The sequence below is a fragment of the Promicromonospora sp. NPDC052451 genome (assembly GCF_044547525.1).
Classification (GTDB): Bacteria; Actinomycetota; Actinomycetes; order Actinomycetales; family Cellulomonadaceae; genus Promicromonospora.
Genome location: NZ_JBIUAP010000001.1, coordinates 400,358 through 515,700 on the forward strand (window position 1 = coordinate 400,358; position 115,343 = coordinate 515,700).

Here is a 115,343-nt window from a genome sequence, read left to right on the forward strand (position 1 = left end):
ATCGTGCTCGGCACGGGGCTCGCCGTCGACGGAGTGCGGGACCACGCCCGGATGGAGCGGATGCGGGACGTGCCGGGCGGGGTCGCGGACCTGTCGCAGCCGCTGACGCAGGCCTGGGCGTGGAGCGGGACGGTCGGGCCGGGCGAGAGCAGCGCCGACGTGGCGGTGCTCGGCGACGTGCTGGTCGTCGAGTCCGACGACGGCCTGGTCGCCCTGGACCCGGCGACGGGCGCGGTGGCCTGGACCGTCCCGCTCCGGGCCGACGCCGACTGCGGCCCGATGGTGCCGCCGACCTCGACGGACCCGTCCACGCCGGCGCTGGTGTGCCTCCAGGGCACGGGCGCCGACCGGGAGGTGGTCGCCGTCGGGCCCGGCGGTGCGACGTCCGCCTCCCGGCCCCTGCCTGCCGCGGACGCCCGGCGCCACGGACTGCCCCACACCGGCCCCGGCGGCACGCTGCTGCGCGCGCACCGCGTGGGTCCACCGTCGGCGGTGGACCCGGGCGACGCCCGGTGCACCGCGGCGGGCGAGTGCGCCGGGACCGTGGAGGCGGGGCGCGACCTGGTGCTCCGGGCGGAGGACGCGGCGACCGGAGCGGAGCGCTGGCGCGTGACCGTGCCGTTCCGGCCGGTGGACGCCACGCAGTGCACGCGCACCTTCGCCGCGTCCTGGGGCAGCTCGGAGACCCGGCTGGTCATCAGCGGGCAGCTCGCGCCCGACGCGTTCGGCGCGGGCGTCACGGCGGATCTCGTGGCAGTGCAGGGCTGTGGCATCCAGGCCGCCGTCACGCCGCGCGGCACCGTGCTGGGGCCGTGGATCGAGCCGGGCCGGGGCGGTGTGACGGCCCTCGGCACCGGCTACGCCGTGACGAGGTTCGACGGCCTGCCCCGCTCCGTGCTGCTCACCGCGGACGGCGACGTGGCCGGCGAGATCACCGGGTACCCCCTGGCTCCCCGGGTGGCCGACGGGTCGCGACCCGCGACGGTGCTGGGGGTGGACGAGCCCGGTCGGCGCCTGCGCGCGTACGGCGGCGACGGCACGCCGCGCTGGGACATCGCGCTGCAGTCGGGCGGACAGCAGTTCCTGGCGCAGGTCGGCGACACGGCGGTGGTCTCGACCGGGGCCGGCACGGTGCGCGGCCTGGACCTCGCCACGGGTGCGGAGCGCTGGTCGTGGGACGGCGCGGCGGGGCCGTCGGCCGCCGACGGCGGGTACTTCGGTACGGCCCACGTGTTCCAGGCCCTCACCGACGGCGAGACGGTGCTCCTGGCCACCGAGGGTGACTCGGGCGGCACGCACGGCCTGGTGGCCCTCGACGCGGGTACCGGTGCCGTGGTCTGGCAGCGCGTCGGCGGGGCGGCGGTCACCACGTTCGACCCGGCCGTCGGCGGCTCCGGCGAGCGGGGTGTGGTCGGCGGGCTGGTGGCGGTGGACGGCGTCCTGCTGGAGGTGACGCCGCGTGGCGTGCGGGGTTTCCAGTGAAACCGTGACCAGCCCGACATACCCTCGGTCGCATGGCACGTGATCCGGACCAGGGCGGCGCGTTCGTCTTCGACCTGGTGGACGACGGCGCGGACGACCCCCAGGTCTCGTTCGCCGGATCCGGCGCGGGCGGTGGACCGGGCGCGGAGCCTGAGCCGGACGGTCGCCCGGCAGGCGATGCGCCGCTCCGGGACCGGGAGCGGTACCTGCGGGTGCTCGGTCCGGTGGCAGCGGTGCTGGCCGTGGTGCTGGGTACCGGGCTCGCGGTCGAGGGCGTCCGCGACGGCGCCCGGATGGAGCGGATGCGCGACGTGCCCGGCGGTGTGGCGGACGTGTCCCGCCCGCTCGACGAGGCGTGGACGTGGGACGGCCCGGTCGGCTGGGCCGGCGCCACCGGGGACGACGTGTGGGGGACCGAGGCGGTGGTGCTCGGCGACCGGCTCGTGGTCCCGTCCGGGAACGAACTGGTGGCGCTGGACCCGGCGTCGGGCGACGTGGCCTGGACGGCGCGGCTCGGTGCGGACCCGGAGTGCGGGCCGCTGGGCTCGGCGGGCTGGGGTGCGGCGGTGGCCCGGCGGCTCGTGTGCCTGACGGGCGACGCGGCGGACCGGGTCGCCGTCGTCGTGGGCCCGGACGGGACGGTGTCGGCGGAGCGTGTGCTGGACCCCGCGGACACGGAACGGTACGGCCGTCCTCGGCCCGGTCCCGACGGGACGGTCCTGCGCGCCCAGCGGGTGGGGCCTGCGCCCGGTCCGCTGCCGGACGGCGCCGGGTGCGACGACATGGGGGAGTGCACCGGCACCGTCGAGGAGGGGCGCGACGTCGTGCTCCGCGCCGAGGACGCCGTCACCGGTGACGAGCGCTGGAGCGTCACGATCCCCTTCCGGGCCACGCGCGCCGACCAGTGCGCGAACTGGGGCGGCGACTCCTGGGACGGGACGGTCAGCAACGGCCTGCTGAACGTCGAGGACTTCGGTGCCCAGGTCCAGGACCAGCTCGTCCAGGTGTACGGCTGCGGCGTCCAGTCCGCCGTGACGCCGGACGGCCTGGTGCTCGGCACCCGGATGGAGCCGGGCTCCGGCGGCGTCGAGCGGCTGCGCAGCGGCGGGTACGCCGAGTACACGTTCGAGGGGGACCTGCGGACCGTGCTCCTCGACGCGGACGGCGAGCGGGTCGGCGAGGTCGAGGGATACGTGCTCGAGCCCCTGACCGTGACCGGGCCGGAGGCCCCGACGCTGATGTCCGCGGGCGGGCTGGGCACCCGACTGGCGTCGTACGCGCTGGACGGCACCCCACGCTGGGACGTGCCCGCGAGGGAGGGCGTGCAGCAGTTCCTGGCGCAGGTGGAGGGTACGGCGGTCATGCTGGCCGTGCCGGGCTCCGTGCTCGGGGTGGACCTCGCGACGGGGGCGGAGCGGTGGACGTGGGACGGCGGCGATCCCGAGGGCTCGTCCACCGGCACCCTGTTCGTCTCGCGGGCCTTCACCGACGGGCGCTCGGTGCTGCTGGTCGTCGAGGACGGCTCGGGGGCAGCGGGCCTGACGGCGCTCGACGCGGAGACCGGCGAGGTGGTGTGGGAGCGGCCCCCGGCGGCGGAGGACCTGACGGGTGACGTCTGGTCGGGCCCGGTCAGCGGGCTGCTGGCCGTGGACGGCAACCTGGTCGAGGTCGTCTCGAGCGGCGCCCGTGGCCTGGGCTGACGCCGTCGCCCGTCGTCGTGTGGGTGAGCCGTTCTAGGGTGGGGGCCATGGTGAAGATCGGCGCGCACGTGGACCTGACCGACGCGATCGGGGCGGCGAAGGCGCTCGGCGCGGACACGGTGCAGGTGTTCCTGAGCGACCCGCAGGCATGGAAGGTCCCCGACCTGCCCTACGAGGGTGGCGCGGAGGCGCTCAAGGCCGACGCCGCCGCCGCGGACCTCGACCTGTACGTGCACGCGCCGTACGTGATCAACGTGGCCTCGACCAACAACCGGATCCGTATCCCGAGCCGCAAGCTGCTGCAGCAGATCATGGACGGTGCCGCCGCGGTGGGCGCCCGGGGCGTCGTGGTGCACGGAGGGCACGTCACCGCGAACGACGAGCCGGCCAAGGGCTTCGACAACTGGCGCAAGGCGATCGACGCGCTGGAGACCGACGTGCCGGTGCTCATCGAGAACACGGCGGGCGGCGACTACTCGATGGCGCGCCGCCTGGAGCGCATCGAGCAGCTCTGGGCTGCCGTGACCGCGGCGAACGGCGGGGACAACGTCGGGTTCACGCTCGACACCTGCCACGCGTGGGCCGGCGGCATCGACCTCGCGACGGCGGCCGACCAGATCCGTGCGATCACGGGCCGGATCGACCTGGTGCACGCCAACGACTCGCGCGACGTGGCGGGGTCCGGGGCCGACCGGCACATCAACTTCGGCCAGGGACTCATCCCGGAGGATCTGCTGGTGGGCGTGATCGCGGCGGCGGGCGCACCCGTCATCTGCGAGACCAAGGGCGACATGGCCCCGGACATCGCCTGGCTCCGGGAGCGCCTGGCCTGACCCGGGGCCCGGCACCCGGGCGTTGGTCGAGCCATGGAAGCCTGGCAGGATCGGACGCATGGCGACGGCGCAGCGGGTAGTGGTCACGGGCGCGAGCGGGAAGCTCGGCCGGTTCGTGGTGGAGCACCTGGCGGAGGCGGGGTACGCGGTGGCCGCGACCGACCGCGTGGCGCCCCCGCCGGGCAGCCCCGGCGACTTCACGGTGGCCGACCTGACGGACCTCGGCCAGGTCGTGGAGCTGCTGTCGGGCGTGGACGAACGGCGCCCGGCCGACGCCGTCGTGCACCTGTCCGCGATCCCGGCGCCCGGTCTGGCCACCAACGCCGCGACGTTCGGCAACAACGTGCCCAGCACCTACAACGTGCTGCGTGCCGCGCAGGTGGTGGGTATCCGGAACATCGTGACGGCCTCCTCCGAGACCGTGCTCGGCCTGCCGTTCGACGTACCGCCGCCGTACCTGCCGGTCGACGAGGAGTACGACGTGCTGCCGCAGTCCACCTACTCCCTCGGCAAGTCCCTGGAGGAGGAGATGGCCAGGCACTTCGCCCGCTGGGACCCGGAGCTCAAGGTCGCCGCGCTCCGGTTCTCCAACGTGATGACCCCGCAGGACTACGCCCGCTTCCCGTCCTGGCAGGACGACGCCCAGGCCCGGCGCTGGAACCTGTGGGGCTACATCGACGGCCGGGACGGTGCCCAGGCGGTGCGCCGCGCGCTGGAGGCGGAGTTCACGGGGTTCGAGGCGTTCGTCATCGCGAACGCGGACACGGTGATGGAGCGGGACTCGGCCGACCTCGCGGCCGAGGTCTTCCCGGACGTGCCGCACCGGCGCCCGATCGAGGGCCGGGAGACGCTCCTGGGCATCGACAAGGCCCGCCGCGTGCTCGGCTACGCGCCGGAGCACTCCTGGCGCTCGGAGCTCTGACCCGGACCTAGCGGGCCGCGCGCTCCGCCGAGCCGATGACGGCCTGGCAGCTCCGCAGGAACGAGTCGGCGACCCGGCTGGGGTCGCCGAGGTAGCCGGCGACCATGATGCCGTCGCGCAGCAGCATGAGGTCCTCCGCGACGGCGGGCGGGTCGGCGAGCCCGAGCGGGGCGACGAGCCGTTCGAACGCGCTCGCCCACCAGGCCCGGTGGTCGTCCACGACCTTGCGCACCGGCGTGCCGGGGTCCGGGTACTCGGCGGCGGCGTTGATGAACGGGCACCCGCGGAAGCCGGGTTCGCACGCCATCGCGCCCGTGTGGCCGGCCATGAGGCGCAGCGTCGCGTCGACGTCGCCCGCCCCGTGCGTGATGGCCGCGTCGACGCCGGCGCGCTCCTGTGCCGCGCGGTGCTCCAGGTAGGCGACCACGAGGTCGTCCTTGGTCCGGAAGTGCCGGTAGAAGGTCACCTTCGTGGTGCCGGCGCGCTCGATGACCTTGTCGACGCTCACCGCGCGCAGCCCGTGCGCGTAGAACAGCTCGTTCGCCGCCTCGATCAGGCGGTCCCGGATGGACCCGTGCACGGTCGCGATCATACGTGGCTCCTCTCGTGGCCCCTTGCGCAGCGGGGGCCGGCTGTGTACCGTCGCTCTCGGTAGAGTAACTAGTAAGTCTACCTAGACAGGCCGACAGCGGCCACCATCGAAGGGAAAGCCATGACGACCACCGCGGAATCCTCCGCAGCCACCGCGACCGCACTGCGGAACCTGTACTTCGTACGGTTCGGGTTCGCCATCGTCTGGGCGGTGCTGCTGTTCCTCACCGGGTCCTCGCTCGGACCGGTCAGCATCGCGCTGCTCGTGCTGTACCCGCTGTTCGACGTCGGCGCCGCCGTCGTCGACCTCCGCTCCTCGAAGGCTGCGCGGCCCACCGTCGGCCTGTACTTCAACATGGCGCTCAGCCTGCTCACGGCGATCGGCCTGGTCGTCGCGGTGACCTCGGGCATCCCCGCCGTGCTGCGCGTCTGGGGCGTCTGGGCGATCACCGCCGGCCTGGTGCAGCTCATCGTCGCGATCGCCCGGTACCGGCTCGGCGGTCAGTGGGCCATGATCCTCAGCGGCGGCATCTCCGTGTTCGCGGGCGCCGGCTTCTTCATGATGGCCGGCGGGCCGAACGCGATGCTGACCTCGCTGGCCGGGTACGCCACGCTCGGCGGCATCTTCTTCCTCGTCTCCGCGCTGCGCCTGAACCGCGTCGTCACGAAGGAGAGCTGAGATGACCGAGAACACCTTCGACGTCGTCGTCATCGGTGCCGGCCCCGTGGGCGAGAACGTGGCCGACCGGATCGTGCAGGGCGGCCTCACCGCCGCGATCGTGGAGAGCGAGCTCGTGGGCGGGGAGTGCTCGTACTGGGCCTGCATGCCCACCAAGGCCCTCCTGCGGGACGCCGCCGCGCTGCGCGCGGTCCGGGCACTGCCCGGCGCACGCGCCGCGGTGACCGGCGAGCTGGACGCGTCCGCCGTCCTGGCCCGCCGCGACGCGTTTGCCGCGCACTGGCACGACGACGGTCAGGTCGGCTGGCTCGAGGGCGCCGGGATCTCGCTGTTCCGGGGCGTGGGACGGATCAGCGCCGCGCGCACCGTCGAGGTGACCGACGCCGACGGGTCCACGACGGTGCTCCGTGCGCGGCACGCCGTCGTCGTCGCGACCGGGACCAGTGCCCGCCTGCCCGAGATCCCCGGCCTGGCCGACGCCGCACCGTGGACCAGCCGTGAGGCCGCGTCCGCCCACGCGGTCCCCGGGCGCCTGGCCGTCATCGGCGGTGGTGTCGTGGGGGCCGAGATGGCCACCGCGTACGCGGCGCTGGGCGCGCAGGTCACGGTGGTCGCCCGCGACGGCCTGCTGCCCGCCGCCGAGCCGTTCGCCCGTGACCTGGTGGCCGAGGAGCTCAAGGCGCAGGGTGTCGCCCTGCACCTGTTCGTCGGGCCGCAGCGGGTCGACCGGGACGACACCGGGACGGTCCGCGTCACGCTGGCCGACGGCACCGTGCTGGAGGCCGACGAGGTGCTGGTCGCGACCGGTCGCACGCCGAACACGGCAACGGTCGGCCTGGACCACGTCGGGCTGACCCCGGGCGACTGGCTGCGCGTGGACGACTCGCTCCGGGTGCTCGACGGCGAGGGCGAGCCGGTCGGCGACGGCTGGCTCTACGCCGCGGGCGACGTGAACCGGCGGGTGCTGCTGACGCACCAGGGCAAGTACCAGGCCCGCGCGGTGGGCGACACGATCGTGGCCCGTGCCACGGGGAACCCCGTCGACCTCGCTCCGTGGGGCCGGCACGCGGCCACCGCCGACGAGCGCGCCGTACCGCAGGTGATCTTCACCGACCCGGAGATCGCGAGCGTGGGTCACACCGCCGCGTCCGCCAAGGCCGCCGGGCTGCGCATCCGCGCGGTCGAGTACGACCTCGGCGCCGTGGCCGGCGCCTCCCTGCACGCCGACGGGTACACGGGCCGGGCCGGCATGATCGTCGACGAGGACCGGAAGGTGCTGGTCGGCTTCACCGCCGTGGGCCCCGACGTGGCCGAGCTGCTCCACGCCGCCACGATCGCCGTCGCCGCGGAGGTGCCGATCGACCGCCTGTGGCACGCCGTCCCGGCGTACCCGACGGTGAGCGAGATCTGGCTCCGCCTGCTGGAGGCGTACGGCCGCTCGTGAGGCGCCCGTGCGTGGCCCGGGTCAGGGCAGGACGATCTGGTCCCGGGTCCGGATCTCCGACCACGCCCGGGCCCGGGGGAGCCGGTGGATCGTGATGTCGGTGGGCCGGGTGCCGGCCGGCGTCGGCGGCGGGACGGCGAGCACGTCGGCCCCGGGCAGCGGCCCCAGGTCGAGCCCGGTCAGGGCCGCGACGTCCCGCACCGGGACCTGGTAGGTCCGGAACGGGCCCAGCGGCGGGATGTCGTCCCGGGCCAGGGCCTGGGCCGTGATCTCGGAGAGGCGGGCGTCGTCGAGCTGGGGCGTCTGGTCCAGCACGAACGCGGTGGACAGCAGGGTGCGGCGCCCGGCGTCGTCCGGGCTGCCCGCCGCGTCGTGGGTGGACCGGGGAGCCGGGCCCGCCCAGGCGACGACCTTCCAGAAGAGTCGCGGGATGCGGACGCCGCGGTAGGGCGGGTCGTCGGCCGCGAACACCGGACCCGTCTGCACGGCGAGGCGGTGGTCGTGGGCGGCCGCGTAGGCCAGCACGTGGTCCTCCAGGCCGTTCCACAGCTCCTTGGACTGGTTGAACCTGTTCACCTGCGGTGCCGCGTTCGGGTAGGTGAAGGTGTCGTGGTTGGCGCGTGCGGCCGTCTCGGCGTCACCCCAGACGGGGTCGAGGCGGCGCACCAGGTGGCCACGGTCCAGGGGGTTGCCCGCGTACAGCTCGCTGCCGGCCTGCTCGCCGGTCGGCACACGCCGGTCCAGGCGCCACCGGCCGGTGCGGCGCAGGGCCAGGAGGGCCGCGCCGTCCACCACGCAGGCGGTGGCCGCCGCGAGGCGGCGCGCCGGGTCCAGGAGCACGGAGAAGTGGGTGTAGTGCAGGACACGCAGGTCGGCGGGCGAGGCGGGGAGCGGGACGCGGAACCCGAGAAAATCTGCGTCGTAGCCGGTCACAGGCAGACAGCCAACCAGAGTCCGGTAGGTCATGACCAGACCAACAATCGGACACGATGAACGGGCATTGGCAATCTCGGCCTAGGCTCTGGCCCGTGAGTGAATCAACTCAGACCGTCCGTGGCAACGCCCGGCACGAGGTACCCGACCCGCTGCGCGAGGACGTGCGTCTGCTCGGCGGGCTGCTCGGCAGGATCCTCCGCGAGGACGGGGGCCAGGATCTCCTGGACGACGTCGAGCGGCTCCGCGAGCTGACCATCCGCGCCTACGGCGATCCGTCGCCGCACGCCCTCGACGAGGCCGCCGCCGTCGTGGCGTCCTTCTCCGTGGAGCGCGCCGAACAGGTCGCCCGCGCGTTCACCTGCTACTTCCACCTCGCGAACCTCGCCGAGGAGTACCACCGCGTCCGCGTGCTGCGCTCCCGCGAGGCCGAGACACGCACCGGCCCGGCGGTCCTGGAGGACACCATCCCGGCGGCGTTCGCGCGGCTCACCGAGGAGGTGGGCCGGGACGAGGCGCTGCGGCGGCTCGGCGAGCTGGAGTTCCGCCCGGTCCTGACGGCGCACCCGACCGAGGCCCGGCGCCGGGCCATCAGCGGGACCATCCGCCGGCTGTCGGACCTGCTCGCCGAGCGGGACACCCGCCGGCTGGGCGGGGTGACCCTCGCCGAGAACGAGCGGCGCATCCTCGCCGAGATCGACACCATGTGGCGCACCGCCCCCGTGCGGACCAGCAAGCCGTCGGTGATCGACGAGGTCAAGACCGTCATGGGCGTGTTCGACGCCGTCCTCGCGGACGTCTTCGGCGACGTCTACCGGCGGCTCGACGACTGGCTGCTGGCCGACGAGGCCGGCCGTGCGACGCCCGTCGCGAAGCCGTTCGTCAAGCTCGGCACCTGGATCGGCGGCGACCGTGACGGCAACCCGAACGTCACCGCCGAGATCACGCGCCAGGCAGCCACCCTCGCCTCGGACCACGCGCTCGCGGCACTGGAGCGGCTCGCCGTCGAGACCGGCCGCAAGCTCACGCTCGACGCCGAGGGCACCACGCCGTCGTCCGGCCTGAACGCCCTGTGGCAGCGGATCCGCCAGATGTCGGAGGACGTCGCGCGGCGGGCCCAGGAGGCCTCGCCCAACGAGCCGCACCGGGCCGTCATGCTCGCGCTCGCCGAGCGTCTCGCCGCCACCCGGACGCGCAACGCCGACCTCGCCTACGCGAACGCCGAGCAGTTCGAGGCGGACCTCCTCGTGGTGCAGGCCTCCCTCGTGGCGGCGGGCGCGGCCCGCGCGGCCTACGGGGACCTGCAGCGGCTCGTCTGGCAGGTGCAGACCTTCGGGTTCCACCTCGCGGAGCTCGAGGTGCGGCAGCACTCGCAGGTGCACGCCGCAGCGCTCGACGAGATCCGCGAGCTCGGCGTCGACGGCGCGCTGAGCGACCGCACCCGCGAGGTGCTGGACACCTACCGCGCGCTCGGGGCCATCCAGCGCCGGTTCGGGGAGCGGGCCGCGCGGCGCTACATCGTGTCGTTCACGCAGGCGCCCGAGCACCTCGCCGCCGTCTACGAGCTGGCCGCCCACGCCTTCGCGGACGACCCCGGCAGCGCACCCGTGATCGACGCGATCCCGCTGTTCGAGACCTTCGCGGACCTGCAGAACGCGGTGTCGATCCTGGACTCGATGCTCACGCTCCCCGCCGTGCAGAAGCGCCTGGCGGAGAACGGCCGGCGCGTCGAGGTCATGCTCGGCTACTCCGACTCGTCCAAGGACGTCGGACCGGTCGCGGCGACGCTCGCGCTGCACGACGCCCAGTCGCGCATCGCCGAGTGGGCGCGGTCCAACAACCTCACGCTCACGCTGTTCCACGGCCGCGGCGGCGCCCTCGGGCGCGGCGGCGGCCCGGCCAACCGCGCGGTGCTGGCCCAGCCGCCGCACTCCGTGGACGGCCGGTTCAAGCTGACCGAGCAGGGCGAGGTCATCCTGGCCCGGTACGGCGACCCGGTCATCGCGTCCCGGCACATCGAGCAGGTGGCCGCCGCGACGCTGCTCGCGTCCGCGCCGTCGGTCGAGGCCGTCAACGAGAACGCGACGGCGAAGTACGCCGACCTGGCGGCGTCGCTCGACGCGGCCTCCCGGACCCGTTTCCACGAGCTCGTGAAGGCCGACGGGTTCCCGCAGTGGTTCGCGCAGGTCACGCCCCTGGAAGAGGTCGGCCTGCTGCCCATCGGGTCCCGTCCCGCCAAGCGGGGCCTCTCGGTGAACTCGCTCGACGACCTGCGCGCCATCCCGTGGGTGTTCTCCTGGTCGCAGGCCCGCATCAACCTTGCCGGCTGGTACGGCCTGGGCACGGCGCTCGCCGCGTGTGGTGACGTCGAGCTCCTGCGGTCGGCGCGCACCGAGTGGCCGCTGTTCGCGACGCTGCTCGACAACGTGGAGATGTCGCTCGCCAAGACCGACGAGCGCATCGCCGCGCAGTACCTGGCGCTGGGCTCGCGCGACGACCTGGCCGAGATGGTGCTCGACGAGCTGCGCCTCACCCGCGAGTGGGTGCTGAAGATCAGCGGCAACGCCTTCCCCCTGGAGAGCAAGCGCGTGCTGGGGCGGGCGGTGCAGCTCCGCTCGCCGTACGTCGACGCCCTCTCGCTGCTCCAGGTCCGCGCCCTGCGCGGCCTGCGCACCGGGTCGGACGGCGGCTCCGCGGTGGACGGCGACTACGCCGGACGGCTGCAGCACCTGCTGCTGCTCACCGTGAACGGGGTCTCGGCGGGCCTGCAGAACACGGGGTGACGGCCGGGTCTGGTTGGGCCGGGCTGGGCGGGTCTGGTCTGGACCGGGCGGGTCTGGACTGGGCTGGACTGGGCTGGGCTGAACCGGGCTGGACTGGGCTGGACTGGGCTGGGCTGAACCGGGCTGGACTGGGCTGGACTGGGCTGGACTGGGCTGGGCTGAACCGGGCTGGACTGGGCTGGACTGGGCTGATCTGAACCGGGCCCGGTCTGAACTGGGCTGATCTGAACCGGGCCGGTCTGAACTGGGCTGATCTGAACCGGGCCGGTCTGAACTGGGTCGGTCTGAACTGGGTGGGTCTGGGCTGGGCGGGTCTGAACCGAACCCGAGATCGGTCCCTTGCCCGGCCCCGCTCACAGTGTTCGGTCCGTTGCCCCGAGATCGGTCCATCGAGCGACCGATCTCGGGGCAACCGACCGAACACTGTGAACATGGTGGTGCACAGGACCGAACCTGGAACGCGTCCCGGGGGACGTGGAGAGCGAGCGACAGGGCGTCGGGAGCGAGTGACCGGGCGTCGGGAGTGAGCGACAGGACGTCGGGAGCGAGTGACAGGACGTCGGAAGTGAGCGACAGGGCGTCGGAAGCGACCGACAGGACGTCGGGAGCAACCGACGAGGTGGAGGACCGATGGGAGAGACGATGAGCGCGACCCTGATCGGGACGTCGCACGGGACCGACGATCCTGCCGGGCAGGCCGCCGTGCGCGCCCTGCTCGACGGCGTCCGCGCGGCCCGGCCCGGGCTCGACGTCCGCGAGGCGTTCGTGGACGTGCAGCAGCCGGAGGTCGGCGAGGTCCTCGCCGAGGCGGTCCGGGACGCCCGAACCCGCGCTGGCCGGCTCGGGGACGCCGACGGACCGGTCGCCGTCGTCGTGCCGCTGCTGCTGTCCACGGGGTACCACGTGCGGCACGACATCGCGCAGGCCGTCACCTCGGTCGACGGGTCCGCCGCCGCCGAACCGCTCGGCCCGCACCCCCTGCTGGTCGACATCCTGGCAGACCGTTACGCCGCCGCCGAGGCGGCGCACGGCCCCTTCGGCCCCGACGACGCCGTGGTGCTCGCCGCCGCCGGTTCGTCGGTGGCCGCCGCCGCGACCGCGGTCGAGGAGGTCACGAGCGCCCTGGCCCAGCGGCTGGGCCGGCCGGTGACGCCGTCGTACGGGGCCGGTGCGGAACCCCGCGTGCCCGACGCGGTAGCCGCGGCGCGCGCGGGAGGGCCGGGTTCGGCGCGCGTGATCGTCGTGTCGTACCTGCTCGCACCGGGGTACTTCCTGGACCGCGTGCTGGAGGCGGGCGCCGACGTCGTCACCGACCCGGTCGCCGGCCCGGCCGGGGCCGGCAAGCCCGACCCGCGACTGGTCCAGGTGGTGCTGGACCGCTACGACGCGGCCGCCGGCGCCTGACGGTCACGCCCAGCCGAAGGCCGCCCGGACCCGGTCCACGCTCGACCGCAGGCCCCACCGCGTGGTCAGGGCCTCCAGCGCCTCGGCGTCGGCAGGGGCCTGGGGCACGGCCGGGTCGAACACGGGCAGGGGTGCGTCCCGTGCCACCTGCACGACGACGGGCGCGACCCGGAGGTACTCGTCGGCCTCCTGCAGCCGGCGGCGCTGGGTCGCGGTGAGGCCCGGGTCGCCGTCGTCCCGCGCGGCCAGGATCCCGGCCAGGGTGCCGTACCGGGCGAGCAGCTTGGCCGCCGTCTTCTCCCCGATGCCGGGCACCCCCGGCAGGCCGTCGCTGGGGTCGCCACGCAGCGTCGCCATGTCGGCGTACGCCTGCCCCGAGGCGACGTCGTACCGCGCGGCCAGCCGCTCCTCGTCCACCACGTCGGGATCGCGGACGCCGCGCGCGGGGTAGAGCACGCGGACACCGGCGGCGTCGTCGACGAGCTGGAAGAGGTCCCGGTCCCCGGTGACGATGTCGACCGGGCCTGCGCCCTCCGTGACCGCACGTGCGGTCAGGGTGCCGATGACGTCGTCCGCCTCGTAGCCCGGGACGCCGACACGGGCGATGCCGAGCGCCGCCAGCACGTCCACGATGACGGGGACCTGCGCGAGCAGGTCCGCCGGCACCTCCTCGACGCCCGTGGTGCCGGGCACCTCCTGGGCCACACGGTGGGCCTTGTAGCTGGGGATCGCCGCAACGCGGAAGGCGGGCCGCCAGTCGTCGTCCCAGCACGCGACCAGGCGGTCCGGGCCGTGCGTCGTGGCGAGCCACGCGATCGTGTCCAGGAGGCCGCGGACGGCGTTGACCGGCGTGCCGTCGGGCGACCGCAGCGAGTCGGGCACACCGAAGTACGCCCGGAAGTACAGCGAGGCGGAGTCGAGGAGCATGAGGCTCATGCAGCGAAGCCTGCCATGCCCCACTGACACGCCGCCCGGCGACCGACCGGCCGGTGAGCGGTCAGGCGAACAGCCCGCCCACGGCCACGCCCGCGGCCGCCGCGAGCACCGTCACGAGCAGCGTGCCCAGGGCGCCGGCCACGGCGAGCCGGAGCCGGCCCGACTGCGCCAGGCGCACCGACTCCACGGTGGCCGTGGAGAACGTGGTGTAGCCGCCGCACAGGCCCGTCATCAGCGCGAGCTGCAGCAACCGCGCGTCCTCGACCGATATCCCGTACCGCCAGAGGCCGGCCAGCGCGGCCGAGAACACGCCGATGAGGAACGAGCCGGTCACGTTCACCACGAACGTGCCCCACGGGAAGCCGCCGCTGTGCCGGGCGCGGATCTCGCCGTCCACCATGAACCGCGCGGCGGCGCCGACGCCACCGCCGACGGCCACGACCAGGAACGCGAGCACGGCGTCACCTCTCCTTCCGGCGCCGGTCGGCGCGGGCCGCGAGCGCGATGCCGCCCAGGCAGGCGACCGTGCCGCCCGCCAGGGTGAGCGCGACGTAGAGCAGGGCGAGCCACCCCAGCCCCGCGCCCAGCAGCTGCTGGGTCTCCAGCGCGAGCGCCGAGTACGTGGTGAACCCGCCGAGCACTCCCGTGCCGATCCCGAGCCGGATCTTGCGGCGCCGGACGGTCTCGCGGCCGCGCCGGGCGAGTGCCTCCAGGAGGTAGCCGAGGGCGAGCGCGCCGAGCACGTTGACGACGAGCGTGCCGATCGGGAACCAGAGCACCGTCTGGCCGGCGTCCGGGAACAGCAGCGTCAGTGGCGACAGCAGGATCATGGCCCACGTGCCCAGGAGGTGCCGCGCGACCGATCCGCAGGCCCCGCCGAGCGCGACGAGACCGACGTACCGCCAGTCCCGGTGCGGTGCTCGTGCCACGCGGTGGATCCCCTCCTGGGTGCTCGACAGGTCCGAGGAGAATCTAGCGCTCACGGGGCGGAGGCCGTCTCGGGGAGGATCACCACGGGGCGGGCCTGGTTGTGCACGAGCCGCCCGGCCACCGTCCCGCCCACGAGGTTGGTGGTCCATCCGCGCAGGCCGGAGCGGTGGGCGCCGACGACGATCATGACCGCCTCCACCTCGTCGGCGACCCGCCCCAGCTCGACGGCCGGGTCACCGGCGCCGCGCAGCGCGCTCCAGGGCAGACCGACGTCGGCCATCGCCCGGTTCAGCCCGGCGAGGACGTCGGCCCCGTAGGCATCGGAGGGCACGGCGATGTCCGGGTCCACCGACACGGTGAACCCCCGTGAGTCCGAGACGGCGGTCTCGTCGACCCACACACAGACGAGCTCGATCAGGCTTCCACCCAGGGACTGGACGAGCGACGCTGCTCGCCGGGCCAGCTCCGGGTGCTTGTGGTCCACGCCGACCACCACGGATCGCACAGTCACCCTTGTGAGGGTATTGCCAAACGGCTAGTCGAGGTGGTCCGGCAGGCCGAATCGGGAGAACCACTTCTCCGTGTCGAGAAACGTGGTGATGCCGGTGATGTGCGCGCCGTCGTTCTCCAGCACCACGATCCCCCACGGGAAGTGGCCGCCCTTCGGGTCCCGCCGGTACTGCGCGAACCCGGGGGCGCCGTTCACGTGGATCGGCACGCAGCGCGAGCCCTCGCACTCGTTGCCCGGCCCGAGCATCCAGGCCTGGATGTTCTCGATACCCTCCAGCCACATGGCGTACGGCGGCATGTTCATGACCGCGTCCTCGCGCAGCAGGTTGGCCAGCGCCGCCATGTCGTACCGCTCGAACGCCGCGACGTAGCGCTCCAGCAGATCGGACTCGTCGGCCGTCGCGGGGGACGGCGCGGCGCCGGACCGGTCCGGCGCCTTGTCGGCGAGGGTGGCGCGGGCGCGCTGGAGCGCGCTGTTCACCGAGGCCACCGAGGTGTCCAGCAGCGTGGCCACCTCGGACGCCGGCCAGCGCAGCACCTCGCGCAGGATGAGCACCGCGCGCTGCTTGGCGGGCAGGTGCTGGAGTGCCGCGACGAAGGCGAGCCGGACCGACTCCCGGGCCACGGTGGTGTCGGCCGGGTCGCTCGCGCCGGGCAGCACGTGCTCGGTCGGTACCGGCTCCACCCAGGCGTACTCGGGCAGCACGGTCGCGAGGCTCTCCTCGACCGGGTCGGCGGCGGCGCCGAGGCCCATGGGCCGTTCCCGCTTGGCGCGGCTGGACCCGAGCTGGTCGAAGCACACGTTGGTGGCGATCCGGTACAGCCATGTCCGGAGGGATGAGCGGCCCTCGAACCGCTCGTACGACCGCCATGCGCGCAGGAGGGTCTCCTGCACCGCGTCGTCGGCGTCGAACGCGCCGCCGAGCAGCCGGTAGCAGTATCCGGTGAGCTCGCGGCGATAGGTCTCGAGCTGTGCCGAGAGCTCGTCCGTCGCCACGGCCGCACCCGCGCTCTGCCCAGGATGTGACGCTGTCTGTGCCATGGATCACACGGTACGCGGCACCACTGACACGCTCACCGGTGATTCGTCCGGGACCGAAGACGGCGGCCGAAGTTCACCCCACCGGTCAGGTCAGGTCGAGCTCGAACCAGACGGTCTTGCCCGTGCGCCGGTTCACCCGGCCCGCGCGGGGGCGGTCCGTGGCCGGCGGCACGCCGTGCCGGTCCACGCCCCACCGCGAGGCCAGGCGTTCGAGGAACTGCACGCCCCGCCCGCCGAACTCGGTCACCGCCGGGTCGCGCAGCTCGGGCTGGACCACCGACGAGTCCCGCACCCCGACCCGCAGCTTCTCCAGGTCGACCTCCACCGTCGCGGTGAACGGAGCCTGCCCGTGGTCGACGGCGTTGGTCAGCACCTCGGAGGTCAGCAGCATCACGGTGCGCCGCAGCGGCATGGGCACCCCGCAGCTCTCCAGCACGTCGTCCACCCAGATCCGGGCGGGCCCGACGTCGCACAGCGACGGTGCCAGCTTGCGTTCCGCCGTGGCGGGCCGGCCGAGCGAGGGCGGGCCGGACGGCGCCGTCGCCCGCACCCGCACGGCGAGCACGGCGACGTCGTCCCGCTGGTCGTCCGACGCCAGGCGGCGCACCAGGGTGACCGGCAGCGCGGCCGTGGCCGTGTCGCCCAGCATGCCGAGCGTCTTCTGGAGGCGGTTCAGCCACTGGTCGGGCGTGGTTCCGCGCTGCTCGGCGAGCCCGTCGGTGTAGAGCAGCAGGGTGTCACCGGGCCGCAGGGTCGCCACGTGGTCGGTGCGTTTCGCCGTGGGGCGGATGCCGAGCATCATGTCCGGCAGCGCAGAGAGCCGTTCCACGCTCCCGTCCTGCCGCAGCACGAGCGGCGGCGGGTGACCCGCGGTGGACCAGGTGAGCTGGTAGCCGCCTGGGACACGTTCCAGCCGGGCCACCACGGCGGTCCCGCTGGCGAGCAGCCCGAGGCCCGAGTTGGCCTTGTCTAGCAGCGACAGCAGCGCCGACGGCGACTCGTCGTGGCTCCACGCGAACGCCCGCAGCAGCGACCTGAGCTGACCCATCTTGGCGGCCGCGCGCATGTCGTGCCCGGTCACGTCGCCGATCATGAACATGGTCGTGTCGTCGTCCACGGCCACGGCGTCGTACCAGTCACCGCCGATCTGGTCCGAACGGGTGGCGGGCGAGTACGTGGCCGCCATGTCGAGGTGCGGCACCTCGGGCAGGCGGCTGAGCATGGCCCGCTGCAGCGTCTTGGCGGACTCGCGGCGTTCCTCCAGCAGCCGCGCCCGCTCGAGCGCGTGGCCCGTGTAGTGCGCGAGGCCCGTCTGCAGGGCGTACGAGTCCTTGTCGGGTCCCCGGTCGCGCTCCCACGCCAGCATGACGACGGCGACCACGGCGCCGGCCGTCACGACCGGCAGGAACGCCCGGGCCTCGACGTCCGGGTCGCAGTACTCCCGGAACCCGGGGTACGCGGCGTGCATCTCCTCGCTCGTCCGGAAGAACAACGGCCGGCCGGTGCGGGCCGCCTCGGCCAGCGGCCGGTGGTCGTCCAGCTTGGCCTGCCGGAACCGCTGGGGGAACTGTGGCTCCGCGTGGACGAGGGAGCGGTAGGTGACGCCCCGGCCGTCGGCGTCGGCCACGGCGAAGGCGCAGTACCGGGCCCCTATCCCGGCGGTGGCGACCTCGATGATCACCTCCTCGACCTGGTCCATCGTGTTCGCGTTGGCGAACGCCTCGCTCAGCGACAGCAGGAACCGGCTGCGCCGGTTGGCCCGGACGGCGGTCTCCTGGATGCGCCGGGCGCGCTCCCGTTCGGCCCGCAGCCGCAGCTCGGCCGTGCACGACGCCGCGAGGTCGGCGAGCGAGTCCAGGTCGTCGCCGGACCACTCGCGCGGCTCGTCCACCACCGCGCACAGCGCGCCGACGGCGCGGCCCCGCAGGTCGAAGACGGGATACCCCGCGAGCGCGACGAGGCCCATCTCGCGCACGAGGTAGGTGTCGCGCAGCGTGGGGTCGAGGCGGGCGTCCGCCGTGACCACCGGCTCACCCCGGGTGGTGATCACGCTGGTGACGGTCCCGGGGTGCTGGAGCAGGCGCTGGGACTGCATCGGCTCCGGCATGCCCGACGCCCCGGCGAGCACCTGGCCGTCCCGGACCACGAAGTACACGACGGCAGCCGGAACCCTCAGGTGGCGCCGGACCAGGCGGGCGAACCGGTCGAATGCCTCGTCAGCGGTAGGTGATCCAAGACCGACGTGCTCGAGGTCTCGCAACGCCTGGAGGTCCGTCGGCATCTGCTCAGTATTGCGAGAGAAGTGCGCGTGCGCGATAGATGTACCGGATGTGTCCCTTTTGCACTGAGCGGGTAGTCTGCGGGGCTTACGGTCACACTTCGAGGAGACCGCGCTGGTGCGCGAGACTCACCGCCTCCGCCCGTCCCGAGGCGCCGAGCTTGGCCATCAGGTTGGACACGTGCACGCTCACCGTCTTGGTCGAGATGAACAGGCGCTCGCCGATCTGCCGGTTCGACAGCCCCTGTGCGACCAGGCCGAGCACCTCCTCCTCCCGTTCGGTCAGGGTGGACGCCGTCGCCCGGCGGACGCCCGGCAGGTCGAGCCGTGCCCGCCGCGCCAGGGCCCGGACGGCGTCGGCCAGCGGCCGCGCCCCCATGTCCTCGGCCTCCGAGAGAGCCTCGGCCGCCTCGACCTCGGCTGCCCCCCGCTCGCCGGCGCCGAGGAGCGCCTCCGCCCAGCGGTAGCGCGAGCGCGCCACCTCGTAGCGGTAGCCGAAACCGAAGGCGTTGACCGTCTTCTGCCAGGCGTCGGCCGCCTCGCGCCACAGCGTGGCCGCTCGTCCTTCGTCGCTCTCGCCCGCGGCGAACCCCGTCACGGCATGCAGGCGGGCGTTCTCCGCGGCGGCCCGCTGCAGCCAGGCTCGCCCCTCGGGGCCGAGCACGCCGCCGCGCGGGCGGCCCCGCTGGGCCGTCTCGCGGGCGACGGCGAGGAGCGCGTCACCGCGGTCCAGCCGCGCGCCGGCGCGGGTCTCGACCGCCGCGGCGGCCGCAGAACCGGGCGCTCCCGCCCGTCCCGCGGTGCGCTCGGCCTCGGCTGCGTCCGCCAGGGCGGCGATGGCCAGCGTGGACAACCAGATCCGCCCGAGGAACACCTCCGTCCACACCTCGCCCAGGTGATCGGTGATGCGCTCGGCCAGCGCGGCGGCGTCGTCGTACCGGCCGGCCCAGGTCAAGGCATCGACCAGGCTTCCTCCGCCGATGAGGGCGATCTGACCGTCGCTGCCCCAGTGGTCGATCAGCGCCTCGCCGCGCTCGATCGCGTCCTCGTCGCCCCGCGCGACCGCCGCGTACATCCGGGTCGCGTCCATGACGTGCCGGGACGTGGCCGGCACGCCCGCGCTGCTGCGTTCGGTGAGGTCTCCGCGGAAGTAGAGCATGACCTCCTGGAGGATCCGCAGGTTGACCGTGGGCGTGCTCCACGCCAGGCCGAGCTCGTCCGCCCGGGCCAGCGCGTGCCGCGCCCGCTGTTCCGCGGCCTCCAGCTCCCCCGCGTAGAACCGGTTGGCCGTGCCGCTGTACAGGGTGCGCATCTCCGTGAGCACGTCCCCGGCCTCGACGGCCGCCGCGCGCGCCTCGTCGAGGGTCGCCGAGGCCCGGTCCGGGTCCGCGACGTCGAGGACCGCGAGGGTGGACAGGGCGATCGCGAGGGCCCCGGCCTGGCCGGTCTCGCGCGCCTCCTCGACGGCGCACTCGGCGTACGAACGGGCGTCCTCGTCCAGGTCGATGATCATCGCGAGCCGCGCCAGCAGGGCGTTGGTCCAGATCCGGTCGGGGCTGCGCGGCGTCAGCACCGCCAGCGCGGCGCGCAGGTCCGTGATGGTGGTCTCGACCTGGCCGGGCGTCTCGTCCCACGTCGGCAGGTCGAGGTACCGGTGCACCAGCACGTGCTCCAGCGCTGCCCGGCGCACCGGGTCGTCGACGCCCTCGACCGCGCGCCGCGTCAGCTTCACCGCGCGCATCGCGTCACCGGCCCGGGCGGCCGCCTCGCCGGCGGACAGGGCGACGTCGACCCGGTCGCGGCCGATCCGCTGCTCGGCGTCCGGCACCGACTCCCACAGGGACAGGACCTGCTCCCAGTGCCGCAGCTCCTCCTCGGGCGCGAGCAGGCGGCGGGCGCGCAGCGCGGCGTCCTGCGAGGCCGTGAGGGCGGCGGGCAGGTCGTGACCCTCGAAGGCGTGGTGGGCGCGCTCCGCGGCGCTGCCGACCGGCATGCCGTCCGGCCCGTCCTGCTCGATCACGGCGAGGTAGGCGCGGTGCACCGCCGAGCGCTCGCCCGGCAGGAGGTCCGCGTACAGGGCCTCGGCCAGGAGCGCGTGCCGGAACTCCAGGTGCGCACCCGACACCACGAGCACCTGCTGGGTCACGGCCTCGCGCAGGGCGGCGTCGACGTCCGGTGCGCCCGACCGGGCGGCGGCCGCCCGCAGCAGGTCCTCCCGGACCCGGCGCCCGGCGACCGACGCGATGCGCAGCACCTGCTGCACCTCGGGGTCCAGCCGTTCGAGCCGGGTGCGGAGCACCTCGGTCAGCGTCCAGGGCAGGCTCGCGGAGTCCGGACCCGCGTCCAGCAGCTCCTCGGCGAAGAACGCGTTGCCCTCGGACCGGTCCAGCACCTCGGCGAACCCGGCGGGCGGAAGGGGCCGCCCGGCCAGGGCGGTGGTGAACTCGCGCAGCTCGTCCGCGTCGAACGGCTGCAGGTCCATCCGCTCCACGTGCTCGAGCCGGGACAGCTCGGCGAGCAGCGGGCGCAGCGGATGACGCCGGTCGACGTCGTCCGACCGGTAGGTGACCACCAGGAGGACGTGCTCCGACCGGGCGCGGGCGGCGAGGAAGCGGAGTACGTCCCGGGTGGACGCGTCGGCCCAGTGGGCGTCCTCGACCACCAGGACCAGGGGTCGCTCGGGTGCGCCGGCGACCGCCAGGCTGCGCGCGATCCCCTCGAAGAGCTGGAGCCGTTCGTCGTGGTCGGCGTCGCCGCCACCGCCTGGTTCCAGCAGCCGCCACAGCGCCGGCCGCTCCTTGACCAGGTCGGCCACGCGCGCGGCCGCCTCGGGCCCCGCGGCCCCGGCCTGGAGCTGGGTCAGCGCGTCCGTGAACGGCAGGTACGGGATGCCCACCTGCCCCAGGTCCACGCAGTGCACGACGACGGCGCTGGCCCCCGCCTGCTCCGCCGCCTGGGCGACGTGGCTGATCAGCCGGGTCTTGCCGATGCCGGCGTCACCGCCCACGAGCGTGAGGCCCGGTCGGCCCGCCGAGGCGCGCCCCACCGCCAGCAGGAGGGAGGCAACCTGCTCCTGCCGGGAGACCAGAGGGATCGTCGTGGACCGTCGCACCTGCACATCGTGCCACCGGTCACCGACACTCCCCCTGGCCTTTTCTGCCCCGACGCCCGCCTCCGTCATGCGAACAGGCCGTGACGTGCGGCCGGTGCCGGGCGCATGCCCGCGATGCCCTCCTGGATCTGCTCCGCGCGGCTCCGGTGCTCGGTGCGCCGGCCCGCCCGGTGCCGGGCGCCCTGGTCGGCCCGGCGCTCGGCGCGCCGGCCGGCCCGGCCCTGGTCGTCGGTCCGCCGGCCGCCCCATGCCTTGCGCAGCTCGGCCTGCCGGTACTCGATCTCCGCCTCGGCGGCGGGTCCCCACAGCGACATGATTCCTCCTGGTGCCCCGGCGGGCCGTGCGCCCGTCCGGCTGATGAGGAAGACACTCGTCCTGAGGTCCCGGCCCGTGGATCGGGCGATCGGGCAGTCCTGGCCGGCCGGGTACCTCAGGCGGCCGTCTGAGGTACCCCTGAGGTGGTCCGCGCGGCCTGAGGTGCCGCGTACCGGGCGAGATCCAGGCGCTTCACAGGCGCACTATTGCGATCCACGTCACACCGGACGCACACTGGAACAAGTAGCGGACCCAATTCGGGGGTGGATCGTGACCGGAACCGAAGCTGGAACGTACGACATCTTGCCCATGCTGGGGCGTGGGAAGCACCGCAACCCCAAGAAGGGCGCGTGCTTCATGGAGCTCGCCTCCTTCCTCGCGGGGGAGAAGTGGAGCGACCACCCCGCCTGCACGCACCCGCTGATCGCGATGCTGGCGCGCGCGGTGAACGACCTCACCGCGGACCACGCGCGTCCGCGGCTGGCGCCGCTCATCCCGTCGGTCATCGGCCTGACCAGCACCGATCCGCGCTGGGACGTGCGTATCGCGCTGCGCGCCGCGCAGACGGCGCTGCCGATCTCGCCCGCCGACCGCCAGCAGACGCTCGCCGTGGCGATCCTCGGGTCGGAGCGGATGCTCGACGTGCTGGAGGACAGGCCGGCCGGGACCCTCGCGCCGGAGAGCAAGGACGCGCTCGCGGCCGTGCCGAAGACGGCGGCCTGGGCCGAGCGGTTCTGCGCGGGCACGAGCGTGCGGCCCAAGCGGTTCGTCCGTGACGCCGCGCCGAGCGTCGTCTCCACCGCGGTGCAGGGCATCTCCGAGGCCTTCGTCCCCGACGTGGACGCACGCCTGCGCGAGCTGCTCGCCGCCACCATCGCCGATGCGCGCCGCTGGGCCGGCACCGCGGACGCCGACGCCCGCACGCTGGACCCGCTGGCGTGGGGACCGGTGGTGAAGGCGGCACCCTCCGCCTGACACCGGCCGACGAAAGGACGGGCCGGGGCGCACCAGGGGGCGCCCCGGCCCGCGTCGTGCCCGGCCTGACCCGGACGAGTTCTCCCGGCCTGTCGATCGGGACCCCACGAGATCGTCACCCCGGTGTCAGACAGACACCGACCGGAGGACAGAACCATGCGATACACCATCCTGCTGCACTACCCGGAGATGACGCCGGAGCACCTCGGCGAGGACGCCCTGGCCGAGGGTCAGCGCGCGTTCGCCGCCTACGCCACCGCGCTGGACCAGGCCGGGGTGCTGCTGTCGGCGGAGGTGCTGCAGCCGTCGTCGGCCACCACCACCGTCACGGTGCGCGACGGCGAGCTGCGCGTCCAGGACGGCCCGTTCGCCGACACCAAGGAGCAGCTCGGCGGCACGTTCGTCGTCGACGTGCCGGACCTGGACGCCGCGCTCGCCTGGGCGCAGAAGGCGCCTTCGGTCCAGTGGGGCACCGTCGAGGTGCGCCCGAGCGCCACCCACTTCGAGAACGGCACGTGGACGCGCTGACCGACCGCGCCGGCGTGCGGGCTGCCGCGGACGCGGCGGCCCGCACGTCGTACGGCCGCCTCCTGGCTCTGCTCGCGGCGCGGGACGGCGACATCCAGCGCGCCGAGGACGCCCTCGCCGACGCGTTCGAGCAGGCTCTGCGGCACTGGCCCGACGACGGCGTGCCGCGCAACCCGGACGGCTGGCTCCTCACCGTGGCCCGCAACCGGCTGCGGGACCTCTACCGCTCCGCCGCGCACCGGACCACCGCGCCGCCCGATGCCGGACCCGAGCCCGCCGCGCCGCCCGACCTGCCCGACCCCGACGCGATCGGGGACCGCCGGCTGGAGCTCATGTTCGTCTGCGCCCACCCCGCGGTGGAGGCGGGGATCCGCACCCCGCTCATGCTGCAGACCGTGCTCGGCGTCGAGGCCCGGGACATCGCGGCGGCCTTCGCCGTGCCCGCGCCGACCATGGCGCAGCGGCTGGTCCGGGCCAAGCGCCGCATCCGTGACGCACGGATCCCGTTCCGCGTCCCGGGCCGCGCCGAGATCCCGGACCGGCTGCCGCCCGTGCTGGAGGCGGTGTACGGCGCCTACGCGATCGACTGGCGGGGCGCTGCGCCCGAGGTCCGCGGCTCCCTCACCGGTGACGCCCTCGCGCTCGCGCTCCTCCTGGCGCACCTGCTGCCTGAGCCCGAGGTGCTCGGGCTGGCCGCGCTGCTCTGCTTCTCCGTGGCGCGCGCCGACGCACGCGAGGTGGACGGCGCCTTCGTCCCCCTCGACGAGCAGGACGTCACGCTGTGGGACGGTGCGCTGATCGAGCGCGGGGAGGCGCTGCTCCGGCGCGCGCTGACGGCACCCGGCGCGGGGCCGCCCGGCCGGTTCCGGCTGGAGGCGGCGGTCCAGTCCGCGCACTGCGCCCGCGCCCGGACGGGGCGTACCGATTGGCCCGCGCTGCTCACCCTGCACCGGGCGCTCCTGCGCGTCGCCCCGACGCTCGGCGGGCGCGTCGCGCTGGCCGCCGTGCTCGGCCGGGTCGAGGGGCCGGCGGCGGGACTCGCGGAGCTGGACGCCACGGTGTCGGACCCGGCGGCAGGCCGGTTCCAGCCGCTGTGGGCCACGCGGGCGCACCTGCTCGCGTCGTCGGGCGCGACCGGGGCGGCCCGCACCGCGTACGCGAAGGCGCTGTCCCTCACCACCGACCCCGCGCTGCGCGCGTTCGTGGCCGCGCGGGCGGCCGCCGTCGGGTGAATTCCCGGCGCGGCCGTCACAGACCGCCGGGTCGGGGCCTCCCTCCCAACGAAACACGCTTCCCGTGCGTCCCTGTCATCCGAGGGCTGCCCGCACGAGGAGCCAGGGAACGGGGAACCACCATGACCACGAGGACAGCAGCGGTCACCGGCAGCGACGTCGCCGGGATCGAGCGTGATCTGCGGCGCATGGAGCTGCTGAACCGGCGTGAGCACAAGATCCGTGCCGCCGGCCGTGCGGTGCCGGCGTTCTCCTCCCTGCAGCTCGCCACGCGCTCCCGGGACCGGCTGCGGTACCGGGACGCGTGACGGCGGCGGGCGGGGCCGCAGATCCAGGGGGTTCGGCGGCCTCGCTCCCATCGAGCAGCATTTCTCTGTGCCATTTCACCCAGGCTTGCCCCGTTTGACCCAATGTTTTCCACGTGGCGACCATGACGAGCCCCTTAGGCTCCTGGGCATGAGCGGATACTCGTCTCCCCACCCGCCAACGGAAGGTCATGCACCGGTCCCGCCGCCACCTGGGGGATACGCCGCACTGCCACCGGAACCCGGGTCCCCCGTGCCTCCGCCGCCTGCTCCGCGGCGGTCGGGCCGGCTGGCCCTGATCATCGTCGGCGTCGTGGTCCTGCTCGCCGCCGCGGGCGCCGGGTTGTGGTTCCTCCTGCGCGAGCCGCCGGTCCCGGACCCGGCGCCCGCCGCCGAGCAGCTCGCCGCGGCGCTCCAGGCAGGCACCCCGGCGGACGTCCCGCTGGCCCTGGAGACCTCCGCGTCCCCGGACGAGCAGTACGCCCAGGTGTTCGAGCAGCTCCGCGCCGCGGTCGGCGAGGACGCCGGGACCGTCGAGGTCAAGGACGTGACCCCGGTCGAGGAGGGCGACGGCGGCACCGCGACGGCCACCGCGACCCTCGCGTGGAGCTGGCCCGTGGCGACCGAGGCCGCCTGGGACTACGAGACCGTCGTGCCGCTCACCTACCCCGGCGCCACCGACGGCGAGGCCGGCGAGTGGCAGGCGACCTGGAGCACCGGCGTGCTGGTCCCCGGGCTGGAGCCGGGCGAGCGGCTCGCCGTCGAGCGCACCGAGCCCGCCCGCGGCGAGATCGTCACGACCACCGGCGAGACCCTGGTGGGCATCACGCCCGTGCACCACGTGGGCATCGACAAGACCCGGCCGGGCTGGGACACCGCTGCCCAGCCGCTCGGCACCGTGCTGAAGCTCGACCAGGAGACCACCGAGAGCATCGCCGCACAGGTCCGGTCCGCCGGGGACAAGGCGTTCATCGAGGTCATCACCATCCGCGACGGCGACCCGGAGTACGACTTCGACGCCGCCATGGCGATCCCCGGCGTCGTCGGCATCCCGGACGAGGTGCCGCTGGCCCGGAGCCGCGACTTCGCACGGGGCGTCCTGGGCACGGTCGGGGAGGCGACGGCGGAGATCATCGAGGAGTCGGAGGGCACCGTCCAGCAGGGCGACGTCGTGGGCCTCTCCGGTCTCCAGGCCGCCTACGACGAGCAGCTGCGCGGCGTGCCCGGCCTGGCCGTGACCATCGAGCCCGCCGAGGGTGGCGAGGGCCGCGAGGCGTTCACCATCGAGAAGAAGGACGGCGAGCCGCTGACGGTCACGCTCGACCCGGCGACCCAGCTCCGTGCCGAGTCGGCGCTCGCCGACATCACCGACCTGGCCAGCGCCATCGTCGCGATCAAGCCGTCGACGGGCGAGGTGCTCGCGGTCGCGTCCGGCCCGGGTTCCGAGGGGTACAACACGGCCACGCTGGGCCAGTACCCGCCGGGGTCCACGTTCAAGATCGCGACGTCGCTCGCCATGCTCCGGTCCGGCGTCACGCCGGACACGCCCCTGGCCTGCACGCCGACCATCGCCGTCGAGGGCCGCGAGTTCCGGAACGTGCCCGGCTACCCGGCGTCCGCCACGGGCGACGCGGTGCCGTTCGGGACGGTCTTCGCGAACTCGTGCAACACCGCGTTCATCGCCCAGCACCAGGCGATCAGCCAGCAGCAGCTGCACGACGCCGCGGCGTCGCTCGGCCTGGGCGTCGAGGCCACCGCGCTCGGCGCGGCGGGCACGATGGGTGACGTGCCGACCGACTCGACGGGCACGGAGCACGCGGCGTCGATGATCGGCCAGGGCCAGGTGCTGGCGACGCCGCTGGCCATGGCGACCGTGGCCGCGAGCGTGTCGGCGGGGCACACCGTCTCCCCGTGGCTGGTGCAGCCCGAGGACGGGAAGGCGCCCGAGGCGCCGTCGGGCGACCTGACCGCGGACGAGGCGGCCACGCTGCGCGACCTGATGGGCGGGGTGGTGCGCGAGGGCTCCGGCACCGCGCTGCAGGGCGTGCCCGGCATCGTGGGCGCGAAGACCGGTACCGCCCAGTTCGGCGACGGGTCCAAGGCGCACGTGTGGACGGTCGCCATCGCGAACGACCTGGCCGCGGTCGTGTTCATCGAGGAGGGCGAGCTCGCCTCGACGGCGGCGGCCCCGGTGATGCGCGAGTTCCTGACGAACGGCTGACCCCGGACACGAACGGACCCCCGGCCACCAGGTGGCCGGGGGTCCGTTCGTGTCCGGGCGGGGCGGGGACTCAGCCCTTCCAGCCGGCCTCGGTGCAGGTGTTCCGGTAGGACGTGATGGCCGTCGTGACCGCGCTGGGCCGGGCGATGGAGCCGTCGAGCGCCTGGTCGAACGGTGCGCGGATCGCCTCGAGGTGGGCGATGCTGACCTCGTCCGACTCGCCGATGATCAGGCCGATGCTCTTGCTGATGCTGCTCGCGGAACCGGTGCGCTCCTCGTCGAGCGGGGCCCGGACCGCCGGCGCGAGGGCCGTGATGTTGGTGACCAGCGGACCCGAGAAGAAGGCGCTGCACGCCTCCACCAGGTTGTACTTGCCGGTGCTGATCGGAGCCTGGATCGCCTCCGACGAGGGCTCGGCCTCCTGCTGGACCTCTTCTCCCGAGGGCATGAAGTCGTTGGCCATGTCCTCGAGGGCCGCGCATCCGGACAGCAGGAGTGCGCAGGAGACCAGTGCGGCCGCGCCCCAGTTCTTGCTGGTGCTCACGATCTACTTCCCTCACGTCAACGGTTCTCAGGAGTGCGGTCCGTCGCACCCGCCCGCGAGTCTAGCGTCACGCCCGTGCCGCACCGCCAATCGCTCCGGGAGGTGCTCCGGGGGCGCTCCCGGGGTGCGATCGACCGTGGTTCCCGGGGTGCTGCCGGGTCGCGGCGGCGCCCCGGACGCCCAGGTCACCGGGGTGGCCTGGGCGTCCGGACCGGCGTCAGCGGTCGCCGTCGGCCGCCGGCCGGTCCTGCGGGGCAGGGGGTGCGTCGGGCGCCGCCGGACCGGCCGCGGTCCCGGTGCCCGGGTGAGCGTTCGGGTACGGGTCCGCCGAGCGGAGCACGGCGAGCCGTGAACGGTACTCGGCCTCGTCGATCTCCCCGCGGGCGAAGCGGGTGCCCAGCAGCGTCACCGGGTCCGCCCCGGCCGCCGCGTGCGCGGACCACGGCCCGCCCCAGCCGCCGCGCGGGCCGCGCCGGGCCCGCCGGGCGATCAGGAAGACCACCGTCGCGAACAGCAGGAACCACAGCAGCGGGAAGATGAAGAAGAACGGGCCGGGTCCGCCCCAGCCGTAGTGGGGCCCGTTGGCGAGGACCTCCGTCGTCGCGGTGAGCATGTCGACCTCCAGTGGGTTGGGCCGGTCGTTCCGGCCTCACCACCAGGCTGCCGTCGCGCGGCGGCAGGGTCGTCAGTCCTGTGTACCCGGCCCGGTACACCCGTGGTGCCGGCTGGTCCTGCGGCTGCGCTGCGGGCGGGTGCCTCGTTCCTCAGCCCCCACCCTCCGCTGCGCCTCCGGCCCAGGCTGTGCCGGTGCCGGCCGGTCCTGCGGCTGCGCTGCGGGCGGGTGCCTCGTTCCTCAGCCCCCACCCTCCGCTGCGCCTCCGGCCCAGCCGGGGCGCACGAGGCCCGCCTCGTACGCGAGCACCACGAGCTGCGCGCGGTCGCGCGAGCCCGTCTTCATGAGCACCCGCGAGACGTGCGTCTTCACCGTCGACTCCGACAGGTACAGCCGCGCCGCGATCTCGTCGTTGGCGAGCCCGCCCGCCACCTCGACGAGCACCTCGCGCTCGCGCGGCGTGAGCTCCGCCAGCGCGGGCAGCGGGCCGACCACCCGGGTCGCGTCGGCGACCCGCGCGAGCAGCCGTCGCGTCACCGTCGGCGACAGCAGCGCGTTGCCCGACGCCGCGACCCGCACCGCCCGCACCAGCTCCGCCGGCTCCGTGTCCTTGACCAGGAAGCCGGACGCCCCGGCCCGGATCGCGTCGGTGACGTACTCGTCCAGCTCGAACGTCGTCACCACCACCACGTGCACCCCCGCGGCGCGGGGTTCGGCGATGATCCGGCGCGTCGCCGCCAGCCCGTCCATGCCCGGCATGCGGATGTCCATGAGCACCACGTGGGGCAGGTGGTCGAGGGTGAGCGCGACGGCGTCCTCGCCCGTCGCGGCCTCCGCGACGACCCGCATGTCGTCCTCGGAGTCGATCAGCGCGCGGAAGCCGCCGCGCACCAGGGCCTGGTCGTCGGCGAGCAGGACGTCGATCATGCGGTCTCTCCCGGTTCGGGGGTGTCGGACGGCGGTGCAGCCGCCGGGTCGGGCGACGGCGCGACGGCGCCGCCGGGACGCTCCGGGCGGGCCGCGGGGACCGGGAGCCTGGCCAGCACCAGCCAGCCGGTCCCGTCCGGACGAGGACCCACGGTGAGGGTGCCGCCGGCACCCTCCACACGTTCGCGCATCCCCAGCAGGCCGTAGCCCGGCTCCGCGGGTGCACCGGCCGGGGCGCCGTCGTCGGCCACCGTCACCTCCAGGCGGTCACCCCTGGTCAGCCGCACGGTGACCCGGCCGGCCGACGTCGCGTGCCGGCGCACGTTCGTCAGCGACTCCTGGACCACCCGGTGCACGACGCCCATGAGGTGGTCGGGCAGGTCACCGACGTCGGGCGGCAGGTCGACGGCCACGTCCAGACCCTCGGCGCGGGCCTGGTCGGCCAGGCGGTTCAGCGCCGTGAGGTCCCACGTCGGGGTGAGCGGGGCGCCGTCCTCCCGGACGATCCCCAGCACCGTGCGCACCTCGGCCAGCGCGTCCCGGCTGGTGTCCCGGATGTTCGTCAGCGCCTCGCGGGCCTGCCCCGGGTGCTTCTCCAGCAGGTGCAGGCCCACCCCGGCCTGCACGTTGATGGCGGACAGGGAGTGGGCGAGCACGTCGTGCAGCTCGCGGGCGATCCGCAGCCGTTCCGAGGCCACGGCGGTGCGCTCCCGTTCGGCCGCTGTCTCGCGAGCGGCGGCCCGCGCGGCGACCCGTCGTGCCGCCCGGTCCCGCACGGCGCTCGCGACCAGCAGCACGACGGCGAGCCACGCGGCCCCGGCGACCAGGGACCCGGTGGTGAGGAACCACGCGCCGTCGTCGGCCCAGCCCGGGCCGTGGAACGGCGGGCCAGGAGGTCCCCACTCGCGGGGCAGGTCCGGCGGGTTGTCGCGGAGCTGCTGCTCCAGCCGCGGCGCGAGCAGCGTGGCGACCGTTCCCACGCCCCCGGCGAGCAGTGCGGCGCCGGACCAGGCGATCACCCGCGCGCGGCGGGCCGTCCCGCTGAGCATCACGCCGGCGAGCACCGCGACCGGTCCCAGCAGCACGGGCCCCCACGCCCGGCCGAGCAGCAGGAACGTCAGCGCCGCGGCGACGGACACCACCGTGGCGAGCGCCGGCCGGCGGGGCAGGAGGAACACGAGCGCGGCAGGCGCCACGAGCAGCAGGAGCAGGCCGGCCAGGCCGGGCTGGACGGCCCAGGCCTGGTCCCGCGCGGCGGCGACCGAGCCCAGCGTGCTGAGCACGGTCACGGCGACCGCGACGAAGACGCGCGGCCGCAGGCGGTCGAAGGGCCCGGGGGCGACGGGGTCCGGGTCGCGCACGGGTCGGGTGGTGCCCAGCATGCTCGCACGCTACGCCGGGCCGGGCGCCGCCGCGTCGGACCGGGGTACCACCGCGTGTCCCCCTCCGGTGCCGCGCCGTCGTGCTCGGCACGAGGTCAGGTGATCGGTCGTCCGAGCTACCGACCACACATCGCGCCGACCACTCTCGTCCTTACGGGACGGGGTCCTGGTGTCAGGCGAAGCGGGCGGTGCGCTCCTGCACCCGGCCTGCGCCGCGGCCGGCGTCGGCGGCCGGGTCCCAGGTGTAGACCTCGGTGCCGGTGATGAAGACGCGCTCGGCGCGCTGGTCGGTGTCGAGCGGGTCGCCGGACCAGAGCACGACGTCGCCGTCGAGCCCCTCCTTGATCGACCCGACCCGGTCGTCGAGGCGGAGGAACGACGCGGGGTTGGCCGTGATCGTGGCCAGCGCGGTCTCGCGCGGGAGCCCGTCGCGGGCGGCGAACGACGCCTGGTGCACGAGGAAGTTGATGGGGATGACGGGGTGGTCGGTCGTGATCGCGACGCGCACGCCGGCCGCCGCCATCGCGGCGATGTTGCGGTTCGCGCGGTGCCGCACCTCGACCTTGGACCGGGAGACGAACATCGGGCCGTAGATGACGGGGATGTCCTTCTCGGCGAGGACGTCGGCGACCAGGTGGCCCTCCGTGCCGTGGTTGATGACGAGCCGGTAGCCGAACTCCTCCGACAGGCGGATCGCGGTGGCGATGTCGTCGGCGCGGTGCGTGTGCTGGTCCCAGGCGAGCTCGCCGGCGAGCACCCGGGCGAGCGTCTCCTTGCCCAGGTCGCGGTCGAAGGGCTTGCCCTCTTCCGCGGCGGCGTCGCGCTTCGCCGCGTAGTTCTGGGCATCGACGAACGCCTTGCGGATCACGTTCGCGACGCCCAGGCGGGTCGAGGGGAGCTGCTTCTTGTCCCCGTACACGCGCTTCGGGTTCTCGCCGAGCGCGCTCTTGACGGACACGGAGTCGCTGATCACCTGCTCGTCGATCGTGCGGCCGCCCCACGTCTTGATCGCGACGGTCTGGCCGCCGATCGGGTTGCCCGAGCCCGGCTTGATGACCGCGGTCGTCACACCGCCCGCGAGGGCGTCGCGGAAGCCCTCCTCGTCGATCTGCACGGCGTCGATGGCCCGCAGCGCGGAGCCGTTCGGGTCCGTCATCTCGTTGGTGTCGTTGCCGGCCCAGCCCTCGCCCTCCTCGTGGATGCCGATGTGGCCGTGCGCCTCGACGAAGCCGGGCAGCAGCCACCTGCCCTGGGCGTCGATGGTCTCGACGCCGTCGGGCACGACGACGTCCTGTCCGACGGCGGTGATCACGCCGTCCTCGATGAGCACGGTGCCGTCCTCGATCGGGGCGGAGGCGACGGGGACCACGTAGGCGTGGGTGATGGCGATGCTGGAGCGGGTTGTCATGGGTACATCATTACCCAAGGTAACGACGGCAAGAACCGTTCTGCCTCGCGTAGCTGCTGCGTGACATGAAGGACCTCGCCGTGCGAGGATGTGTACCGATCGCTAAACTCGCGGCATGGCGGACGAGGAATGGAGCATCTACGTCGTCGACGAGGTGCGGGAATGGATCTATGGGCTTGACGGGGCGTCGCGGGACCGGGTCGCTCAGGCGATCGATGTCCTGGCGGAGCGGGGGCCAAGGCTGGGCCGACCGTTGGTCGACACGATCCAGCATTCCTCGATCGCGAATCTCAAGGAGCTTCGACCAGGAGACATGCGGCTGCTGTTCGTGTTCGACCCTTGGCGATCGGCGATCTTCCTTGTCGCTGGGGACAAGTCAGGGCGTTGGCAGCAGTGGTATGTCGAAGCAGTCCCGCTGGCCGAGGAGCGGTACCAGGCGTACTTGAGCAGACGTGCAGAAGAAGGGGAGGGTGCATCGTGACGGGATACGTGCAGTGGAAGGACATCCGTGGCGATCTTGTCGAGAAGGCCGGTGGCGAGGACGCCTTCGAGCGGGGCAAGCAGGAGCTCCTCGCCGAGGTGACCGGTCATCGGCTCGCCGAGCTCCGCAAGAAGCGGCGGCTGACTCAGCAGCAGGTCGCTGATCGCATGGGTGTGACCAAGGGCCGGGTCTCCCAGATCGAGAAGGGCAAGATCTCCGGCCAGGAGGTGCTCGCGCGCTACGCACGCGCCCTGGGCGGAGAGCTGCAGCAGGCGATCCTGTTCGACGACGGGGAGATCGCCGGTATCGCGTGAGAACGCGCAGCCGGCGCGACGACCGGCCGCGCTCCGGGCGTCAGCCCGACGTCGCCGGGTTGGTCGGCGTGTCGTCGAGCCACAGCGTGTCCGACGGGTCGCGGTGCTCGACCGCCGGAGCTCATCGGCCCAGGGGTCAGGGCGAGGCCCAGCAGTAGACCCCCGCGCCCTCGGACTCGGCGATCCGTGCGAGGGCGGCCAGGTCGTCCAGGAACGCGGCGAGCGGGGCCGGGTCGTCGGTCGCGAGCTCCTCGGTCCTGGACCAGGCGTCCGCCGCGCCGTCCAGCTCGCTCTCGCTCGCGCCCGTGAGCGCCTCGAGGAGCGCCGGCCGGACCTGCACCACGACGGCGCCCGTGTCCTCGGAGAAGGTCACGGCGGTCACGCCGGAGCTGATCTCGGCGTAGGGCCTGCCGGTCAGGATCTCCTCGAGGGTGGCGAGCGTGACGAACGGCTCGATGCCCTTCGACTCCAGCACGTGGCCGTCGGGCAACGCGTGCCTCGGGACGCCGTCGTCGAGGAATGCGGCGGCCTCGGTATCGGAGGCCGCGACGAAGTAGTCGGTCAGGATGCCCATGGCCCGATCGTGCCACTCGTCACCGACACACCCCGCGCACGTGCCGGGATGACGCTCAGGAGCTCGCGCGCAGCAGCTCCGCCGCCGCGCCGATCCGCGCGGGGTCGCCCGGCGTCGGCGTCCACGGGAGGCGCAGCGAGTCGCGGGCCTGGTCGTCGCGGAACCGGGGCACCACGTGGACGTGGAAGTGGAACACCGTCTGCCAGGCGGCCTCCCCCGCGCAGTTCAGGAGGTTCACGCCGTCGGCCCCGAGCCGCTGGACCGCCCGGCCTGCGACCCGCTGGGCGGTGATCGTGCAGGCGGCCAGGTCGTCGGGGGCGATGTCGTGCAGGTCGCGGGCGTGCGTCTTGGGGATCACGAGGGCGTGCCCGTCGGCGGCCGGGTTGATGTCCATGAACGTGAGCGTGCGTTCGTCCTCGTCGACCTGGACGGACGGGACCTCGCCGGCGACGATGCGGCAGAAGAGGCAGTCGGGTTCTCTGGTCACGGGAGGGACTGTAGCGAGCCGGGCCGGTCCGGTGGGACCGGAGTCGGCGGGCGCCGTCGGGCGACGTGGGCGCGCGTCCATAGACTCGAACCCGTGGACTTCTACAACGCGTACGCCCATGGGTTCGCCCGGGTCGCGGCCTGCACCATCCCCGTCGCCGTCGCCGATCCCGCGACCAACGCCGCGGCGGTCCTGGACCAGGCGCGGCAGCTGGCCGACGACGGCGTGGCCGTCGCGGTGTTCCCGGAGCTGTGCCTGAGCGGGTACGCGATCGACGACCTGCTCATGCAGGACACGCTCCTGGAGTCGGTCCTGGACGCGCTCGCCGAGATCAAGGCGGCGAGCGTCGAGCTGATGACGATGCTGGTGGTCGGCGCTCCCCTGCTCGTGGGCAGCCGGCTGCTGAACACCGCCGTCGTCGTGCACCGCGGGCGGATCCTCGGGGTCGCGCCCAAGTCCTACCTGCCGAACTACCGCGAGTTCTACGAGAAGCGGCAGTTCGCCCCGGGCGACGACCACCGCGGCACCCTGACCCTGCTCGGCGAGGAGGTCCCGCTCGGCTCCGACCTGATCTTCCGGGCCGACGACGTGCGCGGGCTCGCGGTCCACGTCGAGGTCTGCGAGGACATGTGGGTCCCGGTGCCGCCGAGCGCCGTCGCGGCCCTCGCGGGGGCCACGGTGCTGCTCAACCTGTCCGCCAGCCCGATCACGGTGGCCCGCGCCGAGGACCGGCGCCTCGTCGTGCGCAGCGCGAGCTACCGGTGCAACGCCGCCTACGTCTACACCGCGGCGGGACAGGGCGAGTCGAGCACCGACCTGTCCTGGGACGGCCAGACCATGGTCTACGAGGCCGGCGACCTGCTCGGCGAGACCGAGCGGTTCCCGGACGGCCCGCGCGCCACCGTGGTCGACGTCGACCTGGACCGCCTGCGGCAGGAGCGGCTGCGGCAGGGCACCTTCGACGACAACCGGCGCGGGCTGGGGCTGGAGACGACCGGCGAGCTCCGGGAGATCGCCTTCAGCGTGCACCCGCCGCAGGGCGACCTCGGCCTGCGACGCAAGGTCGACCGCTTCCCCTTCGTGCCCGACGACGCCGACCGGCTCGCCCAGGACTGCTACGAGGCCTACAACATCCAGGTCACCGGGCTGGAGCAGCGGCTGCGGGCGATCGGGCAGCCCAAGGTCGTGATCGGCGTCAGCGGGGGCCTGGACTCGACGCACGCCCTGATCGTCGCGGCCAAGGCGATGGACCGGCTGGGCCGCCCGCGCACCGACGTCCACGCCTTCACGATGCCCGGCTTCGCGACGACGTCGGAGACCAAGGACCGTGCGATCCGGCTCGCCGAGGCCCTGGGGGTGACGTTCCAGGAGATCGACATCCGGCCCGCCGCCGAGCAGATGCTGCTCGACCTGGACCACCCGTACTCCGGCGGCACCAAGCAGTACGACGTCACGTTCGAGAACGTGCAGGCCGGGCTGCGCTACGACTACCTGTTCCGGCTCGCGAACCACCGCGGCGGCATCGTGCTGGGCACGGGTGACCTCTCCGAGCTGGCGCTCGGCTGGTGCACCTACGGCGTGGGCGACCAGATGTCCCACTACGCGGTGAACACGGGCGTGCCGAAGACGCTGATCCAGCACCTGATCCGGTGGACCATCGACAGCGGCCAGTTCTCCCCGGACGCCGGGAGCCCGGTCAACGCCGTGCTGACGGAGATCGTGGAGCAGGAGATCACGCCCGAGCTGATCCCGACCGAGGAGGGCGAGACCCCGCAGTCCACGGAAGCCACGGTCGGCCCGTACGCCCTCCAGGACTTCACGCTGTTCCACGTGCTGCGGCGCGGCTACCGGCCCTCCAAGATCGCCTTCCTGGCCTGGCACGCGTGGCAGCGGGCCGACGTCGGCGACTGGCCGCCGGGGTTCCCGTCGGCACGCCGCACGGAGTACGACCTGGCGACGATCCGGCACTGGCTGGAGGTGTTCGTGCGCCGGTTCTTCGCGTCGCAGTTCAAGCGCTCCGCGCTGCCGAACGGGCCGAAGGTGTCCCCGGGCGGCACCATGTCCCCGCGCGGCGACTGGCGCATGCCCTCCGACGCGGCCCCGACGGCCTGGCTGGCCGAGCTGGAGCGTACCGTCCCGGAGGCCTGACTACGCCCTCGACGAAGTCCGGTCCCGGTCCGTGAGACGGCGGGTAGGGTGCCGTCATGCCCGCTGTCTCCGTTGCCCAGGCCCGGCCCGATGGCCGTCGCCGCCTCCGTCTGATCACCGTGCTCGCGGGAGTCCTGACCTTCGTGGCTCTGCTGCTGGCGGCCGGGCCGGCGAGCGCGCACGACCAGCTCCTGTCGTCCGACCCGAAGGACGGTGCCACGCTCGACGCGCCGCCGGCGAGCATCGCGCTGACGTTCAGTGCGGCGCCGCTCGACACCGGGATCGAGGTCGTGGTCATGGGCCCCGACGGCACCACGACGCAGGGCGAGGACATCCAGGTGGCGGACAGGGTGGTGACCGCGCAGCTCGACTCCGGGCTGCCCGCCGGCACGTACGACGTCGCCTGGCACGTGGTCTCCTCCGACGGCCACCCGATCGACGGCGAGCTGTCCTACACCGTGGAGGGCGAGCCCGAGCCGACGGCGGAGCCGACCGAGTCCGCGACGGCGGAGGCGACCGACACCGCCGAGCCCACCGACACCGCCGAGCCCACCGACACCGCCGAGCCCACCGACACCGCCGAGCCCACCGACACCGCGGACAGTGCGCCGGCCGAGCTCGCGGGTGCGGGCGACGGCGCCGGTCCGAGCGGCCTCGCCGTGACCGGCGGCATCCTCGCCGCCGTGCTCGTGGTGCTGGGCGTCGTGGTGATCATGCGCCGCAAGATCCTCGAGAACGACAGGCTGCGCGGGTCCGACGAGTCCGACGAGCCCGGGGCGGGTCCGGCCGACGGCGGCAAGCGCAACGACAACCCGGACGGCAAGCCCCACGTCTGAGATCGCGTCCGTGCCCGCAACCCTCAGGTCACCCGGGTGACCTGAGGGTCCGGCACGTCGGTGAGGCGGTGCGCCCTGGCCGCCAGCACCGCCACGACCACCGCGGGGACCAGCAGCAGCGCGCCCGCCGTGTTGACCGCCTCGAAGCCGCCCCACGCCAGGAGCGGTCCGGCCAGCGCCGCGGAGCCCGCGCCGAAGTAGTTCATCAGGGCGTCCGTGGCACCCTGCAGCGGCAGCTTGACGTGGGGTTCCGCCACGGACGCCAGCACGGCCGACGACGCGATGACGCACGCCGACCAGCCCAGCCCGAGCAGCACCAGCGCCACCGCGGTCAGCAGCTCCGTGTCGAGGGCGGGCGCCGTGGCACCGTGGCCGGCGTGCGCCCCGGCGGCGGGCACGAGGGCGGCGGCCGTGAAGCCCAGGACGACGGCGAGGCCCTGGAGCACCATCCCTCCGGCGGCGACCCGCAGCGGGCCGAAGCGGTCGGCCAGCCACCCGAACACGGGGCTGAGCGCGAACATCCCGAGCACGTGCAGGCTGATCACGATGCCGACGAGCTGCAGCGACATCCCGCCGTGCTGCATGTGCACCGGCGTCATCACCATCACCATGATCATCACGGCGTGCGCGACCGCCGTGGTGACCACCGCGAACCGGGCCTGCGGGTGCGCCCACGCCCAGCGCAGCGCGGTCAGCGCCCCGGTACGGCGCCGTCCGGGCTGCACGCCGGCGGCGCGCGTCGCGTCGTGGCCCGGCCCGGGTGCCTGCCCCACCGGGGTGCCATCCGTCGCGGTGCCATCCGTCGCGGTGCCATCCGTCGCGGCGGCGTCCGTCGCCGCGCCGTCCGTCACGCCGTCCGTCACTGGGTCGTCCGTCGGTACGCCGCGGGCCGTCGGCCCGCCGCCGTCCGTCGGCCCGCCGCCGGCCGTAGGAGCCGCCTGGAGCGCCGACCCCGCCGGGTCCCGGTACAGGGCCGCGAGCAGCAGCCCGGCGAGCAGGTACGCGACCACGGAGAACAGGTAGGGGCCGCCCAGGTCGGGCACCCCGAGGCCCCGTCCGACGACGGCGCCCGGCGCCGCGAGGTTCGGCCCCACCACCGAGCCGACCGTCGTGGACCACAGCACCACCGACATGGTGCGGGCGCGGGTGCCCGAGCCGACGTTGTCGGCGGCGGCGTACCGGGACTGCAGGTTGGTCGCGTTGGCCACGCCGTAGAGGGTCAGGCCCACCAGCAGCACGACGAGCTGCCCCAGCACCGCCGCCGTCACGATGAGCACCGCGCCCGCCGTGGACAGCGCGTAGCCGAGCGACAGCGCCCAGCGTCGTCCGCGAAGCTGGGCGAGCGTCGCGAGCGGGATGGACGTCACCGCGGCGGCGAGCACGCCCACCGCCTGCGCGAGACCGGCCATGGACGTGCCGCCGAGACTCTCCGCGAGCAGGGCGCCGACGGCGGCCCCGGACGCCACGCCGACCCCGGCCAGCAGGTTGCTGAACACCAGGACCACCAGGTTGCGGCGTGCCCGCAGGGGTTTCTCCACGATTTCCTCTCATCGGCATGGCGTTACCGGAACGGTAGACCGCTCTGGGTTGCTGAAGTCATCGGATAGTGCGGCCTGACGTGCCCCCGGAGGGCCGTGCTGCCTCGTCGTCCACAGGCTCGTACACAGGTTCGTGTCCTCTGAGAGCGGAAAGTTACCCACGACTCGCCGTAGAAGTGCCCGTTGTCCGCGAATTCCTGCCGATCTGCTGGCAGTATGGGGCCTCGTCGTCGGGCGGGTACCGCCGCACGACGTGACCGAAGAAGGGAACCGCATGTCGCTCAACAAGTCCGAGCTCGTCTCGGCCATCGCCAGCAAGGCTGAGATCAACAAGTCCGAGGCCGAGGCCGCGCTCAACGCCTTCCAGGAGGTGCTGATCGAGTCGCTCGCCAAGGGCGAGGCCGTCAAGGTGACGGGCTTCCTCTCGGCCGAGCGCGTCGAGCGTGCCGCCCGCACGGGCCGCAACCCGCGCACCGGCGAGGAGATCTCGATCCCGGCGAACTTCGGTGTCAAGATCAGCGCCGGCTCGCTGCTGAAGAAGGCCGTCGCGAAGTGACGCTTCGCCGCTGATTGTGACAGCGACGCGAAGGCCCGGCCCCTCCCGAGGGGCCGGGCCTTAGCACGTCCCGCACGGCGCGCTGCCGGGCCGCCGGTGCGGACCCGCCCTAGAGGTCGCCCTTGCGCTCCAGGTAGCGCATCGCGACCCAGCCGATCGGCACCCGGCCCCAGTACGTGCACAGGCGGTACAGGATGGTGGCCGAGAAGGCGATGGTGGCCGGCACGCCCGCGGCCGACAGGCCCGCCGTCAGGGCGCCCTCGACGCCGCCCAGTCCGCCCGGCGTCGGGATGAGCGCCCCGAGGGCGTTCCCCACGAGGTTGACGAGCGCGATGTCCACCAGCGACAGCGACTCCCCGAACGCGGCGAGGCAGCACCACAGCGCGACGATGTAGCCGAGCGTCATGACCAGGTTGCCCGCCACCCCCAGCGCCAGCCGGCCGGGGTGGCTCAGCATCTGGGCCAGCCGGGGCCAGACCTGGCGCAGCCGGGGGCCGATGAAGCCCACCACCCAGCGGCGCACCTTCGGCACCAGCAGCATGGCCACGACGGCGAGCGCGACCCCCGCGAGCGTGAACAGCACGGCGGGCGACGGCAGCTCCACGAGCGCCCCCGACCCCGTGAAGATCGCCAGCACCACGAGCAGCACGACGGTGACCACGAACTGCGAGACCTGCACCAGCGCGACGGTCGCCACCGCCATCGAGACCGAGACGCCCCGCTGTGTGAGGAGCCGCAGGTTGAGCGCCGCCGGGCCGATGCCTGCCGGAGCCGCCAGCGCGACGAACGAGCCGGCGGCGGCCGTGAACGTGGCCCGCGCGATCGGCACCCGCGCCGGGGAGAACGCGACGAGCGTGAGCCCGGCACCGAACCAGGTGGTCACGGCCAGCGCGAACGCCACCGCGATCCACCACGGGTTGGCCTCCCGCACGGCCTGCGCGATCTGGTTGAAGTTGATGGTGGTCACGACCACCGCGACGACGACGATCATCAGCGTCGTGGTGAGCACCGTGCGGGCGCTGAACCGGGAGATGCGCTGCGGCTGCACGCTCGCCTCCGGCAGCCGCTCGACCAGGGCGCCGCGCAGTTCGCCCAGGAGACCCTTCGCGCGGCGTACCTCCTCCCGCGTGCTCCGGGGCAGGGCGATCGACTGGATCAGGGGCCCGATGGCGGCGATGTCGGCGTCGGGCAGGGCGCGGACGGCGGAGGCCACGGCGCGGCGCGGGCCCACGCGGAGCCCGAGGAGCGCGAGCATCTGCACCAGGTCGAGGCGGCGCGACAGCGGCGACGACGCGATGTCGCCCTGCTCCCAGCCGGTGATCCACACGTGCGGGCGGCCCTCGCCCCACTCGGCGCCCCCGCTGCCGGGCACCTGGTCGCGGTGCATGAGCAGCACGTCCTGGGTGAGCGCGCGGTGCGTCAGCCCCGCGGCGTGCGCCCGGCCGAGCTGCTCCCAGGCCTCGGCCAGCACGTCGTCGTGCACCTCGTCGTCGGGCAGGTCGCGGAGCGAGACCGCCGGGGAGGCGTGCTCCATCACGAGCACGATCGAGTCGCCGAACTCGCCGATGCCCAGGAGCCGCGGTGTGCGGACGCCCGCGGCGCTGGCGGCGTACGAGAGCAGGACGGTGCGCTCGGCCACGGCCTTGAGCGAGATCGCCGCGCGGCCCTCGATGCCCCGCAGCCGCAGGGCCCGCCACAGGCGCGTGATCAGGCCGACCACCTGCCGGTCGCCGTCGAGCACCACGACGTCGCGACGCACCTCGTCGTCGCAGTACAGGGCGTACACGCGGTTGTCGCCGGCCCGGCTCAGGGCGAGGGCCGCGGGGTCGCCCGGCACGGTGCCGCCGTCCCGCCGCCCGAGCGCCACCGCGCCGTTCGCCGTGCTCTCGGCCGTGCCGTCGGACAGGTCGCGGACCCGGGCCAGGGACGTCGGCGCGAAACCGGCGCGCCGGACCGCCTCGACGAGGTCGGGGCCGTAGGCGCGCTCGCTGCGCGTGCCCGACACGTACTGCACGGCCGAGCCGGCGAGCCGGCCCAGCAGCAGGGCCAGGAGCACGCCCGGCAGCGACACCTGGCCCGTGATCAGCACGATCAGCAGGGCGGCGAACATCAGGTTCCACGAGATGCGCACCGTCCGGCGGCGCGTCGCGGGTCCCGCCACCGTGAGCATCGCGGTGAGGGCGACGGCGTACTCCGGGATGGTCAGCACGTACCCGGTGCCGCGCTCCCACACGGACAGCCCGCGCACCAGCTCGTCCGACCCCAGGTGCTGCACCAGCAGCGAGGTGAGGACACCGAGCAGCAGGCCCGTGACGCCGGCGACGATGGACTCCACGATCTGCCGGCCCAGGCGCCGGACCCCGAGCTCGATCATCACGGCGACGGGCGCGAACAGGCTGACCAGGCCCTGCAGCACCGCGACGGGCACGAACAGGATCGTGGCCAGCAGGTCATTGAAGCTCCGGACGTCCTCGGTGACGCCCGCCGTGGTGCCGTGCGCCACCACCGACAGGACCATGACGGCCGCGATGCCCAGGGCGCACCCGATCATCCAGAGCAGCGCGCGCGGGTGCCGCACGCGCTCCTCAGGGGTGTCGACGACACGGACCAGGCCGGACGAGGCCGACGGCTCCTGCGGTGCCTCCGACACCTGGGCACCGGCGTCGGCGCCTCCGGTGCGCGGGTTGGACATACCCGGGAGTCTAGAGCCGCTGGCTGGGACATGACCGGGTGACGGGAGTGGCGCCCGCAATGTCCTGGTCGGGTCGCGGGCAGATCAGCCCGAGGTCACGGGCCTCACCGGATGCCGAGGGCCTCGCGCCACTCGGCGGGCACGAGGGCGTACCCGACGAACGCCACCACGTCGAGCAGCGTGTGGGCGACGACCAGGGGCGCGACCCGCCCCCGGCCGCCCGCGGCAGCGAACCGGGGCGACGTGTAGAACCACGAGAACACGACGCCCATCACGACGTTCCCCAGGAACGGCCCGATGCCCTGGTACAGGTGGTACGAGCCGCGCAGGAGCGAGCTGGCCACGACGAACTTCACCCGGTTCCAGCCCAGCTCGCGCGTGCGCTCGTAGAGGTAGCCCACGACGATCACCTCTTCGAGCAGGCCGTTCTGGAACGCGCTCAGCAGCAGCACCGGCACGGTCCACCAGTGGGTGTCCAGGGCGCTGGCCTGCACCTCCACCGTGATGCCCAGCGCCCGGCCGAGGGCGTAGAACGCGAGGCCGGGGAGGCCGATCGCGGCGGCCAGCGCGACGCCCCAGCCGAGGTCGCGGCCCGGCCTGCTCCGGTCCAGGCCGAGCAGGCGGACGGCACTGCGACCGTGCTCGCTCAGCAGGTACAGCGCCAGCGCCACCGGCACCAGCGCGAACCCGATGCCCAGGAGCTGGTAGACGAGGTCGAGGTACGGGCGCTCGGACCGGCTCGCGTTGAGCGTGGCGGTCTGCTCCGCCAGCGGCGTGCCGGCGGTGAGCCGGGCGGCGATGTTGACGAGCGCGTACACCGCGGACTGGCCCAGGCTCAGCCCGAGCACGATCCAGATCTCGGCGGCGACGCGGCGACGTGAGGACACGGCCCCGTTATAGCAGCCGGCCCTGAGCGAAGCCGGGCGGTCGGCAGGATGTCAGGTGATCGGCACCCCGGGCTGCCGATCACCTGACGTCCTGCCGACCGCGCCGGTCAGCGGTTCGACGCGCGGCGGACGAACGCCGCCAGGTCCGCCGCCTGCGCCACCCGGGACTCCGGGTGGATGTACATCATGTGGCCCGCCGGGTAGACGCGGGTCTCGATGCGCTCGCGGTAGGACGCCGGGATCGCCATCTGGTCGAGGCTGTACTCGATGGCCTCGACCGGCACGCCGCCGTCGTACCGGCCCATGGCGATGTGCACCTGGAGGTGCGGGTTGAGGATCATCGCGGTGGCGAGCCTGTCGGCGACGTCGACGGCCTTGCCCTCGAACTCCTTGTACGACCACGGGTGCACGTGGTGGGACAGCACCTCGTAGACCGCGTCGTGCTCGTACCCGAGCTCGCCCCGCAGGTAGTGGTGCAGCGCGGCCGTGTAGGGGCCGGAGATGGCCGTGATGAACGGGTCGTACGGCATCTGCTCGTGGATGTAGTGGTCCGCGGGGCCGGTGAACCGGGTGTCGAGACGACCGGTGACCAGGCGCCGCGCCCGCAGCAGCTCCGCGTAGACGCGGGTGTGCTCCAGGCGCAGGTTGGCGCGGTCCACGTAGTCCTCGCCCAGCCCGGTCAGGGACGCGATCTTGGTGACGGCGGCGGCGCGCTCGTCGTCGGGCACGCGCGCCCCGCGGGCCAGCACGGAGGCGTAGGTCCCGGCCCAGTCCCGGGCCTCGGCCACGACGTCGTCGAGCGACCGGTCGCCGAGGAGGCCGTGGTAGTGCGCCGTGGCGGCGTACACGGGCAGGAACAGCGGGTGCGGCAGGTTGGAGTGCTCGCCGTCGAACAGCGCCTCCATGTTGAGCGCCGGGGCCACGAGCATGACGCCGTTCAGGAACAGGCCGAACCGTGTCTGCAGGTACTCGGCCAGCCCCGCCCCGCGGGTGCCGCCGTAGGACTCGCCGATGAGGAACTTGGGGCTCATCCACCGGTCGTGCCGGCTCGTCCACAGGCGGATGATCTCCCCGACGGACTCTAGATCGCCGGTGAACCCGTGGAACGGCGTGGCCTGCTCACCCTCGGCGGCGCGGGAGTAGCCCGTGGAGACGGGGTCGATGAACACCAGGTCGGAGACGCGCAGCAGCGTCTCCGGGTTGTCCACGAGCCCGTAGGGCGGCGCCGTCAGGTGGCCGACGTCGCCCGAGTCGACGCGGCGCGGGCCGAGCACGCCGAGGTGCAGCCACACCGACGACGACCCGGGGCCGCCGTTGAAGGCGAAGGTCACGGGGCGGGAGGTCACGTCGGCGTCGTCGAGCGTGTAGTACGTGATCGAGACCTCGGCCTTGGGCTTGCGGCCGTCGTACTTCTCGTCCTTGACGACCTCCTGGCGCAGCACGATGCGGCCGGTCGTCGCCGAGTAGGTGAGATCGCCGTCCGGGGTGTGGAGGGTGTGCCGCGTGGTGACGAGGTCGTCTGCGGGTTCGGGCCTCCGGGACGGGGAGCCGGTGCCCGGCGTCGCGGTGGGGGCCTCGGTCGGTGCGGTGCTGGTGCTCTTCTCGTCGGTCACAGCCGGAACCTACCGTGCGGGTCGGTGCGGTCTCATCGCTGTGTCGCTGGGAGCAGCAGCATTGTGCTTGCGGTCGTGTCGCTCGATGCTGCAGACTAGTTTGCAGTGCAAACCAGTTGAGAGGCGACACCATGACGAGTGACCCGACGCCGGGCACCCCGGCCGATCCGGGCCGTACCGGCGGCCCCGGGGGGCTCGACCCCGCCGAGACGCTGCGCATGATCCGGGAGCAGCAGGAACGCGCCCGGGACGCCACGGAGCCCGACGGCCGCCTGCTGTTCGGCGCCTGGGGCCTCGCGTGGCTGGCCGGGTACCTCGTCATGTGGCAGACCGCGCGCGACACGGGCCTGCCCGCCCGCTGGGCCGGCTGGGTCTTCGCCGGCTGCATCCTCGGTGCGATGGCCTTCACCATCGTGCACAGCATCACGCGCACCGCCGGCACGCGCGGGGTGGGCGCGCGCACCGGCGCCCTGTACGGGTGGACCTGGTTCCTGGCGTTCCTCACCTACGGCGTCGTGCTGGGCGCCATGGCCGACGCCGGCGCTCCGCCCGAGGTGGTGGCCATCGCGGCGAACGGGTTCGCCTGCGTGGTCGTCGGCATCATGTACATTGCCGGCGGCCTGCTGTTCGGCGAGCTGCGCATGCCCGCCGTCGGCGCCTGGATGCTCGTCACGGCCGTGCTCGCGGCGTTCGCGGGCATGCCCGGCACCTACCTGGTCATGGCGCTGGCGGGCGGGGGCGGGTTCCTCGTCATGGTCGCGGTCGAGCAGGTCTACCGTGTCCGGCGCCGATCACCCGTGGCCGCGCGGAGGGCGGAGGGCGGTGGGCAGAGTGCCTGACGACCTCGACCCGGTCATCCATGCGCCCGCGCGCCTGCGGGTCGTGGCCTCGCTCGCGGCCCTGGGCCGCGGGGACGAGGTGGCCTTCCCGAAGCTGCGCACGCTGCTGGACATGACCGCCGGGAACCTGTCGACCCACCTGCGCAAGCTGGAGGACGCCGGGTACGTCCGCGTCACCAAGACGCACGAGGGCAGGATGCCCGCGACGTACCTCGCCCTCACCGACACCGGCCGCACCGCGTTCGCGGACTACCAGGCGGCCCTGATGGACCTGTTGAAGGGAGCACAGGAATGAGTGCGGTAGAGGTCAGCGGGGTGACCCGGCGCTTCGGCGACGTGGTGGCCCTCGACGACGTCTCGCTGGAGGTGGGGGACGGCGAGCTGGTCGGCCTGCTCGGCCCCAACGGGGCCGGCAAGTCCACGCTGCTGTCGCTGGTCAGCGGCCAGCGGCGGCCCGACACCGGGGTGGTGCGCCTGCACGGCCACGACCCCCGCGACGCCCGGGCACGCACCGTGCTGGGCCTGACCCCGCAGGAGACGGGTCTGCCGGCGACGCTGCGCGTGCGCGAGGTGGTCGACTTCGTCGGCGGGCACTACCCGCACCCGGTGCCGACGGACGAGCTGCTGGAGCAGTTCGGGCTCGCCGACCTGGGCAGGCGGCAGACCGGATCGCTGTCCGGCGGGCAGAAGCGGCGGCTGGCCGTGGCGCTCTCGCTGGTCGGCCGGCCCCGCGTGGTGCTGCTCGACGAGCCCACCACTGGGCTCGACGTGTCCGGCCGCACCGCGCTGTGGGACGCCATCCGGGAGTACCACGCCGGCGGGGGCACCGTGCTGCTGACCTCGCACTACCTGGAGGAGGTACAGGCGCTCGCCGAGCGGGTCGTCGTCATCGACCGCGGCACCGTGCTCGCCGACGACTCCCTGGAGAACATCCTCGGCCGGGTGGGCGTGCGCCGTGTGCAGCTCACCGACGCCACGGGCGCACGGCAGGAGCACCTCGTCGCGGACTCGGACGCCTTCGTGCGCGACCTGGTCCGCTCCGGGGCGGAGTTCCGGGACCTGGAGATCCGCGGGGCGTCGCTCGAGGAGGCGTTCGGCCAGCTCGTCGACCCCCGCACGACCAAGGGAGCAGTGCGATGAGCGCGAACGAGGCACCTGACCTGACCGCCCCCGCCGGGCGGACCCGGCCGTTCTGGGTGCTGTCCTGGCTGCACCTCAGGTACCAGTTCCTGGAGACCGTCCGGATCCCGATCGCGGTGCTCGGGAACGTGCTGTTCCCGTCGCTGTCGATGTTCTTCTTCGTGGTGCCCCAGGAGGCGGTGGCCGGCAACCCGTTGTTCGCGACGACCGCCGTGGCCGGCCTCGGGCTGTTCGCGGTGTGCTCCGCGAGCCTCTTCACCTACGGGCTCGGCGTGGCCGAGGACCGGCAGCTGCCGTTCTACCCGTTCCTGCGCTCGCTGCCCGCCGGACCCGGACCACAGATGGTGGCGCGCGTGCTCAACGGCGGCATCTTCTCGCTGTTCGGCCTGCTGCCGCTGATCCTCATCGGCTGGCTGTTCACCGCGGCCACCGTGACCGCGGGCCAGCTCCTCGCCGGCATCGGCACGATCCTGGCGGTGTCCGTGCCGTTCGTGCTGCTCGGCATGGCCATCGGCTACCGGCTGTCGGCCAAGGCGGCGCTGCCCGTCGTGCAGATCATCCTCTTCCCGCTGGCCTTCGCGGGCGGGCTGTTCCTGCCGCCGCAGATGTTCCCCGGCTGGCTCGACGCGATCTCGCGGGCCACGCCCACCCGCGCGGGCCGGGACCTGCTGGTCCAGGCCACGACGGGGGTGGAGGCGTACGCCCTGGCGCTCCCGGTGCTGGCCGGGTGGACGCTGCTGTTCGTGGTGCTGGCGGTCCTGTCGTACCGCGGTGACGAGGGCCGCCGGTTCCGCTAGACCGGATCGGGCGTCGTCCGCAGCATGAGCACGCCGCGGACGACGCCGCTCGGCCGGTCAGGACGAGACGATCGGCAGCATCCGGGTCGCCTGGCGACCGGGAGCCTGGGCGGCGGACTCGGCCGCGACCGCGTTCTCGAGCACCTCGACCCCGGACACCTCGTAGCCCGCCTCGTCCACGGCGTCGCGCAGGGGCGCCTCCGCGAGCGGCAGCTTCGAGATCACGTGCACCATCGACGTCTCGCCGGCGTGCAGCTCGACGGTGACGTCCTGGACGTCGGGCACGCCGCGCAGTTCGTCGGTCACGGCGGACACGCAGTGCCCGCAGGTCATTCCGGTCACGGCGAGCTTGGTCACGGTGGTCATGTGGTCTCCTCTGGTCACGGGCTGGTCGGCGTTCACATGCGGACGAGGCGGGCGATCGCCTCGGAGGCTTCCTTGACCTTGGCGGCGCCCTCGTCGTCGGACGCCTTGGCCGCGTCCACCACGCAGTGCCCCAGGTGATCCTCCACGAGGGCGAGGCTCACCGCCTGCAGTGCCTTGGTGACGGCACTGACCTGGGTGAGCACGTCGATGCAGTACTCGTCCTCGTCGATCATGCGCGCGATGCCGCGTACCTGCCCCTCGATCCGGCGCATCCGCTTGAGATACCCCGGTTTGTCGGAGGCGTAGCCGTGCGGCCCGTCGTGGTCGTGGTGGTGGTCATCAGCCTGTCCGACGGCGGCCTCGGTCGCCTCGGTGGTCTCCGTCGCCTCGGTCATCCCACAATGACATACCCCTCGGGGGTAGTGCGTCAAGTGCGCGCGGCGGCGGCCGCGCGGGCGGCGGCCGGGAGGGCGTCCAGGATGCGGGTCACCGCGGCGTCGTCGTGGGCGGCCGAGACGAACCAGGCCTCGAAGACCGACGGCGGCAGGTTGATCCCGGCGTCCAGCATGGCGTGGAAGAACGGCGTGTACCGGTAGGTCTCGGCCGCCTGGGCCTGCGCGTAGTCCCGGACGCCCGACGCCGCGGCCAGCGGGCCGAAGAACACCGAGAACAGCGAGCCTGCACGCTGCACGCGGTGCTCGACGCCCGCGGCGGACAGCGCCTCGCCCACGGCGTCCGACAGCACCCGTGAGACCTCGTCCACCCGGGCGTACACGGCGTCGTCGGCCAGGCGCAGGGTGGTCAGGCCCGCCGCCACGGCCACGGGGTTCCCGGACAGCGTGCCCGCCTGGTAGACGGGTCCCAGCGGGGCCAGGTGGTCCATGACCGACGCCGCACCGCCCAGCGCGGCGACCGGCATGCCGCCGCCGATGACCTTGCCGAACGTGAACAGGTCGGGGGTGTAGCCCGCGCCGCCCTGCGCGCGCAGCGCGTCGTTCTCCACGCCCCACCAGCCGGCGGGACCCACGCGGAAGCCGGTGAGCACCTCGTCCATGACGAACAGCGCCCCGTGCGCCGACGTGATGCGGCGCAGGCCCTCGTTGAAGCCCTCGGCCGGCGGCACCACGCCCATGTTCGCGGGCGACGCCTCGGTGATGACCGCGGCGATCTCAGAGCCGCGCTGCGCGAACGCCGCCTCGACGGCCGCCAGGTCGTTGTAGGGGAGCACCAGCGTCTCGGCAGCGGTCGCCTCGGTGACACCCGCGGAGCCCGGCAGGGCGAGCGTCGCGACGCCGGACCCGGCCTCGGCCAGCAGCGCGTCCATGTGCCCGTGGTAGCAGCCCGCGAACTTGACGACCAGCGGCCGGCCGGTGACGCCGCGGGCCAGGCGGATCGCCGTCATCGTCGCCTCGGTGCCCGTCGACACGAGGCGCACGCGCTCGGCGGCAGGCACCCGGCGGCGCACCTCCTCGGCGAGCTCGACCTCGGCCACGGTCGGGGCGCCGAACGACAGCCCGCGCGCGGCGGCGTCCTGCACCGCGCCGACGACGTCGGGGTGCGCGTGGCCCAGCAGCGCCGGACCCCACGAGCCCACCAGGTCCACGTACTCGCGCCCCGCGACGTCCGTGACGTACGGCCCCCGGGCCGACGTCAGGAACCGCGGGTCTCCGCCCACGCTGCCGTAGGCCCGGACCGGTGAGTTGACACCGCCCGGGATCGCGCCCTGCGCGCGCAGGAACGCCGCGTGGTTGGCCTCTGGCGTGCGGCGCAGCCCCTGCGCCTCGACGGTGTCTCGGTTCTGCTCGGTCACTTGATCCACTCCGCGATCTCCAGGGCCCAGTACGTGAGGATCACGTCCGCGCCGGCGCGCTTGATGCTCGTGACCGACTCCAGGACGGCACGGTCACGGTCGATCCAGCCGTTCGCCCCGGCCGCCTCGATCATCGCGTACTCGCCCGACACCTGGTACGCGGCCACGGGTACGTCGCTCCGGTCGGCGACGGCGCGCAGCACGTCCAGGTACGACCCGGCCGGCTTCACCATGACCAGGTCGGCGCCCTCGGCGAGGTCCAGGTCGGCCTCGCGCAGGCCCTCGCGGGCGTTCGCGGAGTCCATCTGGTACGTCTTGCGGTCGCCCGTGAGCTCCGAGTCCACGGCCTCGCGGAAGGGCCCGTAGTAGGCGCTCGCGTACTTGGCGCTGTAGGCCAGGATGCTCGTGTCGGCGAAGCCCGCGTCGTCCAGCGCGTCCCGGATCATCGCGACCTGGCCGTCCATCATGCCCGACGGCGAGATGACGTCCGCCCCGGCCTTCGCCTGGGCCACGGCCATCGAGGCGTAGCGGATCAGCGTCGCGTCGTTGTCCACAGCCCCTGTGGACGTCAGCACGCCGCAGTGCCCGTGGTCGGTGAACTCGTCGAGGCAGGTGTCGGCCATGAGCACCGGCGTGGGTGCGCCCGGGGCCAGCCCCTCGTCCAGCGCGGCACGGGCGGCCCGCAGCGCCCGCTGCAGGATGCCGTCGGGTGCGTCGGCCTGCGAGCCGTTCCCGTCCTTGACGGCCGGGATGCCGAACAGCATGACGCCGCCCAGCCCCGCGTCGCGTGCGGCGCGAACGGCCGCGACCAGGGACTCCTCGGTGTGCTGCACCTGGCCCGGCATGCTGGTCAGCGGTGCGGGTTCGGTCAGGCCCTCCTTGACGAAGAGCGGCAGCACCAGGTCGGCGGGGTGCAGGCGGGTCTCGGCCACGAGGCGGCGCATGCCCGGCGTGGCGCGCAGACGACGCGGCCGGTACACGATCCCGGTGGTGCTCACGGTGTCCTTCTTTCTGTCTGGTGCATCAGATGCTGACAAGTGCTTGGGTGACGGCGTCTGCCAGGGCCGTGTCCGTCGGCTCCGCGGCGACGGCGAGCACCGTGTGCCCGACGGCGCCCGCTGCGCGGGCCGACGGCTCCCCGATCGCGACCACCCGCTGCGGGCCGAGCTGGGCGGCGACCTGGCGGGCGGCCGAGCCGGAGGCGACCACGACGGCGTCGTACCGCCGGTGCAGCTCCGGCGGCAGCTCGTTGGCGACGGTGCGGTACGCGGTCACGACGTCGACGGTCCAGCCCTTGGCGACGAGGCCGGCCCGCAGTGTGCCGGACGCGAGATCACCGAGCGGCAGCAGGACCCGCCTGGCGTGGGCGTTCTCGGCGGGGGTGTTCTCGGCGGGTGCGGCCGGGAAGGCGTCGGCGAGCCCGGCACCGGTCGCGGTCCCGGGCACGAGGTTGACGGTGATACCGCGCGCCTCCAGCGCCTGGCGCGTCGCCGGGCCGACGGCGGCCCACCGGACCGGTCCGGTCCGCGACGCGCCGGCCGAGGTGTGGCTCGGTGCAGGGCTCGGTGCAGGGCTCGGCGTGTCGGCCGGCGTGTCGGCTCGGAGGAGGTCACCTGCGCCCAGGTGGGTTGCGCCGAGTAGACGTTGTCTACCGTGCGCAACCGAGTCCCCCGCAGGGGTGTTACCTCCCGGCAGGGCCGGGGTGTCCGCGGGCTCGGCCGGGCCGAGCAGGGCGTCCACGGCGTTCACGCTGGTGATCGCGACCCAGGCGTAGCCGCCCGCGGCGACGAGGTTGCGCGCTGCGTCGAGCTCGGCCGGGTCCTCGACGGTGGCCCGCTCGATCACCGGAGCGGCGACCGCGTCGAGCCCGCGCTCCCGCAGCAGCGCGAGCAGCGCGACGGAGCGTTCCGGGGACCGGGCGACCAGCACGGTGGGCCGAGCGGCCGACGGGGGGACCCGCTCGGTCACGCCTTCTCCGGCACCGACGCGCTCAGCGGTGCGAGCCGCTCGGCGCCGTCGGCGAGCAGGTGCTCGGCGACAGTCACGCCGAGGGCTCGGGCGGCGGCGTCGATGGTCTCGGGGGCGACGTCCAGGGAGAGCCGGGTCTCCGCGGTGCGCGACATCTGCTCGGAGCCGTCCACGGCGGCCACGACGGCCCGCAGCCCGAGCGCCGTGCCGGACACCGTGGCGTGCGCACCGACCGGGGCGGCGCAGCCGGCCTCGAGCCGGGCCAGGACGGCGCGCTCGGCGAGCACGGCGAGGCGGGTGGGGCGGTGGTCGAGCAGGTGGATCGCCTCGGCGAGGTCGGGCGCGCGGGGCGGGGTGCCGGGCTCCGACGCGATGTCCGCGGTCCGCACCTCCACGGCGAGCGCACCCTGCCCGGGGGCCGGCGCGACGACGTCGACGTCCAGGATCTCGCTGATGACGTCCGTGCGGTCCAGACGCGACAGGCCTGCGTAGGCGAGGACGACGGCGTCGAGGTCGGCGTCGGGGCCGAGCGCCCGGTTGAGCCGGGTGCCGACGTTGCCCCGGATGTCCACGACGTCGAGGTCCGGGCGGGCGGCGCGGATCTGTGCGGCGCGGCGCGGCGAGCCGGTGCCCACGCGCCCGCCGTGGGGAAGCGTGGCGAGCGTCAGGCCGTCGCGTGCGCACAGGGCGTCGCGCGGGTCCTCGCGCTCGGGCGTCACGAAGGTGAGGCCGTCCGCGGGCGTCGTCGGCAGGTCCTTGAGCGAGTGGACGGCGACGTCGCAGCGCCCGTCCAGCAGCGCCTCGCGCAGCGCGGTCACGAAGACGCCCGTGCCGCCCAGGCTCGCGAGGCTCCCGGTCCTCACGTCGCCCTCGGTCCGGATGTGCACCAGCTCGACCGGCCGGCCGGTCAGCTCCTCCAGGCGCCGGGCCACCAGACCGCTCTGGGTGGTGGCGAGGGCGCTCGCGCGGGTACCGAGGCGGATCGGCGCGAGATCGCCCGGGGTGCTTCCGGGGGTGCTGACGGAGAGGGGGGTCGGGGTCACCAACCCAGTCTCCACCCGAACCCCCGCCCGGAGGAAACCGGGGCGCCCGGACGGGCCGATCTCACATCCTTGCTGGCGAACTGTCAGAACACCGTGTCAGAACCCTGGTCCGAGGCGGGCCGGAGACGCCTGGGCCGACCGCGCGAACCGGTGCCCGGCTCAGCCGGCAACCTGGGCCCGGAGCCGTTCGGCCGTGCGCCGCGCATGCCCGACGATCGCTGCCAGCCCCGTGCCCGCGATCCAGCCGCCCGTGACGTCGAGGCCCGGCTCGGCCCGTACCGCCGTCTCGAACTCCTGGACCGCGGCCCGGTAGGCCGGCGTCGGCGGGGGCAGTGCGCCGTCCCAGCGCTGGTGCAGGCTGTCCCGCACGCGCCCGGTCAGGTCCACGCCCAGCAGCGCCGACGCATCACGGGCGGCCTCCTGCGCGGTGGGTTCCGGCGTCGGCTCGCCCATGCGCCCGTAGCTGAGGCGCACCACGTGCACCCCCGGTCCGACGGCGTCCCGCACCCGGCGGGCGAGCCACGGCCACTTCGCCGTCGCATGGGTCAGCGCCTTGGCCCGGACGGCGCCCGGCGCGGTGCCCGGGGCCACGAGCATCCCCGACCCCCGCGGCGCCGCGTCGAGCTCGGGCGCGTCGAGGAGCAGCGTGACGAGCCAGATGTCGGCCCCGCGCTCGGGGCTCGCGGGGGGCACCAGCGCCCGAGCCGCGACGTCGGTCCCTTGCACCGAGATCGGTCCATCCGCGGACCGATCTCGGTGCAAAGGACCGATCTCGGCGCTGGCGCTCGGCAGGGGACCGAAGTCGGTGCGGGTCGCCAGCACCAGACGGGGCGTGCGCAGCAGGGTGCCGTTCGCCGTGCGCACCAGCCAGGCGGGGCCGGCCGGCTGCTCGGTGCCACCGGCGGCATCCGCGGCGTCCAGGCGCTCGGCGCCGCCCACTCCCTGGCCGCCGCCCACTCCCTGGCCGCCGCCCACTGGTTGGGCGCCGGCCACACCCTCGGCGCCGCCCACCCGTTCCACGCCGTCCACCCGCGCCCCGAACCGCACGTCCAGCCGGTCCACGAGGGCGCTCACCAGGGCGTGCACCCCTCCGTCGATCCCCCGCACCGCGGACCCGGGCGGCGCCGCGGCCCGCAGCGCCGCCACGGCACGGGACAGCGACCCGGTACGTGCGTACGCGTCCAGCAGCCCGGGGGCGACGGCGGCGACGTCGAGCCGGTCGAGCGGTGCCGAGTGCACGCCGGCCGCGACCGGCGTGACCAGCCGGTCGGCGACCCGCGTGCCGAGCCGCGACCGGGTCAGGGTGCCGAGGTCGGTCGGGTCCACCATCCGCGCGGGCAGCACCCGGTCGAGCGAGGCCCGCAGCACGCCGGGCCAGCCGATCGCGCGGCGCACGTCGGCGGCCCACGGCCGTGCGGGGATGCCCAGGACACCGCCCGCCGGCAGCGGGAACGCCCGCTCGGCCGCGTACCCCCAGGCGGAGAGGCCGGCGGGCGCCTCGACGGCCAGCCCGAGCTCGGCGACGAGCCGCTCCACGACCCCGCCCCGCACGGCGAAGGACTCCGCCCCGAGGTCCAGGGGCACGCCGGGCAGCGACCGGAACGACCCCCCGCGGATCGGTCCGCCCGCCCGGTCGGCGGCCTCCAGCACGACGACACGCAGCCCGCGCTCCGCGAGCGTGTGCGCGGCGACCAGCCCGCCGATCCCGGCCCCGACCACGACGGCGTCGGCAGCCTCGGCAGCAGTCCTGGCCCCGGCACCAGTCCCGGCCCCGGCACCAGTCCCGGCTTCAGCAGCACGCCCGGCTCCAGCAGCACGCCGGGCCTCAGCAGCACGCCCGGCGTCCGGAGCGCCCGAGGGCGTCGTCGTGCCGGAGGAGGTCACAACGAGTGGACCAGCTCGACCACGCGGGTCAGCACCGTCGGGTCGGTGTCCGGCGGCACGCCGTGCCCCAGGTTGACCACGTGCCCGGGCGCCTTGAGCCCGCGCGAGACGACCTCGCGGACGTGCGCCTCCAGCACGTCCCACGGGGCGCCCAGCAGCGCCGGGTCGATGTTGCCCTGCAGCGGCACGCCCGGCAGCAGCGCCGCGGCCTCGTCGAGCGGGGTCCGGTAGTCGATCCCCACGGCGTGGTCCGGCACGCCCGCGGTGACCAGCACGTCCCGCAGGGCCGGCAGCAGGTGCCCGGTGCCCGTGCCGAAGTGGATGGCCGGCACGCCGCTGTCCGCGACGAACGCCAGCGCCCGGGCCGACGACGGCGCGACCCGCGCCGCGTAGTCCGCCAGGGACAGCGACCCGGCCCACGAGTCGAAGAGCTGTACGGCGCTCGCACCCGCCTCGACCTGGGCCCGGAGGAACGCCCCGGTGAGGTCGGCGGTCCAGGCCACGAGCGCGTCCCAGGTCTCGGGGTCGGCGTGCATCAGGGTCCGCGCCGCGAGGTGGTCGCGCGACGGGCGGCCCTCCACGAGATAGGCCGCCAGCGTGAACGGCGCGCCGCCGAACCCGAGCAGCGGCGTGGACCCCAGCTCCGCCACGGTCAGCGCCACGGCCTCGCGGATCGGCTCCAGCGCGGCGTCGTCCAGGCCGCGGGAGGTCAGGCGGGCGACGTCGTCGGCCGTGCGGTAGGGCTGGTCCATCACGGGTCCCACCCCCGGCGCGATGTCCACGCCCACGCCGGCGAGCTTGAGCGGCACCACGATGTCCGAGAAGAACACCGCGGCGTCCACCCCGTGCCGGCGCACCGGCTGCAGCGTGATCTCGGCGGCCAGGTCCGGGCGCAGGCAGGCCTCCAGCATGCCCGTGCCCTGGCGCACCTCGCGGTACTCGGGCAGCGAGCGGCCGGCCTGCCGCATGAACCAGACGGGCGTCCGGCCCGGGCGTTCACCCCGCAGGGCCTGCACCAGGGGTGCGGCAGAGGTCCGCCCGTCGGTGAGCGGGTGGGCGGGCGCGAGGGTGGTGGACTTCACGCTTCACGATTCTGCCCTGCCGGGCCAGGGTGCATAAAGTTGGAGCACTGTGGTTCTCCTCTCCCTCACCGCCAGCCACCGCGAGCTCGACCTCGACGCGCTGGAGCGCCTGTCCACGGGTTCGTCGTCAGTGGGTCGTGTCGTCGTGGGTACGTGCGGCCCCGTCGCGGGCGCCGTCGTGATCTCCACGTGCAACCGCTTCGAGCTCTACCTCGACGTCGACGCGCCGCTCAGCGGCGACAGCGTGCGGCACGCGACCCGGCACGTGGCCGAGCTGGTGGCGCACGCCTCCGGCGTCACGGGGGAGGTCGCCGCGCGCAGCTTCACCGTCCGCACCGGGCCGGAGGTCACCGAGCACCTGTTCGCCGTGGCGTCGGGCCTGGACGCGATGGTCGTGGGCGAGCGTGAGATCGCCGGCCAGGTCAAGCGGGCGCTCGCGGAGGCCCGCGAGCAGGAGACCACCTCGAAGACCCTGGAGCTGCTCTTCCAGACGGCGTCCCGCACCTCGAAGCGGGTCGGCACCGACACCGAGCTCGGCGCGGCCGGCCGGTCCGTCGTGGCCCTCGCCCTGGACCTCGCCGAGCGGGAGCTGCCGCCGTGGGACGGTACCCGTGCGGTGCTCATCGGCACGGGCTCGTACGCCGGCGCCTCCGTGGCGGCCCTGCGAGCGCGCGGCTGCGACGACATCCGGGTCTACTCCCAGTCCGGCCGCGCCGCGGCCTTCGCCGCGTCCCACGACGTGCAGCCCGTGGACTCCCTCGTCGAGGCGCTCGCCGACGCCGACCTGGTGGTCAGCTGCAGCGGTGCCCGGGGGCGCGCGCTCGCGGCCCGGGCGGAGCAGGCCGACCCGCAGCAGGCCGACGGGCACGACGAGCACCTCGCCGCCGTGGTGTCCGGCAACTTCGGTGCCCCGGGCGTGCTCCCGCACCTGACGACCGACGCGGGCCCCGAGGCGAGCCTCGGCCACGTGCTGGACGCCGCAGGCCTGGTCCGGGCGCGTGAGCGTGCCGCCGACCGGGCGGGCGACGAGCCGGAGCCCCGTCCGCTGGTGATCCTGGACCTGGCGCTGCACCGCGACGTCGACCCGGGTGTCGCCGACGTGGAGGGCGTGCTGCTCTACGACCTCGCCACGCTCAAGGCGCACGCGCCCGCGGTGGCCCGCGACGTCGTCGCCCAGGCGCAGGGCATCGTGGACGCCGCCGCCCAGCGCTTCGAGGAGACCCGCCTGGGCCGGGAGGCCGACGCCGCGGTGGTCGCGCTGTTCGACGAGGCGGAGGTCCGGGTCCGGGCCGAGGTGGCCGACGTCGTCGCGCGCCTCGCCGACGAGCTGGCCGCACGCGGCGAGCCGGCCCCGCACGACTCGGACGTCGATGCCATCGCCCGTGACGTGCGCAAGCGGGTGCACTCCGAGCTGCACGACAGGATCGTCGAGGTCCGTGCCCGGGCCACCGCCGAGGCGCGGGCCGCGGAGGCCGCGCTGGTGCAGGGTGCCGAGGCCCTGACGGTGGAGGCGTCCGTACGTCGAGACGCCGGATCGGCCCCACGCCGATAACGCCTTAGCGTCACGCTAAGGAACAAGCCGGGCGGACCGGTTCTAGCGGTCCAATCAACCCATCGTTATCGAATCGTGATGAGGGTGATTTTATTCACCCGGGGGTGAAGACTAAGTTCGGTGGCTCAAGGACCGAAGCGCTTATGCGCAACGAGATGCTGGAGCACCTTTTGAAGCACGCAGCACCCAAGAAGAAGACCGCATCGGCGGGCGCGCGGACCATCGCGACCGTCGCCATCGCAACCGCGGCCACGAGCATGGCCGCCCCGGCCATGGCCGCCGAGGCCTCGCCGCTGGACTCCCTTGGTGACCTCGGTACCACGGCCGAGGGCCTCACGCAGGGCCTGCCGGCCCTCTCGTCGACCTCGGTCGACCTCAGCGAGCTCACGGCTGCCGTCCCCGCGGCGGACGCCGTGACCAAGCAGCTCCCCGCCTCCATCGCGCCCACCACGGCGCTCGCCCCCAACTACAAGCCGGCGCAGTTCGTGTCCGGCGCCGTCCAGGGTGCGGCCCCGCAGGTCGTCTCCGACGTCGTGCGCGGCGTCACCAGCGGCTCCGCCCTGTCCGGCGTGACGGGTACCGCCGCCGGCGTGACCGGCACCGCCCAGTCGGCGCTGCAGACCGTGCTCGGCGGCGGCGTCGTGGGCACCGCCACCGGCGCCGTGGGCACGGCCACCGGCGTCGTGAACGGCGTGGCCGGCGGCGTGCTGCAGGGCGACGTCGTGAACGGCGTGGCCGGTGGCGCCCTCAACACCGCGACGGGCGCCGTCTCCGGCGTCGTCGGCGGCGTGGCCTCGGGTGACGTCGTGACCGGTGCCACGGGCACCGTGGCCGGCGTGGCGGGCACCGCGACCGAGGTGGTCGACGGCGTCCCGGCCACCGTGGCCGACGTGATCCGCAACCTGCCGAACGTCCTGGGCGGCGTGACCGCTCCGGTCGCCGGCCTCACCGCCAACCTGCCGGGCGTGCTCGGTGGCGTGGGTGGCGTCGTCAACAGCGTCGTGTCGAACGTCCCGGGCGTCGTCGCGAGCGTGCCCGGCGTGGTCGCCAAGGTCACCACGCCGGCCGCCGGCGCGGTGGAGACGGTCGTGGGCGACGTCGCCGTGGACGGCGTCGTGAAGCCGGCCGTGACCGAGGTCGTGCCGGGCGCCGTGGGCTCCGTGCAGGGCAGCGTCCTGCCGGGCGTCACCTCGACCGTGGGCACCGCGACGGGCTCCGTCGTGCCGGGTGCCGTGGGCACCGTGACCGGCGACGTCGTGCCGGGCGTCGTGAACCACGTCGCCAAGCCGGTCGTCGGGGACGTCGTGCTCGACGGCGTCGTCGGTGGCGTGGTCAAGGACGGCGTGGTCGACAACGTCGTGAAGCCGGTCGTCAAGGACACCGTCGTGGACAGCGTCGCGAAGCCGCTGGTCGAGGACGTCGTCGTCGAGGGTGTCGCCAAGCCCGTCGTGAAGGACGTCGTCGTGGACGGCATGGCCAAGCCCGTCGTGGACACCGTGGGCAGCACCGTCAAGGGTGTCGCCGGTGGCGCCGTGACCGACACCGTCGGTGGCGTCACGGACACCGTGGACGGCCTGACCGGCGGTGCCGTGAGCGGTCTGACGGGCGGGCTGCTGGGCGGCCTTTCCTGACCTGAAACCCAAGAGGACCCCAGCCTCTTCGGACTTGACGCAACGGGGTGGAGTGCCATCGGCACTCCACCCTGTTTGCGTTTTTCGGCGCTTTGAGGAGGTTCCATCGATAACGCCGTTGTTATCCAATCGTTACCGTTACATCAGCTTTTTCGTAAGTGCCCCTTTTTCACCGAAGGGAGATCGGGTAGCGTCGTCGCGGCCCCCGGGATCCGGGCCGTTGTAGCCGACCAGCTGGAGCAGCTCTCATGAAGCACGCCGCCGTCAAGCCTTCGTCCGCCGCCAAGTCCACGGCCACCCGTGTCGTGGCGACGATCGCGCTCGCCACCGCCGCGACGGCCGTCGCCAGCCCGGCGATGGCGCACGACGGGGGCGGCCACCACGGTCACGGCGGCTACGACGGCCACTCGTCGGGCTACGACGGTCACTCCGGGTACGACCGCGGCCGCCAGTCCCACGAGGCCCCGCGCTCGTACGAGCCCGCCAGCTACACCGAGCCGAACTACGACGTGCCGCGGTACGGCTCCCAGGGCAACTGCGGCCGGGACGCCGACCAGACCCAGCAGGCGGGCTGGGAGCAGGGCGGCCAGACCCAGCAGGACGGTCAGCAGGACGGCTGGAAGCAGGGCGGCTGGGACGAGCAGGACCGCGAGCGGGTGCGCGAGGCGGTCCGGGAGTACGTCGAGGCAGCCGAGGAGGCCGCCCCGGCGCCCGCCCCGAAGCCCGAGCCCGAGGTCGTCAAGCCGGTGCAGAGCGTGCCCGCCACCGCACCGGTCGTCGAGGAGCAGACCCAGACCCGGACGGTCACGCAGGCCGCCACGACGGATGCGGTGCCCACGGCGACGGCCACGTCCGAGCCGGTGGCCGTCCAGGCTCCCGGTCAGCAGTGGGAGGGCCCGACGTCGGCCGACACCGCCGGGGCCGAGCTCACCTCGTACGTGCCGGAGCGCGCCGAGGGCATCGAGCAGGACGCGTCCGCGCTCGCCGAGGCCACCCTCGACGCCCCGATCAAGCTCGCCCTGACCGGCGCCGAGGCCGCCACCCTGACGGCGGCTGCCGGAGCGCTCGTGGTGGGCGGCGCCGGCGCCCTCGTGCTGGCCCGTCGCGGCCGCTCCCGCGCCTGATCCCTCCGGGGCTGCCGCACCTGATCCCTCCGGTGGGCTGCCGCACCTGATCCCTCCGGCGGGCTGCCGCTCCTGGGGCTGACCGACGTCCCCTGGGAGTGGTTGAGACCCCCTGACCTCTCCGAGGGCTTCCTCAGCGTCGCTGACGTCTGTTCAGCAGGCCCGGGACGACCATGACCGTGCCGGTTACGGCACCCTGCGGCCTGTTGAACGAACCGCAGCAGGTGAGCCTTCTGACGGAGAAGGGTCAGCTGGGCCAGGTGGGCGGGTCCGTGGACCAGGCGTGGGCCGGGTGCGGGTAGTCGGCATAGCCCGGGAGTGCCGGGCATGCGGTGGTCACGCCGGCGTGGGTCACGGTCGGGCCGTCCGGTGTCGCTGCGGGTGGGTGCAGCGGGTCCCGGCCCGGCAGGTCCAGCAGCCAGGTCGCGGTGCGCGCGAGCGAGACCGACACGTCCCGGCCGAGGCCGTCGCCGGCCGTGCGGCCCGCAGCCCCGTCGCCCGAGCGCCCGCGGCTGGGGTCTCCGCCGTCCGGAGCCCTGCGGCCGGGGCCGCCTCCGCCGTCGGGAGCCCCGTCGTCCCCTCCGTCCCGGAGCGTGAGCGCATCGACGATCCCCGCCGCGAGCAGGTACCCCGAGGCGTGGTCGAGCGCCTGGGCGGGCAGCGCCCCGGGTACGCCGTCGTGCCCCTCCAGCAGGGCGATGCCGCTCGCCGCCTGCACGATCGAGTCGAAGCCGCGCCGGCCTGCCCACGGCCCGGTGTCGCCCCACGCGGAGACGCGCCCCGTCACGACGCCGGGCGGTACCCGGAGTCCGAGCGCCTCCACGGCACCGGGGCGGTAGCCGGTCACCAGCACGTCGGCGGCGTCGAGCAGCTCCTGTGCGGTGCGGAGGTCGGCCCCGTCGCGCAGGTCCAGCACCGTGCTGCGCTTGCCCTGCCCGGTGTCGAGGTGCTGCCACGGGATCTCCGCGGGGTCGGGCGGGTCCACGCGCAGCACGTCGGCGCCGAGCAGCGCGAGCGTGCGGGTCGCGACCGGGCCGGCGATCACCCGGGTCAGGTCGAGCACGCGGACGCCGCTCAGGGGTGCCGCGCCGCTCAGGGGTGCCGCGCCGCCGCCGGTCCCGCCGCCGCCGGTCCCGCCGCCGCCGATCCCGCCCGCGGCCGTCCCGCCGGCCGCGGACGCCGCCCCGCTCCGGTCCGCCGGTGACCCGCCGGCTCGCGCGTGCCGCGCGAGGGACCGGGTCGCGTCACCCGGGCCGCTCGCGGGCGTGACCCGCACCAGCGGGCCGGCCGCCGCGGCGCGCCCCGGCTCCGACTCCCGCCACTCCTGCTCGGTGCGCACACGCGCCACGATCGCGCCGGCCGCAGCAGCGCCGTCCTCCAGGTCGTGCGCCGAGAGCTCGGCGAGGCGCTGCGCGAACGCGGGCCGGCCGACGTCGTCCGGCAGGCCGGCCAGGGCGGTCAGCCGGGCCCGGTGGTGCGGGTAGTTGGCGTGGGTGCGCACCCAGCCGTCCGCCGTCCGGAAGAAGCCGGACAGCTCCGCGAACCCCGTCACGGGCCGGCCGTCGAGCGCGAACAACCGGTCGGAGGCGAAGGCGGCCGCGACGCGCCGGGCGTCGGGCTCGGCGTGCACCGCCCGGGTGGCGGCTCGTCCGCCGGCGGCGCCGGCCCCGCCGCTCCCACCCGCGCGCCGGGTCGCGTGCTGCACCGCCCGGACCGCGTCGAGCGCCAGGTCGAGCACGGGCAGGTGGGCGGCGAGCCAGGGTTCCACGACCTCATCATCGCCCTGCCCGGGAAACATCACCGGCCCGACAGATCTGGGACCAGGTGCGCGGATACACTCGCCGCATGGCCAAGAACCCCTCCACCGACTTCGTGCTCCGGCCCTTCGAGGGCCTCCCCGGCGAGACCGACTGGGTGGCGATGCGCGAGATCGTCCCGTCGGCCACTGCGACGGCCCGCACCACCGCTGAGTACGGCGCCCGCGACGTGACGATCGTGACGCTCCTGCCGGGTGCGTGGACGGCGCTGCACCGTGCGGACGGCACGATCCTGCTGGCCGTGCAGGGCATCGTGGGTTCGGGCGACGTGAGCCGCGACCTGGCCGCCGCGCTGCTGCAGGCGATCGAGCTCGAGCCGGGCACCGCCGTGGAGTCGGGTGCGCTGCCGGGCGAGGGCCCGCGCCTGCAGGACGTGCTGGACCTGAGCGTGCCGTTCGAGGTCACGGTGCACGAGTCGTTCGACTACTGGCTCGACCCGAGCGCCGACGTGACGCCCGAGCTCAAGCAGAACCTGGAGGACGCCGCCGACGGCGCGATCCCCACGGTGAAGGTGGCGTCGGTCGAGTCGGCCTACTGGTGCAGCATGACCCGCGAGTTCCTGCGCTGGGCGCGCCCCGAACCAGAGGACGACGTGATCGACGCGATCTCCCGGCTGCACGCAAAGCGCGAGTCAGGGCTGGCGGGTGGAAGGTTCGTGGGAGCGTTTCGTGCGTCCGGGCTGGTGGTCCCGGTCTGGGAGCTGCCGAAGGGCACGCAGGCGGAGGACCTCGAAGGGCCCCTGGCTGAGCTCGGCGAGAAGCTCGCGAAAGCACTTTCCACCAAGGAGCCGCTTGATGCGAACGAGCGACGCGCAAGAGCAGGTATCGTCTCCCGGCAGGTCACCCTGCGCTAGACCGGACACCCCGGCCGGTCGTGCGCGAGCGGCTCGGAACGCGTCGGCAGTCACCGCGGATCGCCACGAGCGGTCCAGGTTTCGGCAACTAGCGGACCAAGGGAGTAGGATTCCAGGGGTAAACCTTTGCACTCACCAAGCAAAGGACTATCCGAACACCCACCACGGCAAATCGACGCTTCAGGCAGGACAGGTGTGAACGCTCTCCCGGTCGCGAAGACCACGCGTCCCGGCAATGCACAGGCAGGCAAGAACGTCCAGCGGGTGGCGGCGATCATCCCCGCCAAGGACGAGGCCGAGCGCATTGCGGCTACCGTGCGCTCCGCGCGTGCGATCCCGCACGTCGACCTCGTGCTGGTGGTCGACGACGGCTCCGAGGACGACACGCAGCACGTCGCGCGTGCCGCCGGCGCCGTCGTCGTGCGCCACTCCCACAACCGCGGCAAGGCCGCCGCGATGGAGACGGGCGCGGCGGTGGTCGCGATGCGTGACGCCGACGGGCGCCCGCCGCGTCTCCTCATGTTCATCGACGGCGACCTCGGCGACACCGCGGTCAACACCGCACCGCTCGTCCGGCCCGTCCGCGAGGGCGTGGCGGATCTGGCGATCGCGCTGCTGCCCAAGCAGGCGGGTGCCGGCGGCCGTGGCGTCGTGGTGGGCGCGTCGCGACGGGCGATCGAGGCGATGACGGGCTGGAGCCCGTCGCAGCCGTTGTCCGGCATGCGCTGCCTGACCCGCGAGGCGTTCGAGGCGGCCACCCCGCTCGCGCGCGGCTGGGGTGTCGAGACGGGCATGACGATCGACCTGCTGCGCAAGGGGTACGTCGCCGTCGAGGTGCCGTGCGACCTCAAGCACCGGGCCTCCGCGAACGATCTCAAGGGCCAGATCCACCGTGCCGCCCAGTACCGCGACGTCCTGCTGGCCGTGAACGCGCGCAAGATGCGTGGCGCGGTGGACGCGGTGCGGCACGCGGGCTCGAACGTCCGCAGCTGATCGACCCCCAGGACAGCCCCGTACTCTGAGCCCATGGAGTGGCAGGCCTGGCTCGGGATCGTCGCGATCGCCATCGCGGTGCTGGCGCTCTCCGTGGCCGCCGTGGTCTGGACGCAGCAGGCCCGGATGCGCCGTCGTGGTCCCCGCCGCGCGGTGGCGCAGAGCGCGGACGCGGCGCCCCGGCTGGCGGTGGTCGTGAACCCGTCGAAGCAGGGTGCTGCGGGCCTCCAGGTCCAGGTTCGCGCGTACTGCAACGCCCACGGCCTGGCCGAGCCGCTCTGGTACGAGACCACGGTGGACGACCCGGGGCAGGGTCCGGCCCGCCGCGCCCTGGCGGACGGGGCCGACATCGTGGTCGCGGCGGGCGGCGACGGGACCGTGCGGGCCGTCGCCGAGACGATGGTCGACTCGGGCACGCCGATGGGCGTGCTCCCCGTCGGCACGGGCAACCTCCTGGCACGCAACCTCGAGCTCCCGCTGACGGGTGTGGACGAGGCGCTCGACATGATCGTGCACGGCCGCACCCGGGCCATCGACGTCGGCTGGCTGCGCGTGACCGAGTTCGCCGACGAGCCCCGCAACGGCGACCACCCCAACCAGCCGGACCACGAGCCCGACACCGAGCGCCGGCACATCTTCCTCGTCATCGCCGGGCTGGGCTTCGACGCGGCGATGGTCGCCAGCGCCGACGCCGGCCTGAAGAAGCGCGTGGGCTGGGTGGCCTACTTCGTGGCCGGGCTGTCGCACATGCAGGCCCGGCGCATGCGCGCCACCCTCCAGCTCGACGACAGCGCACCCGTGGAGGCCCGCGCCCGCTCGATCATGGTCGGCAACTGCGGCATGCTCCCGGGCGGCGTGACCCTGCTGCCCGACGCCGTGCTCGACGACGGCGTGCTCGACGTCGCGGCCGTCGACGTCCGCGGCGGGGTGTTCGGCTGGGCCCAGCTCACGCTGGAGATCGCGATGCAGGGCGTGGGAGTGCGCAGCGAGCTGCCGGAGAAGCTCGGCCGCATCGACCACACCAAGGCCCGGCGCGCCCGCATCCGCGTCCCGGCGGGCGAGGAGGCCCAGGTGGACGGCGACCCGCTCGGGCGCGCCGTCGAGATCGACGTGCACGTGCAGGCGGGCGCGCTGCTCGTCCGCGCACCGTGACGCCGCGCGCCATTTACCCTGGGCGGGTGAATCCCCGTTCCGCGCGAGCCCTGACCGTGCCCGTACTCCTGGTCATGCTCATGGCGGCCGTGCTGGGACCGGGCGGGTCGGCGGCGTGGGCCGCACCCGTGTCCGCGCCGGTCTCCGTGACGGCGCCGGACCTCGCGGCGGACGAGAAGGCCGAGCCCGCCGCCCCCGTGGTGGTGGTCGGCGTCGCGGGCCTGCGCTGGACCGACGTGTCGCGCAACACCACACCCAACCTCTGGCACATGATCGGCGGCGGCTCCGTCGCGTCCATCAACGTCCGCACCGCGGCGCCCGCGACGTGTCCCCTCGACGCCTGGCTGACGCTGTCCGCGGGCAGCCGGACGGTCTCGGCCGGCAGCGCCGAGCGCGCCGACGCGCCGGACGCCGAGCAGGACGAGCGGTCGCCCGAGGAGCGCGGGGCGACGTCGTGCACCCCGGTGCCCCGGGCACTGGGTACCGGCGGGTGGAAGCCCGCCGCGGCGACGGTGGACGGCTGGGCCGGGCTCCCGGAGCGCGCGGACGACGAGCAGGACGAGGCCGACGCCGCCGAGCAGGCCCCCGCCCCCGGTCTTCTCGGTGGCCTGCTGGACGAGGCCGACGCCTGCTCGACGGCCGTCGGGCCGGGCGCGGCCGTGATGCTGGCCCGGGAGAACGGGACGGTGGACCGGTACGTCCCGTCGCTCGACGCCCTGGTCGAGGGCACGGCGCGGGCCGGCGCCGAGCAGGCGGACGGCGAGGCCGCCGCACCCGGTCCCGCCTGGGGCGAGCTCCTGGCCGAGTGCCCGGTGACCGTGATCGACGCCGGGAGCCTGCCCGAGGGACCGGAACGCGCCGAGGCGCTCGACGCCCTGGACGACACGCTGAGCACCCTGCGCACCGGCCTGCCGTCCGGCACCCGTGTGCTCGTCACGGGCATCGCCGACACCCCGCTCACGCAGCAGGGCCTCCAGGTCGTGGTCGACTGGGTGGTGGACGTCCCCCGCGTGCGGTGGCTGACCTCCGACGCGTCGCGCAGCACCGGGTTCGTCCAGCTCACCGACCTCACGGCGACCGCCGCCGAGGCCGGGGGCGCGCTCCCCGACCCGGCGGCCGAGGAGCCCGGCCTGGCGCCCGTCGTCGAGCAGCAGACGATCGACGGCATGCCCATCGAGGTGGGTGAACCCCGCCGCACGACGGTCGCCCGGACCGTCGAGAACCGCCAGTACATCAACGTGCTGGCCGACACGATCCCCGCGCAGGTCCCGGCCTTCGCGGGCGCGATCGTGCTGTTCCTGCTGGCCGCGGTCCTGGTGCTGGTCCTGCCCCGTCGCACGGGGCGGCCGCGCCGGGAGCCGGGCCCGTACCGCCGGCGCATCGCGCTCGGTGCCGCGCTGCTCGCCGTCTCGGCCCCGGCGGCGGCCAGCCTGGCGACGCTCAGCCGGTGGTGGGTGTGGCCGGCGCCCGAGTTCGGCCTGGCTCTCTCGCTGACGGTGGCCACGGTCGTCGTCGCGCTCACCGTGCGCGGCCTGGCGGGGCTGCTGCCCCCGCTGCCGTGGCGCGACGCCCTGGCGGCGGCGGGTGTCACCTGGCTGGTGTTCACGGTGGACGGGATCACCGGGTTCACGCTGCTGCAGAGGTCCCTGCTGGGGCCGTCCCTCGCGACGGCCGACCGCTTCTACGGGTTCTCCGACGTGGCCTTCGTGCTCTACGCCGTGGCCGGCCTGGTGCTCGCCGCCGGGCTCGCGGCGGCGGTGCTGCGCCGGACCGGAGGCGCGGCCGCCGGGGGCGGCGACCGCCGTCGGCCCGGGCGCCCGGTCTCGACGGCGGTCGCCGTGGTGGCCGTGGTCGCGCTCGTGACGGTGGGCGTGGACGCCGCGCCGTTCCTGGGTGACCGCCCGCGGGGACTGCTCCTGCTCGTGCCGTTCGCGCTGGTCGCCCTGCTCGTGGCCCGCCCCGGGCTGGTGGCCCGCGTCCGCCTGCTGCGTGGCTGGCTGCCGCTGTCCGCGCCCCGGACGGGACCGGGGACCGCTCCGCCGGCCCCCGGTCGTGCGGCGGTGCCCGCCACCGCCGCGTCTGTGCGTGGCGTGCCGTCGGCGGTCCTGGGCCTGTCCGGCGCGCTGCTGCTCAGCCTGCTGTTCGCGGCCGCGCTGCTCCCGGTGCCCGGGGCCGACGCCGCCGGCGAGGAGTCCGGCTCGCTCGCCACGGCCGCGCCGATCGTCCCGCCGGGCGGCAGCCTGGTCGTGATCGGCACCGAGGGACTGCGCTGGACCGACGTGAAACCGTCCCCGGACACCGGTCAGGCCCCCGCGCCGACCCTGTACGGGATGCTCACCGACGGCGCCGACGCCGCGGGCCTCACGCTCCCCAACGGCCGCGCGGCGCGCTGCCCGGACAGCGGCTGGCTCAGCCTCTCGGCCGGCCGGCTCACCGAGATCGCCGACGAGCGCGACGCCGACCGTCACTGGATCTGCGACGACATCACCGTGACGCCGGCGCGAGGCGACAGCCCCGCCGTCGTCGACCAGTGGGACCGCCTCACCGAGCTGCAGCGCGGGTCCGGCTACGCCGCGCACCCCGGTACCCTCGGCGAGGCCCTGGCGGACGAGTGCACGACGGCGGTCGGCCCGGGCGCCGCGGTGGCGCTCGCCGGGCGCGACGGCAGCGTCGGCCGGTACTTCGACCTCGACACGGCGGTGGCCGAAGGGTCGGGCGCGTGGGACTGCCCGATCACGTTCGTGGACGCCGGGTCCGCCCTGCTGGACGTCACGGAGCGCGCCGAGCTGGAGAAGCAGCCCGACGGCCGGGACCAGGTGGAGGCGCTGCGCGCCGACCTCGTCTCCGACGTCGACCTCGCCGTGTGGCGCGTCCTGGACGCGGCTCCCGCGGACACGACCGTGCTGGTCATCGACGTCGCGACCGTGCCGGAGCGCGCGCTGGAGCTGGGGCTCGCCATGATGCGCCCGTCCGCGGCGAACGAGGGCCTGCCCCGCTACCTGGGCAGCACGGCGACCCGCACGGAGGGCGTGGCCCGGCTGATGGACGTCCCGGCCGCGGTGCTCGACGCCGTCGGCGTGGACCGGCCCGCCGCGATCGACCCGACGCCGCTGGTGCGCGCCGGGGAACGGCCCGCCTCGGCCTGGCTCACCGCCGACGAGCTCGCGGACATGACCGCCCGGGACCACGTGCGCCGTGACGCGTACATCTGGCTGGTGGACGTGCCGTTCTGGGTGGGCCTCGCGCTCGCGGCGGTGTGCTGGTGGGTGCCGTACCGGCGCCGAGTGCGCGGCCTGGGGGACGTGCCGTCCGGGTGGCAGCGCGCGGCCGAGGTCTGCGCCACCGCGCTGACCGCGCTCCCGGCCGGCGGTTTCCTGGTGTCCCTCACCGGCTGGTGGCGGTTCGACCTGCCCGTGCTGGCGATCGTGGGCGCCACGGTGCTGGTGACGGCCGCCGTGACGGGGCTGAGCCTGCTCGCGCCGCGCCGTCCGCTCTGGGCGGCACCCGTGGTGGTCGCGGGCATCACGTTCGTGGCGCTCACGATCGACGCCCTGTTCGGGACGCCCCTGAACCGTGCGGCCCCGCTCGGTTCCGCGCCGACGTTCGGCGCGCGCTTCTACGGGTTCGGCAACCCCACGTTCTCGGTCTACGCCGTGGCGGCGATCGCGCTCGCGGCCGCGCTGGCCCAGCTCCTGGTCACACGGGGCCGCCGGGTCCTGGCGACGCTCGCCGTGTCGGTCGTGGGCGTCATCGCCATGGCCGTCGACGTGCTGCCCAACCTGGGCGCCGACCTCGGGGGCGGGCTCGTGCTCGTGCCGGCCTTCGTGGTGGTCGCCACGGCCGCCTCCGGGCTACGGCTCACGTTCTGGCGGTTCACGGGTGTCGCGGCGGCGGGCGTGGGCGTCGTCGCCGTCGTGGGCATCCTCGACTGGTTGCGGCCGCCCGACTCCCGCTCGCACCTCGGGCGGTTCGTCGAGCAGGTGGTCACCGGCGAGGCCGTGTCCACCGTGCTGCGCAAGGCCATGTACGCGCTGGGCTCGATCACCGGCGGGCCCGCGATCTGGGTCACGGTCGTGGTGCTCGTGGTGGTCGGCCTGGCCCTGTTCGGCCCCGTGGCCTGGCGCGAGCGCTGGCTGCCCGCCTGGTACACGCGTGCGCAGGAGCGCTGGGAGTTCTTCCGGCCGGCGCTCGTGGCGATGTGGGTGGTGGCCGTGCTGGGCTCGCTCGTGAACGACTTCGGCCTGCGCATCGCGGTGATCGCGCTCATCCCGGCCGTGCCCCTGGTCACGATGGTCGCGCTGCGCACGAAAACTCTGGCACGGCCCCGATAGGCTCGACCCGTGATCGATCTCCGACTTCTGCGCGACAACCCCGACGTCGTCCGCGCGAGCCAGGTGGCCCGCGGCGACGACCCCGACCTCGTGGACGCGGCGCTGGACGCCGACGCCCGTCGCCGCTCCTCCCTGGCGGAGTTCGAGAACCTGCGCGCGGAGCAGAAGTCCCTGGGCAAGAAGGTGGCGCAGGCCCAGGGGGACGAGAAGCAGGCCCTGCTCGCGCACACCAAGCAGCTCGCGCAGGACGTCAAGAGCCACCAGGCCGCCGCCGCGGAGGCGGAGCAGGAGCTCGACCGTGTGCTGTACGCGATCGCGAACGTGATCGAGGGCGCTCCCGCCGGTGGCGAGGAGGACTACATCGAGCTCAAGCAGGTGGGTACGCGGCGCGACTTCGCGGCCGAGGGCTTCGAGCCCAAGGACCACCTCGAGCTGGGCGAGGGCCTGCGCGCGATCGACACCAAGCGCGGTGCGAAGGTGTCGGGCGCCCGGTTCTACTTCCTCACCGGCATCGGCGCGCGGCTGGAGCTCGCGCTGCTGAACATGGCGATGGACCAGGCGGTGCAGGAGGGCTTCACGCCCATGATCACGCCCACCCTCGTCAAGCCCGAGACCATGCAGGGCACGGGCTTCCTGGGCGCGCACGCCGACGAGATCTACCGCCTGGAGAAGGACGACCTGTACCTGGTCGGCACCTCCGAGGTGGCCCTCGCCGGCTACCACAGCGACGAGATCGTCGACCTCGCGGACGGCCCCCTGCGCTACGCCGGCTGGAGCGCCTGCTACCGCCGTGAGGCCGGCTCGGCGGGCCGCGACACGCGCGGGATCATCCGCGTGCACCAGTTCCACAAGGTCGAGATGTTCAGCTACTGCGCCCCCGAGGACGCCGAGGCCGAGCACCAGCGCCTGCTGGGCTGGGAGGAGGCCATGATGGCCAAGGTCGAGCTGCCCTACCGTGTCATCGACACGGCGGCGGGCGACCTGGGCTCGTCGGCGGCCCGCAAGTTCGACTGCGAGGCCTGGCTGCCCACCCAGGAGCGCTGGCTGGAGCTCACCTCGACGTCGAACTGCACCACGTTCCAGGCCCGCCGCCTGGGCGTGCGCGAGCGCACGGAGGACGGCTCGACCCGCAACGTCGCCACGCTGAACGGCACGCTCGGCACCACCCGCTGGATCGTGGCGATCCTCGAGAACCACCAGCAGGTCGACGGCTCGGTGTACGTCCCGGAGGGGCTGCGTCCGTACCTGGGCGGCCTGGAGGTCCTCGAGCCCGCGAAGTGACGCGCGGCGCGCGGTGATCGGCGGCGTCCGCCGCCGATCACCGGACGTTCCACCGATCACCCGGCCCCGGACGGCTGGTGTTCACAGGTCGGTCGGTAGGGTGCGGGTGTGGCTCGCGACTCCGGAACCAAGCTCATCGCCCTCGACATCGACGGCACCCTCGTCACGTACGACGACGTGCTCTCGGACGCCGCGCGCGACGCCGTCGCCGCCGTCCGGGCGGCCGGGCACCACGTGGTGCTGGCGTCCGGCCGGTCGCTCATCGCGATGACCCCGGTCGCGGCGAAGCTCGGGATCGAGGAGTCCTGGATCGTCGCGTCGAACGGCGCGGTCACGGCCCGCCTCGACCCGCGTGCCGAGACGGGCTACGTGCTGGAACGGGTCGAGACCTTCGACCCGGAGCCGGTGCTCCGCATGCTCAAGGAAGAGCTTCCCCACGCGCGGTACGCGGTCGAGGACGTCGGCATCGGCTTCCGGATGACCGAGCTCTTCCCGGAGGGCGAGCTCGACGGCGAGCACCGCGTGGTCGACTTCGAGGACCTGTGGGCGGGGCAGGTCACCCGCGTGGTGGTGCGCAGCCCGGGCGAGACCAGCGCGGAGTTCCACGAGATCGCCGCACGTCTCGGGTTCGACGACGTCACCTACGCCGTCGGCTGGTCCGCATGGATGGACGTCGCACCACAGGGCGTGACCAAGGCGTCGGGCCTGGAGATGGTGCGTGCGGCGCTCGGCGTGGCGCCGCAGGACACGATCGCGGTGGGCGACGGCAACAACGACGTCGACATGCTGCGCTGGGCGGGGCGCGGCGTGGCCATGGGCCACGCGACCGACCCCGTGAAGGCCGCGGCCGACGAGGTGACGGGCTCGATCGACGACGACGGCGCCGTCGCGGTGCTGCGTTCCCTGCTCTGAGCGACGGTCCGGGGCCGCACTGAGGGCCGCTCCGGGCGGTCCGGGAAGATAACGGTTCGGCTGCGGCAAGAAAAACCGGCGGGTCCACGACGCAGGTCAAAGTTATTCGTGCAAAGGTATGGAACCACGGGCGGATGCCTGTACATTTGGGCGCGATCCGTCGAAGGGTGACGGCGCTCACGGTGCCATGGGGGTACGTGATGATCCTGGACGACCAACCGGTGTCCATGCGAGTGCGCAACGACGCGCCTCATCTGGTCGCCCTCGACATCGACGGGACCCTGTTGGTCACCGGGCAGCGGGTGCCCGAGCCGACGGTGCTGGCGGTGCGGCTCGTCCGCAGCCGCAAGCACCACGTGGTCCTCGCGTCGGGACGGTCGTTGACGGGGATCCTGCCGGTGGCCCGGGAGCTCGGCATCACGGACGGGTGGGTGGTTGCCTCCAACGGTGCGGTGACGGCCCGGCTGTGCGCCACCTGCACCAACGGCTACATGCTGGAGGACGTGCTGACGTTCGACGTCGGGCCGGTGGCCCAGATGGCGCTCAGCCGCTTCCCGGACGTGCAGATCGGCGTCGAGGAGATCGGCGTCGGCTACCGCGTGAACCGGCCCTTCGCACCGCACGAGGTCAACGGGGCGCAGCGGGCGGTCACCACCGAGGAGCTGGGCGAGCTGCCCGCCTCGCGTGCGATCCTCCGCGGCCCGCACGTGCTGGACCTGCTGGACGCGCTGCGCCGGCACGGCGTGACCGCCACCCCCGCCGGGCCCGACTGGATCGACGTGACGCCGCGCCGGCTCAGCAAGGCGACGTCGCTGGAGAGCGTCCGTACGGTGCTCGGCGTCCCGGCGCACAACACGCTGGCCGTGGGCGACGGCCTGAACGACATCGAGATGCTGAGCTGGGCCGCCCGGTCGGTCGCCATGGGGCACGCGCCGGACGAGGTCAAGGCGATCGCCGACGAGACCGTCGGCGACATCACGCAGCACGGCGTGATCCAGGCCCTGAAGACCCTTCTCTGACCAGCCCCGCCGTCAGCGGGCCGTGAGGACGATCGGGTCGCCGTCCGTGATGGCGATCGTGTGCTCCGAGTGCGCGCCGCGCGAGCCGTCCACCGAGCGCAGCGTCCAGCCGTCGGGGTCGGTGAAGATCTCGTCAGTGGTCTCCAGGAACCACGGTTCGACGGCGATGACCAGGCCCGGCTTGAGCGGGAACCCGCGGCCCGCGCGCCCGTTGTTCGGCACGTGCGGGTCGCCGTGCATGGTGCGGCCCACGCCGTGCCCGCCGAAGTCGGTGTTGATCGAGTACCCGGCGGCGTGCGCGACCTCGGCGATGGCGGCGGAGATGTCGCCGATCTTCTTGCCCGGGCGCGCGGCGGCGATGCCGGCCTCGAGTGCGACCTCGGTGGTGCGGATCAGCGTGGCGTCGGCCTCGGCGCGGCCCGGCGCCGGGTTGCCCACCACGAACGACAGCGCGGAGTCGGACACCCAGCCGTTGACGGACGCGGCGAAGTCGATCGACAGCAGGTCACCGTCCTGCAGCGCGTAGTCGTACGGGAGGCCGTGCAGCACGGCGTCGTTCACGGAGGTGCACAGGGTCTTGCCGAACGGCATGGCGCCGAAGGACGGGTGGTAGTCGATGTAGCACGACTCCGCGCCGCGGTCGCGGATCATCTTGTGCGCGACCTCGTCGAGCTCGAGCAGGTTCACACCCACGCCGGCGGCCTCCCGGACGGCGAGGAGCACGTCCGCGACGAAGCGTCCCGCCGGGCGCATCTCCTCGATCTCGCGCGGCGTCCTCAGCTCGATCATGTCCGTCCTTCCGTCGGTGCACCAGGGTCCTGGCGGGCACAAGCCTACGTCCCGCCGCCGACGGTCAGCCGATTCGTTGCACCGAGCCGACCAGGGGATTCACCCGGCTTGAGCGGCCCGGGTGATTGAAACGGTTTCGTAATGCAAGCCGGTGCTGTATGGGCTTGCATTGGATCGTAAACCACGGTTGCGTTGACGAAGGGCAACCTGGCAGTCTGCCGGGCCGTACCCGCATGTCAGAGGGTTCTGAGCCCACGAAGCAGTGGAGGAGCACGAGATGACTATCCGGAAGGCTTCCAAGCGCCGGGCGATCGCCGTCGCGGCGACCGGCGCGAGCCTGGCCCTGATCCTGTCGGCGTGTGCCGACACCGATGACGGCGGCGGTGACGGTGGTGGCGGCGGCGAGGCGGCCAGCTACGAGATCGACTGCAGCGCGTTCGACGAGTTCGGTGACCTCGACGGCAAGACCGTCACCGTCTACACGACCATCGTCGAGCCCGAAGCCGAGACCCAGACGGCGTCCTACGAGCCGTTCGAGGAGTGCACCGGCGTGACGGTCGAGTACGAGGCGTCGCGCGAGATGGAGGCGCAGCTCCCGACGCGTGTCCAGGCGGGCAACCCGCCGGACATCGCCATCCTGCCGCAGCCGGGTCTGCTCCAGTCCCTGGTGCGCGACTACGACGCCGTCCTGCCGGCCCCCGAGCAGGTCGAGGCGAACGTCGACGAGGGCTGGGCCCCGGAGTGGAAGGAGTACGGCACGGTCGACGGCACGTTCTACGCCGCGCCGCTGGGCTCCAACGTGAAGTCGTTCGTCTGGTACTCGCCCTCCATGTTCGAGGAGGCCGGCTACGAGGTGCCGACCACCTGGGACGAGATGCTCGAGCTCACCGCCACCATCGCCGAGAACAACGAGGGCGCCACGCGCCCCTGGTGCGCGGGCGTGGAGTCCGGTGACGCCTCCGGCTGGCCGGGCACCGACTGGATCGAGGACAACGTGCTCCGCACCGCGGGCCCGGACGTCTACGACCAGTGGTACACCCACGAGATCCCCTTCAACGACCCGCAGATCGTCGAGGCGTGGGACGCCGCCGGCGAGATCCTCAAGAACCCGGACTACGTGAACGGCGGCCTGGGCGGCGTCGACTCGATCGCCACGGCGACCTGGACCGACGCGGGCTACCCGATCCTGGACGGCAACTGCTGGATGCACCGTGCCGCGAACTTCTACGCGACGCAGTGGCCCGAGGGCACCGAGGTGGCGCCCGACGGCGACGTCTACGCCTTCTACCTGCCGGCCATGACCGAGGACGAGAAGCCGACCCTGGTGGCCGGCGAGTTCATCGGCGCGTTCGCCGACCGTCCCGAGGTCGTCGCCTTCCAGACCTACCTGTCGAGCGCGGACTGGGCCAACGCCAAGGCGGCGGCCACCCCGGCCGGCGGCTGGGTGAGCGCCAACAAGGGTCTCGACCCGGAGCTCCTGGCCACGGACTTCGACAAGCTCTCCGCGGAGATCCTGGCCGACGAGGCCACGGTGGCCCGGTTCGACGCGTCCGACCTGATGCCGGCTGCCGTCGGCACGGACACGTTCTGGAGCGGCATCATCGAGTGGTTCGCCAGCGACCAGAGCAGCGAGGAAGTCACCACCGCCATCGAGAACTCCTGGCCGTCGAACTGACGGTCGGCCCTCGAGCATGACGCGCGGAGGCGTGGGACCACGAGTCCCACGCCTCCGCCGTCCTAGGCTGGGGGCCGGCCCAGTCAAGGGAGACCGGACCAGGACAGCGACAGGAGAGAGCCATGGATTGGCTGTTGCACGCGGGGGACGATCCCACGCACAAGTTCTTGCTGATGCTCATCGCGATCGTGCTGTTCGTCGCGATCATGGGCATCATCCTCTTCGTGGTCGACCGACCACGGAACCCGGCCCGCTGGTTCGTCGGCTTCGGCTTCGTGGGGGCGGCCCTGCTGCTGCTCCTGATCGGCCTGGTCTACCCGGCGATCCGGACCATCATCAACTCGGCCATGAACCGCAACAGCACCGAGTTCGTGGGGTTCGACAACTACGTGCGGGCCTTCACCGAGCCACAGTTCCTCGTGGTGCTCGGCAACACCGCGCTGTGGGTGCTCGTCGCGCCGCTGGTGGCCACCTTCTTCGGTCTCGCGTACGCCTACCTGGTCGACAAGAGCCGGTTCGAGTCCATCGCCAAGGGCCTCGTGTTCCTGCCGATGGCCATCTCGATGGTGGGCGCCTCGATCATCTGGAAGTTCGTCTACGAGTACAAGCCCGCCGGCGTGGACCAGACGGGTCTGCTCAACCAGTTCATCGTGTGGCTCGGCGGTGAGCCCCAGCAGTTCCTGATCGGCCGCCCCCTGAACACGTTCCTCATCATGGTGGTGTTCATCTGGATCCAGGCGGGCTTCGCCATGACGCTGCTGTCGGCGTCGATCAAGGCGATCCCCGACGACATCGTCGAGGCCGCGCGGCTCGACGGCGTCTCCGGGTTCGGCATGTTCTGGCGCATCACGATCCCGAGCATCCGGCCCGCCCTGGTCGTGGTGCTCACCACCATCGCGATGACCACGCTCAAGACCTTCGACATCGTGCGCACGATGACGGCGGGCGACTTCGGCACCTCGATCGTGGCCCTGGAGTTCTACAACCAGCGGTTCCGGCAGGGTGACGCCGGACTGAGCGCCGCGCTGGCCGTGATCCTGTTCGTCATCGTCATCCCGGTGATCATCTACAACGTGCGCCAGCAGCGCCTGTCGGAGGAGGTCCGATGAGCACCGTGAAGGCAGACGCCCCCGCGACCGAGGTGCCCCGGTCGGCGTCGGGCATGGGCAACCGCGCCCGCAAGGCGCGCAAGGCGCTGTCGAGCCCGTGGGCGAGCACGCTCGCCATCGTCATCGCGGTCCTGTGGACCGTGCCGACGGTCGGTCTGCTGGTCACCTCGTTCCGGCCCGAGCTCGACGTGCGGCAGAGCGGCTGGTGGACGGTCTTCGGCGACGCCCTCGCGGGCGAGGGCGTGTTCTCGCTGCGCAACTACGAGACGGCGCTGTTCGACGGTTCGACCGACCTGGCCACCTACTTCGTCAACTCGTTCGTGGTCACGCTGCCGGCGGTGTTCATCCCGATCACGGTCGCGCTGCTGGCCGCCTACGGGTTCGCCTGGGTGGACTTCAAGGGGCGCGACTTCCTGTTCATCGCGGTGTTCGCGCTGCAGATCGTGCCCATCCAGATCACGCTGGTGCCCCTGCTCACGGCCTACGTGGACATCGGCATCAACGGCACGTTCTGGGCCATCTGGCTGTCGCACTCGATCTTCGCCCTGCCGCTGGCGATCTTCCTGCTGCACAACTTCATGAAGGACATCCCGAGCTCGCTGGTCGAGGCGGCCCGCATGGACGGCGCCGGCCACGTGCAGGTGTTCTTCCGGGTGGTGCTGCCGCTGCTCACCCCGGCGATCGCGGCCTTCGGCATCTTCCAGTTCCTCTGGGTGTGGAACGACCTGCTGGTCGCCCTGGTCATGGGCAACCTGCGGACGTTCCCGCTCACCGTGCGCGTGGCCGAGCTCGCGGGCTCCCGCGGCGGTGACTGGCACGTGCTGTCCGCGGGCGCGTTCATCTCGCTGATCGTCCCGCTCATCGTGTTCCTGTCGCTGCAGCGCTACTTCGTGCGCGGGCTCCTGGCGGGCGCGGTCAAGGGCTGATCCTCCCGTACCGCCCGCCACCACGAGGCCCGGGCCGCCCCGCTCCAGCGACGTCGGAGCGGGGCGACCCGGGCCTCGTGGTGCCTAGGCCGCCGACTCGCGGGACAGCAGGGCCTCCTTGACCGGCAGGCCGTACCGGAACCCGCCCAGCGAGCCGTCCGTGCGCAGGATGCGGTGGCACGGCACGAACAGGGCCGCGGCATTCATGGCGCACGCCCCCGCGGCGGCGCGCACCGCGGCGGGCCGCCCGGCACGGGCCGCGTACTCGCTGTAGGTCAGGCGCTCACCCGCCTTCACCTCGCGCAGCACGTCCCACGCGTGCGTCCGGAACGGCCCGCTCGCCTGGCGCACCGGAACCCGCCCGGGCGCCCCGTGGTCGCCGTCGTAGTAGGCGCGGACGGCGTCCGCGGCCTCGGCGAGCACACCGTCCGTGGCCGACGACGGCGCCGGGCGGCTGCCGTCCACGGGCCGCAGCGTGGGGTGCACCAGGGCGAGGAGCGAGTCCAGGTCGTCGGTCCAGCCCGCGGCGAGCACGGCCGCAGGGTCCGGTCCCGGGACGTCGTCCGGCGCCGGGACCGGCGACACGATGATGCTGAACGGGCCGTCGGGGGTGGTCAGGGTTGTCGCGTCCATCGATCTACCTTCCGTTCGAGGTGCCGGACCCGCGGTGCCGCGTCGGTCCGGCCGGTCATGCGGAGCGCCAGAGATGCATGGCGGCGTACGAGCGCCAGGGCGCCCATGCCGCGCCGCGCCGGGCGAGCTCCTTGAACTGCTGCGGTCGCGGGTCCGCCGCGGACACCAGGCCGAGGGCGCGCGCCCCGGCGAGCAGGGCGACGTCGCCGTCCATGAGCACGTCCGGGTCGCCGAGCACCCGCAGCGCCACGTAGCCGGCCGTCCACGGACCGATCCCGGGCCGGGAGACGAGGCGTCGGCGCAGGTCGTCCGGGTCGTCACCCACGCTGAGGGTCAGGGTGCCGTCCGCGAGGTCCCGGGTCGCCGCGACCACCGTGGCCAGGGTCCGGGCCGGCAGCCGGAGGTAGGTCTCTGCGGCGGTCGGAGCGGCTGCGCCGCCCGGTCCGGTTCCGGTGGTCGTGCGGGCGCGCACCTCGTCGATCCTGGGCGGGCCTGCGATCTGGCCCGGCGTGGGGAACAGCCGGGTGAGCCCGGTGAACGCCGACTCGTACGGCGTCCCGGCCCCCACCGTGAGCCGCGTCAGGTGCGTGCGCGCGGCGGCGACGCTGATCTGCTGGCCCACGATCGCGCGGACCAGCAGCTCCGCGGGGTCGAGCGTGCCGGGAACGCGGATCCCGGGTGTCGCGGCGGCCGACGGCGCGAGCACCGGGTCGGCGGCCAGCGCGGAGTCGACGGCGACCGGGTCGGCGTCGAGGTCGAGCAGCCGCCGCACGCGGGCCACCGCGACCGGGGCGTCCGCCAGGTCGGCCAGCTCCAGGTCCAGCTCCACCCGCCCGGCGCCGGGGTGCGGGACCCGCACCTCCAACGCACCGGGCCCGTGCGGCAGCAGCACGGTGCGGGCGTACCGCAGGGTGCCGTCCAGGTGGGCCGACTCCACCCCGTCGATCGCACGGGCCGCGAGAAACTCCAGCACGCCGCGCGCGTCGAAGGGTTCGCGTACCGGCAGCGTGAGCGAGATCCGCACGGGCTCGCTGCCGGCGCCGCCCACCGCAGGTTCGGTCGCCTGCCCCGACATCGGTCGCCCGGTTGACCGATCTCGAGGCAGACGACCGGTCTCGGCGGCTGATCCGGGGGTGGCCCCAGGTCCCCGGGATGGGGTGGGGCGGGGCAGGCGGCGGGAGCGGGCACGGAGCTCCGACGGCGTGGTGCCGAACACCTCGGACACGGTGTCGTTGAACTGCCGGATCGACCCGAAGCCGGCGGCGAAGGCGACGTCGGCCAGGCGCAGGGACGTGCCGACCAGGAGGGCCCGCGCGGTCTGCGCGCGCTGGGCCCGGGCCAGGGCCAGGGGTCCCGCGCCGAGCTCGCCCACCAGCAGCCGGTGGAGCTGACGCTCCGAGTAGCCCAGCCGCGTGGCCAGCCCGGACACGCCCTCCCGGTCCACCACGCCGTCGGCGACCAGGCGCATCGCGCGGCCCGTGAGGTCGCGCCGCAGGTCCCAGGCGGGTGTGCCGGGGGCGGCCTCGGGCAGGCACCGCTTGCACGCGCGGAAGCCGGCCTCGTGCGCCGCCGCCGACGTGAGGTAGAAGGACACGTTCTCCGCCTTGGGCGTGCGCGCGGGGCACGAGGGCCGGCAGTAGATTCCGGTGGTGCGCACCGCCGTGTAGAACTGGCCGTCGAAGCGGGAGTCGCGCGCGGCGATGGCGCGGTAGCGCTCGGCGAACGCGGGATCGCGGGTGTCGACGTCGGTCATGACCCCCATCCTGCGCCCCGCCCGGACGCTCCGGCTAGCGGGATTCGGACACGGCAGTGAGCGCCGTCAGCCGCGCGTCGAGGCCGGCCCGGACCTCGGGCCACGCGTCGGACAGGATGGAGAAGTAGAGGGTGTCGCCCTCGGAGCCGTCGGGCGCCACGCGGTGTGCGCGCAGCCTGCCCTCCTCCTGGGCGCCCAGCTTGAGGATCGCGGCTCGGGAGCGGGTGTTGCGGGCGTCGCAGCGCAGGGCGACCCGGCGCAGCCCGAGGTCCTCGAAGGCGTGCCGCAGCAGCATCAGCTTGCACGCCGGGTTGGTCACCCCGGCCCACCAGTCGCGGCCGTAGAACGTGGAGCCGATCTCGACGCGGCGCTGCCCGGGGTTGAGCTCGTAGAAGCGGGTGGACCCACGCACCTCGCCGTCGGGCCCGAGCACCGCGAACGCGAGGTGGTCGGGGGCCGCGACGGCGGCGTCCACGAACGCCTCCATCGCCGGGGTGGTGTCCGGGAGCGGGATGGTCATGCCGGCCCAGAGCCGGTCGTCGACGAGCCCGGCAAGGGCGGGCGCGTGCTCCCGCGTCAGCGGGACGAGGCGGACTCCGTGGGCGGAGAGGCGGAGATCGTGCTGCATGGCGCTATCGGACCACACACCCGGTCCCCCGCGCGGCCCCGTCCCATGCCCGGCGGCCCCCCCGAGGTCGACCCCGGCGGCTCCCGCCGAGGTCGGCACTTGGCCTCGAGGTCGGCACAGGCCTGTGCCGACCTCGAGGCAGAGTGCCGACCTCGAGCACCGAGGCGGTGCTCACCGCAGGTCGCGGAGGTAGGCCGCCGCGCCGCCGTACCCGGCGGTGCGGCGTTCGTCCAGGGTCGCGATGATCAGCAGCACCCCGCCGGCCGCCGCGAGCGTGAGCATCCACGGCACGGCGGAGATCTCCGTGCCGAGCTGGGACACGAACACGATCAGCACCTCGACCGGCAGCACCCACACGCCCAGCAGGAACGGCGCGGCGAGCCGGCGCCGGGACCCGACGAGCACCCCGGTCAGCGCCACGGCCACCACGAGCACGGCCCGCCACGTCTGCGGGTCGGTGAAGGTGGCGAGCACCGACGGGCCGAGCAGCGCAGCGATGCCCGGCGCCAGGAGCGCCCACGAGCCGGTCCAGTCGACGGGCCAGCCGACCAGGGTGGGCCGCCGGCTGTGCACACCGCCCGGCCCGGCGACCCGCGTGCGGGCCTCCCACTCACCGAGCGCGAAGCAGCCCGCCACCACGAGCCCCACCCCGAGGGGCAGGGAGAACACCTCGACCCGGAGCTCGCGCGGGCTCCAGGCCGCGATCGCCGCGGCCAGCGCGGCCACCCAGACCGCCCAGGCCGGGACACCGGTGCTCAGCCCGCGCAGGAGCCGGCGGGCCACGAGCACCAGCGTGACCAGCAGCGCCACCTCCAGCGTCCAGAGCGTGATGATCGCGCCCCAGTGCGGTTCAGTGTTGGCCACCGCTCCCGCCGTGAGGAGCAGCAGGGCGGGCACGTGGCCGCCCGCGTCGATCGCCCGTCGCAGGCGGCCCGACGGCGCCCCCGACCGCGCCCCGGTCGTCGCGACCAGCGCGAGCCCGCCCGCCGCGCAGGCCCAGGCGAGGCCGGTCGCGAAGCGTGCCCCGGCCGTGTCCAGCCCGGAGGCCGCGACCTGCAGGGACTCCACGGCCAGACCCACGGCGGTCAGGAGGGCCGCCCCGGCCAGCAGCGTCCGGGCGCGCGCGGACCAGAGCTCGGACACGAGCGGCCGGCGCCGCAGGGCCACGATCGTGAGCGTCACGACCACCCCGGCCGCCAGCAGTGCCCGGGCGCGCGGGTCGCCCGCGTCGTCCGCGAGGGCGAGCGTGAGGACGCTGGGCACGACCGCGAGCACGAGCCCCGCGGCGGCGAGCCGCCAGCTGTGCTCCCACCGGGCGGCCCCGTCCCCGGAGCGCGCCGCCCGCCGGGCCAGCAGCCCGCCGACCAGCACCGCCGTCACCGCCGGCGGCAGGGTGTAGGCCTCGACGAGCCGGACGCCGCCGTCGGCCAGCGCGGTCCAGACCGCCGCCGTGGCGAGGGTGCCGGCGAGCCACCAGACGCGGGTCCGGTCGGGTTCGCGCGCCACCACGCCCGCGCCGATCGCGAGGAGCAGCAGCACCGCCACCGCGATGTCCGGACCGGCCGACGGCCGCCCGTAGGCCAGACCGACGGTGACGGCCCCGGTGACGACGGCGCTCAGCTCGAGCACGCCGCGCACCCGGCGTCCGGCGCCCGCGCCGTCGGGCACGCGGCTCGTGAGGAAGCCTGCGACCCGCGGTGCGCCGCCCGCGACCACCGCGACGACCGTCGCGATCACCGGGAGCAGGACCGGCGAGCCGCTGCCGGGCACCAGCATCGCCCCGGCGCTCACGATCGCCACCGCGGCGGTGGGCAGCACGAGGCCCGCGGCGAGCACCCGCACGACCGGGGCCAGGCCGGACCGCCGCGTGAGCAGCAGCACCAGCTCCAGGAGGAGCATCGCGACCGCGCTCCCGGCGGACCACCACGTGCGCTCGGCGACCACCGTGAGCACGCCGAGCACGAAGGGCACGCCCGTGACCCCGAGCACGGCGAGCCACTCGCCGCGCGTGACCCGTACGGCGGTCACCGCAGCGGCCGTCAGCGAGGCGGCGGCCGACACGGTGCACACGGCCGCGACCTGGTCCAGCCCGAGCCACCCGAGCCACACACCGCCCACCACCAGGGCGTACGCGTACGCGCCACCCACGAGCCCCGGGCGCGCCGCCGCCGGCAGGGCGCCGCGCGCGGCCAGCACGAGCGGGACGACGACGACCGTCGCGGCGAGCACCGTCGGCCGGCTCTGCCACGAGCCGAGCGTGAGCAGGACCAGCGCGGCACAGGCGCCGGACACGGCCGCACGTCGCCAGGCCGGCGCCTCGGACGCTCCGACGGGTGCGCCGCCGACCCGGGGCAGGAGCACGGACGCACGTCGCAGGCCGGCGACAGCCGAACGCACGGCGACGACGGCGGGGCGCAGCACCGGCCACGCCCGATCCGGCCGCGTGGCGGCGGCGAGCAGCAGCGCGGCGGCGACGGCGAGCAGCACGAGCGACGCCGCGCCGTCGATCCCGGGGTGCAGGAACGCGACGAGGACCAGCAGGAGCGTGGTCCAGGGGGCCAGGGCGCGAGCGCTCCGTACGACGGCGGGGACACGGCCGGGCGCGGCGCCCGCCGCCGGTCCCAGCCGGGAGGCGGTCAGCACCAGCACGGTGAGCACGACCAGTCCCAGCAGGCTCGGCCCGGCGAGTCCGGCGGCGAGGAAGCCACCGCCCAGCGGGCCGGCGTCCAGGCGTGGTGCGGGGTCCGCCTCCAGCGCCACGAGCAGCACCCCGACCAGCCGCGGCCACGCGGCCCAGGCGGCGGGAACCGCCGCGAGCACCGCGACGAGCCAGGACGCGAGCAGCAGGTCGGCGCGCGTCCGCGCGCCGGGCACGACCGGGCGTGCGCGCACCGCGACCAGGACCGCCAGGACGACGACGAGCGCCGCCCAGGCCACTCCGGCGGCGGCGGGCAGGATCCACAGGAGGCCGGCCCCGTCGCCGGTCGCGAGGAACAGCGCGGGGGCGGTGCCGAGCGCACCGGCCGTGAAGGTCCACCAGCGGCGGTGGGTGCCCCGCCGGAGCACCGCGGCGACGACGGCCGTGACGGCGAGCAGCACGGCGGTCGCTGCGTCGCCCGGCAGGGCCGCGAGCACGGCGGACGGGGGCACCAGCAGGGCGGCACCGACCGCCACCGCGACCGCCAGGACTTGTGTCGCCTCGAGCAGCAGCAGCTCCGTGCGCAGCGCCGAGCCGACGCGCGGTCCGGTGGTCCGCGCCGCCGCAGGCCCCGCCAGCGTGGCCAGCCCCACGAGGAGCGCACCGGCGCCCACGGCCCAGGCGAGGTCCACCGTGGCGGGCAGCGCCAGCGCCGCGGGGAACGCGGTGATCGGGGCCGTGACCAGGCCGGTCGTGACCCACGCCCGCACGCGCAGCACGTGACCGAGCACGACCGCCCCGACCGACACCGCTGCCCACCACGCGGCGAACCACAGCGCGGCGAGGCCGGGCACGTCCGCGACGGCGTACAGCGCGGCGGGCACGGCCACGGTGCGGACCACGCCCAGCAGCCGCGTCTCCCACCGGGCCGCTCCCAGGCCGAGGCGCTCGGCCACCCGGCCCTGTACGACGGTGCCGGCGTGCGCGATCAGCGCCACGGCGCCGACAGCGGGGATCCAGGCCCAGGTGAGGCGGTCGCCACCGGTCAGGCCGGCGGCGAGCAGCAGCGGCACCAACGGTGCGGAGAGCGTCCCGGCAGCCGTCCACGAGCGGATCCGCAGCCGCCCACCGACCGCCACGAGCGCCGGGGCGACCAGCGCGAGCAGCCCCGCCCGGGCGAGGTGCGCGGTGGCGCCCTCGACCGCCCCGGCCTGCAGGCCCAGCTCGGCGCACACCCAGGTCAGCGCGACGGCGAGGGTGGCGACCGCCTCGGCGGACGACCGCAGGCCGGCCCGGCGCATCACCGCCGCCGCCACCACGGCGGCCGCGGTGACCAGCAGGGTTGCGACCGTGCGGAGCACGAGCTGGTCGGCGAGCGTGAAGAAGACGAACACCACGGCCGAGACCGCCAGGAGCGCGGCGCCCACCCCCGCGAGGATCGGCTGGAGGGCCACGGCGCGCCGGGGCGCGGACGGCGTCGTGCCGCTCGCCGGGGAGGCTCCGGCCGTGCCCAGGGTGGCGTCCGTCGGGCCGGCGCCCGGGCCGCCGTGCGGGAAATCAGCCAGGGTGCCCGCCGGGACGCCCGCCGCGCCGGGCACGGTCCTGGCCGCCGCGCCGCCCGCCACCCCGGCCGCCGCGCCGCCCGCCGCGCCGTAGTCCGCCTCGGCCGCCGTGCCCCGGACGGCCTCGGACGCCGTCCCACCCCGGGCCGGCGCCCCGCCGTCGGCCCGCCGGGCGAACCGCGCGGCGGCGGGCTGCTCGGCCCGCATCTCGTCGAGGATCCGCTGGCGGTCCCGGATCGCCCGCTCGGCGGCGAGCGACGCCGTGTACAGCTCGATCCCGCGCGGGCCGCGGAGGTCGAGCGCGCAGTGCCCGCACAGGCCGCTGTCCAGGAGGGTGCCGCACGCGGGGCAGGTGCGGGTGTCGGGCAGGCGCCGTAGCGCGTGACTGACCCACGTCTCTTCCATGAGCGAAAGCCTGGCGGAGCGGTCCCGTTCAGGGGTTCGCGGCGCGCGTGGAACTGGTCACGGTTTCATGCCGAATGTGTGTTTCGTCGGTCAGGTGTTCGCGTCCAGCCAGTCGAGCACCGTGGTCAGGTACTTCTCGCGTGCCGGCCGCGGGGAGAGGGCCAGGTCGTGCGCTCCGCCCTCGATGACGGCCACGTCGACGGCGTCGCCGAGCCGTGGTGCGCGGGCATGCATGTGCGCCACGTCGAGCACGGTGTCGGTGCTGAGCATCGCCGCGGCCTCGCCACGGTCCGGGCCCGTCCGGTCGCTGGTGCACAGCAGCGTCGGGCACTCCACGGGCAGCCCGCGACCGATCTCGCGGTGCCCCCGCCGGATGGCGGCGAGCCATCCGGCCCGGACCGGGAAGCCGTCGTACGGCTTCCAGCGCAGGTCGTACTCCCACTCGCCGCCGGTGGCGTGGTGCAGGGCACGGCCGTAGTCCCCGCCCAGGTGACTGACGACGGTACGCGGCGCGAACCGGGCGAGCGCGTACACCACCTGGGTGGCCAGGGTGCGGTCGGACCAGCTCCCGCGCAGGTCGAACCAGGGGCTGTTCAGCACCAGGGCGGTCACCCGGCCGGGTCGCGCGTGCGCGTACCGCGCGGTGACGAGCCCACCGGTCGAGTGGCCCAGGAGCACGAGGCCGGTGTGGCCGTCCGCGGCGATCGCGTCGGCGGCGGCGTCGAGGTCCTGCTGGTAGAGGTCCAGGTCGTCCACCATGTTGGGGTCGCCGCCCGAGGCCGTCCACGCGTCGATCGACCGCCCGTGACCCCGCAGGTCGACGGCGTAGAACGGGTAGCCCCGCGCCGCGACGGCCTCGGCGAGGTGACGCTGGAAGAAGTAGTCGGCGAACCCGTGCACGTACAGGACGGGCGGGCGGCCGGCGCGCGGCGTCCCCTCGGGGACGTACCGGACCAGCGTCGCCTCCGCGCCGCCGTCCCCCGTCCTTCGCCGGGCGGCGCGTCCGCGGGGACGGCCGGTGGGTGCGGGCAGGTGCAGCGTCCGGGCCTCGTAACCCGCGCCCAGCACGTCCTCGGTCCAGCCGCCCGCGGTCCGGTTCTTCTCGGTGTCGTCCACGTCGCTCCTGTGCGTCGTGCCGCGCACGTCGCACGGCCCGCCGACCATATCGGCAACGGGCCCGCGGGTCGCCCGCTGCGTCGGCACCCGGTGCGGGGTCGTCGGGCGCGGCCGGGTCAGAACCCGGGCGGGAAGCTCGGCGGCCGGTTCGGGTCCGGCGGGGTCGTCTGCTCCTGCGGGTGCCCCGGGGCGCCGCCGTACGGGACGGACGCACCCGGGTGCGGCCCCGGCGCACCCCCGTGCGTCGGGGGCGCTGCCCCGTACGCCGGTGCAGCGGGTCCGGCTCCGTACGTCGGGGCAGCAGGCCCGGCCCCGTACGGCGCGGGCCCGGCACGGTGCTGTCCGGCCACCGGGCCGTACGGGCCGGGCACCTGTGCGTAGGCCGGGGCGCCCTCCGCTGGACGGCGGTCCCGGACCCGCAGCATGGCCTGCCACACGATCACGCCGATGAGCAGCAGGATGACCAGGCCGCTCAGCCCGAGCACGAGGACCATCCACTCGGGCACCACGGGGAGCGTCACCACCTCGGCGGCCCCGCTCGCCGCGGCGGGATCCTCCCGTTCCGGGCCGACGGCGGAGCCGCGCGCGTGGATCTCGACCGTCTCGCCCACGGCAGGTTCCCAGCGCACCGTGTTCCCGTCGGCCGTGCCGTTCGACGTGCGCACCTCGCCCGGGAAGGTCACGTCGACGGTGAAGCTGAGGTTCTCGACGGACGCGGCGCCCCGGCTCCCGAGGCCCTCCTCGGTGAGGTCGAGGGTGCCCGACACGAGGTAGTCGTCGCCCTCGCGGACCACCGTGATGGGCCAGCCCACCTGGGCGCCGACCGTGCCGATACCCGTCTCCGGGTAGACGTAGCGGGTGCCCGTGTAGCCGTCCTGCTGGAAGTCCTCGGTGCGCGCCGCGTCCTGGGCCGGGTCCTCCTGGTCCCGGGTCAGCGTGTCGATGACGTCGCCGGGGGACTGGCCGGTCCGGTCCAGGTACCGGTCCTCGACCGCGAGCACCACGCTCGACGACGCCGCGTCGCCCGGCCTCAGGTCCAGCTCCACGCCCATGCGCACGCACCCCGACAGAGTCAGGGTCAGTACGGCGAGGGCGGCGAGGGCACCGACGCGGCGAGGAGGGGTCACCGGGACAGCATGACGGCCCACTGCCCGTCTGGAAAAGCCTGATCGAGGGGAGTTGTCCCCATGTGCGGGACGTGGGGTATCGGGTAGGGGTCAGGCCGCGGCCGGCGCGGCGAGCGCGGCCGCCCGGCGGCGCTCCTGGCGCAGGGCCGGGAGGAAGCAGAGCGCACCGAGGGTGCTCAGCGCCCCGGCCAGCACCATGGCGGCCTGTGTCGAGAGCAGGTCGGCCACCCAGCCGAGAGTCGGGCCGGCGACCGAGAAGGCGGCGAACGCGAGCATCGAGGCCATCGACAGCACGGTCGACCGGTTCCGCGACTCCGCCTCCCGGTGCAGCAGCGCCTGGTAGGCCGGTCCGCAGGCACCGTGCAGGCCGTAGGTCACCAGGTAGGCGGCGATCAGCCCGGCGGGACCGAGCGCGAGCCCCATCCACACCGCCCCGAGCCCGTTGAGCACGCGCGCGAGGATGGCCGTGCGCGCCACGCCGAGGCGGGGTGTGGCGAGGCCGGTCAGTGCGGCCCCGGCAGCGAACACCGCCCATCCGGCGGCAGCCGCAGGGCCGGAGACCGCGGCCCCGGCGGCGGTGCCGCCCAGCAGCTCGGACAGGCGGATCGGCTGGAACGTCTCGAACACGACCATCCCGATGCTCCAGAACACCTCGACGAGCAGCAGGTAGCGCAGCACCCGGTTGTCCCGCGCGAGGCGCAGCCCGTCCCGGACGGCGCCGGGCGCGCCGCGCGCGGAGTCCAAGGCGCGGCGCGCTCCGGCCCAGCGGCCCGACGGCGGCAGCGCCGGCGCCGTGCCGGGGTCGGCCGCGCCGTCCTCCACCACGTCGTCCGCCGCCCCGCCGTCCTCCACCGCGGTGGCGGCGGACGACGGCGTCAGCGGGCGCGGCGCCTCCCGGACCAGGAGCGCGACGGCGACCAGGTGCACCACCGCGAGCCCGGCGTACACCGCGTAGGGGAGCGCCAGCGCGGACCACGCGCCGAAGGGGTGCCACCAGACGAGCCCGCCCGAGACCAGCGCGCCGGCGGCGATCGACCCGCCCAGCACGGTGCTGTGCGCGGCGAGGGACCGGTCGACGTCGGCGCCCGGCTCGGTCGCGTGCACGGTGTCGACGAACCAGGCCTCCAGCGGCCCGGAGTCGAGCGCCCGGAAGACGCCGGTGACCGCTGCGGCGAGGGCGAAGGCCCAGAAGGTCTGCGCCGTGAGGAACAGGACCGCGGCGAGCACCTGCATGGCGGCCGCCGCGACCAGCAGCGGGCGCCGGCCGAGCGCGTCGGAGAGACCGCCGGTGGGCAGCTCCAGGAGGAAGACCGTGAGCCCGGTGACCGACAGCGCCGTGAGGGTCTGGGTGACCGGCAGGCCTCGTTCGATGGGCAGCAGCGTGGTCACGGTGACGACCAGCCCGACGGGGAACCACCGGGTCAGCGTCAGCAGCAGGAAGATCCGGCGGGCGCGGGCCGGGGTCAGCGGGGTCATGAGCGTTCCTGTCCGGGAGTGGTGCCGTCGGGCACGGCGTCGTCCTCGGTGGTGGGGACGGCGTCGGCCTCCAGGGGGTAGAGGGCGTGCCAGAAGGTGACGCGCCGCGCGCCCGGGCCGGGCTCGGTGGCGCGGTACCGCTCGAAGAGGTCGTGCAGCTCGGCGCGCAGGGCCTGGAGCTGCTCCGGGTTGGCGGTGACCCAGGTGTCGCCCATGCCGGTCGCGTCCTGCCAGTCGTCGGGCCACGTCTCGGCCACGTCGAGCCAGTGGCCGAACTCGGTGCTGAACAGGCGCAGGTAGTCGCGCTCCAGCCAGCCCAGCGCGGTGGCGGCGTCCTCGTCGTGCGCCAGCTCGGTGCGCTCCCAGCTGTGGGAGCTCGTGGCGGCCCGCCAGAGGCGCTGCTTGCCGGCTCCCTCGCCCGTGTCCGTGACGAGGCCCACGGACTCCAGCTTGCGCAGGTGGTAGCTCGTGGCGCCCGAGTTGGTGCTCAGGGTCGTCGCGAGCGTGGTCGCCGTGGCCGGGCCGCCGCGGCGCAGCGCGCCGAGCAGGCGCGACCGCAGCGGGTGCGCGAGGACCTTGACGGCCTCGGGGGTGAGACGGAAGTCGTCGTCGGGAGTGGCCATGCGTGCACGATAATCGTGCACAGTCTCTGTGCACAAGAGTCGTGCACAAAAAGCGTGTACGCCCGGCGGCAAGTCGCCGGGGGTGCGAGGCGGCGGGCAGTCGTCAGAGCAGCATGACGACGGCGGTCGTCACGCCGGCGACCACCACGAGCACGCGGAACACCGCCGGCGGCATGCGGCGCCCGAGGCGTGCGCCGACGTACCCGCCCACCAGCGACCCAGCCGCGAGCAGCCCGATCGCTACCCAGTCCAGGTCGGCGACCGTCACGAAGATGACGGTCGCCACGACGTTCGCCGCCAGCACCGCGAGGGTCTTCAGGGCGTTGACGATGCGCACCGGCAGGTCGGTGCCCAGGCCGAGCACCGCGGCTATCATGACCCCGGCGCCGGCCCCGAAGTAGCCGCCGTACGTCCCGGTGAGCACGGAGAACACCATCGTCGCGGGCGACATCTCGTGTCGGAGCCGGGCGGGCTCGTTGCGGGTGCTGCGCAACCACCGGCTGATCCACGGCTGGGCGCCGACCAGCAGGCAGGAGAGCAGGATCAGCCAGGGCACGACGGCCTCGAAGACGCCCGGCGGGAGCGCCAGGAGCAGCACGGCACCGGCCACCGAGCCGACCGCGCAGGTCACCAGCACCACCACGGTGACGCGCGGGTGCTCGCGCAGCTCCTGGCGGTAGCCGAACGCGCCGCTGAGCGCCCCCGGCACGAGGCCCACGGTGTTCGACGCGTTCGCGACCACCGGCGGCAGCCCGACGGCGAGCAGCACCGGGAAGCTGAGCAGCGACGCGACGCCGACCGTCGAGGTCAGCACGCCCGCGCCGAGCCCGGCACCCAGGACGGCCAGGTGCTCCCAGCCGCTCACCGGTCGTCCTCCCGCAGGAGCGCCACGTCGCTGACCATCTCGACGTGCGCGTGCATCGCCGCGGCGGCGGCCTCGGGGTCCCGGGCGCGGATCGCGTCGGTGATCGCGCGGTGTCCCGCCAGGGAGTTGCGTGGCCGGCCCGGCTGCGACAGGGACTCGATGCGGCTCTCCCGGATCAGGCTCGCGATCTCGCGCATGGTCTGGGCGAGGAGGTCGGAGTGGGCGGCGGCGGTGACGGCCGCGTGGAACTGCTCGTCGGCGTCGACGCCGCGGTCGCCGTGCTCGATCGACTGCTCCATCGCGTCGAGGGCGGCGTCGATCGCGACCAGGTCGTCCTCGGTGCGTCGCTGCGCGGCCAGGGCGGCGATCTTGGTCTCCAGCGCGTCGCGGATGTCGATGATCTCGGGCATCCGGTCGGCGTGCGCGCGGATGGCCTCCACGATGCGGCTCTCGCTGTGCCTGCCGGTCAGGACGGTGCCGTCGCCGTGGCGCACCACGACCACGCCCACGACCTCCATCGCGACCAGCGCCTGGCTCAGGGTCGCGCGGCTGACGCCGAGGCGCGCCGCCAGCTCCCGCTCCGGCGGCAGCCGGTCCCCGGCCTGCAGCCCGTTCTGCTGGATCCAGGCGGTGATCTGCTCCGCCACCTGCTCGTAGAGGCGGGTGCGGGCCAGTGGTGTCGGCAGCTCGGCCGAAGCCTTCGGGGTCACCAGCCGAGAGTACTTGACAGAAGCGGCAGTGGACTATTGGCTAGGCCACTGATCCATCGTGCCTCGTCGGTCAAAGGTGTCCGCCGCGATGGGAAGAGGAGTTGTCATGGGTCCTGAGTGGATCGCGATCATCGCGCTCGTCGCGTTGTTCGTGGCCGGGACGGTGCTGCCGATCAACATGGGCGCGCTCGCCTACGTCGCCGCCTGGTTCGTCGGAGTCTTCGCGCTGCAGATGGACGAGAAGGAGGTGCTGGGCGGTATCAGCGCCGATCTCGTCCTCACCCTCATCGGCGTCACCTATCTGTTCTCCATCGCCAAGAACAACGGCACCGTCGACCTCATCGTGTCCAAAGCGGTGCAGGCGGTCGGTGGTCGGGTCGCACTGATCCCCTGGGTCATGTTCGCCGTGACCGCCCTGCTCACCGCCATCGGCGCGGCCAGCCCCGCCGCCTGCGCCATCATCGGCCCGGTCGCGCTCGGCTTCGCCCGCCGGTACAAGATCAACCCGCTCATGATGGGCATGTTCGTGGTGCACGGCGCCCAGGGCGGCGGGTTCTCCCCGATCAGCATCTACGGCACCATCACCAACTCGGTCATGACCGAGGTCGGCTACGAGGGCACCGAGATGGGCGTCTTCCTCGCGTCGCTCGGCATCAACATCGCGATGGCCGTCGTCCTGTTCCTCGCGCTCGGCGGCCGCCAGCTCATGCGCGAGCGGGTCGATCCGGCCGAGGCCTCCGCGCACCTGGTCGACGACCTGCACACGGGCGGCGCCTCGGTCACGGTCAGCGGTCAGGGCGCCGGCGTCTCGACCACGACGCGCGGGGTCGGCGTGCGCCGTGACCACGTGCTCACCCTCGTCGCCTTCGCGGCGGTGGCCGTCACCGCCCTCGCGTTCGACCAGAACATCGGCTTCGTGTCCATCACCGCCGCCGTCGCGCTGGCCATGCTGTCCCCGCAGCAGCACAAGGACGCCGTCAAGCAGATCGCCTGGCCCACCGTGCTCCTGGTGGCGGGCGTCAGCACGTACGCCGCCATCCTCACCGCGGCCGGCGTGCCCGAGTACATCGGCAACTGGGCCGCGGGCCTCGGCATCGTCGCGGTCGGTGCGCTCGTCCTGTGCTACGTGGGCGGCATCGTCTCGGCGTTCGCGTCGTCCACCGCGCTGCTGCCGGTGATCATCCCGATCGCCGTGCCGCTCATCGCCGCGGGCGGGGTCAGCCCGTGGGCCATGGCCGCGGCCCTCGCCGTCTCCTCGACCATCGTCGACGTGAGCCCCTTCTCCACGAACGGAGCCCTGATGCTCGCCAACCGCCCGGACACGATCTCCGAGCAGACCTACTACAAGCAGATCCTCGGCTACGCCGTCATCGTCACCCTCGCGGGGCCGCTGCTGGTGTGGGCCATCCTCGTGCTGCCGGGCTGGTGAGCACGATGACCGGACCCCTCTCCGACGTCGTCGTCGTCGATCTCTCCCGGGCCCTGGCCGGGCCGCACGCCACGATGATGCTGGGCGACCTCGGCGCCCGCGTCATCAAGGTCGAGGTGCCCGAGCGTGGCGACGACACGCGCGGCTGGGGCCCGCCCTTCGTCGGCGAGGAGGACGCGCGCGAGTCCACGTACTTCCTGTCGGCGAACCGGAACAAGGAGTCGATCGCGCTCGACCTCAAGGACGAGACCGGCCGGGCGACCCTCCTGGCGCTCGTCGACCGTGCCGACGTGCTCGTGGAGAACTTTCGGCCCGGCGTGCTGGAGCGGCTCGGGCTCGGCGTCGAGTCGCTCCTGGAGCGCAATCCGCGCCTGGTGGTGCTCTCGATCACGGGGTTCGGTCACGACGGGCCCGAGGGCGGCCGCGCCGGGTACGACCAGATCGCCCAGGGCGAGGCCGGCCTCATGTCCCTGACGGGATCCGGTCCGGACGACCCGCAGCGTGTCGGCGTGCCGATCGGCGACCTGCTCGCCGGGATCTACGGCGCGTACGGGGTGCTCGCGGCGCTGCACGAACGGCACACCACGGGCGCCGGCCAGGTGGTGCGCACGTCGCTGCTGGCCGCCGTCACCGGGGTGCACGCCTTCCAGGGCACCCGGTGGACGGTCGCCGGGGAGGTGGGGCGAGCGCAGGGCAACCACCACCCTTCCATCGCGCCGTACGGTCTGTTCCGCTGCCGTGACGGCGCCGTCCAGATAGCCGTCGGGTCCGAGGCGCTGTGGCAGAGGTTCTGCCTGGCCTTCGGCCTCGACCCTGACGCGGAGGGCCTGCGGAGCAACCCCGAGCGGGTGGCCCGCCGAGACCAGGTGATCGAGGCGGTCGAGGCCGTGTTCGCGGGGTACGACGCCGACGCGCTGCTCACCCGGCTGTCCGACGCCGGCATCCCGGCCGGCCGGGTGCGCACCCTCGACGAGGTGTACGCGTGGGAGCAGACGGCCAGCCAGGGCCTGCTCGTCGACGTGGAGCACACCAGCCTCGGCACGGTCACCCTCCCCGGGCCGCCGCTGCGGTTCTTCGACGCCGACGGCGCCGAGGTGACGCGGCGCGACCACCGGGCGCCGCCCGTGCTGGACGAGCACGCCGAGCGGATCCGCGCCTGGCTGGACGGGGACGGCCCGACCCCTGACCGTCCTTTGGCGGAGCGGGCCTCGGTCCGGTCGGCAGCGGCCGACCCGAGGCCGGAGGCGGGCTGATGACCCGCCGCTGGTCCGCCCGCGAGCTGCTCGACCTGGTGCTCGACGACGACAGCTTCGAGTCCTGGGACGAGCCGGTCGACACCGCAGGGCACCCGGCGGAGTACCGGGCGGTGCTGGCCGCGGCCGCCGAGAAGGCGGGCACCGACGAGTCCGTCCTCACCGGGCGGGGCCGCGTGCGCGGCCGGCCTGTCGTGGTGATCGTCAACGAGTTCCGGTTCCTGGGCGGTTCCATCGGCCGGGCGGCCGCCGCGCGGATCACCGCCGCCGTCCGGCGTGCGACGGCCGAGGGGCTGCCCCTGCTGGCCACCACGGCGTCCGGCGGCACCCGCATGCAGGAGGGCACGCCCGCGTTCCTCCGTATGGTCGAGATCTCCCGCGCCGTCATGGACCACCGCGCCGCCGGCCTGCCCTACCTCGTGTACCTGCGCCACCCCACCACCGGCGGCGTGTACGCGTCCTGGGGCTCGCTCGCGCACCTGACCGTCGCCGAACCCGGCGCGCTCATCGGGTTCCTCGGGCCGCGCGTCGTCGAGGCGCTCACCGGCACGGCGCTGCCCGACGGCGTGCAGTCCTCCGAGAACCTCGCCGCCAAGGGCGTGCTCGACGGCGTCGTCGCCCCCGAGAACCTGCCCGCGCTGGTGGAACGGGCGCTCGCGGTGCTGGTCGACCCACCGTCGCCGCCGTCCCTGCCGCGTCGTCAGGGCGAGCCGTCCGCGGCGACGTCCGCCTGGGACTCCGTGCTGCGGACCCGCGCCGAGGGCCGGGTCGGCGTGCGGGACCTGCTGCGCTACGGGGCCTCGGGCACCGTGCGGCTGTCCGGGACGGACGAGGGCGAGCGGGACGAGTCCATGCTGGTGGCCCTGACGCGGCTGGACGGGCAGCCGTGCGTGGTGGTCGGCCAGGACCGGACGCGACAGAGCGAGAGCGCCCCCATGGGGCCCGCCGCGCTGCGTGTGGCCCGGCGCGCGATGGGGCTCGCCGAGGAGCTGCGGCTCCCGCTGGTCGCCGTGATCGACACCCCGGGCGCCGAGCTCTCCCGGGACGCCGAGGAGGGGGCGCTCGCCGGCGAGATCGCACGCTGCATGGCGGCGCTGACCCGGATGACGGTGCCGACGCTGTCGGTGATCCTCGGTCAGGGCTGCGGCGGCGGGGCGCTCGCGCTGCTGCCCGCGCGGACCGTGATCGCGGCGGAGCACGCCTGGCTGTCGCCGCTGCCGCCCGAGGGCGCGAGCGTCATCGTGCACGGGGACACGGCGCACGCGGCGGCGATGGCCGAGGCGCAGCACGTCCGCGCCGTCGACCTGCTCGCCGAGGGCGCGGTCCAGCGGGTGGTCCCGGAGCGCGACGGCGACACGGTGCGCGACGTCGCCGTGGCGGTGGCGGCCGAGTGCGCGGCGGTGCTGGGGTGCGTCCCCGTCCCGGGGTGATCGGCCGACGCGCCCGGCGGGTGCTTGACCCTGTGGTAGGCACACGGGGTGGAGTCGGGTCTCGACAGGGGCGGAAGCCCTCGCCGAGGCCGAGAGGCTGGACACCATGGAACGACGACGGAAGCTGGGCCGGGGACTGGCCCTGCTGCTCACGATCGGGCTGGTCGGGGCATCGGCCGCGGTGCCCGCCGCCGCCGAGGACCAGGACGGGACCGGGGGCGGGCCCGCGGCGCAGGTCGAGTGGGGCGAGTGCCCCGCCGACGTCGTCGCGCAGGCGCAGCCGCACGTGCTGACCTGTGCGACCGTGTCGGTGCCGCTGGACTACGCCGAGCCGGACGGCGAGCAGATCGACGTCATGATCTCCCGGCTGGCGAGCACGAACCCGGCCGAGCGCCGGGGGATCCTCCTCCTGAACCCGGGCGGCCCGGGGAGCGCGGGTCTGGACTTCCCCGCGGTCCTGAAGTCCCGGGGCATGCCCGACAGCGTGCTGGACGCCTACGACCTGATCGGCATGGACACCCGCGGCGTGGGGCACTCCACCCCGGTGGACTGCAAGTTCACGATGGACGACGCGTACTTCAGCAACGTCCCGCCCTACGCGGTCGACGACGCCGCAGTGCTGGTGAACGCGGACGTCGCCCGGTCGGCGGCCGAGCAGTGCGCGCGCAACGACACCGAGGGCCACATGCAGCACGTCACCACGGCGAACATCGCTCGTGACCTGGACCGGGTCCGGGCGGCGCTCGGCGAGGACAAGGCCAGCTTCCTGGGCTACTCCTACGGTTCCGCGCTCGGGGCGGCCTACGCGTCGCTGTTCCCGGAGACCTCGGATCGCGTGATCATCGACAGCAACGTCGGCGACACCGCGCTCGACCGTGAGGGGTTGCGGAGGTTCGGCCTCGGGACGGAGCAGACCTTCCCGGACTTCGCCAGGTGGGCGGCGAAGCGGCACGCCGCGTACGGTCTGGGCCGGACGCCGGCGCAGGTGCGGGCCACCTACTTCGAGACCGCCGAGCGGCTGGACCAGAGCCCGGTCGAGGGGCTGGACGGCACCCTGTTCCGCTTCGTCAGCTTCGCCGGTCTGTACGGCGAGTCGAGCTATGCGGGACTGGCGCAGACCTGGCAGTCGGTCCGGAACGGCGACGGCGAGGCCGCCCTGCGGCTGGCCGAGACCTTCCGTCCCGACATCGGGTTCGGTGCGGGCCCGGTCGGTGCGGGTACGGTCGGCGTCGGGGCGACGGCGGCCGGCGAGCCGTGGCCGGCGTCCAACGCCTGGTCCGCCTATCTCGCCGTGACCTGCAACGACGTCGACTGGTCGGAGAACGTCGACACGTACCGCGAGGCCGTCGCCGAGGACCGTCAGCGATACCCGCTGTACGGTGCGGCGACCGCCAACGTCACGCCGTGTGCCTTCTGGTCGAACGAGCCGGTGGAGCCGCCCGTGCGGATCACCGACGAGGGGCCGCGCAACGTGCTGATCATGCAGAACCGTCGTGACCCGGCGACGCCGCACCTGGGCGCCGAGCTGGCCCGGGAGAAGTTCGGCGAGCGTGCCCGGCTCGTGAGCGTGGACGGCAGCGGTCACGGCGTCTACGTCATCGGCGGCAACGCGTGCGCCCTGAACGCCGGGACGGCCTACCTGGTCGACGGCGAGATGCCGCGCCGCGACCAGTCCTGCCGGGCGGACTGACCGGCTCGCCGCCGCTCTCGGGACCCGGCTCTCTTCGCTCTGGCATCGTCCGGAGCCGAGAAAGTCGGGTCTCGAAGGACGGGGGGGTCTAGTGTGGCCGCCTCTCCAGCGCCTTGCGGACCTGCTGGATCAGGGCGAAGACGAGCAGCGCGGCGAACGCGACCGACGCGACCCGGTCGGGCAGCACCACCGACAGGCTGGCGCCGCCGAACGAGAAGGCCGAGGCCACCAGGCCGATGAGCGCGGCGGTCTTCAGGTGCACCAGGCCGTTGCGTGCGTTGACCCAGGTGCCGGAGACGGCGGTGGGGATCATCGCGACCAGCGACGTGCCCTTGGCCAGGGCGGGCGCGAAGTCGAACAGCGCCGACAGGCCCGGCACGGCGAGCTGGCCGCCGCCGATGCCGAGCAGACCCGAGGCGACGCCCATGACGAGGCCGAGGCCCACCATGCCGGCGCCGTCGAGCAGGCTGGGCAGGCCCTCCGCGGTGTCCACCTCCGGGGGTTCGCCGAACCCGTCGAGCAGCGACCGCACGATCCCGGCGACCAGCACGCCGACGAACAGCCAGCGCAGCAGCGACTCCGGCACCCGGGCGAGCAGGCGCGCACCCACGACCGCGCCGATCACCGAGCCCACGACGAGCAGGCCCGCGGCGACCAGGTCCACGGCCTGGTGCGTCAGGTACGGGATGGACCCGACGATGGCGGCCGGCAGGATCGCGGCCAGCGAGTAGGCGCTGGCCCGGCGCTGCGTCAGGCCGCCCAGCGAGGTCAGGAGCGGCACCATGACGATGCCGCCGCCCAGGCCGAACAGTCCCGAGAAGGAGCCTCCGACGATCCCGACGAGGGCGGCGCGAGGGGGTGTCAGGGAGTCGTCAGTCTGCTCGGTCACCTCGTGATGATCTCAGGTGCGCGGCGATGGTCCGCGCACAGTCCACGGAGCTGGTGCCCGTGGTGTCGACCTCGAGGTCGTAGGCGACACCCTGGTGCACGACGTCGGCCTGCTTCGCGGCCATGCCCGCCACCCGGTCGCCGCGTGCCGCCTCGCGCTGGCCGGCGACGGCCGGGTCGCACCGCACACCGACCCAGAGCGCCGGCACGTCGCCCAGCGCGTCGAGCCAGCGGCGCTGGGAGGCGGCGCCCCCGAGGAAGACGTCGTCGACCACGACGTGCGCTCCGGCGCGCGCCATGGCGACCAGTCCGGTGATCCAGGCGTCCTGGAGCGCCATGAACTCGTGCCCGACGTCGACGCCGCCGTCGTCCGCGAAGCCGATCCCGTCGCCGCCGGTCGTGAGCCGTGCGGGCATCGCGTCGACGAGGGTGTCGATGCTGAGCGACAGCCAGGCGCCCGGGAGCACGGCCTGGAGGCTCCGTGCGATCGCGGACTTGCCGGAGCTGGAGCCGCCGTTGAGCACGATGACCTGGGTGTTCATGGGATCACGCTACGAGTGTCGGCGGCACGCGCTAGAGTGAAAATCCAAGTTGAGTGGAATAGACTCAACTTTGATCAGGTTCCCTGGACAGACCCCTGCCCACGTCATCAGCCCCGGGAGGCTTCATGGACACCAAGTTCACGACCATGTCGCAGCAGGCGATCGGCGACGCGATCCAGTCGGCGTCCGCCGCCGGCAACCCGCAGCTCGAGCCGGTCCACCTGCTCGCCTCGCTGCTCCAGCAGGAGAACGGCGTGGCCGTAGGGCTGCTCGACGCGGTCGGGGCGAACGCGCAGGCCATCGGACAGCAGGTGCGCGCGGCGCTCGTCGCCCTGCCCCAGGCCAGCGGCGCGAGCACCGCCCAGCCCAGCGCGAGCCGCGCCCTGGCGACGGTGCTCGACCTGGCGGGCAAGGAGGCCCAGGGGCTGGGCGACGAGTACGTCTCGACCGAGCACCTGCTCATCGCGCTGGCGGCCGGCCAGTCGTCCGCGGCCCGCATCCTGTCCGACGCCGGGGCCACCGCCGACGCCCTGCGCGCGGCGCTGCCCGCCGTCCGCGGGTCCGGGCGGGTCACCAGCCCCAACCCGGAGGGCACGTACAAGGCGCTGGAGCAGTACGGCACGGACCTGACCCAGCAGGCCCGGGACGGCAAGCTGGACCCGGTGATCGGCCGCGACTCGGAGATCCGCCGCGTGATCCAGGTGCTCAGCCGCCGCACCAAGAACAACCCGGTGCTCATCGGCGAGCCCGGCGTCGGCAAGACCGCCGTCGTCGAGGGCCTGGCCCAGCGCATCGTCGCCGGTGACGTGCCCGAGTCCCTCAAGGGCAAGCGTCTGGTCGCGCTGGACCTGGCGAGCATGGTCGCTGGCGCCAAGTACCGGGGCGAGTTCGAGGAGCGGCTGAAGGCGGTCCTGGAGGAGATCACGGCGTCGGACGGCGAGGTGGTCACCTTCATCGACGAGCTGCACACGGTGGTCGGCGCGGGAGCCGGCGGCGAGGGTGCCATGGACGCCGGCAACATGCTCAAGCCGATGCTGGCGCGCGGCGAGCTGCGTCTCGTGGGCGCCACGACCCTCGACGAGTACCGCGAGCACATCGAGAAGGACCCGGCCCTGGAGCGGCGCTTCCAGCAGGTCTTCGTCGGCGAGCCGTCGGTCGAGGACACGGTGGCGATCCTGCGTGGGCTCAAGGAGCGCTACGAGGCGCACCACAAGGTGACGATCGCCGACTCGGCGCTCGTGGCCGCGGCCACGCTCTCCGACCGGTACATCTCCGGGCGGCAGCTTCCGGACAAGGCGATCGACCTGGTCGACGAGGCGGCGTCGCGCCTGCGCATGGAGCTCGACTCGTCCCCGGTGGAGATCGACGAGCTGCAGCGTGCCGTCACGCGGCTGGAGATGGAGGAGGTGGTCCTGTCCGAGTCGGAGGACGCGGCGTCGAAGGACCGGCTGGAGCGCCTCCGCGCCGACCTGGCCGACCGCCGGGAGGCCCTGGCCGCGCTCACCGCGCGCTGGGAGTCCGAGAAGGCGGGCCACAACCGGGTCGGTGACCTGCGCGCGCGCCTCGACGAGCTGCGGACCGACGCCGAGCGCAAGCTCCGCGAGGGCGACCTCGAGGGCGCCGCCCGGATCCAGTACGGCGAGATCCCGGGGGTCGAGAAGCAGCTCGCCGCGGCCGAGCAGGAGGAGTCCGAGGTCGAGAGCCTGCCGTCCCCGGACCAGCCGATGATCGCGGACAAGGTCGGTGCCGACGAGATCGCGGAGGTCGTCGCGGCGTGGACCGGCATCCCCGCCGGGCGCCTGCTCCAGGGCGAGTCCGAGAAGCTCCTGCACATGGAGGAGGTGCTCGGGCAGCGCCTCATCGGTCAGAAGGCCGCGGTGTCCGCGGTGTCCGACGCCGTGCGGCGCACCCGGGCGGGCGTCGCCGACCCCGACCGGCCCACGGGATCCTTCCTGTTCCTCGGCCCCACGGGCGTGGGCAAGACGGAGCTCGCCAAGGCGCTGGCGGACTTCCTGTTCGACGACGAGCGCGCCATGGTGCGCATCGACATGTCCGAGTACGGGGAGAAGCACTCCGTGGCCCGCCTCGTCGGTGCCCCTCCGGGGTACGTCGGGTACGAGGAGGGCGGTCAGCTCACCGAGGCCGTGCGGCGGCGGCCCTACACGGTGGTGCTGCTGGACGAGGTGGAGAAGGCGCACCCCGAGGTCTTCGACATCCTGCTCCAGGTGCTCGACGACGGGCGCCTGACGGACGGCCAGGGCCGCACCGTGGACTTCCGCAACACCATCCTGGTGCTGACCTCCAACCTCGGTTCGCAGTTCCTCGTGGAACCGATGCTGTCGGACGAGGAGCGGCGCGAGTCCGTCATGACGGCCGTGCGCGCGGCGTTCAAGCCGGAGTTCCTCAACCGGCTGGACGACGTCGTGGTCTTCGACGCCCTGACGCTCGACGAGCTGGGCAGCATCGTGGACCTGCAGGTGGACGCGTTCGCCACGCGGCTCGGTGACCGGCGCATCACGCTGGACGTGACGCCGGCCGCCCGCGAGTGGCTCGCCCTGGAGGGCTTCGACCCCGCCTACGGTGCCCGGCCGCTGCGCCGCCTGGTGCAGCGCGAGATCGGCGACCGCCTCGCACGGCTGCTGCTCTCGGGCGAGGTGTCCGACGGGGACGCGGTGGTCGTGGACCGCGGGGAGGGCGAGGGGCTGACCCTCGGCAGGCAGCCCCAGACCGTCTGACCCGAGCGCCCGGAACCGCGTCCCGTGTGACGGTGTTGTGAAGGTGTGGGCCTGGCCGACCAGTACCGGTTCACCCGCGCGTCCCTCTGAGTGCGGGTGAATCGGTGCATGGCGCGTCGCGTACCGGGGTCCCGCACGTCAGGGGCCGCGGGGGGGCGAGCCAACGGGGGCCACGGGGAGAGGCGGACGGTCAGGGAGGGCCTGATGCTGCGGTTCCACTTCACGTCGGACGATCTTGCCCGGGTCCGGATAGCACCGGGCCCGGACCCCATGTGGGAGGTGTTGCTCAGCGCCCACGTGGTGAACCAGCGCCCGAGCGTGCCGATGTTCGCGGCCTGGCGCGGGCGGGTGCTGTCGGGTCTGCCGCCCGCAGCCAGGATGTTGCTGCGCCTGGCACCGCCGCGCGGCTACTCGCCGGACTTCCTCACGCCGCTCACCGGCACGGACGACTTCGAGACGGGCCTCGACGCCGTGCTCTCGACCTCCCGGTCCCGGCTCGGCACCGACCTGGCGCGGCTGACGCGCGGGACCCGGCCGCACCTGTGGATGCGCGACCTCGCGTCCGGGTCCGCGCCGGCCGTCCGCGGGCTCGGCGTCGCGATGCGGGCCTACTACGAGCAGGCGATCGGGCCCTACTGGAGCGGGATCCGCGCCGCCGTCGACCTCGACCGGGCCGCCCGGACCCGGGCCTGGGTGGAGGGCGGTACCGAGCAGGCCCTGCGGACCCTGCACCCCTCGGTGCGGTGGGAGCACCCGGTCCTGTCCGTGGTGACGGCGGCGGAGCGGGACGTCGACCTGGCCGGCCGCGGCCTGCTGATCATCCCGTCGTACTTCTGCCTCCGTGCCCCGATCACGCTGGCCGACCCGGAGCTGCCGCCCGTGCTGCTCTACCCGATCGTGCACGAGCACGCGGTGCCGGAGCACGGCCTGGAGGCGGCGTCCGGCGGCGGCCGTCAGCTCACCGCGCTGCTCGGCCGGACCCGGGCGTCCGTGCTGCGCGCGCTCGGTACCGGGGCCACGACCAGTGAGATCGCCCAGCGGCTCGCGATCTCGCCGGCCTCCGCGTCGGAGCACGCGACCGTGCTGCGCAACGCAGGGCTGGTCGCGTCCGGGCGGGAGCGCAACTCCGTGATCCACGCGCCGACCCCGCTGGGGCAGACCCTGCTCGACGGTTGCGTCGGTCAGAGCCCGGCGGCGCCCGCGCTGCTGCTGCCGCCGCGCCAGGCGGTCACTGCAGCAGATCCTGCGTGATCGGGTCCGCGGTGGCCGCGAGGCACAACCCGACCCGGTCGCCGTCGTCCCACGACGCCTCGCTCGGGCCCCAGACCACGTACCGCACGGTGTTCACGACCGGGCTGTTCCGCGCGACCGGTCCGAGCTGCTTGGTGCCGCACACCTGGGCCACGCGCTTGTCCACCTCGTCGCGTCCCGGCCAGACGGCGGCGTCCGCGAAGTCGGTGCGCCCGACGACCTGTGCCGTGTGCGGCTCGTCGCAGGGCACCGCGAGCACCTCGGAGACCTCACCGTCGTCGGGGACGGTCTCCACGCAGGACCCGAGCACGAGCTGGAGCGGGTGCACCTCGCGGGGCTCGGCGATCATCGCCTCGATCGGCTCCCACTGCTGCCGGGCCACCATGTTCACGACGACGGCGACCACCGCCACCACCGCGATCACCGCGACCACGGCGCCCCCGACCAGGGCATAGCGGCGGCGCTTGGCGGACTCGTCGGCGGGCGTGGCCGGACGCCAGCCCGCGTACGTGGCCTCGGGAGCGTAGTCGTGCACTGCGGGGAACCCGTGCGCCGCGTTCCCGGGTGCCGCCGGGAACGGCGACGGCGGCTGCTGCGGGGCGGTGGGCTGCGCCGACGCTCCCGGGTGGTGCTGCACGGGTGCCGCGGGGGTCGGGAACGGGCTCGGTGGGGCGGCGGTCGGCGGGGTGTGCGTGGTGGGCGCGGCGAACAGGTCCGGTGTGCCGGTCGCCTCGGCGTCATCGACGGCCTGGGACGGGGCAGTGTGCTCGACGCTCGTGTGCTCGACGGCGGCCTGCTCGGACTCCGCCTGCTCGACGTCTGCCTGCTCGGTCTCCGCGCCGTCGGCAGGCGGGTCCGCCGGGGTCGCGGCCGACGTGTCCTCGGCGCCTGCCCCTGGCTCCCGGTTGCGGTCCGTGCTGACCTCGCCGACCACGGTGCGCGGCCCGAGCGCCTTCTTGTGCGCCTCGGCGATCGCCGCGAACGACAGCGCCTTGAAGTCGAGGTCGGCGTCGGTGATCGGGGCCACGGACGTCGTGGACCGTGCGTTCTCCGCGTCCGAGGCCGTAGCCGGTGCGGGCTCCTCGGGCTCCTCGGGCTTCTCGTGCTCCTCAGGTGACGCGGGCTCGGTCGTGCCGGGGGCCGGGGTGTCCGCGGCCTGCGCCGTCGGGGCCTGCGTTTCCGTCGGGGCCGGAGTGTCTGCGGGCCCCGGACCGTCGGCCGGAGCGTCACCGGCTGGAGCGTCCCCGGCGTGCGCAGCGTCGGCGTGCGCAGCGTCCGCGGGTGCGGCGCTCGCGGGTGCGGTCTTGCTCGGCGGGGTGGCGGTCGGCGGCGTCGCCTCCTCGGGCGAGGCGGGCGGCACGACGCTGATCTCCTCGGTGGGCGCCTCGCTGCGACCGCCGGGGCTGCCACCCGTGGCCGCTCGCTCCGTCTGTGCCGTGGCCTCCGGGGACGCCTCCGGCTCCGTGGCCTCGACAGCCGTCTTGCCGGTCGTCTCGTCGACCGTCTCGCCGACGGTCTCGTCAGCGGTCTCGATCCTGTCGTCCGAAAGCTCCGGCTCCGGCGCGGCACCCTCGGCGGCCTGCTCGTTCGTGGTGTCGCCCGCGCTCGTGACCGCCTCGTCCGGCCCGTTCTCGTCGCTGTCCGCGGCGTCGCTGTCCGCGGCGGGCTCGGCTCGCTCGTCCGTGGCGCTCACCGGCGTCGTGCCCGCGTCGCCGTCCGTCACGTGCTCCTGCTCCGACTTCCCCGCGGATGCCTTCTCGACAGGATCCGTCTCGGGGGTCCCCGCGGCTTCGGTGGAGGCCGGGAACTGGTCGGGCGTCGACGTCATGCAGGTTAACTTACCGATATTCGGCAACGACCTGATCACCGGAACGATGCCCGGTTCGGGTGCACTCGGGATATGGACAATTTCACCCGCTGATTTCCTCATCACGGGTGGAACCCGCGGCGGGCGTCGGGCGTACGCGGACGGTGTCAGTCCGCCAGGTCGACGATCACCGGCACGTGGTCGGAGGCGCCCTTGCCCTTGCGCTCGTCACGGTCCACGAGAGCGCCCGCCGCACGGGGCGCCAGCGCGGGCGAGGCCCAGCAGAAGTCGATCCGCAGGCCCTTGTTCCGGGGAAAGGCGAGCTGCTGGTAGTCCCAGTAGGTGTACGTGTGCTCGGCGGGGAGGAACTTCCGCGTCAGCTCGGTGTAGCCCGCGTCGCCGAAGGCGTCGAACGCGGCCCGTTCGGGCGGCGACACGTGGGTCTTGCCCGCGAAAGCGGTGGCGTCGTACACGTCGGTGTCGAGCGGGATCACGTTCCAGTCGCCCATGAGCGCGACGGCGTCCTGCGCCCCCGCCCACGTCACCGCGGCCTCGCGCAGGGCCTCCAGCCAGGCCAGCTTGTACGCGTAGTGCGGGTCGTCCAGCGCCCGGCCGTGCGGCACGTAGAGGCTCCACACGCGGACGCCGCCGCACGTCGCACCGATGGCGCGTGCCTCGATCGGCGGATCCACGTCGAGCAGCGCGTCCGGGCCGTCGGCGGTGATCGTCTTCGCGAAGCCCGGCTGCCCGGGGAACCGGGTGGCGACGTCGTCCAGCCCGACGCGCGACGCGATGGCCACGCCGTTCCACTGCGAGAGCCCGAAGTGCGCGACCTCGTACCCCGCGGCCTCGAACGCCGCGGCGGGGAACTGGTCGTCACGGCACTTGGTCTCCTGGATCGCCAGCACGTCGGCCTGCGACCGGTCCAGGAAGGCGAGCACGCGGTCGATCCGGGTGCGGATGGAGTTCACGTTCCAGGTCACGAGGCGCACCCGGACAGCGTACGTGGGGTGCCCCGCGCTGTGATCCCGGCCCCACTTCCCGGACCGGCGATAATCGAGATGTTTCACCCCGACTAGGCTGGTCGCGTGCAGATCCTCAGCGGGCGTCGCGCCCTCGGCGCCGTCGTCGTCCTCACGTCAACGGCCCTGGTCGCGGCGTGCTCCGCCGGCAGCTCCTCCGGCGCGGACGGCGGTGCCCGCACGGACGTCGTCGTCGGGCTCACCGGGGAGCCGACCAACCTCGACTTCACCACGACGTCGGGCTCGGCCATCCCGCAGCTCCTGATGAACAACGTGTACGAGGGCCTGGTGACCATCGACCAGGAGGGCGAGGTGCAGCCGCAGCTCGCCGAGTCGTGGGAGGTCAGCGGGGACCGCACCGTCTACACGTTCACGCTGCACGACGGCGTCACGTTCTCCGACGGCTCCGCCTTCACCGCCGACGACGTCGTCTCGTCGATCGCCCGCGTGCAGGACGACTGGACGCTGAGCCTGAAGTCCAAGATGGACGTCGTCGAGAGCGCCGAGGCGACCAGCGACACCGAGGTCGTCGTCACCCTGCGGCACCCGAGCAACGCGTGGCTGTTCGACATGGGCACGTCGGTCGGCGCGATGTTCCCGGACGACCTGCCCGCGGACCTGGCCACCGAGGCGGTCGGCACCGGCCCGTACACCGTGACGGAGGTCGCGACCGGCGAGCACGTCACGCTCGCCGCCCGCGACGACTACTGGGGCGAGGCCCCCGCGATCAGCGAGGTGACCGTCCGCTACTTCGCCGACGCGAACGCGCAGGCCAACGCGGTGCGCGCCGGCGACGTCGACATGGCGTACAACATGCAGGCGCCCGACCTGCTGGCCGGCCTGGAGCAGGACGACCGCCTGCAGGTCGTCGACGGCACCTCGACCGGCGAGGTCCTGCTGGCCCTGAACAACGCCGAGCCGCCCTTCGACGACCTCCGGGTGCGCCGCGCCGTCATGTACGCGATCGACCGCCAGGCCGTGCTCGACACGGCGTGGGCGGGCCACGGCGAGCTCATCGGCTCGATGGTGCCGCCGACCGACCCCTACTACCAGGACCTGACCGACGCCTACCCGTACGACCCGGACCGCGCCCGCGAGCTCCTGGCCGAGGCCGGCGTCGAGGACCTGAGCATCACCTTCGACGTACCGACCCGCCCCTACGCGGAGGCCGTGGCCCAGGTGGTGGTGTCGCAGCTCGCGGACGTCGGCATCGACGCGACCATCGTCCCCGCGGAGTTCCCCGCCGTCTGGCTGGACAAGGTGTTCACCGAGCACGACTACCAGATGTCGGTGATCCTCCACACCGAGGCCCGGGACATGCTGACGATCTTCGGCGACCCCGACTACTACATCGGCTACGACAACCCGCAGGTCGCACAGGTCGCCGAGCAGGCCGACGAGGGCAGCCCGGACCAGTACGTCGCGGGCATGCAGGAGGTGGCCCGGATGATCGTGGACGACGCCGCGAGCGACCCGCTGTTCCTCTTCCCCAACACGGTGGTGGCCGACGCCGCCCTGACGGGCATCGCCGCGAACGCCACCACGGAGTCCATGGACCTGACCGGCCTGCGCTGGTCCGACTGACCGGGCCCGACGCCGCCACCGCCCGTGCTCAGACACCTCGCCTCGCACGCCGCCCAGCTCGTCGCCACGCTCCTGGTGGCGACGGCGGCGATCTTCGTGCTGCTGCGGGTGCTGCCCGGCGACCCCGCCGTCGTCGCGCTCGGCATCGAGGCGTCCCCGGAAGCTCTCGCGGCCTGGCGCGCCGAGCACGGGACGGACGGGTCGCTGCTCGTCCAGTACCTGGAGTGGATGGGCGGGCTGTTCACCGGGGACCTCGGTACGAGCTATGTGACGTCGCAGGACCTCACGCCGCTGGTCGCCGACCGCGTCCAGGTCACCGGCGTCCTGGTGCTGCTCGGCATGCTGATCGCCCTCGTGGTGGCGGTACCGCTCGGCACGCTGGCCGCCGTCTGGCACCGGAACGCGGGCGGCGTCGCGCTGTCCGCCGTCAGCCAGGTCGGTGTGGCCGTGCCGAACTTCCTCGTCGGGGTGCTGCTCGTGTCGCTGTTCGCGGTGCGGCTGGGCTGGCTGCCGTCGGGCGGGTGGACGGCACCCGCCGACGGCCTCGGCGAGTTCTGGCGCCACGTGCTGCTGCCGGCCGTCGCCCTGGGGTCCGTGCAGGCCGCGATCATCACGCGCTACGTGCGCAGCGCCGTGCTGGAGATCATGCGCGAGGACTTCCTGCGCACCGCCCGGGCCACGGGGCTCACCTTCGCCGGGGCCCTGGTGCGCCACGGGCTGCGCAACGCCGGCGTGCCGATCGTGACCGTGGTGGGCGTGCAGATCGCGTCGATGCTGATCGGCGCCGTCGTGATCGAGCGGGTGTTCGCCGTGCCGGGCCTCGGCAGCCTCCTGCTGGACTCCGTGGGCAACCGTGACCTGCTCGCCGTGCAGTCGATCGTGGCGGTGCTCGTGGTCCTGGTGGTGCTGCTGAACTTCCTGGTCGACCTCGCCTACACCCTGCTGGACCCGCGGCTGCGGAGGGCGTCATGACCGATCCGCGCACCGTCGCCGCCGCCGGCACCGCGCCGCCGCTCACGGACGTGCCGCGCCGCCGGCGCCGGGTGCACCCCCAGCTCGTCATCGGCGCGGTGCTGGTCGGGCTCGTGCTGGTCACCGCGCTCGTGTCCCTCGTCTGGACCCCCTACGACCCGGAGCACGCGGGCGGCGAACGCCTGCTGCCGCCCGGCGCCGAGCACTGGTTGGGCACCGACCGCTTCGGCCGCGACGTGTTCTCGCAGGTGATGGCCGGCGCGCAGATCACCCTGCTGGTGGGGGTGGTCGCCGTTGGCATCGCTGCAGTGGCCGGCGTACCCCTCGGCGTGCTGGCGGGCATGCGCCGCGGGCGGCTCGGTGCCCTGCTCATGCGCGGCAGCGACATCCTGCTCGCGTTCCCGGGGCTGCTGCTCGCCATCGTGCTGGGTGCCGTCTACGGTGCGGGCACCGTGACCGCCATGGTCGCGCTCGGCATCGGCTCGATCCCCGCGTTCGCGCGCGTGGCCCGCAGCGGCACCCTCCAGGTGATGCGCTCCGACTACGTGCTCGCCGCCCGGGCCGCCAACCGCGGCGAGCTCGCGATCGCGCGGCGGCACGTGCTGCCCAACATCGCGGGCACCGTGCTGGTGCAGTGCTCCGTCAACTTCGCCGTCGCCGTGCTCGCCGAGGCCGGGCTGTCGTTCCTCGGCCTGGGCACGCCCCCGCCCACGCCGTCGTGGGGCCGCATGCTGCAGGAGTCCCAGCAGTTCCTCGGCGTGGCCGACCATCTCGCGATCGTGCCCGGCGTGGCCGTGGCGGTCGCGGTGCTCGGGTTCAACCTGCTGGGCGACGGGCTGCGCGACGTGTTCGACCCGCGCCTCGCCGCCGTCGGACAGGCCGGCGCCTCAGCCGAGCCTTCTCCCGGCATCCCGTCCGGGCCGGGCCCGGACCGCGCCCCCGTGGAGGGCGGCGCACCCGCCGCCCTCGACCTGCGCCACCTCACCGTCCGCACCCACGGCGGCCGCACCCTCCTGGACGACCTCTCGGTGCGTGTGGCCCCGGGCGAGCGCGTCGGCCTGATCGGGGAGTCCGGCTCGGGCAAGACGATGACGGCGCTCGCGGCGCTCGGTCTGCTGCCCGACGGCGTCACCGCGTCCGGGCACGTCGGCCTCGCCGGCGTGGACGGGAACCTCCTGGACCGGGGCGAGCGGGACCTCGCCCGGCTGCGCGGCCGGGAGATCTCCATGGTGTTCCAGGAGCCGATGACGGCCCTCGACCCGCTCGTGCGCGTGGGCCGGCAGGTGGCCGAGGTCATGACGGTGCACGGTACGTCCGGCGCGGCCGCCGCGCAGCGGGCCGCCGCGCTCCTCGCGGAGGTGGGTCTGCCCGACGGCGCCGCCCGTCGTTACCCGCACGAGCTGTCCGGGGGCCAGCGGCAGCGGGTGGTGCTGGCGATGGCGCTGGCCAACGACCCGCCGGTGCTCGTGGCGGACGAACCGACGACCGCCCTCGACGTGACCGTGCAGCGCCAGGTGCTGGACCTCATGGTGCGGCTGGTCCGCGAGCGCGGTGCCGGGCTGTTGTTCATCACGCACGACCTGGCCGTCGTGTCCCAGGTGTGCGAGCGCGTGGTGGTGCTGCTCGACGGCGTGGTGGTCGAGGAGGGGCCGGTCGCCGAGGTCTTCGCGAACCCCCGGCACGAGTACACGCGGCGCCTGCTGGCGGCGTCGGTCCTGGAGCCGTTGCCGGGGCCGGCCGCTCGCGGGCGTGTCGAGGTGCGGGCGGCCGGAACCCCGGAGGGGACCGGATCCGATGGTGTCCCGATCACGGGAGGCTCCGACGGGGCCGCGACGGCCCCTGCCTCGGCCGTGGTGGCCCCTGCCCCGGCCGCGGTGGTCCAGGTCCAGGACGTGACGCGGGTCTACCGGGGCCGGGGCCAGGAGGTCGCGGCGCTGCGCGAGGTCTCGCTGGAGGTGGCCGCGGGGCAGCGGTTCGGCCTGGTCGGCGAGTCCGGCTCGGGCAAGTCCACGCTGCTGCGGATCGTCGCGGGGCTGGACCGGGCGACGTCGGGCCGGGTCGTGACCACCGGCGTCGAGCTGAGCCCGGCCCGGCCGCGTGACCTCGGCGGCCTGCGTGCCGCCCTCCAGGTCGTCTTCCAGGACCCGTACGCGTCGCTCGACCCCCGGATGACCGTGGGCGACATCGTGGCCGAGCCGCTGCTCAACCCGGCGAACATCCGTGAGGGCGGCCCGCGGGCCGCGTCGGCCCGGCGCGACGCCGTCCGGGAGATGCTGGACGCCGTCGGCCTGCCGCTCGACGCGGCGGGCCGCTACCCGCACCAGTTCTCGGGCGGGCAGCGGCAGCGCATCGCCATCGCGCGCGCCCTGGTGTGCCGTCCCCGTGTCCTCGTGGCGGACGAGCCGGTCAGCGCGCTCGACGTGTCCGTCCGCCGGCAGGTGCTGGACCTGCTCGCCCGGCTCGCTGACGAGCACGCCCTGACGCTGCTGCTGGTCTCGCACGACCTGGGCGTGGTCCGGCACGTCTGCGACCACGTCGCGGTGCTGCACGACGGCCTGATCGTGGAGCAGGGCCCGACGGCGCAGGTCTATGACGACCCGCGGCAGGAGTACACGCGGCGGCTGCGCGAGGCGACGCCGGTCCTCCTGCGCTGACCGCTCGCGCTGCGACCGCCGGATCCTCGTGCGGCTCGCCCGGACGAGATGGTCGTGCACCTGTTACCCCGACGCCCGAGCGGACATTCCGAGACGTGACGACCTTACGAAGCCTGCCCGACGGCGATCGTCCGCCGGACGAGGACAGGATCATGGACCTCTGGCGCGCGTACGCCTGGCGCGTCCAGGCTTACGCCCTGCGCCACGTCGACCCGCACGACGCGCAGGAGGTGGTCTCCGAGACCTTCCTCGTCGCGTGGCGGCGTCTCGCGGACCTGCCGGGTGACCCGTTGCCGTGGCTCCTGGTGGTGGCCCGCAACGTGGTGCACAACCAACGTCGCGCCGCCCGACGGCGCAGCGCGGCCGAGATGGAGCTCGTCCGTCTGGAGAGGGTCACCCGGGCTGCCGAGGACACCGGGGTCACCGTCGGGCAGCGCGAGGCGATGATCGCGGCACTGGTCCGCCTCGCGCCGAAGGACCGTGAGGCGCTCCTGCTGACGGGGTGGGACGGGCTCGCGCCCGCCGACGCGGCGCGGGTGGCCGGCTGCTCCGTCGCGGCGTTCAAGATGCGGCTGTCGCGGGCGCGTCGCCGGCTGGAGTCCGGGGCCGACGGCGTTGCGGGCCTCATCCGGCCGGGCACGGCCCGCACCTCGTCCACACCCGGCGCCGGCCCTGTGGACGACCGGGCGAACGATCAGGCGCACGACCGTGCCGTGAGGAGGATCCGATGAACCGCACCATGTACGACGACCTGCACGATCTCGCCCCAGGTGGTCCCGTGGACGTCACCGGTCTCGAGGTCGCGCGGGCGGCGTTCGAGCGGGGGTTACGTGCCGGGGCGGCCGTCCGGGTCGGCGGCCGGAAGCACCTCGCCGGCCGGAACCCGCGTCGCGGTGTCGGTGCCGGTCGGGTGCTCGTCGCGCTCACGGCAGGCGTGCTGCTGCTCGGCACGGGTGCGCTGGGGGCCACGCTGCTCGGGGACGCCTCTCGCCCTGCGCAGGTCGGCGTGCCGGAGCCGTCGAGGTCCCCGACCCCGGCACCGTCCACGACACCTGACGGCGGAACAAGGGGATGTGACGACCGGAACGAGGTGCTGGACGCTACGCCGCCTGTCCCCTCGGCGCAGTGGCCGGGCCTGATCGACCACGGATGGCGGCTTCCCGACGTCCCGGTGACTGCCGCCCCGACGCTCCAGAGCGCGCCCGTGCGGTGCGCGGGAGAGGTGGCCGCCCTGGCGTTCGCCGATGTCGAGGACGACCGCGCCGTCGTCGTCTACTCACGACACCCGAACGCGGTACCTCCGGACGCGGACATCTCCCTGGCCGAGGCGTCAATAGGCACGGTCGGAGGCGGCGACCATTTCGTGACCTGGACCGACGGGCACGGTCGCTCCTGGTCGGCCACGGCAGGCGGCGTGTCGGCCGAGGAGCTCCGGACCATCCTGCAGAGCCTGGACTTCGCCGAGGACGGCGCGGTGACCGGACCGGTGCCCCACGGTCTCGAGCGGGTCGAGACACCGGAGGTGGACCCCGGTACCACCGTGTACCTGTGGCGCATGCGGCACGACGACGTCAGCTCCTACCTCTGGGTGACGTGGCCGGTCACGGCCCCGATCGAGGCAGGGCTCGCGGACGGTCGGGACTACACGGCGGTCGAGTTCGACGGTCGTGTCGCGCTGTACAGCCCGGGCATCCCTGGCCTGTCGGCCAATCCCCCGAGCCTGCGCTGGGTCGAGGACGGGGCGCGCTTCTGGCTCCTGGACGCCGACGCCGACCTGGAGCTGCTCAAGGCCCGTGCCCGGAGCGTGGAGCCGATCGCCCTCGACGACCCCGAGCTCAGGCCGTACCTGGGCCGGTGATCTCCGGCACGGGCGCACGCGTCGGTCCCGGATCGTACCTGCGGTCCGGGACCGGACCGGGGCACGCACCGGTGTAGCCTCCTGCGCGAGATGACCGAGCACCTCATCAGTGGCGACAGCGACCTCCCCGCGCAGGCCGGCGGGACCGTCGCCGGCACGGCGCGCACCGGCAAGAGCCCGATCCGGGTGATCTTCGTACCCGGTCTCGGCGACCGACTGCCGCCCCTGGTGCACCTCCAGCGCGAGGCGCTGCGCACGTGGCGGGCCCTCGGCGTGCGCACCACGATGTTCCGGGTCCGCTGGTCGTCGGACGCGACGTTCCAGGAACGCCTGGACCGGTTGGACGCCTTGGTGGAGCAGTGCGAGCGGCGCGGCGAGCGGGTCGCGCTCATGGGTGCGTCCGCCGGCGCGGGCGCCGTCCTCGCGGAGTACGCCCGACGGCGGTCGATCGTCGCGGTGGTGATCATCGCCGGCAAGTTCCTCGAGCCCGAGGACATCATCAAGCCCGTGCTCCGGCGCAACGCCCCCTTCGCGGAGTCGCTGTCCACGGTGCCGAAGCTCCTGGAGGAGCTCGGTCCCGACGACCGGGCCCGCATCCTCAGCCTGCGGTCGGCCCGTGACGGCGTGGTCGACGACGAGGACACCCTGCTGGAGGGCGCCGTCAACGAGACGATGCGCGTGGTGGGGCACGTGATCGCCATCGGCTACGCCCTGATGTTCCGGGCGCGCCGCGTCGTCCGCTTCCTGCGTGACGCCGTCACCGACTGAGCGCGGGCCTGTGCCGGGGTGCCACCCGGGTGCTAGCGTGTCTCGCATCGTGAGCACCTTCTTCTGTTCCTGCTGTCGCCGCTGAGCGGTCGCCGACCCGGCGACCCCCTGGCGCGATCCCTCGCGCCGCCGACAGCAGTCCCTGCTCACACATCACATCCGTGCACCTGTGCCGGGCTTCCGCGTTCGCTCCTCCGGGCGGTCGCGGGCACCGGGCCGAGGCGTCGGCGGATGCCGGGATTGCCGCCGTCGGCGTACCCGCATCCCTCGAAAGGACTCCCTCATGCCCGGCATCCCCGTCCTGGACCTCTCGCTGCTCGACGGCAGCCTCGACGACCAGGCCCGTTTCCGCGACGAGCTGCGGCGCGCGACCCACGAGGTCGGCTTCTTCTCCCTGGTCGGCCACGGCGTACCCCGTGACCTGATCGACCGCACCTACGCCACCGCCCGCGAGTTCTTCGCCCTCCCCGAGGAGCAGAAGCTCGCCATCGAGAACGTCCGCAGCCCCCACTTCCGGGGCTGGACGCGTATGGGCGGCGAACGCACGCTCGGTCGCGTCGACCAGCGCGAGCAGATCGACATCGGGGCCGAGCGGCCCGCGGTGCCGGCCGGCCCCGGCATCCCCGACCACTGGATCCTGGAGGGCCCGAACCTCTGGCCCGCCTCCCTGCCCGCCCTGCGCCAGGTCGCCGAGGAGTGGCTGACCCGGCTCGACGCCGTCGCCACGCGGCTGCTGCGGTCCTGGGCGGAGTCGCTCGGGGCGCCGTCCGACACGTTCGATGCCGTGTTCGAGCGACCGTCTCCGCACCTGAAGATCGCCCGCTATCCCGGTGTGGCGGCGGCCGCGCCCGCCCAGGGGGTCGGCGCACACAAGGACCTGGGCGTGCTCACGCTCCTCTCGGTCGAGGACGGCAAGGCCGGCCTGCAGGTCGAGAAGGACGGCGAGTGGCTCGACGTCGTGCCGCCGGACGGTGCGTTCGTGGTCAACATCGGCGAGCTGCTGGAGATCGCGACCGACGGCTACCTCAAGGCGACCCTGCACCGCGTCGTGTCCCCGCCGCCGGGCGCCGACCGCATCTCCATCCCGTACTTCCACGGGCCCGCGCTCGACGCGACGATCCCGACGATCGACCTCCCGCCGTCCCTCCGCGCCGCGGCCCCGGGCGTGACGCGGGACCCGGCCAACCCGCTGCACGCGGTGTTCGGGGACAACTGGCTCAAGAGCCGCGTGCGTGCTCACCCGAACGTGGTGGAGGCACAGCACCCGCACCTGCTGCAGGCCGTGTGACGGGGGTGGGCGACGGCGGCAGGCGGCGTCCTGTGCTCGGAGTAGCGCGTCTTACGGATGCTTCAGGAGCAGTGCGCGTCCCCGCTCTTGTCCGGCGCGCGACGCGTCCGCACACTCGGGGCATGACCACCACTCAGGACACCTCCGCCGCCGTCGCGCACTTCGCCGGGCGGCTCGCCTTCGAGACCGACGTCGCCGACGTGCACGCGGACCTGGCCGCGGGCGCCTCGTTCACCCTGGTCGACGTCCGCTCGCAGGAGTCGTGGGACCAGGGCCACGTGCCCGGCGCCGTGCACCTGCCGAGCGGCAAGGTGCGGCTGCGTGCCGAGAAGACCATCGACCGTGACCGGCCCGTGGTGACGTACTGCTGGGGTCCGGGCTGCAACGCGGCGACCAAGGCCGCGCTGGAGTTCGCGAAGCTTGGCTACGAGGTCAAGGAGATGATCGGCGGCTTCGAGTACTGGGTCCGCGAGGGCTTCACCTACGACACCGCGACCGGTCCGGTCCACCCGACCCCGGACCCCCTGGCGGCCCCGCTCTGACCACCTTCGACCTGCTGGCGGCGGCGCCGTCGACGGTGCGGCGTCCCGGGCTGGGCGACCGCCGGCGGCTGGACGACCGCCGGCGGCCGGACTGCCGCTGACGGCTGGACTGCCGCTGATGGCTGGACTGCCGCCGACGGCTGGACCGCCGCCGATAGCTGGGCCATCGGCGACGGCTGGACTGCCGCCGCCGATGCGGCGTCGCGGATGTGCGCTTCTACCCAGCGATTACGCCCAGGAATGACACTGGAAATGGGCGTAATCGCTGGGTAGACCGACCACATGCGGTCCGGTCAGCGGGGGCGGTAGCGGTTTTCCGGGCGGCCCGTCGCGCCGTAGCGGGGCGTGACCTGGGCGCGGCCCTCGGTGACCAGGTGCTCCAGGTAGCGCCGGGCGCTCACCCGGGACATCCCGACGGCCTCGGCGACCTCGGCGGCCGAGGCGTCGCGCACCTCCACGTGGCCCGACGCCGCCCCGCCCGACATCGCCCCGGCATCGCCCCCCACCGCATCGCTCACCACCACAGCACCCGCCACCGCCCCCTCGCCCACTCCGCAGAGCCGTATCAGCGCCTCCTGCACCAGCGCCCGGCTCCGTTCGGAGAGCCCCTTCGGCGGCAGCCCCAGGCGAGGCCCCGCGAGGAGCTGGTCCACCTGGTCCTGATCGAGCGTCGCCTGCGCGCGGCGCACGTCCTCGCGCCGCTGCCACACCTCGTCGAGTCGTTCACGCAGCGCGGCCGACGTGAACGGCTTGACCAGGTACGCGACCACGCCACCAGCCATGGCCTGCCGCACGCTGTCGAGCTCGCGGGCCGCCGTGGTGGCGACGACGTCGACGGGCGGCCCCGGCAGCAGGCGGAGCCGGCGCAGCACGTCCAGGCCGCCGATGTCCGGCAGGTGCAGGTCGAGCAGCACCAGGTCGGGCCGGAGCTCCGCCGCCAGGCGCAGGGCGTCGGTGCCCGTGCGCGCCTCGCCCACCACAACGAACCGCGGATGGCTCTCGACGAAACCCCGGTGCACGACGGCGACGGCCGGGTCGTCCTCCACCAGGAGCGTCCGCGCGGGGGGAGCGCCCTGATCAGACATGCCGCCGCCCCTCCGGTGAGGCCGCACCGGCCGTCGCCCCAGCGCTCGCGCCCGGGCGAGCCCCGGTGCGAGCACCAACGCCACCACCATTCGTCGAGGCACCCTCGCGATCCTCGGCCTCGCGGGGGGTCCGCACCCCGCCCTCGCGATCCTCGGCCTCACGGAAGGCCCGCACCCCGCCCTCGCGATCCCCCACCTCACCGGAACCCCGCACCCCACCCCCGCCCGCCACCGGCAGCGACACGCTCACCCGTGCCCCGCCGAGGTCTCCCGACCCCAGCACCACCTCGCCCTCGCGCCGGTCCACCACGCGTCGCACCAGCGCCAGCCCGATGCCGCGGCTGTGCTCGCGGTCGGCCGGGACCTTCGTGGAGAACCCGGCCTTGAACACCTGGTGGTGCAGGTGGTCGGGGATGCCGGGGCCGTCGTCGTCCACCTGGAGGTGCAGGGCCGCGCCGTCCGCGGTCATGTGCACGCGGACCCGGCCCTGGGGTGCCGCGGCGTCCACGGCGTTGTCGATCAGGTTCCCGAGCACCACCAGGGCGTCGGTGTGCAGGGACGAGCTGTCCGCGGTCGTCGGCGGGTCCAGCACGGAGTCCTCCGTGACGTCCAGCGTGACGCCCCGCTCGCGCGCGGTGATGGTCTTGACCAGGAGCAGCGCGGCCAGCTCGGGAGAGCGCACCCCGGGTGCGACGGCCGACGTGCTGAGCAGCCCGCCGTGGCCCGAACGTTCGATGAACGCCACCGCCTCCTCGGTGCGG

At 74.1% G+C, this 115,343-nt stretch carries 96 protein-coding genes (2 of these 96 running past the window's edge); 49 read left to right on the forward strand and 47 right to left on the reverse strand.

The annotated features are described in order from the left end of the window. The 4 genes in view from ACIG47_RS01730 to ACIG47_RS01745 are tightly spaced (at most 58 nt apart) and all read left to right on the forward strand, a layout consistent with a single transcriptional unit that may run on beyond the window. On the forward strand, window positions 1–1,482 hold the 3' portion of the coding sequence (locus ACIG47_RS01730) for a PQQ-binding-like beta-propeller repeat protein (protein WP_397429346.1). The gene continues 249 nt to the left of window position 1, outside the view; 1,482 of the gene's 1,731 nt are visible here — the last part of the coding sequence; its start codon lies beyond the left edge, outside the window; its stop codon occupies window positions 1,480–1,482. 32 nt (window positions 1,483–1,514) lie between these two features. After that, the gene (locus tag ACIG47_RS01735; protein WP_397429347.1) at window positions 1,515–3,182 is read left to right on the forward strand and encodes a PQQ-binding-like beta-propeller repeat protein; all 1,668 of its coding nucleotides are present in this window, start codon (window positions 1,515–1,517) and stop codon (window positions 3,180–3,182) included. Between the two features lie 47 nt (window positions 3,183–3,229). After that, window positions 3,230–4,015: a deoxyribonuclease IV gene (locus tag ACIG47_RS01740; protein ID WP_397429348.1), complete on the forward strand. Its 786-nt coding sequence runs from the start codon at window positions 3,230–3,232 to the stop codon at window positions 4,013–4,015. A 58-nt stretch (window positions 4,016–4,073) separates the two neighbouring features. Then, on the forward strand, window positions 4,074–4,937 hold the full coding sequence (locus ACIG47_RS01745) for an NAD-dependent epimerase/dehydratase family protein (protein ID WP_397412470.1): 864 nt from the start codon (window positions 4,074–4,076) through the stop codon (window positions 4,935–4,937). A 7-nt stretch (window positions 4,938–4,944) separates the two neighbouring features. On the opposite strand, the gene ACIG47_RS01750 is transcribed toward ACIG47_RS01745, so the two are convergent. Next, complete coding sequence (locus ACIG47_RS01750; protein WP_397429349.1) at window positions 4,945–5,529, reverse strand: TetR/AcrR family transcriptional regulator; 585 nt, start codon at window positions 5,527–5,529, stop codon at window positions 4,945–4,947. A 120-nt stretch (window positions 5,530–5,649) separates the two neighbouring features. Here ACIG47_RS01750 and ACIG47_RS01755 point away from each other — a divergent pair, with 120 nt between their 5' ends. Beyond that, entirely contained in the window at window positions 5,650–6,207 is a 558-nt protein-coding gene (locus ACIG47_RS01755) for a hypothetical protein (RefSeq protein ID WP_397429350.1), read from the forward strand. 1 nt (window position 6,208) lies between these two features. Next, on the forward strand, window positions 6,209–7,651 hold the full coding sequence (locus tag ACIG47_RS01760; RefSeq protein WP_397429351.1) for a dihydrolipoyl dehydrogenase family protein: 1,443 nt from the start codon (window positions 6,209–6,211) through the stop codon (window positions 7,649–7,651). A gap of 21 nt (window positions 7,652–7,672) precedes the next feature. On the opposite strand, the gene ACIG47_RS01765 is transcribed toward ACIG47_RS01760, so the two are convergent. Further along, window positions 7,673–8,584, reverse strand: a complete 912-nt coding sequence (locus ACIG47_RS01765) for a DNA/RNA non-specific endonuclease (protein WP_397429352.1) — start codon at window positions 8,582–8,584, stop codon at window positions 7,673–7,675. A 56-nt stretch (window positions 8,585–8,640) separates the two neighbouring features. Here ACIG47_RS01765 and ACIG47_RS01770 point away from each other — a divergent pair, with 56 nt between their 5' ends. Both ACIG47_RS01770 and ACIG47_RS01775 read left to right on the forward strand, forming a co-directional pair. Next, window positions 8,641–11,367, forward strand: a complete 2,727-nt coding sequence (locus ACIG47_RS01770) for a phosphoenolpyruvate carboxylase (RefSeq protein WP_397429353.1) — start codon at window positions 8,641–8,643, stop codon at window positions 11,365–11,367. A gap of 642 nt (window positions 11,368–12,009) precedes the next feature. Then, window positions 12,010–12,771, forward strand: a complete 762-nt coding sequence (locus tag ACIG47_RS01775; RefSeq protein ID WP_397429354.1) for a sirohydrochlorin chelatase — start codon at window positions 12,010–12,012, stop codon at window positions 12,769–12,771. 3 nt (window positions 12,772–12,774) lie between these two features. On the opposite strand, the gene ACIG47_RS01780 is transcribed toward ACIG47_RS01775, so the two are convergent. The 8 genes from ACIG47_RS01780 to ACIG47_RS01815 all read right to left on the reverse strand — a co-directional run bounded on the left by ACIG47_RS01780 (window position 12,775) and on the right by ACIG47_RS01815 (window position 21,893). Continuing rightward, a complete protein-coding gene (locus ACIG47_RS01780; RefSeq protein ID WP_397429355.1) occupies window positions 12,775–13,707 on the reverse strand; it encodes a 5'-3' exonuclease H3TH domain-containing protein in 933 nt (310 codons plus the stop codon). Window positions 13,708–13,768: 61 nt separating this feature from the next. Next, window positions 13,769–14,164, reverse strand: a complete 396-nt coding sequence (locus ACIG47_RS01785) for a fluoride efflux transporter FluC (protein ID WP_397429356.1) — start codon at window positions 14,162–14,164, stop codon at window positions 13,769–13,771. Between the two features lie 4 nt (window positions 14,165–14,168). Next, on the reverse strand, window positions 14,169–14,636 hold the full coding sequence (locus tag ACIG47_RS01790) for a fluoride efflux transporter FluC (RefSeq protein ID WP_397429357.1): 468 nt from the start codon (window positions 14,634–14,636) through the stop codon (window positions 14,169–14,171). Window positions 14,637–14,686: 50 nt separating this feature from the next. After that, window positions 14,687–15,148, reverse strand: coding sequence for a universal stress protein (locus ACIG47_RS01795; protein WP_397419183.1), 462 nt, complete (start codon window positions 15,146–15,148; stop codon window positions 14,687–14,689). 24 nt (window positions 15,149–15,172) lie between these two features. After that, window positions 15,173–16,189, reverse strand: a complete 1,017-nt coding sequence (locus ACIG47_RS01800) for a sigma-70 family RNA polymerase sigma factor (RefSeq protein WP_397429358.1) — start codon at window positions 16,187–16,189, stop codon at window positions 15,173–15,175. 85 nt (window positions 16,190–16,274) lie between these two features. Next, a complete protein-coding gene (locus ACIG47_RS01805) occupies window positions 16,275–18,470 on the reverse strand; it encodes a SpoIIE family protein phosphatase (RefSeq protein WP_397419187.1) in 2,196 nt (731 codons plus the stop codon). Between the two features lie 91 nt (window positions 18,471–18,561). Beyond that, entirely contained in the window at window positions 18,562–21,579 is a 3,018-nt protein-coding gene (locus ACIG47_RS01810) for an AAA family ATPase (protein ID WP_397429359.1), read from the reverse strand. A gap of 65 nt (window positions 21,580–21,644) precedes the next feature. Continuing rightward, complete coding sequence (locus ACIG47_RS01815; protein WP_397429360.1) at window positions 21,645–21,893, reverse strand: hypothetical protein; 249 nt, start codon at window positions 21,891–21,893, stop codon at window positions 21,645–21,647. A 310-nt stretch (window positions 21,894–22,203) separates the two neighbouring features. On the opposite strand from ACIG47_RS01815, the gene ACIG47_RS01820 reads away from it, so the two are divergent. The 5 genes from ACIG47_RS01820 (at window position 22,204) to ACIG47_RS01840 (ending at window position 27,155) form a co-directional block, all read left to right on the forward strand. After that, entirely contained in the window at window positions 22,204–22,869 is a 666-nt protein-coding gene (locus ACIG47_RS01820; RefSeq protein WP_397419193.1) for a hypothetical protein, read from the forward strand. Window positions 22,870–23,025: 156 nt separating this feature from the next. Continuing rightward, window positions 23,026–23,397, forward strand: a complete 372-nt coding sequence (locus ACIG47_RS01825) for a YciI family protein (protein ID WP_397429361.1) — start codon at window positions 23,026–23,028, stop codon at window positions 23,395–23,397. Then, window positions 23,385–24,629 carry an RNA polymerase sigma factor gene (locus ACIG47_RS01830; protein ID WP_397429362.1) on the forward strand — a complete coding sequence of 415 codons (1,245 nt, stop codon included), beginning with the start codon at window positions 23,385–23,387 and terminating at the stop codon, window positions 24,627–24,629. Before ACIG47_RS01825 ends, ACIG47_RS01830 begins: the two co-directional genes overlap by 13 nt. A 122-nt stretch (window positions 24,630–24,751) precedes the next feature. Then, window positions 24,752–24,937 (forward strand): hypothetical protein, encoded by a 186-nt coding sequence (locus tag ACIG47_RS01835; RefSeq protein WP_397429363.1) that lies wholly within the window; start codon window positions 24,752–24,754, stop codon window positions 24,935–24,937. Between the two features lie 250 nt (window positions 24,938–25,187). Beyond that, window positions 25,188–27,155 (forward strand): penicillin-binding transpeptidase domain-containing protein, encoded by a 1,968-nt coding sequence (locus ACIG47_RS01840; protein WP_397429364.1) that lies wholly within the window; start codon window positions 25,188–25,190, stop codon window positions 27,153–27,155. Window positions 27,156–27,225: 70 nt separating this feature from the next. On the opposite strand, the gene ACIG47_RS01845 is transcribed toward ACIG47_RS01840, so the two are convergent. The 5 genes from ACIG47_RS01845 to ACIG47_RS01865 form a co-directional block, all read right to left on the reverse strand. Next, window positions 27,226–27,699 carry a hypothetical protein gene (locus ACIG47_RS01845; protein ID WP_397429365.1) on the reverse strand — a complete coding sequence of 158 codons (474 nt, stop codon included), beginning with the start codon at window positions 27,697–27,699 and terminating at the stop codon, window positions 27,226–27,228. A gap of 217 nt (window positions 27,700–27,916) precedes the next feature. Beyond that, complete coding sequence (locus tag ACIG47_RS01850; protein ID WP_397429366.1) at window positions 27,917–28,312, reverse strand: SHOCT domain-containing protein; 396 nt, start codon at window positions 28,310–28,312, stop codon at window positions 27,917–27,919. A gap of 240 nt (window positions 28,313–28,552) precedes the next feature. Beyond that, a complete protein-coding gene (locus ACIG47_RS01855) occupies window positions 28,553–29,239 on the reverse strand; it encodes a response regulator (RefSeq protein ID WP_397419206.1) in 687 nt (228 codons plus the stop codon). Further along, window positions 29,236–30,621 carry a sensor histidine kinase gene (locus ACIG47_RS01860; RefSeq protein ID WP_397429367.1) on the reverse strand — a complete coding sequence of 462 codons (1,386 nt, stop codon included), beginning with the start codon at window positions 30,619–30,621 and terminating at the stop codon, window positions 29,236–29,238. The genes ACIG47_RS01855 and ACIG47_RS01860 overlap by 4 nt, the downstream gene beginning before the upstream one ends. A 172-nt stretch (window positions 30,622–30,793) precedes the next feature. Next, entirely contained in the window at window positions 30,794–32,029 is a 1,236-nt protein-coding gene (locus ACIG47_RS01865) for an amidohydrolase (RefSeq protein WP_397429368.1), read from the reverse strand. A 115-nt stretch (window positions 32,030–32,144) separates the two neighbouring features. Between ACIG47_RS01865 and ACIG47_RS01870 the strand changes: the two genes are divergently transcribed. Both ACIG47_RS01870 and ACIG47_RS01875 read left to right on the forward strand, forming a co-directional pair. Next, entirely contained in the window at window positions 32,145–32,510 is a 366-nt protein-coding gene (locus tag ACIG47_RS01870) for a type II toxin-antitoxin system RelE/ParE family toxin (protein ID WP_397429369.1), read from the forward strand. Beyond that, entirely contained in the window at window positions 32,507–32,824 is a 318-nt protein-coding gene (locus tag ACIG47_RS01875; protein WP_397419214.1) for a helix-turn-helix domain-containing protein, read from the forward strand. Before ACIG47_RS01870 ends, ACIG47_RS01875 begins: the two co-directional genes overlap by 4 nt. Window positions 32,825–32,960: 136 nt before the next feature. Here ACIG47_RS01875 and ACIG47_RS01880 read toward each other — a convergent pair whose 3' ends face one another. Next, window positions 32,961–33,398 carry a hypothetical protein gene (locus ACIG47_RS01880; protein ID WP_397429370.1) on the reverse strand — a complete coding sequence of 146 codons (438 nt, stop codon included), beginning with the start codon at window positions 33,396–33,398 and terminating at the stop codon, window positions 32,961–32,963. A 55-nt stretch (window positions 33,399–33,453) separates the two neighbouring features. Further along, window positions 33,454–33,885 carry an HIT family protein gene (locus tag ACIG47_RS01885; protein ID WP_397429371.1) on the reverse strand — a complete coding sequence of 144 codons (432 nt, stop codon included), beginning with the start codon at window positions 33,883–33,885 and terminating at the stop codon, window positions 33,454–33,456. 93 nt (window positions 33,886–33,978) lie between these two features. On the opposite strand from ACIG47_RS01885, the gene ACIG47_RS01890 reads away from it, so the two are divergent. Both ACIG47_RS01890 and ACIG47_RS01895 read left to right on the forward strand, forming a co-directional pair. After that, window positions 33,979–36,033 (forward strand): NAD(+) synthase, encoded by a 2,055-nt coding sequence (locus ACIG47_RS01890; protein ID WP_397429372.1) that lies wholly within the window; start codon window positions 33,979–33,981, stop codon window positions 36,031–36,033. A 56-nt stretch (window positions 36,034–36,089) separates the two neighbouring features. Further along, window positions 36,090–36,869 carry a copper resistance protein CopC gene (locus ACIG47_RS01895; protein WP_397429373.1) on the forward strand — a complete coding sequence of 260 codons (780 nt, stop codon included), beginning with the start codon at window positions 36,090–36,092 and terminating at the stop codon, window positions 36,867–36,869. Window positions 36,870–36,892: 23 nt separating this feature from the next. On the opposite strand, the gene ACIG47_RS01900 is transcribed toward ACIG47_RS01895, so the two are convergent. After that, window positions 36,893–38,407, reverse strand: coding sequence for an MFS transporter (locus ACIG47_RS01900; protein ID WP_397429374.1), 1,515 nt, complete (start codon window positions 38,405–38,407; stop codon window positions 36,893–36,895). A 274-nt stretch (window positions 38,408–38,681) separates the two neighbouring features. Between ACIG47_RS01900 and ACIG47_RS01905 the strand changes: the two genes are divergently transcribed. Then, entirely contained in the window at window positions 38,682–38,963 is a 282-nt protein-coding gene (locus ACIG47_RS01905) for an HU family DNA-binding protein (protein WP_119140759.1), read from the forward strand. A 109-nt stretch (window positions 38,964–39,072) separates the two neighbouring features. Here ACIG47_RS01905 and ACIG47_RS01910 read toward each other — a convergent pair whose 3' ends face one another. From ACIG47_RS01910 to ACIG47_RS01920, 3 genes are all read right to left on the reverse strand, one after another. Next, window positions 39,073–41,655, reverse strand: a complete 2,583-nt coding sequence (locus tag ACIG47_RS01910) for a flippase-like domain-containing protein (protein ID WP_397429375.1) — start codon at window positions 41,653–41,655, stop codon at window positions 39,073–39,075. Between the two features lie 104 nt (window positions 41,656–41,759). Further along, window positions 41,760–42,542, reverse strand: a complete 783-nt coding sequence (locus ACIG47_RS01915; protein ID WP_397419228.1) for a CPBP family intramembrane glutamic endopeptidase — start codon at window positions 42,540–42,542, stop codon at window positions 41,760–41,762. Between the two features lie 107 nt (window positions 42,543–42,649). Next, entirely contained in the window at window positions 42,650–44,155 is a 1,506-nt protein-coding gene (locus ACIG47_RS01920; RefSeq protein WP_397429376.1) for a S10 family peptidase, read from the reverse strand. A gap of 131 nt (window positions 44,156–44,286) precedes the next feature. Here ACIG47_RS01920 and ACIG47_RS01925 point away from each other — a divergent pair, with 131 nt between their 5' ends. From ACIG47_RS01925 to ACIG47_RS01940, 4 genes are read left to right on the forward strand one after another with little or no spacing between them, the layout of a single operon-like run. Then, window positions 44,287–44,994 carry a hypothetical protein gene (locus ACIG47_RS01925; protein ID WP_397429377.1) on the forward strand — a complete coding sequence of 236 codons (708 nt, stop codon included), beginning with the start codon at window positions 44,287–44,289 and terminating at the stop codon, window positions 44,992–44,994. Continuing rightward, window positions 44,987–45,289, forward strand: a complete 303-nt coding sequence (locus ACIG47_RS01930) for a transcriptional regulator (RefSeq protein ID WP_397416330.1) — start codon at window positions 44,987–44,989, stop codon at window positions 45,287–45,289. Before ACIG47_RS01925 ends, ACIG47_RS01930 begins: the two co-directional genes overlap by 8 nt. After that, window positions 45,286–46,134: an ABC transporter ATP-binding protein gene (locus ACIG47_RS01935; RefSeq protein WP_397429378.1), complete on the forward strand. Its 849-nt coding sequence runs from the start codon at window positions 45,286–45,288 to the stop codon at window positions 46,132–46,134. The genes ACIG47_RS01930 and ACIG47_RS01935 overlap by 4 nt, the downstream gene beginning before the upstream one ends. After that, window positions 46,131–46,931: an ABC transporter permease gene (locus tag ACIG47_RS01940; protein ID WP_397416334.1), complete on the forward strand. Its 801-nt coding sequence runs from the start codon at window positions 46,131–46,133 to the stop codon at window positions 46,929–46,931. The genes ACIG47_RS01935 and ACIG47_RS01940 overlap by 4 nt, the downstream gene beginning before the upstream one ends. Before the next feature lie 57 nt (window positions 46,932–46,988). Here ACIG47_RS01940 and ACIG47_RS01945 read toward each other — a convergent pair whose 3' ends face one another. The 8 genes from ACIG47_RS01945 to hemE all read right to left on the reverse strand — a co-directional run bounded on the left by ACIG47_RS01945 (window position 46,989) and on the right by hemE (window position 55,084). Then, window positions 46,989–47,297, reverse strand: a complete 309-nt coding sequence (locus tag ACIG47_RS01945; RefSeq protein ID WP_397416337.1) for a heavy-metal-associated domain-containing protein — start codon at window positions 47,295–47,297, stop codon at window positions 46,989–46,991. Window positions 47,298–47,329: 32 nt separating this feature from the next. Further along, window positions 47,330–47,692, reverse strand: coding sequence for a metal-sensitive transcriptional regulator (locus ACIG47_RS01950; protein ID WP_397416339.1), 363 nt, complete (start codon window positions 47,690–47,692; stop codon window positions 47,330–47,332). A 32-nt stretch (window positions 47,693–47,724) separates the two neighbouring features. Beyond that, window positions 47,725–49,107, reverse strand: coding sequence for a glutamate-1-semialdehyde 2,1-aminomutase (gene hemL, locus ACIG47_RS01955; RefSeq protein ID WP_397429379.1), 1,383 nt, complete (start codon window positions 49,105–49,107; stop codon window positions 47,725–47,727). Further along, the gene (hemB, locus tag ACIG47_RS01960) at window positions 49,104–50,051 is read right to left on the reverse strand and encodes a porphobilinogen synthase (protein ID WP_397429525.1); all 948 of its coding nucleotides are present in this window, start codon (window positions 50,049–50,051) and stop codon (window positions 49,104–49,106) included. The genes hemL and hemB overlap by 4 nt, the downstream gene beginning before the upstream one ends. A 79-nt stretch (window positions 50,052–50,130) precedes the next feature. Continuing rightward, a complete protein-coding gene (locus ACIG47_RS01965) occupies window positions 50,131–51,075 on the reverse strand; it encodes a uroporphyrinogen-III synthase (protein WP_397429380.1) in 945 nt (314 codons plus the stop codon). Further along, on the reverse strand, window positions 51,072–52,118 hold the full coding sequence (gene hemC / locus ACIG47_RS01970; RefSeq protein WP_397429381.1) for a hydroxymethylbilane synthase: 1,047 nt from the start codon (window positions 52,116–52,118) through the stop codon (window positions 51,072–51,074). The genes ACIG47_RS01965 and hemC overlap by 4 nt, the downstream gene beginning before the upstream one ends. Window positions 52,119–52,277: 159 nt before the next feature. Further along, on the reverse strand, window positions 52,278–53,837 hold the full coding sequence (locus ACIG47_RS01975; RefSeq protein WP_397429382.1) for a protoporphyrinogen/coproporphyrinogen oxidase: 1,560 nt from the start codon (window positions 53,835–53,837) through the stop codon (window positions 52,278–52,280). Between the two features lie 161 nt (window positions 53,838–53,998). Further along, entirely contained in the window at window positions 53,999–55,084 is a 1,086-nt protein-coding gene (hemE, locus tag ACIG47_RS01980) for a uroporphyrinogen decarboxylase (protein ID WP_397429383.1), read from the reverse strand. Window positions 55,085–55,133: 49 nt separating this feature from the next. Here hemE and ACIG47_RS01985 point away from each other — a divergent pair, with 49 nt between their 5' ends. The 3 genes from ACIG47_RS01985 to ACIG47_RS01995 all read left to right on the forward strand — a co-directional run bounded on the left by ACIG47_RS01985 (window position 55,134) and on the right by ACIG47_RS01995 (window position 59,391). Beyond that, a complete protein-coding gene (locus tag ACIG47_RS01985) occupies window positions 55,134–56,636 on the forward strand; it encodes a glutamyl-tRNA reductase (RefSeq protein ID WP_397429384.1) in 1,503 nt (500 codons plus the stop codon). 143 nt (window positions 56,637–56,779) lie between these two features. Then, on the forward strand, window positions 56,780–58,267 hold the full coding sequence (locus ACIG47_RS01990; protein ID WP_397429385.1) for a hypothetical protein: 1,488 nt from the start codon (window positions 56,780–56,782) through the stop codon (window positions 58,265–58,267). A gap of 248 nt (window positions 58,268–58,515) precedes the next feature. Next, window positions 58,516–59,391 carry a hypothetical protein gene (locus ACIG47_RS01995; RefSeq protein WP_397429386.1) on the forward strand — a complete coding sequence of 292 codons (876 nt, stop codon included), beginning with the start codon at window positions 58,516–58,518 and terminating at the stop codon, window positions 59,389–59,391. Between the two features lie 247 nt (window positions 59,392–59,638). On the opposite strand, the gene ACIG47_RS02000 is transcribed toward ACIG47_RS01995, so the two are convergent. Then, on the reverse strand, window positions 59,639–61,159 hold the full coding sequence (locus tag ACIG47_RS02000) for a CoA transferase (RefSeq protein ID WP_397429387.1): 1,521 nt from the start codon (window positions 61,157–61,159) through the stop codon (window positions 59,639–59,641). Between the two features lie 77 nt (window positions 61,160–61,236). Between ACIG47_RS02000 and ACIG47_RS02005 the strand changes: the two genes are divergently transcribed. From ACIG47_RS02005 to ACIG47_RS02035, 7 genes are all read left to right on the forward strand, one after another. Beyond that, window positions 61,237–62,061: a DUF5926 family protein gene (locus tag ACIG47_RS02005; protein ID WP_397429388.1), complete on the forward strand. Its 825-nt coding sequence runs from the start codon at window positions 61,237–61,239 to the stop codon at window positions 62,059–62,061. Between the two features lie 195 nt (window positions 62,062–62,256). Beyond that, a complete protein-coding gene (locus ACIG47_RS02010; protein ID WP_142032120.1) occupies window positions 62,257–63,054 on the forward strand; it encodes a glycosyltransferase in 798 nt (265 codons plus the stop codon). A gap of 33 nt (window positions 63,055–63,087) precedes the next feature. Then, window positions 63,088–64,206, forward strand: coding sequence for a diacylglycerol/lipid kinase family protein (locus ACIG47_RS02015; protein WP_397416367.1), 1,119 nt, complete (start codon window positions 63,088–63,090; stop codon window positions 64,204–64,206). A gap of 26 nt (window positions 64,207–64,232) precedes the next feature. After that, on the forward strand, window positions 64,233–68,537 hold the full coding sequence (locus tag ACIG47_RS02020; protein WP_397429389.1) for a hypothetical protein: 4,305 nt from the start codon (window positions 64,233–64,235) through the stop codon (window positions 68,535–68,537). Window positions 68,538–68,546: 9 nt separating this feature from the next. Continuing rightward, complete coding sequence (gene serS, locus ACIG47_RS02025) at window positions 68,547–69,818, forward strand: serine--tRNA ligase (RefSeq protein WP_397429390.1); 1,272 nt, start codon at window positions 68,547–68,549, stop codon at window positions 69,816–69,818. 108 nt (window positions 69,819–69,926) lie between these two features. Beyond that, window positions 69,927–70,730 (forward strand): HAD family hydrolase, encoded by an 804-nt coding sequence (locus tag ACIG47_RS02030; protein WP_397429391.1) that lies wholly within the window; start codon window positions 69,927–69,929, stop codon window positions 70,728–70,730. A 167-nt stretch (window positions 70,731–70,897) separates the two neighbouring features. Continuing rightward, the gene (locus tag ACIG47_RS02035; RefSeq protein WP_397429392.1) at window positions 70,898–71,749 is read left to right on the forward strand and encodes an HAD family hydrolase; all 852 of its coding nucleotides are present in this window, start codon (window positions 70,898–70,900) and stop codon (window positions 71,747–71,749) included. Between the two features lie 12 nt (window positions 71,750–71,761). Here ACIG47_RS02035 and map read toward each other — a convergent pair whose 3' ends face one another. Continuing rightward, window positions 71,762–72,538, reverse strand: coding sequence for a type I methionyl aminopeptidase (map, locus tag ACIG47_RS02040; RefSeq protein ID WP_397416378.1), 777 nt, complete (start codon window positions 72,536–72,538; stop codon window positions 71,762–71,764). 277 nt (window positions 72,539–72,815) lie between these two features. On the opposite strand from map, the gene ACIG47_RS02045 reads away from it, so the two are divergent. From ACIG47_RS02045 to ACIG47_RS02055, 3 genes are all read left to right on the forward strand, one after another. After that, the gene (locus tag ACIG47_RS02045; protein ID WP_397429393.1) at window positions 72,816–74,213 is read left to right on the forward strand and encodes an ABC transporter substrate-binding protein; all 1,398 of its coding nucleotides are present in this window, start codon (window positions 72,816–72,818) and stop codon (window positions 74,211–74,213) included. 122 nt (window positions 74,214–74,335) lie between these two features. After that, window positions 74,336–75,322 (forward strand): carbohydrate ABC transporter permease, encoded by a 987-nt coding sequence (locus ACIG47_RS02050; protein WP_397429394.1) that lies wholly within the window; start codon window positions 74,336–74,338, stop codon window positions 75,320–75,322. Next, a complete protein-coding gene (locus ACIG47_RS02055) occupies window positions 75,319–76,248 on the forward strand; it encodes a carbohydrate ABC transporter permease (protein WP_397416384.1) in 930 nt (309 codons plus the stop codon). Before ACIG47_RS02050 ends, ACIG47_RS02055 begins: the two co-directional genes overlap by 4 nt. Before the next feature lie 84 nt (window positions 76,249–76,332). On the opposite strand, the gene ACIG47_RS02060 is transcribed toward ACIG47_RS02055, so the two are convergent. The 10 genes from ACIG47_RS02060 to ACIG47_RS02105 all read right to left on the reverse strand — a co-directional run bounded on the left by ACIG47_RS02060 (window position 76,333) and on the right by ACIG47_RS02105 (window position 89,787). Further along, window positions 76,333–76,881 (reverse strand): methylated-DNA--[protein]-cysteine S-methyltransferase, encoded by a 549-nt coding sequence (locus tag ACIG47_RS02060; RefSeq protein ID WP_397429395.1) that lies wholly within the window; start codon window positions 76,879–76,881, stop codon window positions 76,333–76,335. 55 nt (window positions 76,882–76,936) lie between these two features. After that, entirely contained in the window at window positions 76,937–78,634 is a 1,698-nt protein-coding gene (locus ACIG47_RS02065; RefSeq protein ID WP_397429396.1) for an AlkA N-terminal domain-containing protein, read from the reverse strand. A gap of 34 nt (window positions 78,635–78,668) precedes the next feature. Beyond that, window positions 78,669–79,262, reverse strand: coding sequence for a GNAT family N-acetyltransferase (locus ACIG47_RS02070; RefSeq protein WP_397429397.1), 594 nt, complete (start codon window positions 79,260–79,262; stop codon window positions 78,669–78,671). 171 nt (window positions 79,263–79,433) lie between these two features. Next, on the reverse strand, window positions 79,434–83,867 hold the full coding sequence (locus tag ACIG47_RS02075) for an SCO7613 C-terminal domain-containing membrane protein (RefSeq protein ID WP_397429398.1): 4,434 nt from the start codon (window positions 83,865–83,867) through the stop codon (window positions 79,434–79,436). Between the two features lie 90 nt (window positions 83,868–83,957). Continuing rightward, entirely contained in the window at window positions 83,958–84,983 is a 1,026-nt protein-coding gene (locus tag ACIG47_RS02080; protein ID WP_397429399.1) for an alpha/beta hydrolase, read from the reverse strand. 116 nt (window positions 84,984–85,099) lie between these two features. Next, window positions 85,100–86,110 (reverse strand): LppM family (lipo)protein, encoded by a 1,011-nt coding sequence (locus ACIG47_RS02085; RefSeq protein ID WP_397429400.1) that lies wholly within the window; start codon window positions 86,108–86,110, stop codon window positions 85,100–85,102. Between the two features lie 90 nt (window positions 86,111–86,200). Further along, entirely contained in the window at window positions 86,201–87,586 is a 1,386-nt protein-coding gene (locus ACIG47_RS02090) for an MFS transporter (RefSeq protein WP_397429401.1), read from the reverse strand. After that, a complete protein-coding gene (locus ACIG47_RS02095) occupies window positions 87,583–88,209 on the reverse strand; it encodes a winged helix-turn-helix domain-containing protein (RefSeq protein WP_397429402.1) in 627 nt (208 codons plus the stop codon). Before ACIG47_RS02095 ends, ACIG47_RS02090 begins: the two co-directional genes overlap by 4 nt. 103 nt (window positions 88,210–88,312) lie before the next feature. Next, the gene (locus ACIG47_RS02100; protein WP_397429403.1) at window positions 88,313–89,074 is read right to left on the reverse strand and encodes a sulfite exporter TauE/SafE family protein; all 762 of its coding nucleotides are present in this window, start codon (window positions 89,072–89,074) and stop codon (window positions 88,313–88,315) included. Continuing rightward, complete coding sequence (locus ACIG47_RS02105) at window positions 89,071–89,787, reverse strand: FadR/GntR family transcriptional regulator (RefSeq protein WP_397429526.1); 717 nt, start codon at window positions 89,785–89,787, stop codon at window positions 89,071–89,073. Before ACIG47_RS02105 ends, ACIG47_RS02100 begins: the two co-directional genes overlap by 4 nt. Before the next feature lie 103 nt (window positions 89,788–89,890). On the opposite strand from ACIG47_RS02105, the gene ACIG47_RS02110 reads away from it, so the two are divergent. The 4 genes from ACIG47_RS02110 (at window position 89,891) to ACIG47_RS02125 (ending at window position 95,586) form a co-directional block, all read left to right on the forward strand. Next, window positions 89,891–91,213 (forward strand): SLC13 family permease, encoded by a 1,323-nt coding sequence (locus ACIG47_RS02110; protein WP_397429404.1) that lies wholly within the window; start codon window positions 89,891–89,893, stop codon window positions 91,211–91,213. A 5-nt stretch (window positions 91,214–91,218) separates the two neighbouring features. Next, entirely contained in the window at window positions 91,219–92,466 is a 1,248-nt protein-coding gene (locus tag ACIG47_RS02115; protein WP_397429405.1) for a CaiB/BaiF CoA transferase family protein, read from the forward strand. After that, complete coding sequence (locus tag ACIG47_RS02120; protein WP_397429406.1) at window positions 92,466–93,896, forward strand: carboxyl transferase domain-containing protein; 1,431 nt, start codon at window positions 92,466–92,468, stop codon at window positions 93,894–93,896. The genes ACIG47_RS02115 and ACIG47_RS02120 overlap by 1 nt, the downstream gene beginning before the upstream one ends. A gap of 106 nt (window positions 93,897–94,002) precedes the next feature. Then, window positions 94,003–95,586 carry an alpha/beta hydrolase gene (locus ACIG47_RS02125; protein ID WP_397429407.1) on the forward strand — a complete coding sequence of 528 codons (1,584 nt, stop codon included), beginning with the start codon at window positions 94,003–94,005 and terminating at the stop codon, window positions 95,584–95,586. An 88-nt stretch (window positions 95,587–95,674) separates the two neighbouring features. On the opposite strand, the gene ACIG47_RS02130 is transcribed toward ACIG47_RS02125, so the two are convergent. Next, window positions 95,675–96,475 carry a sulfite exporter TauE/SafE family protein gene (locus tag ACIG47_RS02130; RefSeq protein WP_397429408.1) on the reverse strand — a complete coding sequence of 267 codons (801 nt, stop codon included), beginning with the start codon at window positions 96,473–96,475 and terminating at the stop codon, window positions 95,675–95,677. Further along, the gene (gene cpt, locus ACIG47_RS02135) at window positions 96,459–97,016 is read right to left on the reverse strand and encodes a chloramphenicol phosphotransferase CPT (RefSeq protein ID WP_397429409.1); all 558 of its coding nucleotides are present in this window, start codon (window positions 97,014–97,016) and stop codon (window positions 96,459–96,461) included. Before cpt ends, ACIG47_RS02130 begins: the two co-directional genes overlap by 17 nt. 125 nt (window positions 97,017–97,141) lie before the next feature. On the opposite strand from cpt, the gene clpB reads away from it, so the two are divergent. Both clpB and ACIG47_RS02145 read left to right on the forward strand, forming a co-directional pair. After that, on the forward strand, window positions 97,142–99,751 hold the full coding sequence (clpB, locus tag ACIG47_RS02140) for an ATP-dependent chaperone ClpB (RefSeq protein WP_397429410.1): 2,610 nt from the start codon (window positions 97,142–97,144) through the stop codon (window positions 99,749–99,751). 204 nt (window positions 99,752–99,955) lie between these two features. Beyond that, window positions 99,956–101,002 carry an ArsR/SmtB family transcription factor gene (locus ACIG47_RS02145; RefSeq protein ID WP_397429411.1) on the forward strand — a complete coding sequence of 349 codons (1,047 nt, stop codon included), beginning with the start codon at window positions 99,956–99,958 and terminating at the stop codon, window positions 101,000–101,002. Here the strand turns inward: ACIG47_RS02145 and ACIG47_RS02150 are convergent. Together ACIG47_RS02150 and ACIG47_RS02155 are read right to left on the reverse strand one after the other, a co-directional pair. Then, window positions 100,980–102,830, reverse strand: a complete 1,851-nt coding sequence (locus ACIG47_RS02150; protein WP_397429412.1) for a septum formation family protein — start codon at window positions 102,828–102,830, stop codon at window positions 100,980–100,982. The two genes, ACIG47_RS02145 and ACIG47_RS02150, sit on opposite strands and share 23 nt — an antisense overlap. A gap of 146 nt (window positions 102,831–102,976) precedes the next feature. After that, on the reverse strand, window positions 102,977–103,801 hold the full coding sequence (locus ACIG47_RS02155; protein WP_397429413.1) for an exodeoxyribonuclease III: 825 nt from the start codon (window positions 103,799–103,801) through the stop codon (window positions 102,977–102,979). A gap of 96 nt (window positions 103,802–103,897) precedes the next feature. Between ACIG47_RS02155 and ACIG47_RS02160 the strand changes: the two genes are divergently transcribed. The 8 genes from ACIG47_RS02160 to ACIG47_RS02195 all read left to right on the forward strand — a co-directional run bounded on the left by ACIG47_RS02160 (window position 103,898) and on the right by ACIG47_RS02195 (window position 113,497). After that, on the forward strand, window positions 103,898–105,415 hold the full coding sequence (locus ACIG47_RS02160; protein ID WP_397429414.1) for an ABC transporter substrate-binding protein: 1,518 nt from the start codon (window positions 103,898–103,900) through the stop codon (window positions 105,413–105,415). A gap of 24 nt (window positions 105,416–105,439) precedes the next feature. Beyond that, window positions 105,440–106,387 carry an ABC transporter permease gene (locus tag ACIG47_RS02165; protein WP_397429415.1) on the forward strand — a complete coding sequence of 316 codons (948 nt, stop codon included), beginning with the start codon at window positions 105,440–105,442 and terminating at the stop codon, window positions 106,385–106,387. Next, window positions 106,384–109,041, forward strand: coding sequence for a dipeptide ABC transporter ATP-binding protein (locus ACIG47_RS02170; RefSeq protein WP_397429416.1), 2,658 nt, complete (start codon window positions 106,384–106,386; stop codon window positions 109,039–109,041). Before ACIG47_RS02165 ends, ACIG47_RS02170 begins: the two co-directional genes overlap by 4 nt. A 95-nt stretch (window positions 109,042–109,136) precedes the next feature. Continuing rightward, window positions 109,137–109,772, forward strand: a complete 636-nt coding sequence (locus tag ACIG47_RS02175; RefSeq protein ID WP_397429417.1) for an RNA polymerase sigma factor — start codon at window positions 109,137–109,139, stop codon at window positions 109,770–109,772. Continuing rightward, window positions 109,769–110,899, forward strand: coding sequence for a hypothetical protein (locus tag ACIG47_RS02180; RefSeq protein WP_397429418.1), 1,131 nt, complete (start codon window positions 109,769–109,771; stop codon window positions 110,897–110,899). The genes ACIG47_RS02175 and ACIG47_RS02180 overlap by 4 nt, the downstream gene beginning before the upstream one ends. Before the next feature lie 90 nt (window positions 110,900–110,989). After that, complete coding sequence (locus tag ACIG47_RS02185) at window positions 110,990–111,667, forward strand: hypothetical protein (protein WP_397429419.1); 678 nt, start codon at window positions 110,990–110,992, stop codon at window positions 111,665–111,667. A gap of 283 nt (window positions 111,668–111,950) precedes the next feature. Further along, window positions 111,951–112,955 carry an isopenicillin N synthase family dioxygenase gene (locus ACIG47_RS02190; RefSeq protein ID WP_397429420.1) on the forward strand — a complete coding sequence of 335 codons (1,005 nt, stop codon included), beginning with the start codon at window positions 111,951–111,953 and terminating at the stop codon, window positions 112,953–112,955. A 122-nt stretch (window positions 112,956–113,077) separates the two neighbouring features. Then, a complete protein-coding gene (locus tag ACIG47_RS02195) occupies window positions 113,078–113,497 on the forward strand; it encodes a rhodanese-like domain-containing protein (protein WP_397416437.1) in 420 nt (139 codons plus the stop codon). 293 nt (window positions 113,498–113,790) lie between these two features. Here the strand turns inward: ACIG47_RS02195 and ACIG47_RS02200 are convergent, their stop codons facing one another. Next, window positions 113,791–114,582, reverse strand: a complete 792-nt coding sequence (locus tag ACIG47_RS02200) for a response regulator (protein ID WP_397429421.1) — start codon at window positions 114,580–114,582, stop codon at window positions 113,791–113,793. Beyond that, a protein-coding gene (locus ACIG47_RS02205; RefSeq protein ID WP_397429422.1) for an ATP-binding protein crosses the window boundary here: on the reverse strand, window positions 114,575–115,343 show its 3' portion. 737 nt of this gene lie beyond the right edge of the window; 769 of the gene's 1,506 nt are visible here — the last part of the coding sequence; its start codon lies off the right edge, out of view — the gene reads right to left on this strand; it ends in the stop codon at window positions 114,575–114,577. The genes ACIG47_RS02200 and ACIG47_RS02205 overlap by 8 nt, the downstream gene beginning before the upstream one ends.

Bases quoted from the DNA above. Each gene is read 5' to 3' on its own strand.
- ACIG47_RS02200 (WP_397429421.1), bottom strand. From the start codon at position 114,582: ATGTCTGATCAGGGCGCTCCCCCCGCGCGGACGCTCCTGGTGGAGGAC.
- ACIG47_RS01895 (WP_397429373.1), top strand. From the start codon at position 36,090: ATGCCCGCTGTCTCCGTTGCCCAGGCCCGGCCCGATGGCCGTCGCCGC.
- ACIG47_RS02005 (WP_397429388.1), top strand. From the start codon at position 61,237: ATGGCCAAGAACCCCTCCACCGACTTCGTGCTCCGGCCCTTCGAGGGC.
- ACIG47_RS01780 (WP_397429355.1), bottom strand. From the start codon at position 13,707: ATGAGCCTCATGCTCCTCGACTCCGCCTCGCTGTACTTCCGGGCGTAC.
- ACIG47_RS02145 (WP_397429411.1), top strand. From the start codon at position 99,956: ATGCTGCGGTTCCACTTCACGTCGGACGATCTTGCCCGGGTCCGGATA.
- ACIG47_RS01870 (WP_397429369.1), top strand. From the start codon at position 32,145: ATGGCGGACGAGGAATGGAGCATCTACGTCGTCGACGAGGTGCGGGAA.
- ACIG47_RS01945 (WP_397416337.1), bottom strand. From the start codon at position 47,297: ATGACCACCGTGACCAAGCTCGCCGTGACCGGAATGACCTGCGGGCAC.
- ACIG47_RS01850 (WP_397429366.1), bottom strand. From the start codon at position 28,312: ATGCTCACCGCGACGACGGAGGTCCTCGCCAACGGGCCCCACTACGGC.
- ACIG47_RS01755 (WP_397429350.1), top strand. From the start codon at position 5,650: ATGACGACCACCGCGGAATCCTCCGCAGCCACCGCGACCGCACTGCGG.
- ACIG47_RS01835 (WP_397429363.1), top strand. From the start codon at position 24,752: ATGACCACGAGGACAGCAGCGGTCACCGGCAGCGACGTCGCCGGGATC.
- ACIG47_RS01905 (WP_119140759.1), top strand. From the start codon at position 38,682: ATGTCGCTCAACAAGTCCGAGCTCGTCTCGGCCATCGCCAGCAAGGCT.
- map (WP_397416378.1), bottom strand. From the start codon at position 72,538: ATGATCGAGCTGAGGACGCCGCGCGAGATCGAGGAGATGCGCCCGGCG.
- ACIG47_RS02190 (WP_397429420.1), top strand. From the start codon at position 111,951: ATGCCCGGCATCCCCGTCCTGGACCTCTCGCTGCTCGACGGCAGCCTC.
- hemB (WP_397429525.1), bottom strand. From the start codon at position 50,051: ATGCGCCGCCTCGTGGCCGAGACCCGCCTGCACCCCGCCGACCTGGTG.
- ACIG47_RS01940 (WP_397416334.1), top strand. From the start codon at position 46,131: ATGAGCGCGAACGAGGCACCTGACCTGACCGCCCCCGCCGGGCGGACC.
- ACIG47_RS01825 (WP_397429361.1), top strand. From the start codon at position 23,026: ATGCGATACACCATCCTGCTGCACTACCCGGAGATGACGCCGGAGCAC.
- ACIG47_RS02015 (WP_397416367.1), top strand. From the start codon at position 63,088: ATGGAGTGGCAGGCCTGGCTCGGGATCGTCGCGATCGCCATCGCGGTG.
- ACIG47_RS02185 (WP_397429419.1), top strand. From the start codon at position 110,990: ATGACCGAGCACCTCATCAGTGGCGACAGCGACCTCCCCGCGCAGGCC.
- ACIG47_RS02045 (WP_397429393.1), top strand. From the start codon at position 72,816: ATGACTATCCGGAAGGCTTCCAAGCGCCGGGCGATCGCCGTCGCGGCG.
- ACIG47_RS01925 (WP_397429377.1), top strand. From the start codon at position 44,287: ATGACGAGTGACCCGACGCCGGGCACCCCGGCCGATCCGGGCCGTACC.
- ACIG47_RS02055 (WP_397416384.1), top strand. From the start codon at position 75,319: ATGAGCACCGTGAAGGCAGACGCCCCCGCGACCGAGGTGCCCCGGTCG.
- ACIG47_RS01760 (WP_397429351.1), top strand. From the start codon at position 6,209: ATGACCGAGAACACCTTCGACGTCGTCGTCATCGGTGCCGGCCCCGTG.
- ACIG47_RS01880 (WP_397429370.1), bottom strand. From the start codon at position 33,398: ATGGGCATCCTGACCGACTACTTCGTCGCGGCCTCCGATACCGAGGCC.
- ACIG47_RS01740 (WP_397429348.1), top strand. From the start codon at position 3,230: ATGGTGAAGATCGGCGCGCACGTGGACCTGACCGACGCGATCGGGGCG.
- ACIG47_RS01815 (WP_397429360.1), bottom strand. From the start codon at position 21,893: ATGTCGCTGTGGGGACCCGCCGCCGAGGCGGAGATCGAGTACCGGCAG.
- ACIG47_RS01750 (WP_397429349.1), bottom strand. From the start codon at position 5,529: ATGATCGCGACCGTGCACGGGTCCATCCGGGACCGCCTGATCGAGGCG.
- ACIG47_RS01820 (WP_397419193.1), top strand. From the start codon at position 22,204: ATGCTGGGGCGTGGGAAGCACCGCAACCCCAAGAAGGGCGCGTGCTTC.
- ACIG47_RS02195 (WP_397416437.1), top strand. From the start codon at position 113,078: ATGACCACCACTCAGGACACCTCCGCCGCCGTCGCGCACTTCGCCGGG.
- ACIG47_RS01995 (WP_397429386.1), top strand. From the start codon at position 58,516: ATGAAGCACGCCGCCGTCAAGCCTTCGTCCGCCGCCAAGTCCACGGCC.
- ACIG47_RS02050 (WP_397429394.1), top strand. From the start codon at position 74,336: ATGGATTGGCTGTTGCACGCGGGGGACGATCCCACGCACAAGTTCTTG.
- ACIG47_RS01735 (WP_397429347.1), top strand. From the start codon at position 1,515: ATGGCACGTGATCCGGACCAGGGCGGCGCGTTCGTCTTCGACCTGGTG.
- ACIG47_RS02095 (WP_397429402.1), bottom strand. From the start codon at position 88,209: ATGGCCACTCCCGACGACGACTTCCGTCTCACCCCCGAGGCCGTCAAG.
- ACIG47_RS02090 (WP_397429401.1), bottom strand. From the start codon at position 87,586: ATGACCCCGCTGACCCCGGCCCGCGCCCGCCGGATCTTCCTGCTGCTG.
- ACIG47_RS01805 (WP_397419187.1), bottom strand. From the start codon at position 18,470: ATGCCGACGGACCTCCAGGCGTTGCGAGACCTCGAGCACGTCGGTCTT.
- ACIG47_RS02115 (WP_397429405.1), top strand. From the start codon at position 91,219: ATGACCGGACCCCTCTCCGACGTCGTCGTCGTCGATCTCTCCCGGGCC.
- ACIG47_RS02170 (WP_397429416.1), top strand. From the start codon at position 106,384: ATGACCGATCCGCGCACCGTCGCCGCCGCCGGCACCGCGCCGCCGCTC.
- ACIG47_RS01935 (WP_397429378.1), top strand. From the start codon at position 45,286: ATGAGTGCGGTAGAGGTCAGCGGGGTGACCCGGCGCTTCGGCGACGTG.
- ACIG47_RS02070 (WP_397429397.1), bottom strand. From the start codon at position 79,262: ATGCAGCACGATCTCCGCCTCTCCGCCCACGGAGTCCGCCTCGTCCCG.
- cpt (WP_397429409.1), bottom strand. From the start codon at position 97,016: ATGAACACCCAGGTCATCGTGCTCAACGGCGGCTCCAGCTCCGGCAAG.
- ACIG47_RS02125 (WP_397429407.1), top strand. From the start codon at position 94,003: ATGGAACGACGACGGAAGCTGGGCCGGGGACTGGCCCTGCTGCTCACG.
- ACIG47_RS02180 (WP_397429418.1), top strand. From the start codon at position 109,769: ATGAACCGCACCATGTACGACGACCTGCACGATCTCGCCCCAGGTGGT.
- ACIG47_RS01775 (WP_397429354.1), top strand. From the start codon at position 12,010: ATGAGCGCGACCCTGATCGGGACGTCGCACGGGACCGACGATCCTGCC.
- ACIG47_RS01990 (WP_397429385.1), top strand. From the start codon at position 56,780: ATGCGCAACGAGATGCTGGAGCACCTTTTGAAGCACGCAGCACCCAAG.
- ACIG47_RS02150 (WP_397429412.1), bottom strand. From the start codon at position 102,830: ATGACGTCGACGCCCGACCAGTTCCCGGCCTCCACCGAAGCCGCGGGG.
- ACIG47_RS01950 (WP_397416339.1), bottom strand. From the start codon at position 47,692: ATGACCGAGGCGACGGAGACCACCGAGGCGACCGAGGCCGCCGTCGGA.
- ACIG47_RS01865 (WP_397429368.1), bottom strand. From the start codon at position 32,029: ATGACAACCCGCTCCAGCATCGCCATCACCCACGCCTACGTGGTCCCC.
- ACIG47_RS01745 (WP_397412470.1), top strand. From the start codon at position 4,074: ATGGCGACGGCGCAGCGGGTAGTGGTCACGGGCGCGAGCGGGAAGCTC.
- ACIG47_RS01910 (WP_397429375.1), bottom strand. From the start codon at position 41,655: ATGTCCAACCCGCGCACCGGAGGCGCCGACGCCGGTGCCCAGGTGTCG.
- ACIG47_RS01855 (WP_397419206.1), bottom strand. From the start codon at position 29,239: ATGATCGACGTCCTGCTCGCCGACGACCAGGCCCTGGTGCGCGGCGGC.
- ACIG47_RS02075 (WP_397429398.1), bottom strand. From the start codon at position 83,867: ATGGAAGAGACGTGGGTCAGTCACGCGCTACGGCGCCTGCCCGACACC.
- ACIG47_RS01770 (WP_397429353.1), top strand. From the start codon at position 8,641: ATGAACGGGCATTGGCAATCTCGGCCTAGGCTCTGGCCCGTGAGTGAA.
- ACIG47_RS01800 (WP_397429358.1), bottom strand. From the start codon at position 16,189: ATGGCACAGACAGCGTCACATCCTGGGCAGAGCGCGGGTGCGGCCGTG.
- ACIG47_RS02060 (WP_397429395.1), bottom strand. From the start codon at position 76,881: ATGGACGCGACAACCCTGACCACCCCCGACGGCCCGTTCAGCATCATC.
- ACIG47_RS02065 (WP_397429396.1), bottom strand. From the start codon at position 78,634: ATGACCGACGTCGACACCCGCGATCCCGCGTTCGCCGAGCGCTACCGC.
- ACIG47_RS01860 (WP_397429367.1), bottom strand. From the start codon at position 30,621: ATGCTGGGCACCACCCGACCCGTGCGCGACCCGGACCCCGTCGCCCCC.
- ACIG47_RS02110 (WP_397429404.1), top strand. From the start codon at position 89,891: ATGGGTCCTGAGTGGATCGCGATCATCGCGCTCGTCGCGTTGTTCGTG.
- clpB (WP_397429410.1), top strand. From the start codon at position 97,142: ATGGACACCAAGTTCACGACCATGTCGCAGCAGGCGATCGGCGACGCG.
- ACIG47_RS02120 (WP_397429406.1), top strand. From the start codon at position 92,466: ATGACCCGCCGCTGGTCCGCCCGCGAGCTGCTCGACCTGGTGCTCGAC.